Consider the following 115343-nt stretch of genomic DNA (forward strand, 5'->3'; position numbering starts at 1 on the left):
GTGGTCATCGCGAAAGAGATCTTCGGGGGAACCGGGCGTAACTTCCTCAACCCTGCGCTGGCAGGGCGTGCGTTCCTGTTCTTTGCCTATCCGGCACAAATTTCCGGCGATCTGGTCTGGACCGCTGCGGACGGCTTCTCTGGGGCGACACCGCTTTCACAATGGGCGGCGCACGGCGGTGAAACGCTGGTGAACAATGCGACAGGCCAACCCGTGACCTGGTTTGATGCGTTTATGGGCAACATCCCGGGCTCCATTGGGGAGGTCTCCACGCTGATGATTTTGATTGGCGGGGCGATCATCCTGTTTGGTCGCGTGGCCTCCTGGCGGATTGTCGCCGGTGTCATGATCGGCATGGTGCTGACTGCCACACTGTTCAACCTTATCGGTTCCGCCACCAACCCGATGTTCTCCATGCCCTGGTACTGGCATCTGGTGCTGGGCGGTTTCGCCTTCGGCATGATGTTCATGGCTACCGATCCGGTTTCAGCTTCCTTTACTGACAGAGGGAAATGGAGCTATGGCGTGCTCATCGGGGTGATGTGTGTCCTGATTCGTGTGGTCAACCCGGCCTATCCGGAAGGGATGATGTTGGCCATTCTGTTTGCCAACCTGTTTGCACCACTGTTCGATTATCTGGTCGTGCGCGCCAACATTAAGCGGAGGAAGGCACGTGGCTGAAATCAAAAATAACGACAGCATCGGCAAAACGCTGCTGGTGGTGCTGGTCCTGTGTCTGGTCTGTTCCATTGTGGTGGCTGGTTCTGCCGTGGGGTTAAAGCCGCGACAGCAGGAGCAGCGCGCGCTGGATAAACAGCGCAACATCCTGGCCGTCGCCGGGCTGATGCAGGAAGGGATGAGTGCAGACGATGTGTCGGCCGTCTTTGCTGAGCGCATTACCGCGCGTCTGGTGGATTTAAAAACGGGTCAACTGCTGGATAAAGATCCGGCGAAATATAACCAGGCGCTGGCATTAAAAGACCCGCAGATGAGCATGACGCTGGGCGCATCTCAGGATCCGGCGGGTATTAAGCGTCGCAGCAATCTGGCTGAAATCTACCTCGTACGTGATGAGCAAAAACAGGTGCAGGAAGTGGTACTGCCCATCTACGGCAACGGCCTGTGGTCAATGATGTACGCCTTCGTGGCGCTTGATACGGATGGCCGCACCGTGAAAGGCATCACCTACTATGACCAGGGTGAAACGCCGGGGCTTGGTGGTGAAGTGGAGAACCCTAACTGGCGCGCGCAGTTTGTCGGGAAGAAAGTGCTCGACGACAGCGGAGCGCCTGCGCTGAAGGTGATGAAAGGGTCTGCGCGTCCTGACGATGTCTATGCTGTTGACGGCCTATCCGGGGCCACGCTCACCTCCAAAGGGGTGCAGCACAGTTTTGATTTCTGGATGGGCGAACTCGGTTTTGGTCCTTTCCTGAAAAATGTACGTGAAGGAGCGCTGAACCATGGCTGATACGGGTGAATTGAAAGAAGTTAAAAAGGTGCTGATTGGCCCACTTTTAGCCAATAACCCGATAACGCTGCAGGTGCTGGGTGTGTGTTCAGCCCTGGCGGTGACCACCAAGCTGGAAACGGCGGTGGTGATGACGTTGGCAGTAACGCTGGTTACCGCGTTTTCCAGCATGTTTATCTCGATGATCCGCCACCATATCCCCAACAGCGTGAGGATCATCGTGCAGATGGCGATCATCGCCTCGCTGGTGATCGTGGTCGATCAGCTGCTGCGAGCCTTTGCCTATGAAATATCGAAACAGCTTTCGGTATTTGTGGGCCTGATTATCACCAACTGTATCGTGATGGGACGTGCAGAAGGCTATGCCATGAAAATGCCCCCGCTGGCGAGCTTTATGGACGGCATCGGCAACGGCCTCGGCTACGGTGTGATCCTGCTGTCCGTAGGGTTCCTGCGTGAGTTGATTGGCAGCGGTAAGCTGTTTGGCATCACGGTGCTGGACACGGTACAGAACGGCGGCTGGTATCTGCCAAACGGCCTGTTCCTGCTGGCTCCAAGCGCATTTTTCATTATCGGTTTGCTGATCTGGCTAATTCGTACCCTGAAGCCAGAACAGCAGGAAAAGGAGTAACCGACAATGGCTCATTACCTGAGTTTATTTGTGCGCGCGGTGTTTGTTGAAAACATGGCGCTCGCGTTCTTCCTCGGCATGTGTACGTTCCTTGCCGTGTCCAAAAAGGTATCGACAGCATTTGGCCTGGGCATAGCGGTTACCGTGGTGCTTGGCCTGTCGGTGCCGATCAACAACCTGGTGTACAACTTTGTCCTGCGCGACAGCGCGCTGGTGGAGGGGGTGGATCTCAGCTTCCTGAACTTCATCACCTTTATCGGTGTGATTGCGGCGCTGGTGCAAATCCTTGAGATGATCCTTGATAAGTATTTCCCGTCACTCTACAACGCACTGGGGATCTTCCTGCCGTTGATTGCGGTGAACTGCGCCATCTTCGGTGGCGTCTCGTTTATGGTTCAGCGTGATTACAACTTCAGCGAATCAATTGTGTATGGTTTCGGCTCCGGGATCGGCTGGATGCTGGCTATCGTCACCATGGCGGGGATCCGCGAAAAAATGAAATATGCCAACGTGCCTGCAGGCCTGCGTGGCTTAGGGATCACCTTTATCACCACCGGTCTCATGGCGCTGGGCTTTATGTCCTTCTCCGGTGTGCAGCTATAAGGGCTAACTGATGGAAATTATGCTTGGCGTGGCGATGTTCACGCTGATTGTACTGGTGCTGTCGGGGTTGATTCTGGTGGCGCGTGCGAAGCTGGTGAATTCCGGCGATGTCATTATCGATATCAACGATGAACCGCAAAACCAGATCCGCACGCCAGCCGGCGATAAACTGCTGAATACGCTTGCCGGCAACGGCATCTTCGTCTCTTCGGCCTGCGGCGGCGGTGGCTCCTGCGGGCAGTGCCGCGTAAAGGTGAAAGAGGGCGGTGGCGATATTCTGCCCACTGAGCTGTCGCACATCACCAAGCGTGAGGCGAAAGAGGGCTGCCGTCTGGCCTGTCAGGTCGCGGTGCGCCAGAACATGAAAATTGAACTGCCGGAGGAGATTTTCGGCGTTAAAAAATGGGAATGCGAAGTTATCTCCAATGATAACAAAGCCACGTTTATCAAAGAGCTTAAACTGCGGGTGCCTGAAGGAGAGAGCGTTCCGTTCCGGGCGGGGGGCTATATCCAGATTGAATGCCCGGAGCACACCGTAGCCTACGCTGACTTCGATGTGCCTGATGAATACCGTGCCGACTGGGATAAATTCAACCTCTTCCGCTTTGTCTCTGAGGTTAAAGAGCCCGCGCTTCGTGCTTACTCCATGGCGAACTACCCGGAAGAGAAGGGTATCATCATGCTTAACGTGCGTATCGCCACGCCGCCGCCAGCGGTACCGCATGCGCCGCCGGGCATCATGTCATCGTATATCTGGTCATTAAAACCGGGCGACAAGGTAACCATCTCCGGCCCGTTTGGCGAGTTCTTTGCGAAAGAGACCGATGCCGAAATGGTATTTATCGGCGGTGGTGCAGGTATGGCGCCGATGCGTTCGCACATCTTCGACCAGCTCAAGCGGCTTGGCAGTCAGCGTAAAATCAGCTTCTGGTACGGGGCGCGTTCGCTGCGTGAGATGTTCTATGATGATGAGTTCGAACAGCTGGCGCGTGAAAACCCTAACTTCACCTTCCATGTGGCGCTCTCCGATCCGCAGCCGGAAGATAACTGGACCGGCCATACGGGCTTCATCCACAACGTGCTGTATGAAAACTACCTCAAACAGCATCCTGCGCCGGAAGACTGCGAGTTTTATATGTGTGGTCCGCCAGTGATGAACGCCGCCGTGATCAAGATGCTTAAAGATCTGGGCGTGGAAGATGAGAACATCCTGCTGGATGATTTTGGAGGCTGATGATGCTGACGTTTCTGGCAACCTTCGCGGTCTTTGTACTGGTCATATTCGGCATGTCGTTAGGCTGGATCATCAAGCGCAAAAGCATTCAGGGCAGCTGCGGTGGGATCTCGTCCATTGGCATGGAAAAAGTCTGCGACTGCCCGGAACCGTGCGATGCCCGTAAAAAAAGGATGGCGCGGGAGCAGCAGCGCCGAATTTTGTAAATCGCGACGTAACGATAACAGCAGGCCGCATTATTGCGGCCTGCTGGCTTATTTAGCCCACGCTTTTGCGGCGGCGGGCGAGTCGACCATCACCGCATCCGCCTGCAGCGCCTCTGCCTTTTTATAATCTTCGGCGGTGTTCACGCCCAGCAAGATAACGTGACTGTTGCCCTGCGAGCGGAAACAGTCCATGGATTCTTTATCCCATGTGAGGGTTGAGTGGGACACCCCTTCACCAAGGGTAAATTTCTCAACCACGTCAACGGTTCTGTTCAGCTCTAGCGCGTACCAGTACTCCTGCATCGTCTGCTCTGGTGGCAGGCACTGGTGGCTCAGCGATACCGTTACCAGCCTGGAGCGCGTTTGACTGCGGGTAACAAAGCGTGGGATTGCTGCCGGAAGCGAGGCAAGATAACGGTCCTCAGTAGAATAAACCCTCACCCGCCCCAGACTCTGGGTCTCATTAAGCACCGCAAGAAGCGCTTTTCCCATCGTGGCCGGATCGGCGTCAGGTGATTTGATATCAATATAAAACCGGGTTTGTGGCCAGGTTTCCAGCACGCTTTTCAGGGTGGGGATCGTCACCCCTTTGCCACGCCACGGATGGGTTTCACCGCCCCAGCTCCAGCCAGCGTCAACCGCCGATAACTCCGCAAGCGTGTAGTCCGAGATTTTGCCTGTTTTGTTCGTCAGCGCTTTTAAATCAGAAGGACGATACAGGACCGGAACGCCATCTTTACTGAGCTGCACGGTTATCCAGACTGCCTGAGCCTGATTCTCTAAGGCCAGTTTGATCGCTTGTACTGTGTTTTCTGGCGCATCGGCTGTTCCGCCCCGGTGGGCAACGATCTGTGGGCCAGCGAAGCTCGTTCCCGTCACGAGCAGCAGAGAGAGCGCGAGTATTTTTCTCATGAATTTATATCCTTATTCACATAAAAAATTAATATATACAACAAGTTACGTGTTGTTTTTTTGTATCATATTTTTATGACAAATAAGAGAAGGTAAATCTGCTGTCGCATTTTTTAGACTTTGATATACTGTATATAAATACATGTGTGGTGGTCGTGATGCGCAAAATAATCCATGTCGATATGGACTGTTTTTTTGCCGCAGTGGAGATGCGTGACAACCCGGCGCTGCGGGATATTCCTATTGCCATTGGCGGTAGCCGTGTCCAGCGCGGTGTAATCAGCACCGCCAACTATCCTGCGCGCAAATTTGGCGTGCGCAGCGCCATGCCTACCGCCATGGCCCTTAAGCTCTGTCCTCATCTCACGCTTTTACCCGGTCGGTTTGAGGCGTACAAAGAAGCGTCCCTGCATATCCGCGAAATCTTCTCTCGCTACACCTCACTGATTGAACCTCTGTCGCTGGACGAAGCTTATCTTGATGTCACCGACAGCGTGCACTGTCACGGCTCCGCGACGCTGATGGCGCAGGAGATCCGCCGGACTATCTTCCTGGAACTGAATCTGACCGCGTCGGCAGGTGTCGCACCGGTGAAATTCCTCGCCAAAATAGCGTCCGATCTCAACAAGCCCGACGGCCAGTACGTTATTACCCCGGAAGAGGTCCCGGCGTTTTTAAAAACGCTGCCGCTCGGCAAAATCCCGGGCGTAGGCAAAGTCTCTGCGGCAAAGCTGGAAAGCATGGGGTTGCGAACCTGCGAAGATGTGCAGCGCAGCGATTTAGCCATGCTGCTTAAACGCTTTGGAAAATTTGGCCGCGTGCTGTGGGAGCGCAGTCAGGGGATAGACGAGCGCAGTGTCAGCAGCGAGCGGTTGCGAAAGTCGGTCGGGGTTGAACGCACACTGATTGAAGATATTCATGACTGGTCTGAATGCGAAACCATCATTACGGAGCAGCTCTATCCTGAGCTGGAACGGCGCTTAATCAAGGTCAAACCGGACCTGCTGATTGCCCGTCAGGGCGTGAAGCTTAAGTTCAATGATTTTCAGCAGACGACTCAGGAGCATGTCTGGCCGCGCCTGAATAAAGAGGATCTCATCGCGACGGCGAAAAGGGCCTGGGATGAACGTCGGGGCGGGCGAGGGGTCAGGCTGGTGGGGTTACACGTTACCTTGCTGGATCCGCAGCTGGAACGTCAGCTGGTATTGGGATTGTAAAAAGGCCAGTGGCGCGACGTTGTTCACCCTCTCCCAAAGGGCTGAGGGATCCCCAGTAATATGGTCATGCCACCATGACCATATTACTGTACTCTTTTCCCAGCTTTTTCATCTCGTTAACTATATTCAGCCGTCTTACTTTCCCGGGCTCATGCCGGATGACTTCTTCCGCCAGACTCAGGTATGACAGAACCCGTCTGTGCCTGATGCTGCTTGCCTGATAGTGCCAGTGTAAACACTGCCTTTCTGCCCTGTAACCTGCCAGCCACATCACCAGGCTTGCCATTGCCGCGACCATATTCAGCACTTCCAGTCGCCCTTTTCCCTGACTCCGGCTCAGCCTCAGACCGAACCCGAAGCGTGGACTTTTGTCGTCCCGGAAGTTTTGTTCTATCTGCATTCTGCGGCTGTACAGGGCCATTATCTGGTGCGGCTCCAGTCCCTCTGCATTACTGAACAGCAGCCAGGGCTCCCGCGCGCTACTGCGGTGTTCCCGCTGTGTTTTCGGCATCCCCCCTTTTCCCTGACGCCCTGCGTCAGGGCGCTTATGCAGATAGAACCGGCCGTAACAGGGCGTTCGTGGTTTACGGGACAGGACACCGTAACCCACGCAGACCGGTTGTCCGGTAGCCTCAAGCTCACTGATTTTCATCCACTTTTTATCTCCATCCAGCCGGAAGCTGATGCAGCCCCTGACCCTGCCGGTGAAGCTCCAGCCCAGCTGGCTGACATGCCGGAACCAGTCTGTCCGGAAGCCTGCATCCGTAATGATGGTGACGGCTTTATCTTTCGGGATGGCATCATGCAGGCGGTCAAGGAAGCGGCACTGTACATCGCTGTTCTGCGCCAGCTCTGCGGGGACAACCTCACTCATAAGCGGCAGTGAGCGACCATTACAGACCAGGCTTGCCCGCAGAAGATACCAGTTCCTGTCATGCCAGCCTGTCCAGTCGACAGCAATCACACAGAAGGGCATCAGGGAGGTGATGGTATGTGTGAGCAGGTGCTGAATACGGGGAATATCCCGGTGAAGGGCGGTATTACCCAGGGCACGGTCAACACGTTTAATTTTATTTTTGACGTGCGCCCTGCCGGGAAGAGTGCGACCAAGGCTGGTCAGGGTCAGATCCGCACCGTGCGTGAGGGCAACGGCCATGGAAACAAGGACATTAATCCGGAAGCTGTGAACGTCCGGTAAAGACGCGGAGAAAAATTTCTGGCAGACTGTCTGTAAAGGCACGATGAGGTCTCTTCTGATTTGTTAGCGCAACCAGTAGATCACACTTCATCGTGCTTTTCATTTTTCTGGGGAACCCTCAGCCCACAGGGTGTACAGTCCGGGGACATGGTAGACAGGTGTTCGGGGACATGGTGAACACTTTTTAACATCCTTTACCCATGGTGATCGACTTTTTCTTCAGGTCGATCACCCCCACTTTTGTGCTGTACCACCACACCTCGTAGCGGCCGTCTTCCTGCATCTCCTTCAGCCCGACCCGTTCTTCCCTGAATGCCTTGCCTGCGCTCAGACTTACCCCTTTCACGCTCAGCTTTCCGCTGATATCCACTTTCCTGACCATCACGCCCTCGTCGTATTCCGGGGGCGTTGTGTTGCCGCTGTACTGCCGTGCAGACGGCTGATACCGCGAGCCCGGTACCGCCATGTCCAGCGCCTCATGCGGGCGTTCAAGGTTATAGACCGTCCTCCAGTGGTCGAAGGCGCGCTGCAGTTCGCCCTCGTTCGCGAACCACTTACCCTGCAGCACCTCTGCCTTCAGGCTGCGATGAAAACGCTCCAGCTTGCCCTGCGTCTGCGGATGATACGGCCGGGAGTGCCCCACCCGGATACCATGGCGCATCAGCCACAGCTCCAGTGCCGTCCAGGTGCCGGTGGTGTCTCCCCACGGGGCGCCGTTGTCCATTGTCATCCGGTCCGGCAGGCCGTAGCGTTCAAACACGCTGACCAGCCGCTGCTGCACGGTCTCACGCCGTTCATCGGTACAGTGCGCCAGGCACAGGGAAAAACGGGAGTGGTCATCCAGCAGGGTGAGCGGATGGCAGCGGCCACCGCCAAAGGGAAAGTGGCCCTTAAAATCCATCTGCCAGAGCTGGTTCGGCGCGTCATGTTCGAACCGCCCCGTGGCGGGAATGCCCGGAGAAGTGCCCGGCAGCAGGCCGTGACGGGCCATCAGGTTATGAACGGTGCTGAAGGCGGGCATACGGTGCCCCTGGTCTTCGAGCCAGCGCTTTATCTTGCGTGCGCCCCAGCGTTCATGGCGGTCATGGGCCATACGCAGCAGGGCAGTGATGTCGTCAGACGAGCGGTTCGGGGAATGGTGCGGTATGCGCGGGTGGTCCTGAAGGCCGGCGGCCCCTTCCTCCCTCCAGCGGCGAAGCCACTTGTAGCCGGTGGCAGGTGAAATGCCGAAGCGACGGCAGAGGGAACGGATGTTCGCCCCGTCCTGCGAGGCGAACAAAACAAACTCAGTACGTAATGACATGGTATCTCTCGCATCCCAGGGCATAAGCGACTCCATAAACGGGTTCTTATGCCTTAGTTGTAAGTGTCTACCATGTCCCCGAACAAGTGTTCACTATGTCCCCGGACCGTACAAAGGGAGAGGGCTGGGGTGAGGGTATTACTTAGCAGGAATCGCTTTCAGCAGTTCAGTCAGCAGGGTCCAGTAATGGCCCACGCTTTCAATGTGAACCTGCTCATCCGGCGAGTGCGGCCCGGTAATGGTTGGCCCAATGGAGACCATGTCCATGTTCGGGTACGGCTTCTTGAACAGACCACATTCCAGACCCGCGTGGATCACCTGAATGTTCGGGGTGCTGTTGAACAGACGCTGGTATGTTTCACGCACCAGTGCCATCACCGGAGAGCTTGCGTCCGGCTGCCAGCCTGGGTAGCTGCCTTTGGCAGAGGTTTTCGCTCCGGCCAGCGTGCCCAGAGATTCCAGCATGCTCACCACATACTCTTTACCGGTGTCGATAAGCGATCGGATCAGGCAGATGATCTCTGCGCTGTCGTCGCCCATGGTGACCACGCCCACGTTCAGAGAGGTTTCAACCACGCCTTTCGCGACGTCTGAGTTGCGGATCACGCCGTTTGGCGTCGCGTTTAACAGCTGAATAAAGGTGTCACGAGACTGGGTGGTCAGCGCGGCTTTATCCGTGGACACGGACTCCAGCACCACGGTCAGGTTCTTCTCTTTCGCGGACAGTTCGTTTTTCAGGATATCCAGATAGACGCTGGAGAGCTTTTTCAGCTCGTCCGCTTTGGCGGCTGGAACGGCTACCGTCGCGAACGCTTCACGCGGAATTGCGTTGCGCAGCGTACCGCCGTTGAAATCGACCAGACGCAGGTCCAACTCAGCCGCGTGGCCCGCCAGGAAGCGTGCCAGCAGTTTGTTGGCGTTGCCCAGGCCTAAGTGAATATCACCGCCGGAGTGGCCGCCTTTCAGCCCTTTCAGCGTCAGCTTGAAGGTCTGGAAGCCAGCAGGTACCGCTTCACGGGAAAGCGGCAGGGTAGAGATAAAATCAATCCCGCCCGCGCAGCCCATGTAGATCTCGCCTTCTTCTTCGGAGTCGGTGTTGATCAGAATATCCGCCTGCAGCCAGTTCGCCTGCAGACCAAACGCACCGTCCATGCCCGCTTCTTCGGTCATGGTCAGCAGCACTTCCAGTGGACCGTGCTGAACGCTGTCGTCCGCCAGTACCGCCAGCGCAGAGGCCATACCGATACCGTTATCTGCACCCAGCGTGGTACCGCGCGCTTTCACCCAGTCGCCGTCGATGTACGGCTGGATCGGGTCTTTCGTGAAGTCGTGAACGGTGTCGTTGTTTTTCTGTGGCACCATGTCCAGGTGCGCCTGCAGCACAACCGGTTTACGGTTTTCCATGCCTGCGGTCGCCGGTTTGCGGATCAGAATGTTGCCAACCTGGTCGCGTTCAGCGTGCAGACCTTTTTCCTTCGCCCAACCCATAATATGTTCGGCAAGCTGTTCTTCATGGTAAGACGGGTGTGGAATGGAGCAGATTTTGGCAAAAATATCCCACAGCGGCTGGGGAGATAATTGAGACAGTTCAGACACGATAAGTCTCCTTGTCGATGCCCTGCAAAGCGAGTTGCAGGTCACAGGGTTAGCAGGTTAATAGTTACCACAAGTCAGGCTTGCGAGATGCAACTGAGAATACCACTTTCTCCGATGGCTGGTAGCATAAAGCATGTAAAAACTCAGGCAGAGGGCGCTAAACACTGGTTTTTAGTGCGTCAGATCTCTATAATCTCGCGCAACCTATTTCCCCCTCGAACACTTTTTAAGCCGTATAAAAACAGGCTGGGACACTTCACATGAGCGAAAAATACGTCGTCACCTGGGACATGTTGCAGATCCACGCACGCAAACTGGCCGCGCGTCTGATGCCTTCTGAACAGTGGAAAGGCATTATTGCCGTTAGCCGTGGCGGTCTGGTACCGGGGGCGCTGCTGGCGCGTGAGCTGGGTATTCGTCATGTCGATACCGTCTGCATCTCCAGCTATGACCACGACAACCAGCGTGAGCTGAAAGTGCTGAAACGCGCGGAAGGTGACGGTGAAGGTTTCATCGTTATTGATGACCTGGTGGATACCGGCGGTACCGCGGTGGCTATCCGCGAAATGTACCCAAAAGCACACTTCGTCACCATCTTTGCGAAACCAGCGGGCCGCCCACTGGTGGATGATTACGTGATTGATATCCCACAGGATACCTGGATTGAACAGCCATGGGACATGGGCGTGGTCTTCGTACCGCCTATTTCCGGCCGTTAATTTCCGTACGTAACTTTACACGCCCGGCTATGCCGGGCGTTGTTCTTTTTATCCTGCCACGCGTTACAATGGACACTATATGACGTATCCATGGAGGCAACGCAATGACGCAGGCGAATCTCACCGAGACACTCTTCAAACCCCGTTTCAAGCACCCTGAAACCTCGACGCTGGTGCGTCGCTTCAATCCGGGGAACCAGCCTGCCGTCCAGTCTGCATTAGACGGTAAAAACGTGCCTCACTGGTATCGCATGATTAACCGCCTGATGTGGATCTGGCGTGGTATTGATCCGCGTGAAATCCTCGATGTGCAGGCGCGTATCGTCATGAGTGAAGCCGAGCGTACCGACAGCGAACTCTACGATACGGTGGTGGGTTACCGCGGCGGCAACTGGATCTACGAATGGTCGAAACAGGCGATGCTCTGGCAGCAAAAAGCCAGCCAGGAAGAGGACGCCACCCTCAGCGGCAAGCACTGGCTGCACGCAGCCAACCTTTACGCCATTGCCGCCTATCCGCACTTAAAAGGGGATGAACTGGCAGAGCAGGCGCAGGCGCTGGCAAACCGTGCCTATGAAGAGGCTGCCCAACGCTTGCCGGGCCGGATGCGCGAGCTTGAGTTCACCATTCCCGGCGGCGCGCCCGTGACCGGGTTCCTGCATATGCCTGAAGGCGACGGCCCGTTTCCGACCGTGCTGATGTGCGGTGGGCTGGATTCGCTGCAAATCGACTATTACAGCCTGTATGAGCGTTACTTCGCCCCAAAAGGGATCGCGATGCTGACGCTTGATATGCCCTCTATCGGTTTTTCCTCTAAATGGAAACTGACGCAGGATTCCAGTCTTCTGCACCAGCATGCGCTGAAAGCGCTGGAAAACATTCCCTGGGTCGACCACACCCGCGTCGCGGCGTTTGGTTTCCGCTTTGGGGCGAACGTGGCCGTGCGTCTGGCCTATCTTGAGGCGTCACGCCTGAAGGCCGTAGCCTGTCTTGGGCCGGTGGTTCACGCTCTGCTCAGCGATCCTGCCCGTCAGGGCAGCGTGCCGGAAATGTACCTCGACGTGCTGGCCAGCCGCCTTGGCATGCATGATGCTTCAGACGAAGCGCTGCGCGTGGAACTCAATCGCTATTCGTTAAAAACGCAGGGCCTGCTGGGACGCCGGTGTCCAACGCCGATGCTGTCCGGCTTCTGGAAAAACGATCCGTTCAGCCCGGAAGAGGAGTCACGCTTAATCACATCGTCATCTGCGGATGGTAAATTGCTCGAAGTTCCCTTCAGCCCGGTGTATCAGAATTTTGACAAAGCGTTAAAAGAGATTACGCGTTGGATCGCCCAGAGATTGTGTTAAGAGATTGCTAAATTTTGATGGTTTGGTAAAACAGTGGCTTCACAAAAGGAGATCGTAATGACGTTACCGAGTGGACACCCGAAAAGTAGATTGATTAAGAAGTTCATGGCTCTTGGCCCGTATATTCGAGAAGAGCAGTGTGAAGAGAATCGCTTTTTTTTCGACTGCCTGGCTGTATGCGTCAACGTGAAGCCTGCACCCGAAAAACGTGAATTCTGGGGCTGGTGGATGGAAATGGAAGCAGAAGAGAAACGTTTTACCTATAGCTACCAGTTTGGCCTGTTTAATAAAGACGGCAACTGGCAGGCCACCACCATCAAAGATCAGGAAGTGATTGACCGCCTGGAATATACCCTGAAAGAGTTCCACGACAAGGCGCGCGATTTACTGGCCACGCTGGACCTGAAGCTTGAGCCTGCGGATGATTTTTCCAGTGAAAAGGCGAAATTGACGGCGTAAAGATGAAATAATGCCGGGTGATGATCCCGTAGGCCCGGTAAGCGCAGCGCCACCGGGCACAAAAAAACCGGCTTAATGCCGGTTTTTTTATTACTGCCGACTCAGAACTGGTAGGTCATACCCAGGGCAACGATATCATCGCTGCTCACGCCCAGTTTGTTATCGTCATCAATCTGGTTGATTTTATAATCAACAAACGCGGACATATTTTTGTTGAAATAATAGGTCGCGCCGACGTCGATATATTTCACCAGATCTTCATCGCCAATGCCTTCGATATCCTTGCCTTTAGACTGGACATAACCCAGGGATGGACGCAGACCGAAATCGAACTGATATTGTGCGACCACTTCAAAGTTCTGCGCTTTATTGGCAAAGCCGCCAGAAATTGGGGTCATATTGCGGGTTTCGGAGTACATCGCCGCCAGGTAGATATCGTTCGCATCATATTTCAGACCGGTTGCCCAGGCTTCGGCTTTTTTGCCTTCGCCGCGGGTCAGCAGGTTCTGCGCGTTGGTACGGTCAGAGTTGGTGTACGCGCCGCTTACCGCGAAATCGCTGCCGCCAAAGTCATAGGTCAGAGACGTACCAAAACCGTCACCGTTCTGTTTTTTGACGTCGCGGTTTTCGTTTTTACCCTGATATTGCAGGGTCATATCCAGACCATCAACCGCGCCAAAGAAGTCGGTGTTACGGTAAGTGGCAAGACCGCTTGCACGCTTGGTCATGAAGTTATCGGTCTGCGCGGAAGAGTCGCCGCCAAACTCAGGGAACATATCGGTCCACGCTTCCACGTCATACAGCGCGCCCAGGTTACGACCGTAATCCAGAGAACCAAAGTCTTTCAGCTTCAGACCGGCGAATGCCAGACGCGTTTTCTGAGTGGAATCGCTCTCTGCTTTGTTGCCCGCAAATTCCGCTTCCCAACGGCCATAGCCCGTCAGCTGATCGTTAATCTGAGTTTCACCTTTAAAACCGAAACGCACGTATGTCTGGTCACCATCTTTTGAATCGTCGTCGCTGATGTAGTGCATTGCTTTAACTTTGCCGTACACGTCCAGTTTGTTGCCGTTTTTATTATAAACTTCGGCAGCGTGAACAGATGCGGAAGCCACAACGCCCATAACCATTAATGCCAGAGTGCTCTTTTTCATTTTCGATCCTGTCTTATAAACGCGCTTAAAAATTCGCTGGACGATAAGCTCATGCTTAAGTCCCGTGAAAAAACAGAAAGGGTTTTAACGTTACGGAATGAAACTTTTATGACAAATTAAGATTAATTTTAAAAAACTGTGATTTATTATTTCGGTAATAAAATTGTCAAAATCCGCCGCTACGCTTCCTGATCCCGCGCAACAAAGTGTTTCGCGATGTGCTGTGGCAGTTGGCAACGGGCCTGACACCTGTTAAAACGTTCGTTCGACATCACTTTCCCTTATCGTTGAACGGCAGAGAATCATGAGTGACAGCCAGACGCTGGTGGTAAAACTCGGCACCAGTGTTTTAACAGGCGGATCGCGCCGCCTAAATCGCGCCCACATTGTTGAGCTTGTACGTCAGTGCGCTCAGCTGCATGCCGCAGGGCATCGTATTGTTATTGTGACCTCCGGGGCGATTGCCGCCGGGCGTGAACATCTGGGTTACCCCGAACTCCCCGCGACGATCGCCTCTAAACAGCTGCTGGCCGCCGTGGGACAAAGCCGACTCATTCAACTCTGGGAACAGTTGTTCTCAATCTATGGCATTCACGTCGGGCAGATGCTGCTGACGCGCGCGGATATGGAAGACAGAGAACGCTTCCTGAACGCCCGCGATACGCTGCGCGCGCTGCTGGACAACAATATCGTCCCGGTGATTAACGAAAACGACGCCGTGGCTACCGCTGAAATCAAAGTGGGTGACAACGATAACCTCTCTGCGCTGGCGGCGATCCTGGCCGGTGCCGACAAGCTCTTGCTCCTGACCGACCAGCAGGGGCTGTTTACCGCAGACCCGCGCTCCAACCCGGAAGCTGAACTGATTACCGATGTACACGGCATTGACGATGCGCTGCGCGCCATCGCCGGCGACAGCGTCTCTGGCCTGGGAACGGGCGGCATGGGCACTAAACTGCAGGCGGCGGATGTGGCCTGCCGCGCCGGGATCGACACCATCATTGCGGCGGGCAGCCGTCCTGGCGTCATTGGCGACGTGATGGAAGGCATTTCCGTCGGCACGCGCTTCCACGCCCAGGAATCCCCGCTGGAAAACCGCAAACGCTGGATTTTCGGCGCGCCGCCGGCAGGTGAACTGACCGTGGATGAAGGGGCGACCGCCGCGATTCTGGAAAGAGGGAGTTCATTGCTTCCTAAAGGAATTAAAAACGTGACAGGCAACTTCTCACGTGGTGAAGTGATCCGTATCCGTAACCTTGAAGGTCGCGACATCGCTCACGGCGTCAGCCGCTACAACAGCGATGCTCTGCGCCGTATTGCGGGTCACCACTCACAGCAGATCGACGCCATTCTGGGTTACGAGTATGGCCCGGTTGCCGTGCATCGTGACGACATGATTATTCGTTAAGGAGCCAGAAAATGCTGGAACAAATGGGTGCCGCCGCCAAGGCCGCCTCTTACAAACTGGCGCTCCTTTCCAGCCGCGAGAAAAACCGCGTGCTGGAAAAAATCGCTGATTATCTGGAATCGCAGTCGCAGAAAATCCTCCTCGCCAACGAACAGGATCTGCTGGAAGCGCGCCGCAATGGTCTGAGCGAAGCGATGCTCGACCGTCTGGCGTTGACCCCGGCACGCCTGAAAGGCATCGCCGACGATGTCCGTCAGGTTTGTAATCTGGCCGACCCGGTCGGGCAGGTGATTGACGGCGGACTGCTCGACAGCGGTTTACGTCTGGAGCGCCGCCGCGTGCCGCTCGGCGTTATCGGCGTGATTTATGAAGCCCGTCCGAACGTGACGGTGGATGTCGCTTCCCTGTGCCTGAAGACCGGTAACGCCGCTATTCTGCGCGGCGGGAAAGAAACCTGGCGCACCAACGCCGCGACGGTGAAAGTCATCCAGCAGGCGCTGCAGGAGTGCGGCTTACCGGCAGGTGCCGTGCAGGCTATCGAAAGCCCGGACCGTGCGCTGGTGAACGAGATGCTGCGCATGGACAAATACATCGACATGCTGATCCCACGCGGTGGCGCGGGCCTGCACAAGCTGTGCCGCGAGCAGTCGACGATCCCGGTGATCACCGGCGGTATCGGCGTGTGCCATATCGTGGTGGACGAGAGCGCCGAAATTGCACCGGCGCTGAAGATTATCGTGAATGCCAAAACCCAGCGTCCAAGCACCTGTAATACCGTTGAAACGCTGCTGGTGCATCAGGGTATCGCAAACACCTTCCTGCCAGCCCTGAGCAAGCAGATGGCCGAGAGTGGCGTCACGCTGCACGCGGACGAGAAGGCGCTGGCGCTGCTGAAAGACGGCCCGGCGACGGTGGTGCCGGTAAACGCAGAGCAGTATGACGACGAGTTCCTGTCTTTGGATCTGAACGTGAAAATCGTGGCCGATCTCGACGACGCTATCGCACACATCCGTGAGCATGGTACTCAGCACTCTGACGCCATCCTGACGCGCACGCTGCGCAATGCCGACCGCTTTATAAACGAAGTGGATTCTTCTGCCGTGTACGTGAACGCATCAACCCGCTTCACCGACGGTGGACAGTTTGGTCTGGGCGCGGAAGTGGCCGTCAGCACGCAGAAACTGCACGCGCGTGGTCCGATGGGCCTGGAAGCGTTGACCACCTACAAGTGGATCGGCATCGGCGACGATACGATTCGTGCGTAAATAATCACGGGTGATGCAAAAATAGCCGTTTGATTCAAAAGGGCATTGACGCATCACCCGGATAGATCTAACCTTTTGCCCCGTGGTTACGCTCGTAACCGGCCTCTCAGGGCCGATATAGCTCAGTTGGTAGAGCAGCGCATTCGTAATGCGAAGGTCGTAGGTTCGACTCCTATTATCGGCACTCATACAACAAAATCCTTTAAAAACAATGACTAAAGGCGATTATCGCTCTCAAGGTACAGTCTTTTTTTAAGGGATTCTATGACCAACAGTTGCCGCTATGGTTAACAGTGGCTATTCAGGGATGTTAGCACGTAGCGGCCTGTAGTTGTAAAGCTCGAACAGGTACAAAGCGTGAACAGTCCACACGAACCGCTATCAACTCGAAGCTGATGACGCTGCCAACGTCTCTAAATCCTCCCGAAACAGATTGATCAGACGCATTTAAGCCCGATGTGTGGCCGTATGAGCCACGTAAACAGGTGAATAGTGGTAAACGTACCTGCACACGACATGCAGGCTCTGCCAGCGCTTCGCTCACGCTCCGAAAGGTACACGAGCACCCTGATAAGGTGTGATCCTTCTGAACACTGATGTAGTCGCCAAACGGCTCCGCTTGTCTCCTTACCACTAACGGGGCTTTATGGCTTCTATTGTCGTTAACAGTCCAATCACTGTACACTCAAGGATAATAGAAAGTCCCATTGAGTGAGAATGCCAGAGTGCTTGAGAAAATTAACGAACAAAGGATTGAGCCTCATAAGGTTACGAAACCCATACAACTTCTTGCTGCATGGATGGTGGGTTTAGTGGTGACTAACAGCAGTTTTTTGATCGCAGCCTCCCAGATGACAGATCAGAGTTGGGAAAAGGGATTTTTAGTGGTTGCGGCAGTAATCAATGTTCCGCTTTTTCTTTTTGCATTATTTTTACTTCAAACGCGTTTTAGGGCTGAGTTGCAAGAAGATACTTACTATTCTGAATATTTAAGTAAGAAAACTTCAACTCCTATTAAACTGGATAAAAATACTGAGCAGGATGCAAGAATAGAAAGGGTTGAGAGGCTTGTTTCGCAGCTATCTGCACAAAAAATAGAACAAGATAACGTTTTTGCAGAAGGTGAGCTTGATTGGACTGAATGGCCTGTTAGTCTAAATCGCTATCATCCTAATTTTAAAGAAATTAAAGCAGCACTCAAGGCTGCCAAAATACCAATCACATCCTATTTCGGGATGAAGGAAAAACTACCAAGCAGATGGGTTATTTCACTTAGCCGATTTTTACCCATTACCCACAAAACTGCCATTCTCAGGGAACTCATTTCCTTTAAGTTTGATGGGTTCCAGCTATGGGAGCCAATGAGGGAAGCTGAAGAAAACGAGGACGTTTATATCGGTAGTTATGGTAGCTCTCCCGTAGCGCCAATAAACAATGACCTCAGAGAACTTCTCATGCAGGATGAAATTGAGGCGTCTGAACTAGACTTTCTTTATGAAATTAACTCATGACAGAGCTACATTTATCAATAACAGTTGTTATTAGATGTTCAGTTTGTAGTAGGTCTGATTTACCTCATCCTGAGTAATATCAAGGTACGTCATAGTGACTGCTGGGCTGCTATGGTGCAGAGATCTTACTGATCGTCTCTATTGGTGTTCCTGCCCCTCACAGCGCACGGCCCCGACAGTTACGGGCATTGTGGCTGCTCTAAACCCGAAAAAGTTGAACTTGTGAAAACGTGGGACCGTTTATCCATTTTAATCCCTTGAAAAGGAAGGGGCATCAAGCCCCTTCATTCAACATTAACCAGCGTGACGGTAGGATTCACGCACACCATCACGATAACCATCAGCAAACGCTGCCTGAGGACTTTTGTGGCGAACGGTTCCCGCCTGGCTATCAGGTAAGGAGGCTAAGTCTACCCAAACCTGCCCCGTGCGAGACAAGCCAGCGCGGTAACCCTGATCGTAAGCGCAGCCGCAACATTTATGGCGACCCTCACCACCTTGATCGTGAGGTAAGCTAATGAAAAGAGTGTTGTAACGGTGTGATTGTTTACAAATAGTCATGTATTGCTCCTTATGAGCGTCATTTTATGGTTTACATGATCCTCTTTGCCTGGCACAATCAAGCCGTGAAAAATGAAGGCAAGGCTAAGATTCATACGAGTTTGGCGACTCGTATTGGTCATGCTTTGTAAGCCGGGTTCATGCAAATGAATCCGGTTTTTTTACGCCTAAAATTCAGGCGCGGCACTATATGTGGGGGTGGTCAATCAATAGCGGCCCCACATAGTCGATATTCTAGTGATGATTCTTTTGTGCACAAGGGTTGATTTTGACGTTAAGTTAAGGCTGTGAAAGGGTAAAAAAGGCTAAGTCCTCGTACCGTAAGGCCTGGAAGACATGTCAATAATTAAGAAAAAAAATTCAAAATTTGATCGAGTGCTGATTTCTTCAACATGATTTTGAGTATATAGATTCATGTTACTGGTAACTATGAGAAAAACACGCGATTGAGTATTCGTCTCTGGTGCTTAAAATAATCAGGCACGGAACTGTTGGTGATCTGCTAGACCGCCAGCCCAGACCCTCCGTAAAAAACCAGAATGTTCACCAAATATCCTACAGCCGACACTCCCCGCAATGCACTTCACCACTTAAACCCATAGGCCATCACAACATTGAAAATTTGCCACAACAGAGCATTTTACTGTTCGTTTTCTGTTCTATTTAACATAATGGTACAAAAATCTACTTGTCTGAAATAGTCAGGTAATGCTTTTCGGAACGTTGAGGCCAAGCAGGGCAATCAGAAGCGATTTCATCAACTCGAGACAGACAGTTGGAAAGATTTAGAATAGTTATCTTATTCAATGTTATTGGATTAGTTTACCTGGCGACCACACAATTACAGGTTTCAGAGCTCTGAGTATGCCAGCGCAATAACTCGGTTTGGCCCGCCATACTGCGGAGAACACTTTCACTACGACCAGTTTTATTTCCTCAACTAACTTGATACGTGTACGGCTAATATCGCTCAATTACATGACTTAGATTTAATTTAACTGAGGCCCTTGAAAAACGATTATTTTTGGTTTCGCACAACTCTTAATGTGGGCCTGCAGCTTCGTAACATCATGGTTCAACCAGGACAATAATAAGGAGATTGAGTCTGCCAAAACTTTAGGCTGGATTGCTGCAAAGTTCATCAGTATGATTGCTCGCACAATCAGTGAATGAAAAATAACTTTCTGGAATATAGAGGACGATACGACATGAAAGTGACTGATGAGACTTTGTTGAATTCTGGGTTTACACCATCGGACTTGCAGAAGATGAAGAACAACGTTGAAAGCTACGGTGGAACGTTGGGGAATGCCATCAAGGATCTGGCCACGCGTTTTGTTCTCACTGTGTGGGTTGTATCTGGTTGCCTTGCTGTATTCATTTTTCTGATGATATTCGCATCTGAAGAAAGTGTTTTTTCTGGTGGTATTGGCCTTTCTTGTGGTATCGCGGTTGCAATTATTATCCAACCACCTTTGCTTGCCTATAAATCGTGGCGATTCTGTAGGGGGAGTGAAAAATAATCAGTACCATTCTCAGTCGTCAGAAGAACAAACAATTATGATTGTTCACCATAGCAAGAGGGCTAGCATGGTGCTTGCCGCAAAGTTTCGGCTGGATTGCGATAAAGTACATCAGTATACTCATCCCTCGAAACGGACATTGCATGAACAGAGGAGAGAAGGATGAAGATCACAGAAGACTCTTTGTTGCATTCTGGATTTACTCGCAAAGAAATACAAAAGTTAAAAAATAATATCGCGAATTATGGCGGGGATCTTGATGAGGTAGTCCACGATTTAGCAAGAAGATTTAAAACTCTACTATGGATTTTCTCTTGTGGCATACTTTTTTTCATCTATCTCGTTTTTTCAAAACAGGATGATCATTGGTATGTTTTCTCAGGAGGGATTTCAATACTGATTGTTTTCTTGATATGTGGTTTTGCTCAGCCACCAATCATTTCCTACAAATCATGGCGGCATGTCAGGTCTGAAAAAAGTTAATCAATACTCATCAGATCAAAGATGACCTTGGCCTTCAAACCATATCCCACGATTTTCATTGTGAGTTTTGGAGTGCTCATAGTTGTCACTTTCCGATAGTAGTCGCTTGGTATATAACGGAAAAGCCTCCACGCTTCAGCTTTCCTCGACAAGCCAAAGATGGTGTAAACGCTTGCGCTTAAAGAAAAAGATTTGTAAACAGCGAGTCCAGTTTCAGGCTTAAATCCCATGAATTGTGCTATTTCCATTGATTGAACAGCAGCTATTCCCTCTGACTTTGCATTGCTGTCTCTTTTAAAATTAATAAACTCTTTTGATATTCCATTCATACCATCTATAACAAGAATTGCACCTGCAAGAATACCAATAGGTGTCCCGGTAAACATGAGCATTGCCCCACCAAATGCGGTCACTCCGGATATCACAATATTTACTGCCGAAATCACATACCCAACAATTTTATTGTTTTCCCAAACAAACTCGACCTTCGCATAAAGCTGAGCGGACCTGGTCCTTAACAAGCGCTCTTGCTCAAGAAGATTCTCTTTTTCGGCACGCAGATTTTTGAGGCATTCAATGCATTCTTCATCGGTTTTCGCCCGCCGTGCTGTCGCGAACTCTTTTTCTACGACCTGTTTTATTTCCTCAACAAATTTGATACGTGTTAGACCATCTTGTAAATAGTAAGCTGACAGTCGATTTGCAGTTTCGATGACCTTTCGGGCTTCCAGATTCACCATCGTATCTGACCAGGTTCTGTTCCATCCCCTGTTAAGCAGCGCAATATCCATCATGCTTCCTTCATTAATGTGCCTGGCTGTTTTACGGGCAATATATTCGCCTCATCGGTTTTTCTCAATAGACGATCCCCTGGTATTCATCTCGCGCCAGTAAAAGAATAACCACCTGTAATTACGATGACGAATAAAGGGAACGATTAACGATAATTAAATGCGACAGGCGTAATATTATGCGCTCCCTGCAAAAAGGCGATATAACCTTTGGGTTATATCGCCTGCTCCTTTTTATCGTGCGATTAAGGCAAACACGCCCCAGCCAAAGTATTCCCGCGTATACGTCACATGGCGTTTAGGCGCATTCGTCAGCTCTGCCCGAACCTCATGCGCAAAGTCATCGTCAGGGTTCTCCTCCAGCCAGCGGCGCATGGTCAGCCATTTAGCGGCTTCATACCGATCCCAGCCTTCCTGGTCTGCCAGTACCATTTCGACCAGGTCATAGCCCTGTTCATCGAAAGAGGCGACAAGGTCGGGCAGGGTGAGGAAATCGGCCACCGACGAGGCGCCACAGGCCAGGGCAATCTCTTCCGTTGCAGGTACCTGACGCCAGTACGGTTCGCCGATAAGCACCAGTCCGCCTGGATTAAGGCTCTTTGCCAGCAGTTCGATCGTCCGGGCGACGCCGCCCGCAATCCAGGTGGCCCCTACGCAGGCCGCCACGTCGCATTTTTCATCCGCGACATAGCCCGCCGCGTCGTTATGAATAAAATGAACATGTTCACTGACGCCAAGCTCTTCTGCGCGCAGCTTTGCCTGTGCGGTGAAGAGCGGGCTCATGTCGATGCCGGTACCGGTAATGCCGTAGTCACGTGCCCAGGTACACAGCATCTCTCCCGAGCCGCTGCCGAGATCGAGAATGCGCGCGCCTGGCTTCATGCGTAACACGCGGCCCAGCGTGGCGTACTTCTCTGGCGTGAAGGGGTTGTGAATGCGGTGTTCACTTTCGCTGATAGTAAAAATACGTGGGATATCCATAATCCTCTCCTTATCGATTATCAGGCTGGGCGCGAACGTTGTTCAGCCCGGTGGTATTGATGCGGTAGGGCTGACCGTTGACGGATTTGATCAGCTTTTTGGTTTTGAGTTTTTTAAAGACGGCGAGTGTGCAGTCGGTGAGCAGAAGCCCTTCCCGGCTGTAGCATTCAACAGAAGTGACGCGGCCAGATGCATCGCGGACGTGCACAATACGTCCACCTTTAGCGAGAACGTGTAAGGTACGTTGTTCCTGACGGGATAAATTCATACTGGAAAACCTGTTTAATCATCATGTGCAAAACGTGCAAACACACAACGGTGTCCGCATTCGATTTCGGCGCATTGATAATCAGTCCGGCCTGAAAGGTCGGGGGGCTGATTATCAGATGATTACATTCTCCAGCATCAAAGCCTCGGGTAGAGTTGAAAGGTATTTACGAGGCGAATGATAACACCGCTTTTTGGTAAGTGAATAGCCAGGGATAAAAAGTGTGATCCAGGAGGGGAGGGGCGGCGCCAGTATGTTGTATTCCCGGCAGGCTGGAAGTGAAAAGGTAAGCCTGTGGTCCGGCTATCTAGCTTTCTCATCCTGAAACCTCATGGTATTTCAGGATGAGCATACTCGATACAAGCCCGCACGAAGCGGGCCGTACAGCAAATCACATTACAGCTTCAGCAAACGCGGCAGCTGGTTATCCAGTTCCAGCAGACAGCTCTTCATATAGCTTTCGGTTTGAGTGGTCACTTTTTGGTAATTATTTGCACTCCACTCGCTCAGTGGCGCTTCAACTGGCGTAGGGGCGCATTCCGCTACCGTAAACGCAGAGAACATATTTCCGCTTTCCGGGTGTTTATAGAACAGGACTTTATATTTCAGCTGATAGAGAGGCGTGGTCGCGGTGGCGTCTTTATAGATCAGCGCCCAGGTTGCTTTACCAATATAGAGCGGCTGCTTGTAAACGTGGCCATTGCCTTTTTCGTTCAGCCACTTGCTGATATTTTGTTTCGCTTTAGGAACAAACCAGCTGTTCGTCGGGTTTTGCAGGGTTTCGATCGCTGTCCCTTTATAGTTCTCTTTATCAAAGTCACCGGAGTTAATGTTACCGGTTAACGCGCCGAGAACGGCAAGCCCCATACCGGCTGCGGCATGCGTCGGGGTCACTTCGCGCAATGTATTGTCGGCGATACGGTTGTCATTCAGTTCCGGTAGTGCTGATACGCTATAAATATCAATTGCGCTGCCATTTGCCGCTTTCACGGTGTCGGGTTTTACCGAGCCAGCACAGCCCGCAAGAATTAAGGATGCAGATACAATCGCTAGAAGACGAACTTTCATTTTCTCTCCATGAGATAATTTTATTTAGGTGGCTGCGTGGATGTTCCTGAGCCGAAAAGGGCCGTTTATCTTGCCCGGCAGAGTTGTCAGCCTGCAGACACAGGCTGACAACTACCCAGATAAATATCGACTCCCTGACCTTGTTCTTTAGTCAATCAGCCACATTCCTTTGACCCGCATCAATAATCGTTCGCGATTATCCAGCCACGGGTATTTTATTATTCGCCCGTATTATGTGATGCACCGAGAGGCAAACGCCACAAATCATAGCGTTCCTCTCCGGGTTTAACGGCTCCCGCGAAGTGGTCATTGAGGCGACTCGAGGTAAAGATCAAATCCCCGTCCGGACGGATTGCCGGTGTGTCTGGCCAGTAAACGTCTTCGCTGGCGGCGATAAGCGACATAGCGCGGTGCTTCGGATCAAACCGGACAATGCCGTTGCGGGTAACATCCGTGATATAGAGGTTGCCCTTTGCATCGGTTACAAGACCGTCGGTGTTACCGCCCACCACGCCAAGATCCTGGATACTGGCGGCAATCTGCGCATCGGTTGATCCTGCCTGCCTCAGCAATGCCGTGGGCACTGCCCAGGCATGTGTTCCCGTTGTGACCGTCCAGTAGAGCGTGCCCGCATCCGGGGAGAGCGCAATACCGTTGATGCCAATCAATAAGGGTTTACCCGGCCAGACTTCCGCACCGTGTGAAATCACGTTGACGCCCGGCTCAATCTGTAGCGCAGGGTGACGGTCGAGCACGCGTCGCGCCGTGCCGGTGGCGAAATCAACGACGATAAGGCCCACGCGGTTTTCCGGTGCGCTCCGCGAGCCGCTATCGGAGATATAGGCGACGCGGCGTTTCTCATCGACAACCACATCGTTCAGGAAGCTGGCTTTGCGGTCCGCCACGCCATCCAGGGCGATACGTTTAAGGGTGCGGCCTGTGTTGAGATCCAGCACGACCAGTTTCTGCGAGCCCACGGGCGACTCCGCTTCGCCTGCGACAAACCCCATGTCCAGCGCCCATAGCCAGCCATTTTGACGATCAATATAAAAGCCAAGCACGTTGCGCAGGTTCTGCGCGGGATCGGTGTTTACCGCGTTCCCCTCGCGGGACGGAAACGCCGTCAGGCGGGCAGGGCCGGACTGCACAGTCGTATCCAGAATGCTCAGTGTGGCGGGGGCGGCGGCAGAAACCAGCCGGGGAGTACTGACAAAGGCCCGGCCCTTTGCATCAAAATGGATACCGGCAATGGGCGCGTTAACCGAGCCGGAAAACCGCGTCGGCGTTTGCCCATTCTGCGGGGTATCCCAGCTCACGCCAGCATAGCTGCGCCAGCGTTCAAGGGGCTGGAGCGTCGCCGCACTGGCGAGACTCGGGAAAGCGATCAGCGCCGCCAGCGCAATGGCGGACAGACTACGGGTGCGAATGAACATGAAAAGGCTCCGGTGAGTTCAGCATTAAAGGATGGAACGGAACGTGCCGCCCTCGACGCGTACAGCCGCCCCGTTGGATGCCGCGCCCAGTGGGCTGGCTAACAGAGCGACCATCGCCGCGATCTCGTCTGCCTCAATCATTCTGGCGATCAACGAGCTGGGGCGGTAGGTCTGGAAGAAATGCGCTTCGATCTCCCGATCGGTCATATCCGGGGCAGGCGCGGTCTGGCGAAGGTACTCAATAATGCCGTCCGAGCGCGTCGCCGACGGCAGCACGCTGTTAACCGTCACGCCGGTTCCCCGGGTCAGTTCGGCCATACCGCGCGAAACAGCAAGCTGCGCTGATTTGCTGACGCCGTAATGCACCATATCTGGCGGCGTAAAGGCACCCACTTCGCTGGATATAAAAATTACCCGTCCCCAGTTCCGCTCCAGCATGCGCGGGAAGTAGTGGCGTGAGAGGCGGACGCCGGACATCACATTGGTGTTGAACATGCGCAGCCAGTCTTCGTCGTTAATATCCGCGAAGGCTTTGGCTTCGTAGAACCCCAGGTTATTAATCAGAATATCGGTATCAGGGCAGGCGGCGAACAGGGCTTCTGCTCCATTCATGGTACCGAGGTCAACGACAACGGTGGAGACCTGTGCGTCAGGCGTCGCGTCGGTGATGGTGGCCGCGGCTTTTTGCAGCTTTGCCGGGTCGCGTCCGGTAAGGGTGACGGCAATCCCTTCTTGAGCGAGCGTGCGGGCGATGGCCAAACCAATGCCTGCGGTTGCGCCCGTAACCAGCGCGGTCTTACCGGTGAGTTGAAGATCCATAGTGTTTACCCTCTGATGATGAATGTAGCTCACTTTACTCATCACTCCGGAGGGGATAAATTAGCCAGATTGAAAAACATTTGTTCCTGAAAGAGCAAAATGAGCCGCAAATTCGATTATCTCGGAGACGTTGAAGTCTTCATTACTGTCGTTGAACACGGCTCTTTTACGGCCGCAGCGGTTGTCCTTTCCACCACACCCTCTGTCCTGAGTCGCGCGGTTTCCCGCCTGGAAGCGCGGCTTGGACGGCAGTTATTACAGCGAACGACCCGCCGCGTGGGGCTGACGGAGGCCGGACGCGTTTATCTGGAACAGGCGAGGTCTGCGTTTGCACTGCTTGATGACGCCGAACGCGAGGGGCGGGGCCAGGAAGGCGATCTGACCGGTCGCGTGCGAATGAGCGTTCCAACCACCTACGGGCACTACCGTCTGCCGCCGCTGCTGGCGCGCTTTGCCCAACACTATCCACGCGTTCAGGTGGAGCTGAACATCACCAATCGCAACGTTGATTTGATTGCGGAGGGATTCGATCTGGCGATTCGCCTGGGGCAGTTGCCCGACAGTGGGTTAGTCGCGCGCAAGCTGGAGGACGCGGCGCTGCTGCTGGTCGCATCGCCTGATTACCTGCACCGCATGGGGAGCCCGCAGACGCTGGAGGAGTTGCATCGTCACACCTGCCTGCCCTTTATCATGCCGCGTACCGGGCGCATTGCCCCCTGGGTGTTTCGTGATGAGGAGCGTGATATTGACTGGCTGCCGGGTTCAACTATCGAAATCTCAGACGATGTACTCGGCGTGGTTTCGCTGGCGGAACAGGGGATGGGGATCTGCCAGAGCTATGAATTTATCGTCCGCGACAGGATACAGCGCGGTCAGTTAGTCGAGGTGCTGCCACACCTGCGTGGACGGTCGCGGCCGTTCTCCGTGCTCTTCGCGCCACACCGACGCCAGTCGGCGGCCACCCGGGCGATGATTGATCTTCTTACCACCCAAAAATGACAAGGATATGTCCACTATGAAAAAAGAGACTTATACCTTTTGGCTCCCACTTATCGCGGGCGGTATAGCCCTGCTATCTGGTTTTGTGGTCTGGTCAGTTAACGTTTATCGCGTGACATACCTTACGATCCGCGGGGAGCAGTATCTGGCCGGAGGGGCGTTGCTGCTGGCGTTGGTGCCGATGGTTATTTTTATCAGAAAGGGACGACTGAAAGGTAAGCGTGTTGCTGGCGCGATAAAACTATACCTCGGCTTCTTCATTTGCAGCCTGCCGGTTGCCATGTTCGTGATTTTTACAACGGCCTGGCTACTGGAGGGAGACTATTCCTCATGGAGCAAACCTTACCGGTATGAATCCAGTACCCGCCACAGCTGCTCGGGGGCAGAAGTCTACGAGCCGGAGTTAAAAAAAGAGATCCGTATCTGTAACCCGAAGGGTAACGTCTATTCCAACTCTACCCTGTACGTGGAAAAGCGGAGTAATGCACTGGGGATTGTGGTGCTCTGGGCGATCACGCGCGCCTGAACCGGTGAAGATCAGGGCGCGAAAATCACCGTCAGCCCGCTTCCAGCATCCCAAAGCTCACAATACGCGCACGGCCCAGCTCTTTCGCCCGGTATAAGGCCACGTCGGCAGCGCGCAGCAGGTTATCGCTCTGAGCGTGCTGCGGATAGCTGGCAACACCAATCGACACATCCACCGGGCCAATCTCTGAAAGCCCATAGCGCAGCGACAGTTCATGCACGCCGTTATAAATCTCTTTGGCGCATGCTTGCGCTGCCTCCTCATCTGCACCGGTGAGAAGCGCCAGGAACTCTTCGCCACCGTAGCGGAAGGCCAGCCCGGTATCATGTACCGCCCGTTGAATAATAGTTGCCACGCTTTTGATCACCAGATCGCCGGCCTCATGACCAAAGCGGTCATTGATACTTTTGAAGTGGTCGATATCGATCATCAGGCAGCTTACCGGCTCTTTATTGCGGACAGCCTGCGCCATTTGGGTGCGTAGGGTATCTTCCAGATGATGACGGTTACGCAAGCCGGTGAGCGGATCGAAGAGAGCTTTTTCCAGCAGGGCATCGCGCAGACGTTGGTTGGCCAGCGCCAGGCCGAGCGCTTCAGCCATCAGCTCCAGATAAGCACGGGACGGTGCCGTTTCAGGCGTGATGTTCTGGAATGAGAGCAACCCAATCGCTTCGCCCTGAGCAATTAACGGAACGCACAATGATTGCTGTGCCTGTGATTCAGGCAGATGATAACAGCCGATATCCGGCTCGCCGTTCACCGGCGGATGGCTTTGACCACGCCGGACGGCCCAGCATTCGTCAGGATGGAAGGGATTTTTCTCCCCTTCAGGCGACAGCCATTCAGCCGCGCAGCGCATTTGCCACGGATCGCGCTCCAGAATATACAGACGCCCGGAAACCCCCGGCGCGATATTGGGCGCAAACAGCTCCGCCACATTCATCACGTCGGCAAAGTTTTCACAGCCCTGAAGCCGCTGGGTCATTCGCGCCAGCAGCTCGCGGATGGCCCAGTCAGCATCGCGCTCTTTTTCCAGCCGCTGCCTTGCCAGCCCGTTCTCGCGGAAGATGCGGATGGCCTGCGCCATATCGCCTATTTCATCAACCTGGGTGAAGTTTGGCGTTTCGACGGCGTAATCCTGCGATGCCAGACGATGAACCACGTCACTCAGACGTACCACCGGACGGAGCACGCGGCGCTTGAGGATAAAGCCCATCACAAACAAGAAGAGCAGGGCGGTCAGGCCGACCATCACCTCAGAGGCAGTGCGAAGCGTTTTCGACGTTTTGGTCGCAGCCTGCACGTCGGCAATAATGCGTTTGTCCAGCAGCATACGAAAGCGTTCAATATTGTTCTGTGCCCGTTCGAGTTCCAGCTCATAGCTGTTACCAAAAAGCAGCGCAACGGCCTGCTGTTCTTCGCCCCGGGCGATGCCGTCAATGGCCGCCTGCTGTTCATCCTGGAGTTCGTCTACTATTTTCAGTCCGTCATACAGCAGTCCCAGCTCTTCGCCCGATGCTCCCGTGTTTTTGAGCTGGCGCAGCGTGTGTTCAATATTCTTCAGTTCAGCTTCTTTCGTCTGATATTTCTTAAGTACATCGGGCTCTTTTTTGATCACGTAAAGGCGCGCCAGATCGGAGAGCATCCAGGTATCTATCTCGATCTCTTCCGTAATCTGATCGAAGATTTGCCGTTGTTTAACGGCTTCACGTTCGATGTTATCGGCATGGGAAGCCATCAGCATGACGATGCCGGAGGCAATGGTCAGGCACACCGTGACGCCATAAGCCCAGTTTGTGATCGTGGCGATTCGCACCTGTTGATTTCCTCTGCGACAAAAATGGAAGAGCGTTCTTTTAAGATTATAGAAAACCGCTGATTTATGGCGAAAAAAAAGGCGGCATGCGGCCGCCTTTCGGAATGTCTGCTTTCAGAGATCCCGAGGGTTTCTTCCCTCTTCGATAAAGTCTGCGTCCAGCTCCTCGGCATTGCCTTCGTGATCGCGACCGGAGAAGAGATTCCAGCAGGCGATAAACAGCGCGGCAATCAGCGGGCCAATGACAAAGCCGTTAATGCCGTACAGCTCCATACCACCGAGCGTGGTGATCAAAATCAGGTAGTCCGGCATTTTGGTGTCTTTGCCGACCAGCAGCGGGCGCAGGATATTGTCCACCAGCCCGACGATAATCACGAAGAAGCCGACAATGAACAGCCCCTGCCAGATCTGATGCGTCGCGAAGAGGAAAATGGCGGCCGGAACCCAGACAATCGCCGACCCCACCGCAGGCACCAGGGAGAGGAAGGCCATCAGCGCTCCCCAGAGGATACTGCCGTCGATACCGGCAATGGCAAACGCAATCCCGCCGAGCGTGCCCTGAACCACCGCGACAACCGCCGTGCCTTTTACCGTCGCCCGCGAGACGCCGACAAACTTGGCGAACAGGTGCTGCTTGGCGAAATCGGACAGAGGCAAAGAGTCGAGGATCTGGCGCACCAGGAACGGCCCATCTTTCAGCAAGAAGAACAGCAGATACAGCATGATGCCGAAGCTAATGGCAAAGCCGAATGTCCCTTTGCCGATCAGAAACGCGCTGCCCGCCAGATACTGCCCGCCCTGCAGGGCGACATCGGAGAGTTTTTTCTGGATCTGCGCGGCGTTGGTCAGGTTGTGATCCGCGAGGAAACCGCTGGCCCAGTCCGGCAGATGGTTAAAGATGCTCGCCACCACCTCCGGGAACTGGGTGTTGTTCTCCTGCAGTTTGGTGTACACCACGTTCAGCTCAATGGCGAGCGAGGAGAAGATCACCATCAACGGGATAAAGACAATCAGGCAGATAATGCCGATGGTCAGCAGCGAGGCCAGCCCGTTGCGATCTCCCAGTGCGGCGCGCAGCTTGTTTTTTACCGGGTTAAAGATAACGGTCAGAATGGCGGCCCACAGAATGGCGGAGAAGTAGGGCGATAGCACGTCGAAAAACGCCCACGTCACGAGGGCGAGAATAAAGATAAAGAAACCTTTGGTCAGTCCGTTAAAGCGCATCAGTCAGTCCTGGTTACTAAGAAACTGTGACGACTATAGAACTGATTGACGGATTTACCAACCATTGCGCCGGGGGGCGCAGGCGACGCGCCGCCGGGCAATGTCAGGATGGGAGGGGTCAAATCTCCTCAAACAGCGGGCTCACCAGCGCAACGTGCGTTTTCACGCCCACCGCCAGCGCAGCCTCGTCGATGCGAAAGTGTGGATTGTGGACGTTCCAGACCGCGCCTTTTTCCTCGTTGCCGCAGCCGATGAACAGAAACGTTCCCGGGACTTTCTCCTGATACGAGGAGAAATCCTCGCTGCCAAACAGGGCCCGATCGGCAAGCTGCAGCGTTCCTTCTTCGAAGTGCGCTGCAATCGCCGCTTTGGCGATGGCATTGGTGCCGGCATGGTTGTTGCCAACGGCGTAACCCTGCTGCCAGCGGATCTCACAGCGCGCGCCGTGGGCACTGACGACGCCCTCGACAATACGCTGCACCAGCTGCGGTACCTGCTCGCGTACCTGCTGATTATGAGTACGCACCGTTCCGGCCAGGCGGGCGCTGTCCGGAATCACGTTATAGCTGTCACCGGCCTGGAAGGTCGCGATGGTCAGCACCGGGGCGTTAATCGGGTCGAGATTACGCGCCACCACGTTTTGCAGCGCGGTGACAACTTCAGCGCCGATTACCACCGGGTCGATGCAGAACTGCGGCATTGAGCCATGTCCGCCCCGGCCGAAGATCGTGATATCAAAATTATCGCTGGAGGCGACATACACCCCTTCTTTCAGCGTAATGTTACCGGTAGGACTGGTCGGGAAAACGTGCAGACCGAAGATCTTCTCGACATCGTCAACCACGCCTTTCTCCACCAGTTCGCGCGCGCCGCCCGGCGGCACTTCTTCGGCAGGCTGGAAGATAAACTTGATGCTGCCGCACAGCTGGCTGCGCAGGTGGCAAAGCACTTTCGCCGCGCCCATCAGCATGGCGGTGTGGGCATCGTGACCGCAGGCGTGCATTACGCCGGGTTTGGTTGAGCTGAATGCTTCACCGCTCTCTTCCTGCAGCGGCAGGGCGTCGATATCAGCACGCAGTGCCCACATCGGGCCGGGTTTTTCACCCTGTAATACCGCCACCACGCTGTTCTCCAGCGGGCGGCTAATCGTCAGCTCCGGCAGATTCGCCAGTTCACGGGCGATAAAATCTGCGGTCGGCTTTTCCTGAAATGAGAGATCCGGGTTGGCATGAATATGCCTGCGCCAGCGGATCACCTCGTCGTGAACGTCGCGGATAAGGTTTTCAGTGCTACTTTTCATGACAGTCTCCTTCAGTCAGTCACCGGCAGTGAGGGCGCAGGTTTTTTTATCAATGGCACTATCGCCACGCCCGCGCACACCATTGCCAGTGACAAGAAAATAAATGCGCTTTCATAACTGTGGCTTTTTCCAACGAGATAGCCAATAACAACCGGTGAAACGAAGCCCCCCAGCGTCCCTCCGGTGTTTATCAGCCCGATGGCCGAGCCCATGATGTTCTCCGGCAGGCGTTTCATTGGCAGGGTAAACGCGGTCACAAAGGTGGCCATCAGGAAGATCTCCCCCACGAACAGCAGGACGCTGGCACTCACCGCCGTGGCGGTGTGGAAGATGCCGAGAATGGCAGCAGCGCTCACCAGTGCGCAGATCAAAATCACCTGTGGCTCGCGGTGGTGGAAGTATTTTCCGACCAGCCAGCCGGTGCACAACGACGAAAGCCAGATCCCCGCGCCGCCAGCCGCCACGATATAACCGGACACCTCAATCGGCATGCCCATGCTCTGGACAAAGAACTTAGGCAGCCAGGCCAACAGGCCATAGCTTGGGATATTGATGCAAAACACCGAGAAAAACAGCAGCAGCACCGTGGGGTTACGCCACAGCGCCTCGCGTTGCCCATGCGCGGCCTGGCGTGGCGCGGGTTTCTGATACGGCACGCGCAAGGCGATCAGCAGGGCGATGGCACAGGCAACGATCCCTAATGCCACAAAGGAGGCGTGCCAGCCCAGGTGTTCCAGCGCCGAGACGGCCACAATCGGCCCGACGGTCATCGCCAGCCCGGCGGAGGAGAGCAGGACCGACTGGGCGAAGGTGCGTTTTTCCAGCGTAAAATTGCTGACCACCGCTTTCGCGCAGGAGCAGGGATAGCCGGAATGCCCCACGCCGGAGAGAAAGCGAAACACCAGCAGCAGGCCAACGCTCATACCCAGCGCGCCAAAGCAGAGGGCGAAGATCCCCAGCGCACACAGAGAAAGGATCAGCATGGTTTTGTAGCCGATTCGGTCGTTTAGCCAGCCAGCAGGCACCTGAAAGAGAGAGTAGGCGAGAAAGAAGATCCCGGTGATATAGCCCAGCTGCGCGGTGGTAAGCCCGAACTCTTTTTCGATCGGCAGCAGGGCAAAACCCATTACGGTTTTATCGATGTAGACCACGACATAGCCGATAAAAAGTAAAAAAATCATCTGTGACTGGCTTTTCATTGTGTTTTCCGCCTGACGTCAGAGTGTGATGAGAATTGTTGTGTGCACTCTGAATCTAGGGGTTTACCAGACAGGCGGGAAGATATAATTTTGCTATAGGTGATGCTTTTTTGTTATAGGGCGAGCGATGAAATATCTGCCAAAACTCGGCCATCTTCAGGCCTTTCGTCAGGTGGCGCGCAGCGGCAGTATCCGTTCGGCCGCACGGGAACTGGGCGTTTCGCAGCCCGGTTTAAGCCGTACATTGCGTGAGCTTGAGCAAACTTTAGGCACCCAACTTTTATTGCGCAGCAAAGAGGGGATTGCCCTTACCGAGGCGGGAATGGCGTTTTCCCAACGGGCGGAGTGGGTGCTTGAAGAGCTGCGGCGTGCGGCGGATGAAGTGGAGCAGATTAACCATTTTACTCACGGGCGTCTGACGGTGGGGTTCTCTTCGCTTATTGCGCTGACCGTCTTTCCTGATGTGGCCGAGGCGTTCAAGAAAACGCTGCCCCAGGTCTTGCTGACGGTGAAGGAGGGGCAGCTCTCCTCGCTCCTGCCTGGCGTACGAAACGGTGAAATAGATATGGCTATCGGCTCGGTGGATCCGATGGCGCCGCCGGAAGGGGTGATGATCGAACCGCTGTTTACCTCGCCATTTTGCATCATCGCGCGCAAGGGGCACCCACTGGCAGAAGCCCGCGATCTGATGGCGCTGCGTCAGGCTAAATGGCTACTGCCGGAGTCATCCATGGGCTACTACCAGCAGCTACAAAATGAGCTCAGCCATTTTTATCGACAGGTGGATATCACCCCGCTGCGCACCGATTCCGTCATCACGGGGCTGAATATGGTGCTTAACGCGGACTATCTGACGGTGGTCGCGCGGGCAATGTGTCAGCCGCTGCAGCTTGATGACAAGCTGGTGGCGTTGCCCATCACCCAACTGCCGTCGGCGCAGTATTGCGCGGTGTGGTCGCAAAAGTCGGCGATGACCACCAACGCGCGTCAGTTTTTGATTCGCCTGCGCGAAGCATGCAGAGGGTTTAGCTGGTAGCGGACAGATACGACTTTTGTCTGAGCCAGAATCACAGCCGTCCGCGCCATGCTGTAAGTATCTGCTTGCGGAGGTGCTTATGGCCTGGCGTCCGATTCTGTATGTGATCCTCACAACCCATCCCCGACTCAGTGCGCGACGCGCCCGGTTGCGTCTGGTCGTCTAGCTTTTTTATGTTAATCGCGGTATAACACACCTTCTTTGGATGTTTAGATGTCCATACGTATAGAAGGTAATATGCAAACACAACAAGAAAATGGGCAGCTAAAGCGCACCATGAAAACACGCCATCTGATTATGCTCTCGCTGGGTGGCGTGATTGGCACAGGGTTATTCTTTAATACCGGATATATCATTTCGACAACCGGGGCAGCAGGCACGCTGCTGGCCTATCTCATTGGCGCACTGGTGGTCTGGCTGGTGATGCAGTGTCTGGGCGAACTGTCGGTGGCGATGCCGGAAACCGGTGCGTTTCACGTCTATGCCGCTCGTTACCTCGGCCCGGCGACAGGCTATACCGTGGCGTGGCTGTACTGGCTCACCTGGACGGTGGCGCTAGGGTCGAGCTTTACCGCCGCCGGGTTCTGTATGCAGTACTGGTTCCCACAGGTGCCCGTCTGGGTATGGTGCGTGGTCTTCTGCGTGGTGATTTTTGGCCTTAACGTCATCTCCACGCGTTTCTTTGCCGAGGGCGAATTCTGGTTCTCGCTGGTGAAAGTTATCACCATCATCGCTTTTATTATTCTTGGCGGCGCGGCGATCTTTGGCTTTATTCCGATGCAGGACGGTTCGCCTGCGCCGGGTCTGAGCAACATTACCGCTGAAGGCTGGTTCCCGCATGGCGGCCTGCCGATCCTGATGACCATGGTGGCGGTGAACTTTGCCTTCTCCGGCACCGAGCTTATCGGCATTGCGGCGGGCGAAACGGAAAACCCGCATAAGGTTATTCCGGTGGCGATCCGTGCGACCATTGCCCGGTTGATCATCTTCTTTATCGGCACCGTGTTTGTGCTGGCGGCGCTGATCCCGATGCAGCAGGCCGGGGTGGAAAAGAGCCCGTTTGTGCTGGTGTTTGAAAAAGTCGGGATCCCGTATGCGGCAGATATCTTTAACTTTGTGATTTTGACCGCGATCCTCTCGGCGGCAAACTCTGGCTTGTACGCCTCAGGGCGCATGCTGTGGTCGCTTTCTAACGAGAAAACGCTGCCGCGCTGCTTTGCCCGCGTCAATAAAAACGGCGTGCCGCTGACGGCGCTCTCCGTTTCCATGCTCGGTGGCGTGCTGGCGCTCTTCTCAAGCGTGGTTGCGCCGGACACGGTGTTTGTGGCGCTGTCGGCCATTTCTGGATTTGCGGTGGTGGCGGTGTGGATCAGCATCTGCGCGTCGCACTTTGTCTTCCGCCGTCGTCATCTGCAGTCCGGACAGCCGCTGTCTGCTCTGCACTATCGCGCGCCGTGGTATCCGCTGGTGCCGGTGCTCGGGTTTATCCTCTGCGTGGTGGCATGTATCGGCCTGTGGTTTGATCCGAGCCAGCGCATTGCCCTTTATTGTGGCCTGCCGTTCGTCGCCCTGTGTTATGGTGCCTACTACCTGACCCGAAACCTGACATCGCAGGAGCCTGAACATGTCGCAGAATAATCCGCTTACCGCCCTCCTTGAAAAGCAGCCGTTTGTGGTGCTGGATGGCGCAATGGCAACTGAACTGGAAGCGCGTGGGTGCAACCTTGCAGACAACCTCTGGTCTGCCAAAGTATTGATGGAAAACCCTGAGCTTATCCGTGAAGTCCACCTCGACTACTACCGCGCGGGTGCGCAGGTGGCGATCACCGCCAGCTATCAGGCCACGCCTGCGGGCTTTGCGGCGCGCGGTCTGGACGAGGCGCAGTCCCGCACGTTGGTCGGCAAAAGCGTGGAACTGGCGCGTAAGGCGCGTGAAGCGTATCTGGCGGAAAATCCGCATGCGGGCACGCTGCTGGTGGCGGGGTCCGTTGGGCCGTATGGCGCCTATCTGGCGGATGGCTCTGAGTATCGCGGTGATTATGTGCGTCGCGCCGAAGAGTTTACCGCATTTCATCGTCCGCGCATTGAGGCGTTGCTGGATGCGGGGGCGGATCTGCTGGCTTGCGAAACGCTGCCCTCCTTTGAGGAGATCAAGGCGCTGGCAGCACTTGTGGCTGAGTATCCCCGCGCCCGGGCATGGTTCTCGTTTACCCTGCGCGACAGCGAGCACCTGAGCGACGGGACACCGCTGCGGGAAGTTGTCGCGGCCCTGAAAGATAATTCGCAGGTCGTGGCGCTGGGCATCAACTGTATCGCGCTGGAAAACACCACCGCGGCGCTGAAACACCTGCACAGCCTGACGACACTGCCGCTGGTGGTCTATCCGAACTCGGGCGAGCATTATGATGCGGTGACCAAAACCTGGCACCATCACGGTGAAGCGTGCGAGACCCTGGCGGGGTATTTGCCCCAGTGGCTGGAGGCCGGTGCCAGATTAATCGGTGGATGCTGTCGCACCACGCCGAAAGATATTGCTGAGCTTAACGCGCAGCGCTGATGCCCTCACCCTGACCCTCTCCCACAGGGAGAGGGAAAAAAACAACCGCACAAAACCAACTATCCTTTCCTAATGCTGGTCACTTAAGGTGATCAGCATTTTTTCTTGCCGGATATTTCTGGGCTTTTATTCTCACTTCCCGGGGGTAACTTCGCTCTCTTCTTCCCGGTAATACTAGCCACTTTGCTTTCTCATACAGCGTTCTTAACTCACCCGGCATCTTACCCGGTGAGGCCCATGGCAGCGTTATCAGAAGCCTGGTTATTTCACTTATTGTGCCGCTAAAGCTCAACTGGTAAGGCAGATAATCGCCCTTCAGTTCAAACGCCATCCTTACCATCTGGTATCTCACCAGGTTGTAAGTCAGCAGTACCCCCCATAACTCCTGTCGCACCAGTTCTGGCAACTTACTGCGTAACGTCCAGCGGCTGTCCATCATTCCCTGCTTCGCTTCCCGGTAACCCAGTTCAATTTCCCACCTGTGACGATATAACTCGCTGATATCATTGCCAGGGTAGCGATTCTGGTCTGTCAGGGATGTCAGAACCTGTTTTTCTTTTCCGTCAACCGTTCGGGTCAGCAGTCTTGCGGTGAACCGCCCCGGGAGTGCTGGCCACTGTTTCCGGGCCTGTGGGCTGGTTTTCAGTTCAACAAGCTCGTCGCCACGTCCCAGCTTACGCACAACTTCATATTGTGTGTTTTTTTTCAGTGGCAGCAGCCAGTGCCGGTTTTCTCCGGACATCTGCCAGTGATGAAGCAGTCCCGGAGAGTAAAATCCTTTATCGAATAAAGTGATACTCTCATCCGGCGTTCTTTCTGCCAGCTGCGCTGCCAGTCGCATTTCGCTGACGTTCTCGCTGTCAAAGGCGCTGGCGTTGATCAGATGGCTGCTCAGCTCCATCAGACAAACCATCCTGACCTGCGGATAGCCACCGGTACCATTTCGCCCTGCGGGTCTGCTGAAGGCCGCGCTGTTTTCCGGCGTGTCTGCCGTACGCCAGACAACACCGTCCACAGCAAACAGATTCAGTCCGTGCCATTTCGGATGGGCCGCCTGCTGGTTCCAGTACCGCTGTGTAATGTCGAACAGTTCCCGCACAGCATCTTCCCCGAGCGTTTTTCGGCGCTGAATAACTGAGCTGCGGGCGGTGAAAGGCTCACCGGTCCTGTCAGTGATATCCATCAGATTCACGATCTCGGTCATAGGGCGATTGCAGAAAATGGACATGCCAACGACCAGCCAAATCATGGATTCAAGAGGAAGTTTGCGTTTGCGGAGTGTGACAGTATCAGTCAACGTTAACGCTTTCTGAATGAATTCAGTGGGAATGAGGTCCGAGAGGCTACGGGCGTGCTCAGGGGAGGTAACGTTGATAATGCCGAGGGCTTGTGAAAGTTCCATTTAAAAAAGGGTCCATGATGAACATGAACCCTTTTTACACCAGCCACCGGATCGGTCAACCGATCCTTAAACGATCGGCATTACTATCCTTTCCCGCTTTTTTTCTAAAAACGAATCGTTATTAGCGATTCTTTTTAATTCCTTTATCAAAATTCCCGCGCCGGAAATACTGCCCTCATAACAACAAGGGGAGCAGACAGGATGGCAATTACATCGCGAATTACATTACTCGGCGCGCTGGCGCTGTGGGCATTTCAGGCGCAGGCGGTGGACGTCACCGTTGCGTATCAAACCTCCGCAGAGCCTGCGAAAGTCGCGCAGGCGGATAACACCTTTGCCAAAGAGAGCGGCGCAAACGTCGACTGGCGTAAGTTCGACAGCGGGGCGGCCGTGGTGCGTGCGCTTGCGTCCGGCGACGTGCAGATTGGTAATATCGGCTCCAGCCCGCTGGCGGTAGCGGCCAGCCAGCAGGTGCCGATTGAAGTTTTCCTCCTCGCTTCACAGCTGGGTAACTCCGAAGCGCTGGTGGTGAAGAAAAACATCACCAAACCGGAAGACCTGATCGGCAAGCGCATCGCCGTGCCGTTCATTTCGACCACTCACTACAGCCTGCTGGCGGCGCTGAAACACTGGGGCATCAAGCCAGGCCAGGTGCAAATCATTAATCTGCAGCCACCGGCGATTATTGCGGCCTGGCAGCGCGGCGATATTGATGGCGCATACGTCTGGGCACCGGCCGTCAATGAGCTGGAAAAAGACGGCACCGTGCTGACCGACTCCGAAAAAGTGGGCCAGTGGGGCTCGCCAACGCTCGACGTGTGGGTGGTGCGCAAAGATTTTGCCGAGAAACATCCTGAGGTCGTGAAGGCCTTTGCCAAAAGCGCCATCGACGCTCAGCAGCCCTATATCAGCAACCCGGATGCATGGCTGAAGCAGCCTGCCAATCTCGAAAAACTGTCCCGTCTGAGCGGCGTGCCGCAAGCGGACGTTCCGGGGCTGGTGAAAGGTAATACCTATCTCACGCCTGCCCAGCAGGTACAACAGCTGACCGGGCCGGTAAACAAAGCGATTGTCGATACCGCCACGTTCCTGAAAGAGCAGGGCAAAGTGCCGGCGGTGGCGGCGGACTACAGCCAGTACGTGACCGATCGCTTTGTGAAATAAGGGGGCTGCGATGCTGAATATTACAAATCTGTCTGCTGATTACGGTGGCAAACCGGCCCTGGAGAACATCAACCTGACGCTGGACAGCGGTGAGCTGCTGGTTGTGCTTGGCCCGTCCGGGTGCGGGAAAACCACGCTGCTGAATCTGATTGCCGGGTTTGTGCCATATCAGCATGGCTCCATTCAACTGGAAGGGAAAAAAGTGGAAGGCCCGGGTGCTGAGCGCGGGGTCGTCTTTCAGAACGAAGGTCTGCTTCCCTGGCGCAACGTGCAGGAAAACGTGGCGTTTGGGTTGCAACTGGCGGGTGTAAGCCGCGAGCAACGGCTGGCAACAGCACGGGACATGCTCAAAAAGGTCGGTCTTGAAGGGGCTGAAAAACGGTTTATCTGGCAGCTTTCCGGCGGACAGCGTCAGCGGGTTGGAATTGCCCGCGCGCTGGCGGCCAATCCGCAGCTTTTGCTGTTGGATGAGCCGTTCGGGGCGCTGGATGCCTTTACCCGCGAGCAGATGCAAACCCTGCTTTTACGCCTGTGGCATGAAACGGGTAAACAGGTGCTGCTGATCACCCACGATATCGAAGAGGCGGTGTTTATGGCGACCGAGCTGGTGCTGTTGTCCCCTGGCCCGGGGCGCGTGCTGGAGCGGCTGCCGCTTGAGTTTGCCCGTCGCTATGTCGCGGGGGAGCCGGTGCGCAGCATCAAATCCGATCCGCGGTTTATTGAACAGCGTGAATACGTCTTAAGCCGTGTGTTTGAACAACGGGAGGCCTTCTCATGAGCATCGTCTTCAGCGAGAAAACGCGACGCGCGCGCCCGGCATTACGCTGGCCTTTTTCGCGCCAGATAACACTCAGTGTCGGCACGCTGCTGGTGCTGCTGGCGGTGTGGTGGCTGGTTGCCGCGCAGGCATGGATCAGCCCACTGTTTCTGCCGCCGCCGGGGCAGGTGCTGGCAAAACTCATCACCATTGCCGGGCCGCAGGGCTTTATGGACGCTACGCTCTGGCAGCACTTAGGGGCAAGCCTGGCGCGCATTCTGGTGGCGCTACTGGCGGCGGTGATAATCGGCATTCCGGTCGGGATCGCGATGGGCTTAAGCCCGACGGTGCGCGGGATCCTCGATCCGCTGATTGAGCTTTACCGTCCGGTGCCGCCGCTGGCCTATCTGCCGCTGATGGTGATCTGGTTCGGCATCGGTGAAACGTCAAAAATCCTGCTGATTTATCTGGCGATTTTCGCCCCGGTTGCCATGTCGGCTCTGGCGGGTGTCAAAAGCGCTCAGCAGGTGCGGATCCGCGCGGCGCAATCGCTGGGAGCCAGCCGGACACAGGTGCTGCTGTTTGTGATTTTACCGGGCGCACTGCCGGAGATTTTAACCGGATTACGCATTGGCCTTGGCGTGGGCTGGTCAACGCTGGTGGCGGCAGAGCTGATCGCCGCCACCCGAGGGTTAGGGTTTATGGTGCAGTCGGCGGGGGAGTTTCTGGCGACTGACGTGGTACTGGCCGGGATTGCGGTTATCGCCGTGATCGCCTTTGGATTAGAACTGGGGCTGCGCGCGCTGCAGCGTCGTCTGACGCCCTGGCATGGAGAAATACAATGAGTGAACGTCTGACCATTACCCCGCTGGGGCCATATATTGGTGCGCAGGTGTCGGGCCTGGATGTGACCCGTCCGCTGAGCGATAACCAGTTTGAGCAGCTTTATCATGCGGTGCTGCGCCATCAGGTGGTATTCCTGCGCGAACAGGCAATCACCCCGCAGCAGCAGCGCGCCCTGGCACTGCGCTTTGGCGATCTGCATATCCATCCGGTTTATCCGCATGCGGAAGGGGTTGAAGAGATTATTGTGCTCGACACGCATAACGATAACCCGCCGGACAACGACAACTGGCACACGGATGTGACGTTTATCGAGACGCCACCTGCAGGGGCGATTCTTTCGGCGAAGCTGCTGCCGGAGACGGGCGGCGATACGCTGTGGGCCAGCGGCATTGCGGCCTTTGAGGCGCTATCCGCACCCTTCCGTACCCTGCTGAGCGGCCTGCGGGCGGAGCATGACTTCAAAAAATCGTTCCAGGAGTACAAGTATCGCAAAACAGAAGCGGAGCATCAGCGCTGGCAGGAGGCGGTTGCGAAACATCCGCCGCTGCTGCATCCGGTCGTGCGCACCCATCCGGTAACCGGCAAGCAGGCGCTGTTTGTGAATGAGGGATTCACGACGCGGATTGTGGACGTGACGGAAAAAGAGAGCGAGGCGCTGTTACGTTTCCTGTTTGCGCATATCACCAAACCGGAGTTTCAGGTGCGCTGGCGCTGGCAGGAGAACGATCTGGCGATCTGGGATAACCGCGTGACGCAGCACTATGCGAATGCGGATTATCTGCCACAGCGTCGGATTATGCAGCGGGCGACAATTTTGGGGGATAAGCCGTTTTACCGTCCTTGAACCATCGCTCCCGTAGGCCGGGTAAGGCGTAGCCGCCACCCGGCAAATGTGCACCGTTCTTGCCGGGTGGCGCTGCGCTTACCCGGCCTACAAAAAACCGCACAGTTAAAGGTGCGCCTCAATATACCGCTGATAGCGGTTTGCCTTGAGGTAGCACAAGTCCACCAGCACCAGCCCGTCGATGCAGTTGTTGAACGCCGGGTCGCTGCCAAAATCGATAAACTGCACGCCGCCGGGTTCACACAGCTCGGAATACTGTTTGTAGAGCGGTGGAATACCGCACCCCAGATTACCGAGCAGGGATTTCAGCTTCGTCAGGTCATCCACGTAATCGACCCCGCCAAACTGTGCCAGCACGTCTGGCAGGGAGGCCGGATAAGGCTGACGTGACGCGGCTAAGGGATGTGTCGCCGGGAACCAGAGGCGGTAAAACGCCACCAGCAGATCCCGTGCGGCAGGCGGTAAGCCACCGGAAATCGAGACCGGGCCAAAGAGGTAGCGGTAGTGCGGATAACGCGCCAGATAGGCACCAATACCGGACCACAGATAGTCCAGACCGCGACGACCCCAGTAGCGCGGTTGAATAAAGCTGCGCCCCAGTTCAATACCGTGTTCCAGCACGTCCTGCATTTTATCGTCGTAGTGGAACAGACTGTAGCTATAAAGCCCTTCCAGACCGCGTTGCTCGACCTGTCTGGCAGTGGGCATAAAGCGATAGGCGCCGACGATCTCCAGATCGTCTTCATCCCACAGGATCAGATGCAGATAGTCATCGTCGTAACTGTCGGTGTCCCGACGTTTACCGCTCCCTTCCTCCACGGCGCGAAACGCGATCTCGCGCAGGCGTCCCAGCTCGCGCAGCAGGGGAGCCTCTTCCTGTCCGTTGCGTTGCCACAGATAAATAGTTTTGCCATCGCTGGTTTTGCCCAGACATTCAGCCTGGGCCAGCTCGCGCTTCAGCGTGGCCCGGTCTTCCGGACGGGCAATGGCGCATTGGGTTTTAAAGACGCCAGGCACTCCCTTGCCAAGATGTATCACGTGCTGACGGCACTGCTCGGCCATCTCACGCGATGAAAGGGTTGTGCTATACCAGTGATGCCAGGCTATCTGCTGGCCGATCTTTATCGGTAGCTGGCTGTGGCGGCGGCGGAACATCTGCTGCATCAGCAAGAGCATCGATACGGTGGGGGACACCAGCGTGCTGGCATAAAAGAGCAGGCTGTTGTGTGCCTGAATATGCACCGGCAGCAGCGGTACGCGCAGCTTACTGGCGAGTTTAATAAAGCCGGGGTGCCATTTTTTATCGCGGATCCCTTTGCGCGTAGGACGGGACACTTCTCCCGCCGGGAAGAAGATCAGCACCCCTGCGTTTTGCAGATGCTGTTCCATCTGCATCAGGGACGATTTGGCCGTTCTGCCGCCCATATTGTCCACCGGAATAAACAGCGAGCTAAGCGGTTCAAGGTGGGTCAGCATCCGGTTAGTGACGACTTTCACATCGCGCCGTACACGGGAAACGGCATACATCAGCGCCAGCCCGTCCAGCGTTCCGGTTGGGTGGTTGGCAATAATGACCAGCGGGCCATGTTCAGGGATTTGTTCGAGATCGCGGGCGGAAACGGTGCAGAGTATATCGAGGTGCTCCAGAACCTGCTCCACCATATCCAGGCCTTTCAGATGGCGGTGTGTCGCGGCAAATTGCTGGAATTCTTCTTCGTAGAACAGTCTTTTTAACAGACTTTTTTGCCAGGGTGCAGGCCTCGCCTGAGGCCAAAGGTCGTCGAGAACGCTATCGAGACTAAACATGGTTACTCCTCCTGCCGTCTTGCTCAGACAGTAGAAGGGAGAGATGTCGGTTGTATTGCAGTTTGGTGAATATTAGCGCAGATAGGAGGCCGGGTAAGGCGAAGCCGCCACCCGGCGCTAAAGCGGATTAACGCAGAATGTTCTTCTCGGCCAGATCCAGCGCAAAGTAGCTGAAGATCAGATCCGCGCCAGCACGTTTGATCGCGCCCAGGCTTTCCAGGATCACTTTCTCTTCGTCGATCGCACCCGCCTGCGCGGCGAATTTGATCATCGCGTACTCGCCGCTCACCTGATATGCACCCAGCGGCAGCTCGGTGCGCTCGCGAATGTCGCGCAGGATATCCAGATACGCGCCAGCCGGTTTCACCATCAGGCAATCTGCGCCCTGGGCTTCATCCAGCAGCGATTCACGGATGGCTTCACGGCGGTTCAGCGGGTTCATCTGATAGGTTTTGCGATCGCCCTTCAGCGCTGTACCGGCCGCTTCACGGAACGGACCGTAGAACGAAGAGGCAAACTTGGTGGAGTAGGACATGATGGCGGTATCGGTGAATCCGGCCGCATCAAGCGCCTGGCGGATCGCCTGAACCTGCCCGTCCATGGCAGCGGAAGGTGCGATGAAATCCGCACCGGCTGCTGCAGCTACCACCGCCTGCTTGCCGAGATTCAGCAAAGTGGCGTCGTTATCGACACCGTGATCGCACAGCACACCGCAGTGGCCATGAGAGGTATATTCACAGAAACAGGTGTCTGACATGACGATCATTTCCGGCACGGTCTCTTTGCAGATCCGCGACATCCGGGCGACCAGACCGTCCTCTTTCCAGGCATCGCTGCCGGTAGCGTCAGTGTGGTGGGAGATGCCAAAGGTCATCACCGAGCGGATCCCCGCGTTGGCGATACGTTCGATCTCACGCGCCAGATATTTTTCCGGAATGCGCATCACGCCTGGCATGGCGTCGATGGCTTTGTAGTCATCGATCTCTTCTTCAACAAAAATCGGCAACACCAGATCGTTTAAGGTCAGTGTTGTCTCTTCAAACATAGCGCGCAGTGCAGGTGACTTGCGCAGACGACGGGGACGAGCAATTAAATCGGTCATGATATGCCTGACGTTTGTGGAACAAAGAAGGCTAGTGTACATGAAAGTGGGGGAGAGGGTTTTACGAAATCAGGCTTTTTGTTAATGCGAAATGGGGTTTGCGATGTTTCACATGGTCAATATATATAACCAACGTCAGCCTGTTTTTCACACGCTCGAGATATTGGTGCGATTTCTAAATTGAAGTAAATATATCATTAATAATGATCTATTATTCTTTATTATATTTTCTATATTTATGTCAGATGATTTTAATTCGCTGTTTTTATAGTGTTTATTTATAATTTTTAATGTCGTTGCATTTTTTTCATGTTATTAGTCTGGATACGGACTTAATGGAATCATTCATTGAACCTTTTCGAAATGAAAATGCATAATTCCCTCCGCAATACAATGTTGCCAAATGATTTGATGGACAAACTTGCTTACGTCCCTGAGGAGGGATGACCCAATGCAAACATGGAAAAAGAAACTGGTTGTATCACAACTTGCATTAGCCTGCACCCTGGCTATCGCTTCTCAGGCCAATGCGAAAGATATTTCTGGTACCACATATAATACCTTCGGATATGATAATACAGCATCAACACCCTGGTATTATGGCTACGCTGACTGGGATTACTCGGATGTCACCCACGACGGTGATATTTATCCGGTGATTAATAAGTCAACGGTGAACGGTGTTATTTCGACGTACTACCTTGACGATGGTGTCAATGGAAGAGCGAATGCGCTGAGCATTTCTAACAGCACCATTAATGGCATGATCACCTCAAAGTGCATGACCACCACGTGTGCTGATGGGGTTGATACGGACGGCACGACCCATACGCAGTACGATCGTTTTAGCCTGACCGTCGATCACTCCACCATTAACGATACCTATGAGCATTATGCGTATGATGTTCTGAATGGTGACAACACCGAAACCCACTATCTGGATACCTATGGACTGGGTAATGCGATTACGCTGGATGTGGAATCGGATATTGTTATCCAGAACAACTCCCACGTTGCAGGTATCACGCTGACTCAGGGTTACCATGAGCTGGACAATACCCCGTATGACGGCGTTGAAGGCGTTGCGGATAGCAGTAATGTCTTTACTAACACCCTGGTGGTCAAAGACTCTGTTTTGACCTCCGGCGCATACAGCGATCTCGGTACCAGCGGGTTCTATGGTCAAACCGCGAAGCCGAGCGACTACGGTGAAACCAACGCGACCGGCGCAGATGACGCGGCACTGATCGTCGCGGCCAGCGCGTCTGACAACGCCATGCAAACCACCGCCACCTTCGATCACTCTACCGTTACCGGCGATATCCTGTTCTCCAGCACCTTCGACAATAACTTCTACGAGAATGGCGACCCGGCAACCGATACCACCGAAGACGGTGTGTATAACCCAACCACCAACGGCTGGGATGGTACCGATAAGCTGGATGTCACACTGACCAACGGCAGCAAATGGGTTGGCGCAGCACAATCCAGCGTTGAAGCGATCGGCACCGCGCAGATGTATGGTGAGGGTTACAGCAGCGTTGACTGGAGAACCTTGTCGCCAAACAGCATCTGGCCTGATTCCACCTACGACACCAACGGTCACGTTGCAGGTGAAGAGGTATACCAGAGCGGTCTGTTCAACGTCACCCTGAACAACGGTTCAGAGTGGGATACCCGCAAACTGTCTAACATCGACACGCTGGCAGTGAATAACCAGTCGCAGGTCAATGTTGAAAACTCTGGCCTGCTGGCGGATTCCATCACCCTGACCAACGCCTCTACCCTGAATATTGGCGACAGCGGTGCAGTGGCGACAGACAGCCTGTATCTGGACAGCTATAGCCGTGCCGCGCTGACGGAAGAAACGGCTGAACTGTATGCCAACACCATCACCGTCGACAACGGTGCGGAACTGGCACTGGGCCTGGGTCAGGTGGACACGCACAACATGGTGCTGACCGATGGCGGTGTGCTGAACGTTGCCAGCCGTGACTACGTGCTGAACGGCGATCTGAACAACGCCCGCTTTATCACCAACGACAAGAGCAAAGCAGATTACGACTATGGCGTCGTGGCGCTTAACTCAGACGGTCATCTGGCGGTGAACGGTGATGTGGCAGGTAACTACACCGTGCGTATCGACGATGCGACCGGCGCCGGTTCTGTTGCTGATTATAAAAACAAAGAGATCATCCGCGTTTATGACAATAACGCAGACACTGCGGCCCGCTTTACGGCAGCAAACAAAGCCGATTTAGGTGCCTATACCTACCAGGCGCAGCAGAAGGGTGACACGGTTGTTCTGCAGCAGAAAGCGCTGACTGACTACGCCAATATGGCGCTGAGCATTCCGTCAGCGAATACCAATATCTGGGATCTGCAGCAGGATACCGTTGGAACCCGTCTGACTAACAGCCGTCACGGTCTGGCCGATAACGGCGGGGCGTGGGTGAGCTACTTCGGCGGCAACTTTGACGCTGACAATGGCGTTATCAGCTACGATCAGGACGTAAGCGGGATTATGGTTGGTCTGGATACGCAGATTGACGGTAACAACGCGAAGTGGATCGTTGGTGGCGCGGCAGGTTTCGCGAAGGGTGATATCAGCGATCGTACCGGTCAGGTTGATCAGGATAGCCAGACGGCGATGATCTATGCCTCTGCGAAGTTTGCCAACGATGTCTTCCTCGACAGCTCCCTGAGCTACACCCGCTTCAATAACGATCTCTCCGCGACCATGAGTAACGGTCAGTACGTGGACGGTAATACCACGACAGATGCGGTTGGTTTCGGTATGAAACTGGGTTATGACTGGAAACCAAACCTGTCCGGCTACGTCACGCCTTATGCGGCAGTGTCTGGGCTGTTCCAGTCGGGTGACGACTACCGCTTGAGCAACGACATGCGAATTGATGGCCAGTCTTACGACAGCCTGCGCTATGAACTCGGTGTCGATGCAGGGTATACCTTCAACTACGGCGGCGATCAGGCTCTGACGCCATACGTCAAACTGGCGTATGTGTATGACGATGCTGATAACAATGCGAACGTGAATGGCGACAGCATTGATAACGGCGTTGAAGGCTCTGCGGTGCGTGTGGGTCTGGGCACACAGTTCAGCTTCACCAAAAACTTCAGTGCATACACGGATGCCACTTACCTGGGCGGCGGTGACGTTGACCAGAACTGGGGCGCCAATTTGGGTGTGAAATATACCTGGTAAAGTATAAAAGCGGGGGAATATATCCCCCGCTTTGTCATCTAAAAAAAATAATATTGAACCGACAAATACGGATGTCCAGAGGTCTGCATGAAAGTTAATGCGAAACCACTTTCTGAATTAAGCCGGCTCGAACAGTGTTTGAAAGTAGCCAGTACCCCATTTAAATCTGCTCCCCAGCAGATTATTTCAAATGATGATAATGATGAACCCAGCACCTTTGTATTACAGACCGGCGTTATTGAAATCTATCGCCGTTCTGACGAGTTGCTGATTGGCATTGCCACCGCGCCCTTTATTCTGGGGCTGACTGCAGGCATGCTTGATTACAGCAAGGAATATCGGGTCGTTGCCAAAAATCCGTGCACAGGCTTTTATTTACCTGCTTCGACCTCTCTGCAGCTTATTCAGCAAAGTTCTCTCTGGAAAGAAGCTTTCTGCTGGCTGTCCTGGATTAAATCCATTCTGGAAAAGCGGGACAGGCAACTGGTAGGAAATAACTCCTATCACCAAATCCGCGCCATGCTGCTGAATATGGCCGAATGGGATGAAACCCTGCGCTCAAAAATTGGTGTGATGAATCATATTCAACAAAGCACGCGCATTTCGCGTTCGGTCGTGGCAGAGGTACTCGCTGCGCTTCGACAGGGGAACTACATCAATATGAGCCGGGGCAAACTGGTTAGCATCAACCGTTTGCCCACGGAATATTAAGGCTGGACGGAGGCGGTAAGCACCTGGGCTTTATTGGCGCTGAGCTCAGCCACTAAGTTATTGATCCCATCGCTCATATTGACGAAACGGGTATTTGGCGAGCGGGTGACCACCACAAAAGCGCCCACGTTGGACTGGGGGATCATTGCCATATAGGTAATGAATCCTCCACCACCCCCCGTTTTCTGAATAATGCCCGGACGGCCATTTTTAGGTGCCATATATACCCAGCCCAGACCGAGGGCGTCGGCTTTGCCCGGCACGTCCATACCGATCACGCGGTGCAACTGGCTGCGCTGGTAAATCAGCGTCTGCATTCGGTCGGCCTGATGGCTGCGTGAGTAGAAGTCTGATGAGAGGAACTGCTGCATCCAGCGCATCATGTCGCCAGGGGTGGAATAAACCCCGCCGCTGCCGATGGCTGCCAGCGTGTTGTTACACGGGCTGGCACCTTTTTCGGCGACCATCAGACGGCGGCACTGATCCGGTGATGGGGTGAAGGTGGTGTCCTTCATGCCCAGCGGGCGCGTGATCTGCTCTTCAAACAGCTGCGTATACGGTTTGCCCGCTGCCGTCGACAGCGCATCGGCCAGCAGGTCAAACGCCAGGTTGGAGTAAGAGGCCTGAGAACCGGGCGCGGACTTCAACGTGGCTTTGCTCAGGTAGTTCCAGCGCTGTTCACGCGTTGGCCAGACAAAAACGTCGCGATGCGCCGCACCACCTGGCTGCTCGCGAGGCAGGGCGCTGGTATGCGTTGCCAGGTTGACCAGCGTTATCGGCGTCCCCTGATACGTCGGGACACGTGCGCCCGGCGGAGCATACTTGCTGAGCGGATCGTCGAGTTTCACCACGCCCTGGTCCAGCAATTTCACCAGCATTTCGCTGGTCATCAGCTTGGTCAGGGACGCGATGCGGATGACGGAATCCAGCTGCGGATGAACATTATTACCGGGACGCGTTTCACCGAAACTGCGAAACACGCGCTGATTACCGTCGATGACGACCATCGCCATTCCCGTCGCGCCGCTGCCGTAATAAATCAGGTTCGCGTAGCGATCGGCAATATCTGATGCCAGAACGGGCGCCGTCAGCGGTTGGGCTGCCTGGGCGGTTGAGAAGCTCACCGCACACAGCGCGGCGAAAAAGAGCAGACAACGTTTCAACGAAAAGCATCCATAGTGTGAATGAGGAAAGTAATGGGTATTTATACTACTAAACCGTACGGTGCAATGCCCCGAATTACATAACGATAACCAGAAAAACGTAACTGCGAGTAAATCAGAAGAATTTACTTACCGTCAGTCTCCCATTTTGTGACATCGGCCTTATGATAGAGGGCTGTGTTACTCAATCTTGCGGAGAAGGGTATGTCCGGAAAGCGTGTGGTTATGGTTGTCGATATGCAGCAGGGGGTGTTCGAAACGCCTCGTCATCAGCGTGAAAAATGTGTTTCATTGATCAATCAGCTTACGCAGGCAGCCGATCGGGTGATTTTTATTCAGCATACCGAGCCTGGCGGTCTGGAAGAGGGCAGTGACGGGTTTGCCTTGCTGCCTGAACTGCATCAGCCTGCTGATGCCCTTTACGTGACCAAGACGGCCTGCGATGCATTCTATAACACCACGCTTGAGGCACTGCTCCGCGAGCAGGGGATCCGGGAGTTTGTCATCTGCGGTTGCGCTACTGATTACTGTGTCGATGCCACGTTCAAGAATGGCGTCAGCCGGGGCTACCACATCACCGTGGCGGAGGATGCGCATACCACCGCGAATCGCCCGGCGGCTGAAGCCCGCATTCTGATTAACCACTATAACGACGTCTGGCGCAACTTCATTGCGCCCGCAAACCCGCCCGCGGTGAAACGCACCGAAACAATTCTTGAAAACTGGAAAGCGAACTAATAATAAACCCTCGGGTCTGACCTTTTTGCCTGCGCCAGGCACCTGGCCCAGGCAAGATTTTCGTGTGGTGATGTGTTGAGCACAGCAACAGCCATAACAACAAGAAGGATGTATCATGTTTAAGTCTTTTTTCCCAAAGCCGGGGCCATTTTTCCTGTCGGCATTTATTTGGGCACTGATCGCTGTCATTTTCTGGCAGGCCGGCGGCGGAGCGTGGTTGACGCGCATCACGGGCGCGACGGGCGAGGTTCCCATTAGCGCGGCGCGTTTCTGGTCGCTGAGCTATCTGCTGTTTTATGCCTACTACATGGTCTGCGTAGGGCTATTTGCCCTGTTCTGGTTTGTCTATTCGCCACATCGCTGGCAGTACTGGTCGATTCTGGGCACGTCGCTGATCATCTTTGTCACCTGGTTTCTGGTGGAAGTGGGGGTGGCGGTTAACGCCTGGTATGCCCCGTTCTACGATCTGATCCAGAGTGCGCTGAGTTCACCGCATAAGGTGACTATCAATCAGTTCTACCACGAAGTTGGCATCTTCCTCGGTATTGCCCTTATTGCGGTGGTGATTGGCGTCATGAACAATTTCTTCGTCAGCCACTACGTCTTCCGCTGGCGTACGGCGATGAACGAACATTATATGGCGCACTGGCAACACCTGCGTCATATCGAAGGCGCCGCACAGCGTGTGCAGGAAGACACCATGCGTTTCGCCTCGACCCTTGAAGACATGGGCGTGAGCTTTATCAATGCCATTATGACCCTGATTGCCTTCCTGCCGGTGCTGGTGACGCTCTCGGCGCACGTGCCGGACCTGCCGATTGTTGGTCATCTGCCGTATGGCCTGGTGATTGCCGCTATTGTCTGGTCATTAATGGGAACAGGGCTGCTGGCCGTGGTGGGGATCAAGCTGCCTGGGCTGGAGTTTAAAAATCAGCGCGTTGAAGCGGCGTATCGTAAAGAGCTGGTGTATGGTGAAGATGACGCCAACCGCGCCTCGCCGCCAACCGTACGTGAACTGTTTGGCGCCGTGCGTCGCAACTATTTCCGTCTTTACTTCCACTATATGTACTTCAACATTGCGCGCATTTTGTATCTGCAGGTGGATAACGTTTTCGGTTTGTTCCTGCTGTTCCCGTCCATTGTTGCGGGTACGATAACGCTGGGTCTGATGACACAGATCACCAACGTATTTGGTCAGGTTCGCGGGTCGTTCCAGTATCTGATTAGCTCCTGGACCACGCTGGTGGAACTGATGTCTATCTACAAACGTCTGCGCAGCTTTGAACGCGAGCTGGACGATCGTGATCTGCAGGAAGTCACCAATACATTTAGCTAAAACAGGGAATTGCTATGTCTTTTGCCGTACCGCGTACATTATCGCTCTCTTTACTCGCCGCACTCGTGCTGGCGGGGTGTGCCGAAAAAGGGGCCGCCCCGCTTAAAAAAGGTGAGAAACCTGTAGATGTGGCGAGCGTGGTGCGGCAAAAAATGCCCTCTACGGTGAAAGACCGCAATGCGTGGGCCGAGGCGTTAGCGAAGACCTTTGAAAGTCAGAAAATTGCCCCTACCGAGGAGAATATCTGCTCGGTGCTGGCAGTGGCGCAGCAGGAGTCGATGTACCAGTCAGACCCGGTGGTGCCGGGGCTGAACAAAATTGCCTGGAAAGAGATCGACCGTCGCGCGGAATCGATGCATATCCCGGTGTTCCTGGTGCATACCGCCCTTAAAATCACCTCGCCAAACGGCAAAAGCTACAGCGATCGGCTGGACACGGTGAAAACCGAGAAACAGCTGAGCGCCATTTTTGATGATTTCATCAATATGGTGCCGATGGGGCAGAAACTGTTCGGCTCGCTTAACCCGGTGCACACCGGCGGCCCGATGCAGGTCAGCATTGCGTTTGCCGAGCAGCATACGGACGGTTATCCGTGGAAAATCGACGGGACGGTGCGCCAGGAAGTCTTCTCCCTGCGTGGCGGACTGTGGTTTGGCACGTACCATCTGCTGAACTATCCGGCGAGCTACAGCGAGCCGTTGTACCGTTTTGCTGACTTTAACGCGGGCTGGTATGCCAGTCGAAACGCGGCGTTTCAGAGTGCGGTCAGCCGTGCCAGCGGGGTGAAGCTGGCGCTGGACGGCGATCTCATCGCCTACGGCAGCAGCAAGGCGGGCACTACGGAACTGGCGGTGCGCAAACTGTCAACAACGCTTGGCATGAGCGATAGCGACATTCGCCGTCAGCTGGAGAAAGGGGATAGCCTGGCGTTCGAGAAGACGGATCTCTACAAGAAGGTTTTCGCGCTGGCCGAGAAAAAGAGTGGAAAAGCGTTACCGCGGGCAATCCTGCCGGGTATTCAACTGGAAAGCCCGAAAATCACGCGTAACCTGACAACGGCATGGTTCGCCAAACGCGTCGACGATCGTCGGGCTCGTTGCATGGGACGTTAATGGCGACGACGCAGGCGTACGACTAACGCGACAACACCGAGAATCAGACAACCCGCGAGGAAGGGGACAAGGCCAAACAAGGTGCTCACACCCAAACCAATCTCAACCCGCGGGCGTCCGTTATCCTGCACCTGCATCAGATGTTCATAGACGCCAGGCGCGTGAACCAGCATGTTGAGAAGCTGGGAGCCTGCCCAGAAGCAGAACAGGACAAACAGGGCATACGCAATATTACCCGCAGTGGAGGTTTTTGGTGGTGTGCCGCCAAAAATCGGTTTCGACAATGTAAAGTCAGCCATAAAGACCTCCGGAAATATCACTCTGTTAATACGCTTCGCACACGGTGAGTTTGACAGGTCATAGCATTTGTCAATATCAGAATCGTGGTAATTTCCCCTGCGGAATTCTCCTGGATTGTCGATTTCTGCAGCACATCACAAATTCATTACTTAACTGAAATTGCGTCGTGTTTCAGATTTTCCGCATCTGCCACAGACCCGATCGTAAAACTGTGAGAGGATGTCTTTTTTTCCTGCCGGAGTTGTTATGAAGCTCACGTCCAAACTACGCCGTGACTGGCACTACTACGCCTTTGCTATCGGGCTGATCTTTATTCTTAACGGTGTCGTAGGGCTGCTGGGGTTTGAAGCCAAAGGATGGCAAACCTATGCTGTCGGACTGGTGACCTGGGTGATCAGTTTCTGGCTGGCTGGGTTAATTATCCGCCGTCGTCCGGAAGCGACGACAGCGGATGAGACGGAGACGGTGAAAAGAACCGATTAACCGTTTACGGAACTTTTGAGTGCGCTGTCAGCGGCATGACGCTCCAGCGCCAGTTCGATCAGACGGGTGATCAGCTCAGAGTAACCCAGACCGCTGGCCTGCCACAGTTTTGGATACATGCTGATGTTGGTAAAGCCCGGCAGGGTGTTGATTTCATTAATCACCACCTCATTATCTGGCGTCAGGAACACATCCACACGCGCCATGCCGCAGCAGCCAAGAGCCTGCCAGGCGTTGATGGCGATCGCCCGGATCTTATCGTTGATGGCCGGATCGATATTTGCCGGCACGACGACCTGAGCGCCTTTATCATCAATGTATTTGGTGTCGTAAGAGTAGAAATCGCTGTTTAACACCACTTCACCGCAGGTGCTTGCCTGTGGGAAATCATTGCCCAGCACCGCGCACTCAATTTCACGGCCTTTGATACCCTGTTCAACCACGACTTTGTGGTCAAACTCAAAAGCCAGACGAACGGCTTCGGTGAACTGCGCTTCGCTTGTCACTTTGCTGACGCCAACGGAGGAGCCCTGGTTCGCAGGCTTCACGAACAGCGGCAGACCCAACTGGGCGGAAATCTGGCTGAAGGTGTATTTATCGCGGTTGGCGCGGGTGAGCGTCACGAACGGGGCAACGTTCAGCCCGGCATCGCGCAGCAGGCGTTTGGTGACGTCTTTATCCATACAGGCGGCGGAGCCCAGCACATCGGAGCCGACAAACGGCAGGTTTGCCATGCGCAGCATACCCTGCAGCGAACCATCTTCGCCCAGCGTGCCGTGGACGATTGGGAACACGACGTCAATCTGAGCAAGAGCCTGTGCATTACCGGCGTCGATAAGTTGCCCCTTCACAACGCCAGGAACGGTGGCGACGCTGATTTCAGAAGGATTAAGGGCGATATGTGCCGGATCGTTGGCGTTTAACAGATACTGGCTCGCATCGTTCACATGCCACTGGCCCTGTTTATCAATGCCCAGCAGCACTACGTCGAAACGGTTTTTATCAATCGCATCGACAATATTTTTTGCCGACTGCAATGAAACCTCGTGCTCCGCTGATTTTCCCCCAAAGACAATACCTACGCGCTGCTTTGCCATCTTACTCTCTTCCAGTCTGACGAAAAGCCAATAACATACCACGATGCCCTGCGGGTTTCGCGACCTTCTGCCATAATGTTTTGGGAGTAAAGAGGGGGGAGTGTGAAAGGCAAAACGCTGCTGATCGTTTTCATTCTGGTGGCAGTCGCAACGGTGGGTTACCGCTGGTTGCCGTCTCACTACAACCCTTTTACGCCGCTCTCGCTTGACGACCCGCCAGGCCCAATTACTCAGTACAAACTGCGGCGCCTTACCCCCGAGGCGTGTGCCAGCCTGTTATCGCAGGCCAATCAGAAGGCCCTTATTCGCACACAGCCTGTCGCCGACAGCGCCGGAGCATGCCCCCTTCACAACGTGGTGCGCGTGCGTGACTTCGGGCCGGTCAGCCTGAACAGCAGCTTTCTTGCCAGCTGCCCGCTGGCGCTGAGTTCTGCACTGTTTGTCAGCCAGCAGGCCCGGCCACTCACCAGAACCTGGACCGGAAGCGAGCTGGTGCGCATTGAGCACCTGGGCAGCTACGCCTGTCGCAATATTTACCACCGCCCTGATGCAAGACGCAGCGAACATGCCACGGCAGAGGCGCTGGATATCAGCGCGTTTCGGCTGGCGAACGGTGAACGGGTCACCATTCTGCACGGCTGGAGATCGACCAAAACGCAGCCGTGGCTGCAGGCGCTGCTGACAGCGAGCTGCGGCTACTACGGGAACGGCCTGGGGCCGGAGTATAACGCGGCGCACGCCAACCATTTCCATCTGGGAATGCGCGGCTTTGGACTCTGCCGCTAAAGCATAATCTTCCGCCAGAAATTGGATGATTTGTGACATATTTCACAAATATGATGACTGGGAAGATAAAACACCAAAGTCAGCAAGGCCGCATCTCTGGCACGGCGTAGATGCCGGTAACTTGCTAATCTGTCGACGCATTTGCCTAAAAATGAAGACTATTTCTTTTATGGAATCCTGGAAAGTTAACCTCATCTCGGTCTGGTTCGGGTGTTTCTTCACCGGGCTGGCCATCAGCCAGATTTTGCCCTTTCTGCCGCTGTACGTGTCGCAGCTGGGCGTGACCTCGCATGAAGCCCTCTCCATGTGGTCGGGGCTAACGTTCAGCGTGACGTTTCTGGTTTCCGCCATTGTGTCACCCATGTGGGGGAGCCTGGCGGATCGAAAAGGGCGCAAACTGATGCTGCTGCGCGCTTCGCTGGGAATGGCAATAGCCATCCTGCTGCAGGCCTTTGCCACTAACGTCTGGCAGCTGTTTATCCTGCGGGCGATCATGGGGCTGACATCCGGCTATATTCCGAACGCCATGGCGCTGGTCGCTTCACAGGTGCCGCGTGAACGTAGCGGCTGGGCGTTGAGTACGCTCTCCACCGCACAGATCAGTGGCGTTATCGGCGGCCCGTTGTTAGGCGGCTTTCTGGCCGACCACGTAGGGTTGCGCGCCGTCTTCTTCATTACTGCTATCCTGCTGGTGATCAGTTTTCTGGTGACGCTGTTTCTGATCAAGGAGGGGGGACGTCCGGTGGTCAGTAAATCCGAACGCCTGAGCGGCAAAGCGGTCTTCGCCTCGCTGCCGTATCCCGGGCTGATGATAAGCCTGTTCGTAACCACCATGGTGATCCAGCTCTGTAACGGTTCGGTAGGCCCGATTCTGGCGCTGTTTATAAAATCAATGGAGCCAGACAGCAGCAATATTGCGTTTCTCAGCGGGATGATTGCTGCCGTGCCGGGCGTATCGGCGTTAATCTCTGCGCCGCGGCTGGGAAAACTGGGCGACAGGATCGGTACGGCGCGTATCTTGATGGCCACGCTGATTTTTGCCGTGGTGCTCTTTTTTGCGATGTCGTTCGTCACCTCACCGCTTCAGCTCGGCGTGCTGCGATTCCTGCTCGGCTTTGCCGATGGCGCCATGTTACCTGCGGTGCAGACCTTGCTGGTGAAATATTCAAGTGACCAGGTGACAGGGCGTATTTTTGGCTATAACCAGTCATTTATGTATTTGGGTAACGTTGCCGGTCCGCTTATTGGCGCATCCGTTTCGGCGATGGCCGGTTTTCGTTGGGTATTTGCGGCCACGGCGATTGTGGTGTTGATCAATATTATCCAGCTGGCGATTGCGCTGAGACGCCGTCGCCAATTAGAGCAGGCGAGAGCAGCGCGTTAATCATTTGCCGTAATGTATTATATATTCTTATGGTTGCCGCATTTTTATATAACTAAATGCGGCTTTTTCTAAAGAGAAAAACGTTTCGCTGCTTGCCATTCATCTTTATTTTGGCAGCAGCATCACTTTTGCATAAGATAATACTTTTCTCCTCTTTGCATTATTCATTCTGAATGCTAAGTTCAGAAAAAACGCATAAGGAAATAGCACGATGAAAAATCTCATTGCTGAGTTGCTGGTCAAGCTTGCACAAAAGGAAGAAGAGTCAAAAGAACTGGTCGCCCAGGTAGAGGCGCTGGAAATTGTCGTTACGGCGTTGCTCCGACAAATGACACAACCGCAGCAACAGGCGTTAATCGATAATGTAGAAAGCGCACTGGACAAGGCTCGCCCCGATTCGCTGGTCCCCGCTGAAGATGCGGAGATGCTTCAGCAATACGTAAAGAAGCTATTAAGGCATCCTCGCAGCTAGCCTGCTGAAAGAGAATGGCCTGTCATAGAATGGTCATGCAGGATGCCTGTCGTCGCTCTGTTTTTATTTTTGGCCTTCGCTCTGGGAGAAAAGAATTTAAACAGAGCATCTATTTCATCGCATGCCTCTTGCTATTAAATACCCTAACGCATCAGGCGAAACCGGGTAATCAACAGCGTGCCGCGTCAGAGATGAAATAATGCATAAACCCGAAGAAAATCATTGTCGCAGGGTGGTTTTTTTCCCGCAACGAACCAGACTTAATGTGGAACTTCACATAAAGGATGGTGCAATGAAAACAACAATACTGGTTACCCTGTTTTCCGGCCTGTGCCTGATCGCCTCAGCGCATGCGGAAGAGAAAACCTTAACACCTCAACAGCAGCGTATGACGACCTGCAATCAACAGGCGACAGCAAAAGCGCTGAAAGGGGATGCCCGTAAGACATATATGAGCGATTGCCTCAAAAATGGTGCATCCAAACCAGATGAAAAAAGCCTGACGCCGCAGCAGCAAAAAATGCGTGAATGTAACGCTCAGGCCACGCAACAAATGCTGAAAGGCGACGATCGCAGCAAGTTTATGAGTGGTTGTCTGAAGAAACAGGCATAGTCCTATCGGGTGAGTCCTTACGGTGACTCACCCGAAATTTCATACTTTCTCCGCATCCCCCCTCTCTATAATTTGGGAAAATGTTTCAGAATATTCCCAAAATATGATGAACGACGAAAACTTTTACAATAAAGAGCGTATCGGGGAAGAGTGGCTTCAAAACCTTTCTCAGGATGACGCGCACCGTACCGGCATACGCTTTGCCCGGCGCGTCCGGCTGGGGCGGATTGTGGGTCTGGCGGCGATGTTTTTTCCTGTTGCCGGTGTGCTGGTCACGCATTTTCTGCCCGGCGGCTGGTGGTTATTACTGGTGAGCTGGGTTTTTATCTGGCCGCATCTTGCCTGGCAGTTCACCTGCCGTTCATCTCAACCTCATCAATGTGAAATCATCAATCTGAAGATCGACGCTATTTTTACCGGCATCTGGATTGGCCTGATGGGCGTGAACGCTCTGCCATCGGCTGCGCTGGTTATGATGATGGGCATGAATATGATGGGATCCGGCGGCTGTCGCCTGTTTCTCGCAGGCATTGCCATAACCACGTTATCCGCTGTCGTGACGCTGAAGCTAACCGGAAATGTTGTGGTGCTCTCTTCCGGATCGCTGGAGTGGTGGCTGACGCTGCCGGTCTTGATGATCTACCCAATACTCTTTGCCTGGGTGAGCCATCAGACGGCCATTCGCCTGGCGGAAAATAAGCGAAGACTTGAGCTGATGAGTACCCGCGATGGCATGACGGGCGTTTATAACCGGCGCCACTGGGAAACGTTGCTGCGGATGGAGTATGAAAAGTGCCGACGGGATCATTGTCAAACCACGATCCTGCTTATCGATATCGATCACTTCAAGAGCATCAATGATACCTGGGGACATGATGTGGGCGATGAAGCGATCATTGCTATCACTCGTCAGCTGCAGATGACGCTGCGGGCCGGGGATTATATTGGCCGTTTCGGTGGCGATGAGTTCGCGATCATCATGTCCGGCACCCCGGCAGAAAGTGCAATTGCGGCGATGTCCCGCGTCCACGAGCGGCTGAAAAAACTGTCGTTACCCTGTGCCCCGAACGAACGGCTTCGCATCAGCGTGGGGGTTGCGCCGTGGGGAACACAGTTTGCCCATTACCGCGAGTGGTTAAAAGCGGCAGATATCGCGCTTTATAAAGCCAAAAATGCCGGACGCGGACGTACCGAGGTGGCCGCCTGACGTCCGGCTTAGTTTGGTCAGGACTTACTCAGCTTCTCTGACTTTTCCATGCATTTCGCCATCGCTTCAATGACCGCCGCACGGAACCCGCGCTCTTCCAGCACCCGCACCGCTTCGATGGTGGTACCGCCAGGCGAGCAGACCATATCTTTCAGTTCCCCTGGATGCTTACCGGTTTCCAGCACCATTTTGGCTGAGCCCATCACCGCCTGTGCGGCAAATTTATAGGCCTGCGCACGTGGCATACCGCCAAGCACCGCAGCATCCGCCATCGCTTCCAGGTACATGAAGACATACGCAGGAGCAGAGCCACTCACGCCCACAACCGGATGGATCATCGATTCGGCAATCACTTCCGCTTCGCCGAAGCAGCGGAATATGTTCAGCACATCGGCCACATCTTCCGTGGTCACCAGCGCGTTAGGGGTGATGGAGGTCATCCCGGCATTGACCAGTGAAGGGGTATTGGGCATTGCGCGAACAATTTTACGGTCATGACCCAGTGCACGGGCCAGCTGATCGAGCGTCACGCCTGCGGCAATCGACACCACCAGCGTGTCTTTATTCAGGCTGGAGGTGATCTCGCTCAGGACTTTGATCATGATATTCGGTTTAACCGCCCCAAAGACGATATCGGCGACCTGGGCCACTTCCTGCGCGCTTTCGGCTGCGTTAATACCATACTCATCACGTAACGCCGCGACTTTATCCGGTGATGGTGTATAGACCCAAATCTGACCCGGCAGGACCTGCCCGCTGGCGATCAGGCCACCCAGGATGGCTTTGCCCATGTTACCGCAGCCAATAAACCCGATTTTCTTATCCATCACGTTTCTCCGTCGTTATGCGTTGTTTTCTCTGATTGATAGCTTAACAACGAAATGCAGGCGACAATAGTCGCCAGTATCAATAGGGGAGACATTATGGCGATTTGGGTTGATGCGGACGCATGTCCGAATGTGATTAAAGAGATTTTGTTCCGCGCTGCCGAGCGTGTTCAGATGCCGCTTACGCTGGTGGCAAACCAGAATATCCGCGTACCGTCTTCCCGATTCATTCGTGCGTTGCGGGTTCCTGCCGGTTTTGATGTGGCGGATAACGAGATCGTACGGCTGTGCAGCGCGGAAGATCTGGTGATCACGGCGGATATTCCTTTGGCCGCAGAGGTACTGGAAAAGGGCGCCGCAGCGCTGAACCCGCGCGGGGAGCGTTACTCACCAGCAACCATCCGGGAAAAACTGACCATGCGCGATTTCATGGATACGCTTCGCGCCAGCGGTGTGCAGACCGGCGGGCCAGATAGTTTATCTCAACGTGACCGCCAGCAGTTTGCCGCAGAGCTGGATAAGTGGCTGCTGGAAGTGAAACGTCGCACTGCTAAATGATAATCATTGTCAATATGTGGTACAGTATGGCAGTGACAGGGTTGTCATTCCGTAACGCTTTGCAGTAAAGTAAACGCAACATCTTCTGCAATTATTTCTTTACACTCTTCAGCCATCCGGCATCAAGGGGAAACACCTGGTTATGACCCAACCCATCTTTTTAGTTGGCCCCCGCGGCTGTGGGAAAACCACCGTTGGCCTGGAGCTGGCGCGTGCCTGTCAACGTCATTTTGTTGATACCGACCACTGGCTGCAGACGCAGGCCGGACAAACCATCGCGGATATCGTCGAAAAAGAGGGCTGGGAGAGCTTTCGCAGCCGTGAAACGGCCGCGCTGGAAGCGGTAACGGCACCCGATGCGGTGATTGCCACGGGCGGCGGAATTATTCTGGCGGAATATAACCGCCGCTATATGCGCGAAAAAGGGATTGTGATTTATCTCTGTGCGCCCGTGGCTGCGCTGGTGGGGCGTCTGGAAGCGTTTCCGGAAGAGGGGCAACGTCCTGCGCTGACCTCCAGACCGCTCAGCGAAGAGGTGAGCGAGGTGCTGGCGGAGCGCGATGCGTTATACCGCGAAGCGGCACATCACGTAGTGGATGCTTCCGCGTCGCCCGAAGAGGTTGTGATTCAGATTATTACCGCCCTGCGTTTGGCTTGTGCCAGCTAACCGCCGTCTATACTTATAGCTCTGACATAAAAAAAGGATGAGCTATGCCAACCAGACCTCCCTATCCGCGTGAAGCACGTATTGTTACCGTTGAAAAAGGCAATGGCGATCAAACCGTGACCTGGTATCAACTGCGTGCCGATCACCCTAAACCCGACTCTCTCATCAGTGAACATGAGACTGAACAGGAAGCGCTGGATGCGAAACGGCGCTACGAAGATCCCGATAAGTCATAGATGTTTTCCTAAACGCTCCAATACCGTGCCTGAATCACACTTTTTACTCATCGCTAATGTTAAGCAGGAGTTAATATTTAGTTATTACAGGTAGCTCCGCTACCGGCAGGTGATCTTTACATTTCGGGATGGAGATCACCTGCTACGCTTGGTGCTGTTTTGTTGAAAAAACGAACTGTGCAGCGTAGTGAGCCTGTACCTGTGTAATAAGTTTTTGTAGTAATGGAAGGCGAAGACGATGAAGGCAACGTTGGCGATCATCACTATTGGTGTGGTCCCTGTAAGCGAAGTGTTACCGCTCTTAACCGAGCATGTATCTGAACAACAGATCACGCATCTCAGCCTGCTGGGGAAGATGAGCCGGGAAGAGGTCATGGAGGACTACGCTGTAGAGGCGGGGGAGGATCCCCTGGCGACGTTATTAAGCGACGGTAAACTGGCGCATGTTTCACGACAGAAAATTGAGCGCTCGCTGCAGGCAGTAATAGAAGTGCTCGATAATCAAGAGTATGACGTTATTTTGCTGATGAGTACTGCTCCCATTAAGGGACTCATGGCTCGTAATGCGATTTTACTCGAGCCGATGCGAATCATTCCGCCGCTGGTGGCATCCATTGTGGACGGACACCAGGTGGGGGTGATTGTGCCCATTGAAGAACTCATGGACAACCAGGAAGCAAAATGGCACGTGCTTGAAAAAACGCCCCTGTATGCGCTGGCCAATCCCTTCTGGGACAGTGAGGCCAAACTCATTGCGGCCGGGAAGGAGCTACTGGAGCGCGGGGCTGATGTGTTGATCCTCGACTGCCTGGGGTTCCACCAGCATCACCGCGATCTACTGCAAAAAGCGCTGGATGTGCCGGTACTGTTGTCGAACGTTCTGATGGCGCGTCTGGCCTCAGAACTCCTTACCTGATGATTTTGCGTGACAGGTCATGAGCATGGCCCCTATAGTGAATTTTTATCTAAAAATATAAGGGCCAGTTCATGCTTCAAAGTAACGAATACTTTTCCGGTAAAGTGAAATCCATTGGTTTTACCAGCAGCAGCACTGGCCGCGCCAGTGTCGGCGTGATGGCTGAAGGGGAATACACCTTTGGTACGGCCGAAGCTGAAGAGATGACGGTGGTAAGTGGTGCGCTTAACGTCTTACTGCCGGGTGAAACGGAATGGAAAGTTTACTCTGCCGGCGAAGTTTTCAACGTCCCTGGCCACAGTGAGTTCCATCTGCAGGTTGCTGAACCGACCTCTTATCTGTGCCGCTATCTGAAATAATCTTCTTCCCTCTCCCCGTTGGGGAGAGGGTCAGGTTGAGACGAAATTATCTCTGCGCTTCGCCGCCGAGGCCTTCTACCAGATTTTGAATCAACGCGGCCAGCTCGCCGGTCATCAGGATAAAGTCCGCATCAAAGCGCTGGGCGTAATCTTCACGATCGATATCTTCGTTCTGATCGCGCAGTTCATCGCAGAACTTCAGGCGCTTAACAGAGCCATCGTCACACATCACAAACTGAATACGCTGCTGCCAGTCGAGCGCCAGTTTAGTGACCACTTTGCCTGCTTCAATGTGGACGGCGATCTCATCGCTCACCAGATCCTGCTTTTTCGCACGAATGACACCGCCATCCTCAAGCAGGGCTTTCAGTTCGGCTTCATCGAGGATCTGGAACCCTTGCGCCGCCGTGCCGCTGCGAACCCATTCGGTCAGGGTTAACTCGATTGGCGTTTCCAGCGCCAGTGGAACCACCGGCAAAGAGCCGATGCTCTTACGCAGCAGGGCCAGCGTATCTTCCGCTTTTTTGGCGCTGGCGCAGTCCACCATGATCAGCCCGTTGACGGTATCGATCCACATCATGGTCTGGCTGAAGCGGCTAAACGCGCGCGGCAGCAGGGAGTGCAACACTTCGTCTTTCAGGGAATCTTTTTCGGTCTTTTTCAGCTTGCGGCCCTGTTCGGCTTCAAGCTTAAAAATTTTCGCTTCCAGCGCTTGCTTCACCACCGGCGTGGGCAGGATTTTCTCTTCTTTACGGGCGCAAACGATGATTTGACCCGTGCTGCTGGCGTGGGTCAGGGCATCGCTTTGTGAACCCATTGGCGGAACCCAACCGGTTTTTGCCATATCCTGGCTTCCGCAAGGGGAAAAGGTATAAGCGGCTAACTGTTTTTCCATCTCTTCTGCACGCAGCGAAACGTCGCGGCTGAGACGGTAAACCATCAAATTTTTGAACCACAGCATGATAATTTCCACGGCCTTGTCGTTAAATCAGCGGGCATGATAACGAATTGTCGCATCGCTTGCATTGCTAATCGGGAAGCGTGCTTCTACTCTGTTGATAATCAAAATAATGAGGAGAGTCTTGTGCGTATTGGGATTGATTTGGGCGGCACCAAAACTGAAGTTATCGCACTGAGCGAGCAGGGGGAGCAGCTTTTCCGTCACCGCCTGCCCACGCCGCGCGACGATTATCACCAGACTATCGAGACGATTGCCCGGCTGGTTGAGATGGCAGAGCAGGCGACAGGACAGACCGGCTCCGTCGGGATGGGCATTCCCGGGTCCATTTCGCCTTATACCGGGGTGGTGAAAAACGCCAACTCCACCTGGCTCAATGGCCAGCCTTTTGATAAAGATTTGAGCGCGCGTCTGCAGCGTGAGGTGCGTCTGGCAAATGATGCAAACTGTCTGGCGGTATCAGAGGCGATTGACGGTGCGGCGGCCGGTGCCCAGACCGTTTTTGCTGTCATCATCGGTACCGGCTGCGGGGCCGGTGTGGCGTTCGGCGGGCGTGCGCATATTGGCGGTAACGGTACGGCGGGCGAGTGGGGACATAACCCATTGCCATGGATGGATGAAGACGAACTTAAATACCGTACTGAAGTGCCGTGCTACTGTGGAAAACAGGGCTGTATTGAGACGTTTATCTCCGGCACCGGTTTTGCCACCGATTACCACCGCCTGAGCGGTCAGCCGCTTAAGGGTAACGAGATCATGCGTCTGGTTGAGGAGCAGGATCCCGTGGCGGAACTGGCGTTGAGCCGCTACGAAATGCGCCTGGCGAAATCGCTGGCGCATGTGGTGAACATTCTCGATCCTGATGTGATTGTGCTGGGCGGTGGGATGAGCAACGTCGACCGGCTGTACGCGACGGTGCCTGCTCTCGTCAAACAGTGGGTCTTCGGCGGCGAGTGTGAAACCCCAATCCGCAAAGCCGTCCACGGTGACTCCAGCGGCGTGCGCGGCGCAGCGTGGTTATGGCCGGAATAAAAGCAAAACAGCAACGCACGTTGCTGTTTTTAATGTTTGTTCCCACTCCCCGTGAGCTGAGAGATCCCCAGTAATTTTTTACCGAAAGCGACGAATGCTGTTTCAGGAAAATGAATGACTTACAGCGACGTCCTGGTCCGGCTGTAAATCGCTGAGGCGTTTCCTGCAGGCCGGGGCGAGGCGCATGGATGCGCCGAGAGGGCGGCTTTACAGGGACGTTACATCCGCCCGTCCCCGATAAGCCGGAAGGAATAAGCCGAAGGCACCGCGAAGCGGCGATTTACCGCCGGGAGCCCGGGTCGCCAGGGTGGTGGCGACTGAGCCACCCTGGCACGTTCACAGGTTATGTCGTAACAGAGTAGCAAGGAACATAAAGTGAACGGAATGACCTCCACAGCCGTATGTTCCCCCTCACCCCAACCCTCTCCCTCAAGGGAGAGGGGGTCCTCCGTGCAGGCATTATTTTATGGGGATCCCTCAGCCCTGTGGGAGAGGGCCAGGGTGAGGGCACCAGACCGCACCGATCCGCCTTTCACTGCACCGCAAACTCCTTATCCAGTCTGCTATACCCCAGTCCATTAATCTTCTTCACTTTGATTTGCACTGGAATACGCTCCTTCATAGCCTCGACGTGGCTTATCACGCCGATGGTTTTCCCGGTGGCATTCAGCGCGTCGAGCGCATCCAGCGCGGTGTCCAGCGTCTCGCTGTCGAGCGTGCCGAAACCTTCATCCAGGAACAGCGAATCGATTCGCGTTTTGTGGCTCACCAGGTCGGAAAGTGCCAGCGCCAGCGCCAGACTGACGAGGAAGCTTTCGCCGCCAGAAAGCGTGCGGGTATCGCGTACGGCATCGGCCTGCCAGGTATCGACCACCTCCAGCTCCAGTGCGTCGCTGACTTTACGCTGCAGAAGATAGCGCCCGTGCAGGCGGTTAAGCTGCTGGTTAGCGAGCCAGACCAGATTATCCAGCGTCAGACCCTGGGCGAATTTACGGAACTTGTCGCCGGTGCTGGAGCCTATCAGCGCATTCAGATAACCCCAGTCCTCGGCCAGACGTGAGGCCTCGTCAATTTGCTGCATCAGCGCCAGCTGGTGCTGGCGGTTATCACTATCCTGCTTAAGCTGCTGGCGGATCTCCCCCTGATGAGTGGTGTTCTCGCGAAGCTGCTGCGCCAACTGCTGTAGCTGCACATGCAGGGTTTGCGCGTCGGCGTCCAGCCCTTCCGGTTGTTGGTGCTGGTGGGCCTGTAGCTGCTGTTCAGCCTGCCCGCTAAGCGCGATTGCCTGCTGAAGCTGGCTCTCCAGCGTCTGCTTGCGTTGTTCAAGACGGCGGATGGTCTCCTCATCCAGCAGCGCGGCAAGAAAGGCCTCGCGATCGGCAAAGCAGCTTGCCGCCAGCGCGGTGGCAAATTGTGCTGTGGCGTGCTGTAGCCGCTCGCTTTCCAGACTCTCCTGCTGCTGCAGGGTGGCAAGCTGGCTTTGCAGGGACAGGCATTCGTCGTGGATCTCGCGCCAGTTCTCAGGAATGGCCGGTTCTGCCTCGGTGTCATCGCCTGCCGGAAGCGTGTCGAGCAGCGGTTTCAGGGTATTAATGCGCTCCTGAATCGCAGCATGCTGCGTCTGTTTTTCCTGCCACAGGTTAAATTCCGTTTCCCGGGCGTACAGCCAGGTGGTCTCTTCCCCCTCTTCAGGAACATGCAGCGACAGCGCGAGCAGGGCGTTTTCCAGTGCCTGACGCGTAGCTGACAGCTGCTGCTGGTACTGACGCTCCTGCGCTTGCTGTTCGTTAAGCTGGTTTTGCAGCGTCAGGCGCTGGCTGAGCTGATAGAGCTGACGTTCGTACTGTTCCTGTTCGTTCATCCATGGGGCGATATCTTCCTGAATATTCAATGAGATATTCAGGTCGGAGCAGACCTCTTGCCACTCTTTAGTGAGTGCTTGCTCTTCCTGAGAGAGCGCCTGCGCTTCGTCTGTTGCTCGCTGGATCTGCTGCGTCAGGGCATTGACCAGTCCCAGCACCAGCAGACCCTCCTCTTTAAGCGCGGCAACCTCTTTTTCCAGCGCGTCCCGGCGCCGCTGGTTATCGGTGAGCTCAAGCGCCTGATACGTCTCAATCGCGGGATGTTCACTGGAGCCGCACAGTGGGCAGGGTTTTCCCGCCTCAAGCTGCGAGCGGTAGCTTTCCAGCTTTTTGATCGTCGCTTCGCTTTCACACAACGCTTTCAAATCGACATAGTGCTGGTTTTTTTCTTTGTACTGCTGGCGGCGCAGCGTCAGCGTTTCATTGAGTTTTACCTGCTCGGACTGCGCTTTTTGCCGGGTATCCGCGTTCTCTTGCAGCCGTTTTTGCAGCGGCTGATAGCGGGCATGAAGCGTGGTCAGGCGCTGGCGTAAAGGGCGTGACCGGGACTGTTGCTCCATTGCCGCTGCCACGTCATCCGCCGTCAACGTCAGGGGGTTTTCCGGCATCCCGGCGAGCTTCTGACGTAATTCAGCAATACGGGCTGCAAGCGTGGCAATCTGATGTTTATCGCGGTTCAACTGCGCAAAATGGGCGCGCCAGCCAGCAATCTCCTGGCCCCACACGCGGTAACGTTCATGCTCCGCCAGCCATGTTGCCTGGATCGTAAGGTCACTCTGCAGTTGCGCATGGGTACGCAGCGCCGTATGACGGATGCGTGAGCGCTGCGCGGCTTTGGCCTGTAAGCGAGTATTTACTTCGACAATGCGCTGCTTTGTCTGCGCGAGGCGCGTGGTTTGTTCTTGCTGGCTATCCCACAGGGGGCGAAGCTGGGCGGCGGGCTGTGCAAGCTGGAGCTTTGCCAGCTCAGGCGCGGCGTCGGTCAGCGCCTGCTGCGCCTGCTGTTGCAGGAGCATGACCCGCTGCTGCTCGCGAATAAGCTCGTCGTTGCGCGTCAGCCACTGAAAATCGCGCTGTTGGTTCTGCTGCTGAGTCAACAGGGTTTTCTCTTCGTCAGTAAGTGCCTGCAAACTCTGCTGTAACTGCTGCTGTTGCGCTTCGCTCAGTAACACCACGCCTGCGGCCTGCGCCTCGCACATCTCAAGCGCGTTACGGGCGGCCTTATGTTTCTCGAACACCATCGCTGAGATCTGACCGTAGATCTCGGTGCCGGTCAGCTCTTCCAGCAGTTCGGCGCGATCGCCCGGTTTAGCGTTGAGGAAGGCGGCAAACTGCCCCTGGGAGAGCAACATTGAACGGGTAAAACGGCTATAATCCAGCCCGGTGAGCGCGGCGGTTTGCTCCAGTTTGTCCGTCACTTTATCTGCCAGAATTTTACCGTCTTCACAACGCGCCAGTTCAACGCGCGGTGCCTGCAGGTTTCCATCTGGCTGATTGCGCGCGCGGTTCTGGCTCCAGAACGCACGATACGCTATGCCTTTTACCTCAAACTCCACCTCGGCCAGGCACTCGGCGGTATCGCGGGTCATCAGGTCGTTTTGTGCCTGGGAGACTTTTTGCAGACGCGGCGTTTCGTGGTAAAGGGCCAGACAGATGGCGTCGAGCAGGGTCGTTTTCCCGGCACCGGTCGCGCCGGTAATGGCGAACAGCCCGTTGCTGGCAAACGGCTCGGCGGTAAAGTCAATTTTCCACTCGCCCTTAAGGGAGTTGAGGTTTTTCAGACGCAGGCTCAGAATTTTCATGCGTTTTCTTCCTCATCGCTGAGCGCGTGCAGGGTATGAAGGAATAGCTCGTTAAGCCTTGCGCGCGTGGTGTCGTCAATCTCTTCCTGCGACAGTCGGCGTTCAAATACCTCTTCCACCCTCAGTTCGCTGAGCGTTTCACGCTGTGCACCCAGCAGAATTTTCTCGCGCTGTTCGCGGCTGCGGCGAACCAGTAAGACCTCGACGGGCAGATCTTCCGTCAACGCCTGAATTTTACGCTGCATATCATGCAGGTAGTCGTCGGTCGTGATTTCAATATCCAGCCAGATGGGCGGATTTTGCTCGACACCGCGCCACTGCTCCAGCTGAGCGGTAATCGCCGCCAGATCGCCCTTCAGCACCGCCAGCGGTTGGGTGACGGGGATCTCCAGCGACTCCACGGCACTGAGTTTGCCCTCATTAAAGCTCACCAGGTGCACACATTTGGCTTTGCCGGTCTCATCAAAACTGAGCGCAATGGGCGAGCCGCAGTAGCGAATGTGCTCGCAGCCGCCGATGACCTGCGCCCGGTGAATATGCCCGAGCGCGATATAATCCGCTGGCGGGAAATTTTGCGCCGGGAAGGCGTCCAGCGTACCAATATAGATGTCACGCACCGCGTCACTTTTACTGGCGCCGACGGTAGTAAGATGCCCGGTGGCAATCACCGGAATGGCCTGATCGCCGCGCAGGGCGCAGGCATTAGTATGTTGCTGGTGATAATAGTCCGTGATGCTCTGCAACAGATGCTGCTGCTTTTCCCCGCCGGACATCCCCGCCTGACTCTGAACGATATCGCGTGGGCGCAGGAAGGGCACCGGACACAGCACCGCTCCCGGTGTACCGTCACGTTTTTTCAGGATCTGCGGCGCATGACCGGCGCTGGCTACCACGGTCGTGTTAAGGAAGGCCAGGATATCGCGGGATTCATTCAGCGTTGCGACGGAGTCGTGGTTACCGGCGACAATCACCAGATGACAGCCGGTTTGTTGCAGATTTACCACGAAGCGGTTGTAGAGCTCACGCGCATAGCTTGGCGGCGAACCGGTATCGAAAATGTCACCCGCAACAATAATCGCGTCCACCTCGTGCGATCGGGCCGTGTCCAGCAGCCAGTTCAGGAACGCTTCATGCTCCGCTGCCCGGCTTTTGCTGTAAAAGTTTTGACCCAGATGCCAGTCCGAGGTGTGTAATATGCGCATAGCGAATCCGTGGCAAAAAAAGGGAATGGGGATTATAAACTTTCAGAAGCTGGAAAATAACCGCTGTAATAAAACAACAGTTTGCCATTTTACGTGGTACTGTTTTTCATAAATCTGTCATAAATCTGACGCATAATGACGCCGCATTACAAACTTGTAACTTAAATAAGATAAGACAGGGCAAAGTATGGCGAGACGTATTCTGGTCGTAGAAGATGAAGCTCCAATTCGTGAAATGGTGTGCTTCGTGCTCGAACAAAATGGCTTCCAGCCGGTTGAAGCGGAAGATTATGACAGCGCGGTGAACCAGCTGAATGAACCCTGGCCCGATCTGATCCTGCTTGACTGGATGTTGCCTGGCGGCTCCGGACTGCAGTTTATCAAACACCTCAAGCGTGAAGCGATGACCCGCGATATCCCCGTTGTCATGCTTACCGCGCGCGGTGAAGAGGAAGATCGCGTGCGCGGCCTTGAGACCGGCGCGGATGATTACATTACCAAACCCTTCTCACCGAAAGAGCTGGTTGCCCGTATTAAAGCTGTGATGCGCCGTATTTCACCGATGGCGGTGGAAGAGGTCATTGAGATGCAGGGCCTGAGCCTTGATCCCACCTCGCACCGTGTTATGACGGGCGAAAATCCCCTCGACATGGGGCCTACCGAATTCAAACTCCTGCATTTCTTTATGACTCACCCGGAGCGTGTTTACAGCCGCGAACAGTTGCTGAATAACGTCTGGGGAACTAACGTGTATGTCGAAGACCGGACGGTTGACGTACATATCCGCCGCCTGCGTAAAGCGCTGGAACTGAGCGGACACGATCGCATGGTACAGACGGTCCGCGGCACGGGTTATCGTTTTTCTACCCGTTTCTGAACAATGACAGGAGTGTGACGCGTGCTGGAACGTCTGTCATGGAAAAGGCTCGTCTTTGAACTGATCTTATGTTGTATTCCGGCCTTCATTTTGGGGGCCTTTCTTGGATACCTGCCGTGGTTTCTGCTGGCGTCCGTGACCGGGCTGCTGATCTGGCATTTCTGGAACTTACTGCGCCTCTCCTGGTGGCTGTGGGTTGACAGAAGTATGACACCTCCGCCGGGAAGCGGGAGCTGGGAGCCGCTGCTTTACGGCCTGCACCAGATGCAGATGCGTAATAAAAAGCGCCGTCGCGAGCTGGGAAGCCTGATTAAACGCTTTCGCAGCGGTGCGGAATCGCTGCCGGATGCGGTGATTCTGACCACGGAAGAGGGGACAATCTTCTGGTGTAACGGTCTCGCCCAACAGCTGCTGGGCCTGCGCTGGCCGGACGATAATGGCCAGAACATCCTCAACCTTCTGCGTTATCCGGAGTTCACGCAGTATCTGAAAAAACGTGATTTCACGCGTCCGCATAATCTGAAGCTCAACAATGGCCGCCATCTTGAAATACGTGTAATGCCCTACAGCGATCGGCAATGGCTGATGGTGGCGCGTGACGTCACCCAGATGCACCAGCTGGAAGGGGCACGACGCAACTTCTTCGCCAACGTGAGCCACGAGCTGCGCACGCCGCTGACGGTGCTGCAGGGCTATCTGGAGATGATGCAGGAGCAGACGCTTGAAGGTGCGCCGCGTGAGAAGGCGCTGCATACCATGCGCGAGCAGACGCACCGTATGGAAGGGCTGGTGAAACAGCTGCTGACGCTGTCGAAGATTGAGGCGGCTCCGACGCTTGCCTTAAATGACACTATCGACGTACCGATGATGCTGCGGGTAGTGGAGCGCGAAGCGCAAACCTTAAGCCATAAAAAACATCATCTGACCTTTGACGTCGATAACAGTCTGAAGGTGCTCGGGAGCGAGGATGAACTGCGGAGTGCTATCTCTAACCTGGTCTATAACGCGGTTAATCATACCCCAGAAGGAACGGATATTATGGTGCGCTGGCAGCAGACACCAACGGGTGCCGAGTTTAGCGTCGAGGATAACGGGCCGGGCATTGCGCCTGAGCATCTTCCACGTCTGACCGAGCGGTTTTACCGGGTAGATAAAGCCCGTTCCCGGCAAACGGGGGGAAGCGGGCTGGGGCTGGCCATTGTGAAGCACGCGGTGAATCACCATGAAAGCCGCCTCGATATTCAAAGCACGCTGGGCAAAGGAACCCGTTTCAGTTTCGTTATACCGGAACGATTAATTGCCAAAAAGATCGCCTGACGGCGGGTGTGTCATTTTACCTTTCCACGGGCCAGCTATTGCTGGCCCGTTTGCTTTGCAGTAAAGCGAAACGCGAATGAATTTTATACGGCTGGTGCTTTTTTGTTCGCATGATTAGCCATGGCTTTTTCATGATATTAGCGAATTATTCTGGTTGGTATTTTCATGCTGGCATATTGTTCTGGTTTTACGATCCCTCCTTGCCTTTAAACGTTATAAGCGTTTAAATTGCCCCCCAGATACTGTCAGACCGACTGTATTTGCGTGGTAAATCGAAAAACTATTCTTCTCCACGCCAGGACGGGAGCATATCCCGCTGAAATTGAGCAAAATTTCCGCTGTATCGTCCCATTGGGGATGGCGAAAATCTCAATATATTCAACACCACATCCACAGGCAGTAAGGTTTTATGACCCATCACTTAAAATCGCGTGACATCATCGCGCTGGGCTTTATGACATTTGCGCTGTTCGTTGGCGCAGGCAACATCATTTTTCCCCCAATGGTTGGCTTACAGGCGGGTGAACACGTCTGGACAGCAGCATTTGGTTTCCTGATCACTGCCGTGGGCCTGCCGGTGTTGACCGTGGTTGCGCTGGCGAAAGTTGGCGGCGGCGTTGATAGCCTCAGCACCCCAATTGGCAAAGTGGCTGGCGTTCTGCTGGCAACGGTGTGTTATCTGGCCGTTGGCCCGCTGTTTGCGACCCCGCGTACCGCGACAGTCTCCTTCGAAGTGGGGATTGCGCCACTGACCGGTGACGGTGCGATGCCGCTGTTTATCTACAGCCTGGTTTACTTCGCTATTGTGATTCTGGTCTCCCTCTATCCGGGCAAACTGCTGGATACCGTGGGTAACTTCCTGGCTCCACTCAAAATTATCGCGCTGATCGTGCTGGCGGTTGCGGCCATTATCTGGCCTGCGGGTCCTATCAGCAGCGCGATGGATGCCTACCAAAACGCGGCCTTCTCTAACGGATTTGTGAACGGCTATCTGACCATGGATACGCTGGGCGCGATGGTGTTTGGTATCGTTATCGTGAACGCCGCTCGTTCCCGTGGTGTGACCGAAGCGCGTCTGCTGACCCGCTATACCATCTGGGCTGGTCTGATGGCCGGTGTGGGCCTGACGCTGCTCTATCTGGCGCTGTTCCGCCTGGGTTCCGATAGCGCCACGCTGGTCGATCAGAACGCGAATGGTGCGGCAATTCTGCACGCTTACGTTCAGCACACCTTTGGCGGTGCGGGCAGCATGCTGCTGGCGGCCCTGATCTTCCTGGCCTGTCTGGTGACGGCGGTTGGCCTGACCTGTGCCTGTGCGGAGTTCTTTGCGCAGTATCTGCCGCTCTCTTACCGCACGCTGGTATTCATCCTCGGCATCTTCTCCATGGCGGTGTCTAACCTCGGTCTGAGCCACCTGATTCAGGTCTCCATTCCGGTGCTGACGGCCATCTATCCGCCGTGTATCGTGCTGGTGGTGTTGAGCTTTACGCGTCCGTGGTGGAACAACTCCTCGCGAATTATTGCGCCAGCCATGTTTATCAGCCTGATTTTTGGTATCCTTGACGGGATTAAAGCATCAGCGTTTGCTCACATCCTGCCAGCCTGGACACAGCGTCTGCCGCTGTCTGAGCAAGGTCTGGCCTGGCTGATGCCTACCGTTGTTGCACTGGTTCTGGCCATTATCTGGGACCGTGCTGCAGGGCGTCAGGTCGCATCGAACGCCCATTAATCAACGGCAACAAACTGTTTAACCACGGGGCTTAAGGCCCCGTGGTTTTTTGTTTTTTTCGTGTTGAATGGCAAGATTTAAATGGAAAGCACTAACAAACTCAAACGTGGGCTGAGCACGCGCCACATTCGCTTTATGGCGCTCGGCTCCGCTATCGGTACCGGTCTTTTTTATGGCTCGGCAGATGCCATCAAAATGGCCGGTCCAAGCGTTCTGCTGGCCTACATCATCGGCGGCGTGGCGGCGTATATCATCATGCGTGCGCTGGGAGAGATGTCGGTTCATAACCCTTCAGCCAGTTCATTCTCGCGCTATGCGCAGGAGAATTTAGGCCCGCTGGCCGGGTTTATCACCGGCTGGACCTACTGCTTCGAAATTCTGATTGTGGCCATTGCCGATGTCACCGCCTTTGGGATTTACATGGGCGTCTGGTTCCCGGCGGTTCCGCACTGGATTTGGGTGTTAAGCGTGGTGCTGATTATCTGCGCCGTCAACCTGATGAGCGTGAAGGTCTTCGGTGAACTAGAGTTCTGGTTCTCCTTCTTCAAGGTTGCCACCATCATCATCATGATTGTGGCCGGTTTCGGCATCATCATCTGGGGGATCGGTAACGGCGGCCAGCCAACCGGTATTCATAACCTCTGGAGCAACGGCGGCTTCTTCAGCAACGGCTGGCTCGGCATGGTGATGTCGCTCCAGATGGTGATGTTTGCCTACGGCGGGATTGAGATCATCGGGATCACCGCCGGGGAAGCCAAAGACCCGGAGAAATCCATTCCACGCGCCATCAACTCGGTGCCGATGCGTATTCTGGTGTTCTATGTGGGTACGCTGTTCGTCATTATGTCTATCTATCCGTGGAACCAGGTGGGGACCAACGGTAGCCCGTTTGTGCTGACCTTCCAGCATATGGGCATCGCCTTTGCGGCCAGCATCCTGAACTTTGTGGTCCTGACCGCGTCGCTGTCAGCGATCAACAGTGACGTCTTTGGCGTGGGCCGCATGTTGCACGGCATGGCAGAGCAGGGCAGTGCGCCAAAGGTCTTTGCCAAAACCTCCCGTCGCGGCACGCCGTGGGTGACGGTTATGGTGATGACCGTTGCGCTGCTGCTGTCGGTCTACCTGAACTACATCATGCCGGAAAACGTCTTCCTGGTGATCGCTTCTCTGGCGACCTTCGCGACCGTGTGGGTGTGGATCATGATCCTGCTGTCACAGATTGCGTTCCGCCGCCGTCTGTCCCCTGAGGAGGCAAAAGCGCTGAAGTTTAAAGTGCCAGGCGGGGTAGCGACGACCGTCGTTGGGCTGATCTTCCTGGTGTTTATCATCGGCCTGATTGGCTACCATCCTGATACCCGTATTTCCCTCTACGTGGGCTGTGCGTGGATCGTACTGCTGCTGGTGGGTTGGGTGTTTAAATGCCGCCGCGACCGTCAGCTGGCGCAAGCGCAGTAATATTTTATGCCCTCTCCCTGTGGGAGAGGGAATTTTGTCTCCTCCTCCTTTCTCCTCCCCCAATAAATCACGTCATGGTGAGCTAACCTTAATCACCCTGTGGCAAGGTGACGTCAATTTCATCAAAGGGGATTCGTGATGTTAAACGCCTGGCACCTTCCGGTTGCCCCATTTGTTAAGCAAAACAAAGACAACCTTGTGATTACGCTCTGGCTGGCGGGGGAAAATCAGCCTGAACGCGTGACGCTACGCGCTGAAGTCGATAATGAAGAAACCACGCTGAAAATGCACAAGCAGCGCAGCCAGCCGCAGCCTGGCGTAACGGCATGGCGGGCAAACATCGACTTGCGTAGCGGCCAGCCGCGCCGACGCTATAGCTTTAAGCTGCTCTGGAATAACCGCCAGCTGTGGTTTACCCCGCAGGGATTTAGCCGTTTTCCTCCGGCGCGGCTGGAGCAGTTTGCCGTCGATTACCCGGACGCTGGCCCGCAGTGGGTTAACGACCAGGTCTTTTATCAGATCTTCCCGGATCGCTTTGCGCGCAGCGAAACGCGCACCGCCGGGCAGGATAAGGTTTATTACCACCACGCTGCAGGACACGACATTATCCTGAAAGAATGGGATGAGCCGTTAACCGCGCAGGCGGGCGGCTCGACGTTCTACGGCGGCGATCTTGACGGCATCAGCGAAAAGCTACCGTATCTGAAGAAGCTGGGCGTGACGGCGCTGTACCTTAACCCGGTGTTTAAAGCACCGAGCGTGCATAAATACGATACCGCCGATTATCGCCACGTTGATCCGCAGTTTGGCGGTGATGACGCGCTGCTTCGTCTGCGTAAAAATACGCAAAAAGAGGGCATGCGTCTGATTCTGGACGGCGTGTTCAACCACAGCGGCGACTCACACGCGTGGTTTGACCGTCATAACCAGTCGATGGGCGGGGCGTGCCATAACCCGGATTCACCCCAGCGCGACTGGTACAGCTTCAACGAGGAGGGGCGCGCGCTGGACTGGCTGGGCTATCCGAGCCTGCCGAAGCTGGATTTCCAGTCGCCAACGCTGGTGAACGAGATTTACGGCGGTGAAAACAGCATTGTGCGCCACTGGTTGAGTGAGCCATGGAATATGGATGGCTGGCGTCTTGACGTGGTGCATATGCTCGGTGAAGCGGGCGGGGCGCGTAATAACCTTCAGCACGTCGCCGGGATCACCCGTGCAGCAAAAGCCGCGCAGCCAGAGGCGTTCGTGTTTGGCGAACATTTTGGCGACGCGCGCCAGTGGCTGCAGGCGGACGCAGAAGATGCGGCAATGAACTATCGCGGTTTTACCTTCCCGATGTGGGGATTCCTTGCTAACACCGATATTTCCTACGATCCGCAGCATATTGATGCGGAAACCTGCATGGCATGGATGGATAACTACCGCGCCAGTCTTTCGCATCAGCAGCAGTTACGGATGTTTAACCAGTTGGACAGCCATGACACCGCGCGATTCAAATCCCTGCTCGGTAAGGATGTCGCGCGCCTGCCGCTGGCGGTGACCTGGCTCTTTACCTGGCCGGGCGTGCCTTGCATCTATTACGGCGATGAGGTGGGGCTGGACGGGAACAACGATCCGTTCTGCCGCAAAACCTTCCCATGGGATCCGGCGAAGCAGGACAACGTGCTGTTCAGCCTGTATCAGCGGCTGGCGAAACTGCGTAAGCAGAGCCAGGCGCTGCGCTACGGTGGTTGTCAGGTGGTTTATGCCCACGACAACGTGGTGGTGTTTGTCCGCGTTTATAACCAGCAGCGCGTGCTGGTAGCCATCAACCGGGGCGAGGCGTGCGAAGTGGTGCTGGATGACTCTCCGCTGCTTAACGTGAGCGCGTGGCAGCTAAAAGAGGGGAAAGGGAGCGTGCAGGAGGGGATCCTCTCCCTGCCGGCGATTTCTGCTTCCGTCTGGTTTGGCTGACGGTGTGATAACAAAAAGGCCCGCATAAGCGGGCCTTTTTCGTAAACCGTGCCGATTACAGGCTGGATACGTTCTCGGACAGGTATTTCGCAACGCCGTCTGGGGACGCAGACATACCTTCTTTACCTTTTTCCCACTGAGCCGGACACACTTCACCGTGCTCTTCGTGGAACTGCAGCGCGTCAACCATACGCAGCATTTCGTCGATGTTACGACCCAGCGGCAGATCGTTCACAACCTGGTGACGCACGATGCCGTTCGCGTCGATCAGGAAGGAGCCACGCAGCGCAACGCCAGCGTCCGGATGTTCGATACCGTAAGCCTGCTGGATTTCGCGTTTGATGTCCGCAACCATTGCGTATTTCACCGCACCGATGCCGCCTTTGTCGACAGGGGTGTTACGCCATGCGTTGTGTACAAACTCAGAGTCGAAGGAGACGCCAACCACTTCTACGCCACGCTTCTGGAATTCTTCATAACGTTTGTCGAACGCGATCAGCTCAGACGGGCAAACGAAAGTGAAGTCCATTGGCCAGAAGAACAGAACGGTCGCTTTACCGTTGGTGTGCTGTTTGAAGTTGAAGTTTTCAACGATTTCACCGTTGCCCAGAACTGCTGCAGCTGTAAAATCCGGAGCCGGACGAGTTACCAGAACCATATGATTCTCCTGTAGATACTAAGGTTATTTGGAACGCAACGCGAGCCAGTATAGAGAGTGTTCATGGATAAGACAAAGAGGTGGTGACAATCGTTCCGCCAGCTTTTACCTATCAATGCGAATTCTGTCAGAGCTGTTTGTTTTTCGCCTGCGCCATCATTCGCGGGTAAAACTGCCAGAAACGCGTTTCCAGCGCATCGTAATGTTCGTCCAGGTCATGCCATGAGTCGCGTAGTGCATCCAGCCGCGGTCGGCGGCTCGCCATCCCATTTAACACATTCTGGATGAAGTCCATCTCGCGATAGCGCTCCAGCCAGCGTTCCGACCACAGGTAATTATTCAGATTCACAAAGCGCGGCGGCGAGTCAGGCAGGATGATCGACACCTGCTGGTGGGCATAACGCACAAAATCCGGCAATGGCATTTCCGGCGACAGCTGCGCCCAGTGGCGCGACAGGAAATGGTCCCACATGACATCAAGCGAGATTGGCGCAACGCGGCGCGTTTCGGGGCGAAACCACGCTTTGGCCTCGGTCACTTCTGGCAGGTTATCCGTCATGACATCGATACGACGATGCATAAAAATCCCGTCGACAACCTCAGCGGGCCAGGTCTCGGCGGGGTTGCCGCGGACGAAATCGGCCAGCAAATTGCCGGAAAGGGAGCTGTCAGCGAGGTGAGCGAGGTGCAGGTGAGCGAGAAAATTCATGCGTTTTATTTGTCCGGGGGCGGCTAGTTGTTGCAGCAAAAGGGTGTGAGCACTAGACTATGCCGCCTGTTTTTAAGTCACGAGTATACGTCATGCGCGTCGCCGATTTCTCCTTTGAACTACCTGAATCCCTGATTGCTCACTATCCAATGCCTGAGCGCAGTAGCTGTCGCTTGCTGTCACTGGACGGGCCAACGGGCGAGCTGACGCACGGTACTTTCACCGATCTGCTCGACAAGCTCAACCCTGGCGATCTGCTGGTCTTTAACAATACCCGCGTGATCCCGGCGCGTCTGTTTGGCCGCAAGGCCAGCGGCGGCAAGATTGAAGTGCTGGTCGAACGTATGCTCGATGATAAACGTATTCTGGCACATATTCGCGCCTCTAAAGCACCTAAACCGGGTGCCGAACTGCTGCTGGGCGATGACGAGAGCATCAAAGCAACCATGACCGCGCGCCACGACGCGCTGTTTGAAGTGGAGTTCAACGATGAGCGCACGGTGCTGGATATTCTCAACGCCATCGGCCACATGCCTTTGCCGCCGTACATTGAGCGCCCGGATGAAGAAGCCGATCGTGAGCTCTACCAGACCGTCTACAGCCAGAAGCCTGGCGCGGTAGCGGCGCCGACGGCGGGTCTGCACTTTGACGAACCGCTGCTGGAAAAATTACGCGCAAAAGGCGTGGAGATGGCGTTTGTGACGCTGCACGTCGGCGCGGGCACCTTCCAGCCGGTGCGGGTAGACAGCATTGAAGATCACATCATGCACTCTGAGTATGCTGAAGTGCCGCAGGAGGTTGTTGATGCGGTTTTGGCGGCAAAAGCGCGCGGCAGCCGCGTTGTTGCGGTGGGCACCACCTCCGTACGTTCACTGGAGAGCGCTGCCCAGGCGGCTCAAAAAGATCTGATCGAGCCGTTTTTTGGCGATACGCAGATCTTTATCTATCCGGGCTATCAGTACAAAGTCATCGATGCACTGGTGACCAATTTCCATCTGCCTGAATCAACGCTGATTATGCTGGTCTCCGCCTTTGCGGGGTATCAGCACACCATGGCGGCATACAAGTCTGCGGTAGAACAAAAATATCGCTTTTTTAGCTACGGTGACGCGATGTTTATCACGTACAATCCGCTGGCTTTGAATGAGCGTGTCGGGGAATAAGTCCGCGGCACCGGAATAATGTGTTGGACTGTTTTTCTGGCACAGAGGAATAAAAATGAAATTTGAACTCGATACCACCGATGGCCGCGCGCGTCGCGGTCGCCTGGTGTTTGATCGCGGCGTGGTGGAAACCCCCGCGTTTATGCCTGTGGGGACTTACGGCACCGTAAAAGGGATGACGCCGGAAGAAGTAGAAGCCACTGGCGCCCAGATTATCCTCGGTAATACCTTCCACCTGTGGCTGCGTCCTGGTCAGGAGATCATGAAGCTTCACGGCGATCTGCATGACTTCATGCAGTGGAAAGGCCCGATCCTGACCGATTCTGGCGGTTTCCAGGTCTTCAGCCTGGGTGATATTCGCAAGATCACCGAGGAGGGCGTCCACTTCCGTAACCCGATCAACGGCGATCCGATTTTCCTCGATCCTGAAAAGTCTATGGAGATTCAGTACGATCTCGGCTCTGACATCGTGATGATCTTCGACGAATGTACGCCATACCCGGCGGACTGGGATTACGCTAAACGTTCCATGGAGATGTCGCTACGCTGGGCGAAGCGTAGCCGCGACCGTTTTGACTCCCTGCAGAACAAAAATGCGCTGTTCGGCATTATCCAGGGCAGTGTTTACGAAGATTTACGCGATATCTCTGTTAAAGGTCTGGTAGAGATAGGTTTTGATGGCTACGCTGTCGGCGGTTTAGCTGTGGGTGAGCCGAAGGAAGACATGCACCGTATTCTGGAACATGTCTGCCCGCAAATCCCGGCGGATAAACCCCGTTACCTGATGGGTGTGGGTAAGCCAGAAGACCTGGTTGAAGGTGTGCGCCGCGGCATCGATATGTTCGACTGCGTCATGCCAACCCGTAACGCACGTAACGGTCATCTGTTTGTTACCGATGGCGTGGTGAAAATCCGTAACGCGAAGCATAAGAGTGACACCAGTCCGCTCGATGCCGAGTGCGATTGCTACACCTGTCGCAATTATTCTCGTGCGTATTTGCATCATCTCGATCGTTGCAATGAGATTTTGGGCGCGCGTCTCAATACCATTCATAACCTTCGCTATTATCAGCGCTTAATGGCTGGTTTACGCAAGGCTATCGAAGAGGGTAAATTAGAGAGCTTCGTGACCGATTTTTACCAACGTCAGGGTCGAACCGTTCCACCTTTGAACGTTGATTAATATTAATAATGAGGGAATTTGAATGAGCTTTTTTATTTCTGATGCGGTAGCGGCAACAGGTGCTCCAGCGCAGGGCAGCCCGATGTCTCTGATTCTGATGCTGGTTGTGTTCGGTCTGATCTTCTACTTCATGATCCTGCGCCCACAGCAGAAGCGTACCAAAGAGCACAAAAAGCTGATGGACTCCATCGCGAAAGGTGATGAAGTCCTGACTAACGGTGGCCTGGTCGGTCGCGTAACCAAAGTGGCTGAAAGTGGCTACATTGCTATCGCCCTGAACGACACCACTGAAGTGGTTATCAAACGTGACTTCGTAGCTGCCGTTCTGCCGAAAGGCACCATGAAGGCGCTGTAATCCCAACTTTTCCCAAAGGGAACTGCCGTGTTAAACCGTTATCCTTTGTGGAAGTACATCATGCTGGTCGTCGTGATTCTCGTCGGCCTGCTGTACGCGCTTCCCAACCTGTATGGTGAGGATCCGGCTGTTCAAATCACTGGCGCGCGCGGTGTCGCCGCCAGTGAGCAAACGCTGATCCAGGTCCAGAAAACGTTACAAGAAGAAAAAATTACCGCTAAGTCTGTGGCTCTGGAAGAGGGCGCAATTCTTGCTCGCTTCGACACCACCGACACGCAGCTCCGCGCTCGTGAAGCGCTGATGGGCGTGCTGGGTGATAAATACGTCGTGGCGCTTAACCTTGCTCCTGCTACCCCACGTTGGCTGGCTGCGCTGAGCGCAGAGCCAATGAAACTCGGTCTTGACCTCCGTGGCGGCGTACACTTCCTGATGGAAGTGGATATGGATACCGCGCTGGGCAAACTGCAGGAACAGAATATCGATAGCCTGCGCAGCGATCTGCGTGAAAAAGGCATCGCGTATACCACCGTTCGTAAAGAAGATAACTACGGTATGAGCATCACGTTCCGTGACAGTGCGGCGCGCGATCAGGCTGTAGATTACCTGACCCAACGTCACCGTGACCTGGTGATCACCGCTCAGGGCAGCAACCAGCTGCGCGCGGTAATGACCGACGCCCGTCTGAAAGAAGCGCGTGAATATGCCGTTCAGCAGAACATCAACATTCTGCGCAACCGTGTAAACCAACTGGGCGTGGCTGAACCGCTGGTGCAGCGTCAGGGTGCTGACCGTATCGTTGTAGAACTGCCGGGTATTCAGGACACCGCGCGCGCGAAAGAGATTCTGGGCGCCACTGCAACGCTGGAATTCCGTCTGGTGAACACCAACGTTGACCAGTCTGCTGCCGCTTCTGGCCGTATTCCGGGTGACTCGGAAGTGAAAGAGACCCGCGAAGGTCAGCCCGTTGTGCTGTACAAACGCGTGATCCTGACCGGTGACCATATCACCGACTCCACCTCCAGCCAGGACGAGTACAACCAGCCGCAGGTTAACATCTCGCTGGACAGCGCGGGTGGTAACATCATGTCTAACTTCACCAAGGACAACATCGGTAAACCGATGGCAACCCTGTTCGTGGAGTACAAAGACAGCGGTAAGAAAGACGCTAACGGCCGTGCGGTGCTGGTGAAAGAGGAAGAGGTGATTAACATCGCCAATATCCAGTCTCGTCTGGGTAACAGCTTCCGTATCACCGGTATCAACAACCCGAACGAAGCGCGTCAGCTCTCTCTGCTGCTGCGTGCCGGTGCGCTGATTGCGCCAATTCAGATTGTTGAAGAACGTACCATTGGTCCAACTCTGGGTATGCAAAACATCCAGCAGGGGCTGGAAGCATGTCTGGCCGGTCTGGCGGTATCTATCCTCTTCATGATCTTCTTCTATAAGAAGTTTGGTCTGATTGCCACCTCCGCGCTGATCGCGAACCTGGTGCTGATCATCGGCATTATGTCCCTGCTGCCAGGGGCGACGCTGACCATGCCGGGGATTGCGGGTATCGTTCTGACCCTTGCGGTGGCGGTCGACGCCAACGTACTGATTAACGAACGTATCAAAGAAGAATTGAGCAACGGTCGCTCTGTTCAGCAGGCGATTGATGAAGGCTATAAAGGCGCGTTCAGCTCCATCTTCGATGCGAACGTAACAACACTGATCAAGGTTCTTATCCTGTATGCAGTGGGGACTGGCGCAATCAAAGGCTTTGCGATTACCACCGGTATCGGTGTTGCAACGTCAATGTTTACTGCTATTGTCGGCACCCGTGCCATCGTGAACCTGCTGTACGGCGGCAAGCGCGTCAAAAAGCTGTCTATCTGAGGAGTGCGTTGTGGCACAGGAATATACTGTTGAACAATTGAACCACGGCCGTAAAGTCTGGGACTTTATGCGCTGGGACTACTGGGCCTTCGGCATTTCAGGTTTACTGCTGATTCTGTCCATCGTCGTTATGGGCGTAAAAGGCTTTAACTGGGGTCTGGATTTCACCGGTGGTACGGTGATTGAAATCACCCTGGAAAAACCGGTTGATATGGACCAGATGCGTCAGTCACTGCAGAAAGCGGGCTTTGAAGAGCCGCTGCTGCAGAACTTCGGCAGCAGCCGCGACATCATGGTGCGTATGCCGCCGGTACACGATGCCAACGGCAGTCAGGAACTGGGCAGCAAGGTTGTTAGCGTGATTAACGAAACAACCAGCCAGAACGCCACGGTTAAGCGTATTGAGTTCGTCGGCCCGAGCGTGGGTGCGGACCTGGCGCAAACCGGTGCGATGGCACTGCTGGTGGCGCTGATCTCCATCCTGGTGTACGTCGGTTTCCGCTTTGAGTGGCGACTGGCGGCGGGGGTGGTTATCGCACTGGCGCACGATGTGGTGATCACCATGGGCGTACTGTCTCTGTTCCATATTGAGATTGACCTGACAATTGTGGCATCCCTGATGTCCGTTATCGGTTACTCCCTGAACGACAGTATCGTGGTATCTGACCGTATTCGTGAAAACTTCCGTAAGATCCGTCGCGGTACGCCGTACGAAATCTTTAACGTGTCGTTGACCCAGACCCTGCACCGTACCTTGATCACATCAGGTACCACCTTGATGGTGATCCTGATGCTGTATCTCTTCGGTGGTCCAGTGCTGGAAGGCTTCTCGCTGACCATGCTGATCGGTGTGTCTATCGGTACCGCGTCGTCAATCTATGTGGCGTCCGCTCTGGCACTGAAACTTGGCATGAAGCGCGAGCACCTGCTCCAGCAGAAAGTCGAGAAAGAAGGGGCGGATCAGCCGTCTATTCTGCCGTAAGACGTTTATCGTGTTATCGAAATCCCGGTCTGTTGACCGGGATTTTTTTTATCTGCTCCTGACAAACACTCCTGACAGTATGCTGTCAGGAGCCCTGTCGTAGACTCCTGTTGAACCCAAACAAGAGGCAGGAGGATGTATGAAAAGTGTGATTAACTGGTTTGAGATTCCGGTCGCGGATATGGATCGCGCCATCAAATTTTATGAGCCAGTGATGCAGATTTCACTGAGGCGCGAGAAAATGGACAGCGCCGAGCTGGCGGTATTCCCGCATGAGGATCCGGCCACCGGCGGCGCGCTGGCAAAATTTGAGGGGATTATTCCCTCGGTGCAGGGGGCCATTATCTACCTGCATACTGACAATCTGACAGCAACGCTCGATCGCATTGCCTCTGCGGGCGGCGAGTGCGTGTTTGGCCCGCTGGAGTTACCGCGCGGTATTGGTACTATTGCTTTATTTACCGACAGCGAAGGTAATCGCGTCGGCCTTCATCAACCTGCCTGAGAGCGTAAGCAAAAATGACCCGACGCGCTGACCGTTTGTTTCAGATAGTACAGATCCTGCGGGGCCGACGTCTGACAACGGCAGCGCATCTTGCGGACAGGCTGGGCGTTTCTGAGCGCACGGTGTACCGCGATATCCGCGACCTGTCGCTTTCCGGCGTGCCGGTGGAGGGCGAAGCGGGGAGCGGTTACCGGCTGATGTCGGGGTTTGACCTGCCGCCGCTGATGCTGACAAACAAGGAGTCTGAGGCGCTGATTGTGGCTATTCGCCTGCTTACCACCTGGGGCGGGGAGTCGCTGTCGCGCGAACTGGAGTCGGCACAGGAGAAAGTGCTCGCGATCCTGCCCGAAGAGAGCCGCCGAAAGGCAGAGCAGACGCGGATCTACGCCCCGGATTTTGGCATGAAAAGCCACTCCCGCAGTGATTTTGATGTCATACATCAGGCGATCTCGGCCCAGCGCGTGCTGGTGCTGCATTATCGTGACGAAGCGGGGCAATTTTCAACGCGTGAGGTTCAGCCGCTGGGGCTGTTTTTCTGGGGAGAACGCTGGTTACTGGCGTCATGGTGTGAACTGCGCGATGACTATCGCTGTTTCCGTCTCGACAGATGCCTCAAAATTGTCCTTACGGAAAGACGCTTTAGTGAGAGTGCAGACCGATCGCTGGCGGATTTTTTGCGCAAGGTGAAGCAGTAACAAGCCACGGGGAGAGACAGCCCGCACAGGTTTTGTAGGCCGGGTAAGCGTCAGCGCCACCCGGCAACAATCACACGATTAGAAGTTGTAACCCACTACCAGGTAACCACCCCAACCGGTAGAACGGACGCTGAAGTCGCCGTTGCCGAAGTTCAGGCTGGCGTCGTCGTTCCACTGTCCACCGTTGTGCCAGTAACGCGCAACAACAGAGTAGTGCCAGTGATCGTAGTTCAGCGCCAGGATGTGGCTGGAGGCGATGGAGTCGTTGGTGCGCGCTTTCTTACCGTTCAGATCGCGGAAGTCGTTGTCGCCCAGATCGGAACCCCAGTCAAAGTTGGTGAAGCCGATATAGCTCAGGTTGCCGCCCCACAGCTGGGTGATTGGCACAAAGTATTTCACTTTGAAACGGTAACCATCCCACTCGTTTTCGTTCGCGGCACCGTAGTTCTGCCATTGATACTTAGCGTACACGTTCAGAGACAGGCTCATTGGCAGGCCCGTGTCGATGTCGGTACCCAGACCCATATACCAGGTGCTCTGGCGACCGGACTTGTTACGGCCCATGTCGTAGATATAGTTGTTCGCGAAATACCACTCTTTGAACGGACCAAACGCCAGGCTGGTACCAGTCAGTTTATCAATAGAGAAGCGCGGTTCGATCTCCATGAACAGTGGGGAACCGTGGTTCCAGATACCTTTTGCGTCGGTGTTACCACCGAAGAAGACCGGTGCATCCATATAGCCGTAGAAATCAAACCAGTCTTTCTTGGCGAACGCTTCGTACTCCAGGTAGGTATCGTTACGGATCTGAGGTCCGAAACGGGTGTGGTAGCTGCCGACCACGTTAACGCTCTGGTGCCACCAGTCGGAGAGGTATTGTGGTTTATCGTTTTCCGCTGCGTTAACAGTGAAAGAGGAGGACAATGCCAGCACGGCGCCGGCTGCGAGTAATGTTTTTTTCATAATCATGCCACTGATTGAAATTCCCTTCCGGGAGTGAAAAATGCGCGAATTGCGTTTCTAAATATTTCGTGTTTCTGCGGAGCCTATTATAGGAATCCTTGCTCACAAAAATATGTGTTGTTTCACATATCTCTCACACGCGTAATCGATTGCGTTCACGTTTGCGTACTTTAAACGGCCGGGATTGTAGCGGCAATCATTTATGTTGCCAATCCATACGAAATGTAAATGTTAGCGGAGTGACATTTCACTCCGCTCAAAAGGAGGGGGGTTACTGCGCGGCGGGTTGGATGTCGTGAATACGGATAAAGCCTAACTGATCGGGCGGAAGGCCACTTAACTGCAGCGGAATATCCACATCACTCGGCGCTAAAACACTGGCCGGGGCGGTGAAGAGCTGATTCTTCACGTTCACCTCCTGGTAATTCTCGGTGGTGCCCTGGATCTGGCCCCACTCGACGGTGCCACTAAAGGCTGGCAGCGGATCGTTGGACTCACCCTGAATGCGTAATGTTGCGCGAGTACCATCCGCATTTGCCGCCACATTCACCAGCGACATTTTTAACGTGCCAACCTGGCTGTTGAGACGGGCAGGGGTGTTGGCCCCCGGCAGCAAATACACTCCGCTGGTGGATTTTGCATTCAGCGCGTTTTGCTGGGTGATCTTCACGGTCTCTTTGTTCAGTTTGTCCATTGCCGTATTGAGCGTATTCACGCTCTGTTTCATCTGGCGGACTTCGGTTTGCTGTGCACAGGCACTAAGGGTGAAGAGGCTCCCCACCAGCAGAATTTTCAGGTAACGTCTTGTCATTGCGTTTAATTCCTTGAAATAACGGATCACCGTAATGGTAGCCAGCATCATCCCGACAGACATAGATCCTTTGTCTCAAAAAGCTCTTCCTTTGTTGTCAGGCCAGTTCAGGGTAAAATGAAAGTCAGTTAACCAGATAACAGGGATACCGTATGCATTGCCCATTCTGCTCCGCTGTGGATACCAAAGTCATCGATTCTCGTCTTGTGGGCGAAGGGTCTTCCGTACGCCGCCGTCGGCAGTGTCTGGTATGTAACGAGCGTTTCACGACCTTTGAGGTGGCAGAGCTGGTCATGCCGCGCGTGGTAAAAAGTAACGACGTGCGCGAGCCGTTTAACGAAGAGAAGCTGCGCAGCGGAATGCTTAAGGCGCTGGAGAAACGCCCCGTCAGCGCGGATGACGTCGAAATGGCGTTAAACCACATTAAATCTTACCTTCGTGGTCTGGGTGAACGTGAAGTGCCCAGCAAGATGATCGGCAATCTGGTGATGGAGCAGTTGAAAAAGCTCGATAAGGTTGCCTATATCCGCTTCGCCTCTGTCTACCGCAGTTTCGAAGATATCAAAGAGTTTGGCGAAGAGATCGCCCGCTTACAGGATTGAGTCCATGCAGGATGAGATGTACATGGCGCGCGCCATGAAGCTGGCGCAGCGCGGTCGATTTACCACCCATCCTAACCCCAACGTCGGGTGCGTCATTGTTAAAGATGGCGAGATCGTGGGCGAAGGTTTCCACTACCGCACGGGCGAGCCCCATGCTGAGGTGCATGCCCTGAGTATGGCGGGTGAAAAAGCGCGTGGGGCTACGGCCTACGTGACGCTTGAGCCGTGCAGCCATCACGGGCGCACACCGCCATGCTGTGAAGCGCTGATTGCGGCGGGAGTGTCGCGCGTTGTCGCTGCGATGCAGGATCCTAATCCCCAGGTGGCCGGACGTGGTCTGTACCGTCTGCAGCAGGAAGGGATCGATGTTAGCCACGGCCTGATGATGCAGGATGCGGAAGCTATCAATAAAGGCTTCCTGAAGCGTATGCGTACCGGGTTCCCGTATATTCAGCTCAAGCTGGGCGCCTCACTGGATGGCCGCACGGCGATGGCGAACGGCGAAAGTCAGTGGATCACCTCGCCGCAGGCAAGGCGCGATGTGCAACGTCTGCGTGCGCAAAGCCATGCTATCCTCACCAGCAGTGAAACGGTTCTCGCGGACGATCCGGCCATGACCGTGCGCTGGAACGAACTGAATGCCGATACCCAGGCGCTGTACCCACAGGAAAACCTGCGTCAGCCGCTGCGTATTGTCATTGATAGCCAGAACCGCGTCACGCCTGAACACCGCATTGTGCAGCAGCCCGGTGAAACCTGGATTGCCCGCACAAAGGAAGATTCACGCGACTGGCCGGAAAGCGTGCGCAGCATTATGGTGCCGGAGCACAACGGTCATCTGGATTTAGTGGTGCTGATGATGCAACTGGGTAAGCAGCAGGTGAACAGCATCTGGGTGGAAGCCGGCCCGACGCTGGCAGGCGCACTGCTCCAGGCAGGTCTGGTCGATGAACTGATTGTCTACGTTGCGCCTAAACTGCTGGGTAGCGACGCGCGTGGCCTGTTTGTGCTGCCCGGCCTTGAAAAACTGGCCGATGCACCACAACTCAAATTTAGCGAGATTCGTCCGGTGGGTCCGGATGTTTGCCTCCATTTAACGACAGCGTAATTGCTCCTGAAATAGGGAAGCAGTGCGCAAAGTATTATGATAAAATCCGCCCCCCTGCGGGGCCAAATGAACCCGTAAAGGAAGAGTATGAACATTATTGAAGCTGCTGTAGCTACCCCGGACGCTCGCGTCGCCATCACCATTGCGCGTTTCAACAACTTCATCAACGATAGCCTGCTGGAAGGTGCGGTTGACGCCCTGAAACGTATCGGCCAGGTTAAAGATGACAACATTACCGTTGTGTGGGTTCCAGGTGCTTACGAACTGCCACTGGCAGCGGGCGCGCTGGCGAAAACCGGTAAATACGACGCGGTGATTGCGCTGGGTACCGTTATTCGTGGCGGCACTGCGCACTTCGAATACGTTGCGGGCGGTGCAAGCAATGGTCTGGCGCACGTTGCACAGGACGCTGAAATTCCTGTCGCGTTCGGCGTGCTGACCACCGAAAGTATTGAACAAGCCATCGAACGTGCTGGCACTAAAGCCGGTAACAAAGGTGCAGAAGCTGCACTGACCGCGCTTGAAATGATCAATGTATTGAAAGCCATCAAGGCCTGATTTTTTTGTAAGGGGAATTCCGTGAAACCTGCTGCTCGTCGCCGCGCCCGTGAATGTGCCGTTCAGGCACTTTACTCCTGGCAGTTGTCCCAGAACGACATCGCTGATGTTGAATACCAGTTCCTGTCAGAACAGGACGTGAAAGATGTTGACGTTCTGTACTTCCGTGAACTGCTGTCGGGAGTGGCGACTAATAGCGCGTATCTCGATGGTCTGATGAAACCCTACCTCTCCCGTCTGCTCGAAGAGCTGGGTCAGGTAGAAAAAGCAGTGCTGCGCATTGCGCTGTTTGAGCTGTCTAAACGTGATGATGTGCCGTACAAAGTGGCCATCAACGAAGCGATCGAACTGGCGAAAACCTTCGGCGCTGAAGACAGCCACAAGTTTGTAAACGGCGTTCTTGATAAAGCAGCACCTGCGATCCGTCCCCACAAAAAGTGATCCCAAACCGGAGCTCTGCATTGCCTGACGGGCAGTGCGACTCCGGTTTTTTCTTTTATTTGCTGAGGCATAACGTATGGCATGCGGCGAATTCTCCCTGATTGCCCGTTATTTCGACCGTGTCAGAACCTCTCGTCTTGATGTTGAAACCGGCATTGGCGATGACTGTGCACTTCTCAATATTCCCGAAAAACAGACGCTGGCAATCAGCACCGACACCTTAGTGTGCGGGCGCCATTTCTTACCTGATATCGATCCTGCCGACCTGGCGTATAAAGCGCTGGCGGTCAACGTGAGCGATCTGGCTGCGATGGGGGCCGATCCGGCGTGGTTAACGCTGGCCCTGACGCTGCCAGAGGTCGATGAACCCTGGCTTGAAGCCTTTAGTGACGCTCTGTTTGAGCAGCTTAACTACTACGACATGCAATTGATTGGCGGCGATACCACGGCGGGGCCGCTATCGATGACGCTCGCGATCCACGGTTATGTGCCGGCTGGACGCGCGCTGAAACGCTCCGGGGCGAAACCTGGCGACTGGATCTACGTCACCGGTACGCCGGGCGACAGCGCAGCGGGACTGGCGATCCTCCAGGATCGCTTAACAGTGAATGTCACTGACGACGCGGCGTATCTGGTCAAACGCCATCTGCGGCCAACGCCGCGTATTCTTCACAGCCAGGCGCTACGCGAACGGGCAAGCTCGGCTATCGATCTCTCGGACGGGTTAATTTCAGACCTCGGCCATATTCTGAAGGCCAGCGGTGTCGGCGCGCGCGTTGACCTGGATCTGTTCCCGCTATCAGAGCAGCTGCTTCGACACGTCGAGCCTGAGCAGGCGCTGCGCTGGGCGCTCTCCGGTGGAGAAGATTATGAGCTGTGCTTTACCGTGCCTGAGCTCAACCGTGGGACGCTGGACGTGGCGTTAGCGCATCTTGGCGCGAAATTTACCTGTATCGGCCAGATCATGCCAGAGAGTGAAGGGCTGAAGTTTGTGAAAGATGGTGCGCCCGTTACGCTGGACTGGAAAGGGTACGATCACTTCGGGTGATGTTGTGCGATCTGTACTGCCGGGTGGCGGCTTCGCCTTACCCGGCTTACGTATCAGAGGGTTAGGGAGAGGGATTACTTAAACCCTACCACCGGATGCTGCTGATACGGTGTCTCCAGCTCGGCAACTTGCTCCGGCGTCAGCGTGATATCCACCGCATTCAGCAGTTCATCAAGCTGCTCTTCCCGCGAAGTGCCAATAATCGGTGCCGCGACGCCGCGTTTACCCAGGAGCCATGCCAGCGCGACCTGGGCGCGGGTTGCTCCGGTATCGTCGGCGATCCCGGCTAACCGTTCGGCAATTAACGCATCGCTGGCTTCTGTACTGGAATAAAGATTTTTTCCTACTTCATCCGATACCAGGCGGGCCGTGGTTTCCCCCCACGGACGGGTCAGACGACCACGTGCCAGCGGGCTCCACGGGATCACCGCCACGCCTTCCTGATAGCAGAGCGGTAGCATCTCGCGTTCTTCTTCGCGATAGATCAGGTTGTAGTGATCCTGCATGGTGACGAAGCGCGCCCAGCCATGTTGCGCCTGCAGAGCCAGCGCCTGAGCAAACTGCGACGCGTGCATAGACGATGCGCCGATGTAGCGCGCTTTACCGGCTTTCACCACATCGTTGAGCGCTTCAAGCGTCTCTTCAATGGGCGTGTTGTAATCCCAGCGGTGAATTTGCAGCAGGTCGACATAGTCCATGTTCAGGCGTCGAAGGCTGTCATCAATGGAACGCAGGATCTGGGCGCGAGAGAGCCCCTCAGCCAGATCGCCCACCGGGTAATAGACCTTGGTGGCGACGACGATTTCATCACGACGCGCAAAATCGCGCAGGGCACGGCCGACGATCTCTTCACTGCTGCCGTCGGAGTAGCTGTTGGCGGTGTCAAAGAAGTTAATGCCACCTTCAATGGCGCGTTTGATGATAGGGCGGCTGCTCTCTTCCGGCAGCGTCCAGGCGTGATTACCCCGGTCAGGCTCGCCAAAGGTCATACAGCCCAGGCAAAGTCGGGAAACGTTAAGATCCGTTTTTCCTAATGTCGTGTATTGCATGGTTCCACTCCTGCTTTTTTAAACAATACGTTTAAGCATAGCAGGAGCGGAAAAGGGGAAGGATCAGGCAAGCCAGATACGAATTTTGGCTTCAATACCAGCGGCGTCCAGGCCAATTGCCGCGCGGGCTTCATCCTGAGTACCTTGCGGAATGAAGTGATCCGGCAGACCAAGGTTCAGTACCGGAACGGCTTTACGGTTCGCCATCAGCACCTCGTTCACGCCGCTACCCGCGCCGCCCATGATGGCGTTTTCTTCCAGCGTCACCAGCACCTCATGGGTTTCTGCCATTTCCAGGATCAGGGATTCATCGAGCGGTTTCACGAAGCGCATATCCACCAGAGTGGCATTCAGCGCTTCAGCGACCTTAGCGGCCTCTGGCATCAGGGTACCAAAGTTCAGAATTGCCACTTTCTCACCGCGACGTTTCACCAGACCTTTACCTATCGCCAGTTTTTCCAGCGGCTGCAGCTCAACGCCTACCGCGTTACCGCGTGGATAGCGAACCGCGCTTGGACCATCCTGATAGTGATAGCCGGTATACAGCATCTGACGACATTCGTTTTCGTCACTTGGCGTCATGATAACCATGTCCGGGATGCAGCGCAGGAACGAAAGATCGAATGCACCCTGGTGCGTCTGGCCGTCAGCACCCACGATGCCTGCGCGGTCGATAGCAAACAGCACCGGCAGCTTCTGGATGGCAACGTCATGGATCACTTGATCGTAGGCACGTTGCAGGAAGGTGGAGTAGATCGCCACCACCGGTTTGTATCCACCAATCGCCAGACCCGCCGCGAAGGTGACTGCGTGCTGCTCGGCAATCGCCACGTCAAAATACTGGTCAGGGTATTTTTTGGAGAACTCGACCATGCCGGAACCTTCTCGCATGGCCGGGGTGATCGCCATCAGCTTGTTGTCTTTCGTCGCGGTTTCACATAACCAGTCACCGAAGATTTTGGAATAGCTCGGCATACCGCCGCTGCTTTTTGGCAGACAACCGCTGGTCGGATCGAATTTAGGTACCGCGTGGAAAGTGATCGGATCTTTTTCCGCCGGTTCGTAACCACGGCCTTTTTTCGTCATGATATGCAGGAACTGCGGGCCTTTCAGGTCGCGCATGTTCTTGAGCGTGGTGACCAGCCCCAGCACGTCGTGCCCATCAACCGGGCCAATATAGTTAAAGCCCAGCTCTTCAAAGAGTGTGCCCGGCACGACCATGCCTTTGATGTGTTCTTCGGTGCGCTTGAGCAGCTCTTTGATTGGCGGTACGCCAGAGAAGACTTTCTTGCCGCCTTCGCGCAGCGTGGAGTAAAGCTTGCCGGAGAGCAGCTGTGCCAGATGGTTGTTCAGCGCGCCGACGTTCTCGGAAATCGACATTTCGTTATCGTTCAGGATAACCAGCATGTCCGGCTTGATATCGCCCGCGTGGTTCATGGCCTCAAAGGCCATCCCGGCGGTGATGGCGCCGTCGCCGATCACGCAGACGGTGCGGCGCTGCTTGTTCTCTTTTTCGGCGGCCACGGCAATACCGATACCCGCAGAGATGGAGGTGGAGGAGTGGCCGACGCTTAAAACATCGTACTCACTCTCACCGCGCCACGGGAACGGATGCAGGCCGCCTTTCTGGCGGATCGTGCCAATTTGATCGCGACGACCCGTCAGAATTTTATGTGGATAGGCCTGATGGCCCACGTCCCAGATGAGCTGATCGAACGGGGTGTTGTAGACGTAGTGCAGCGCAACGGTCAGCTCGACCGTGCCAAGCCCGGAGGCGAAATGTCCGCTGGAGCGGCTTACGCTGTCGAGCAGATAGCGACGCAGCTCGTCGCACAGCTTCGGCAGGTTCTCTTTCGGCAACAGACGCAACTCCTGGGTGGAGTCAACTAACGCCAGTGTCGGGTATTTGGCAATATCAAAACTCATCAAAGGCTCATCGAGATAGTGTGTTTATTTATCACGCTGGATTATATAGTCCGCTAGCGCTTCCAGTGCCGAGGTATCGAGAGACTGCGCGGCCAGTTCATTCAGCGACTGGCGGGCTTCCTCTATCAGATCCCGGGCTTTACGCTGGGCTTGCTCAAGACCCAGCAGGGCGGGGTAGGTACTTTTGCCAAGCTGCTGATCCGCACCCTGACGTTTACCCAATGTTGCAGTATCGCCCACCACATCCAGAATGTCATCCTGAACCTGGAACGCCAGACCGATACTTTCTGCGTATCTGTCCAGAATCGGCAGGGCTTTGCGCCCCTGTTCACCCGCGCTCAGTGCGCCCAGGCGAACGGCGGCACGAATGAGTGCGCCCGTTTTATGCCGGTGAATACGCTCCAGCTGTTCCAGATTAACCTGACGTCCTTCTGCCTCCAGATCCAGCGCTTGCCCGCCGCACATGCCGGCAACGCCGCTGGCCATCGCCAGCTCGGAAACCATTGCCAGACGGTCGCGATCGCTGACTTCTGCCATCGGCGCATCGCTCAGAATAGAGAATGCCAGCGTTTGCAGAGCATCCCCCGCCAGGATGGCATTCGCTTCGCCAAACTTAATATGGCAGGTTGGCTGACCGCGACGCAGATCGTCATCATCCATCGCCGGTAAATCATCGTGGATCAGCGAGTAGGCATGGATGCACTCAACGGCGGCAGCCGGGGCGTCCAGCGTAGTATCGCTGATACCAAACATATTGCCTGTGGCGTAGACGAGGAACGGGCGCAGGCGCTTTCCACCCAAGAGTGCGCCATAGTGCATGGCCTCAACCAGTGGAGTGTTCTGAAAAGGTTGTGGCGCAATAAAACGGCGCAGGGCGTCGTTGGCGCGTATGACTCGCGCCTGAAGCTCGTTAGAAAAATCCATTTACTCGGCGTCCGGTGTGAAAGGCGTTGTCTTAGCGTCTTCGCTATCGGAAAGCAGGATCTGCACACGCTGCTCGGCCTGCTGCAGTTTAACCTGCCCCTGGCGCGCCAGCTGCACGCCACGCTCGAATTCATTGAGCGCCTCTTCCAGCGGTAAATCACCGCTCTCAAGGCGGGTGACGATCTGCTCCAGTTCACTCAGCGCAGTTTCAAAACTGGCCGGTGCGTCGTTCTTCTTCGGCATAGTGAATTGACTCTTATATTCTCAGCCCCGACATGGTAACGGACTCGGGGCAATTATCAAATAACGCGCAATGTGCACAGGAACGGCGCGATGGTGGTATACTTGCGCGCCTGGATGCAGCCACGGGTGTGGGCTGTAATATTATTTTCCATTACAAGCCTTAATACGCTTGCCTAAGAAACATTGCCGCCATGAAGTTTATCATTAAATTGTTCCCTGAAATCACCATCAAAAGCCAATCTGTGCGTTTGCGCTTTATTAAAATTCTCACCGGGAACATTCGTAACGTTTTAAAACACTACGACGAAACCCTCGCCGTGGTGCGCCACTGGGATCACGTTGAAGTTCGCGCGAAAGATGAAAACAAACGTCAGGACATTCGCGACGCGCTGACCCGTATTCCGGGTATTCACCATATTCTGGAAGTGGAAGATGTTCCGTTCACTTCCCTGCATGACATCTTCGAAAAAGCGCTGGTGCAGTATCGCGACCAGATCGAAGGCAAAACCTTCTGCGTGCGCGTGAAGCGTCGCGGCAAGCACGAATTCAGCTCTATCGAGGTGGAACGTTACGTTGGCGGCGGTCTGAACCAGCATGTTGAAACGGCGCGCGTGCGTCTGACCAACCCGGATGTCACCGTGAACTTGGAGATCGAAAACGATCGCCTGCTGCTGGTGAAAGGGCGTTACGAAGGTATCGGCGGCTTCCCAATCGGTACCCAGGAAGATGTGCTGTCCCTGATTTCCGGTGGTTTCGACTCTGGCGTCTCCAGCTACATGCTGATGCGTCGCGGCTGCCGTGTGCATTACTGCTTCTTTAATCTGGGCGGCGCGGCGCATGAAATCGGCGTGCGTCAGGTGGCACACTATCTGTGGAATCGCTTTGGCAGCTCGCACCGCGTGCGCTTTGTGGCGATCAACTTCGAGCCAGTGGTTGGCGAAATCCTGGAGAAAGTGGATGACGGCCAGATGGGCGTGGTCCTCAAGCGTATGATGGTCCGTGCGGCCTCTAAAGTAGCGGAACGCTACGGTGTGCAGGCGCTGGTCACCGGTGAAGCGCTGGGTCAGGTTTCCAGCCAGACGCTGACCAACCTGCGTCTCATCGACAATGTCTCTGACACCCTGATCCTGCGTCCGCTGATCTCTCATGACAAAGAGCACATCATCGATCTGGCGCGCGAAATCGGCACTGAAGATTTTGCCCGTACCATGCCAGAGTACTGCGGCGTGATTTCGAAGAGCCCGACGGTCAAAGCGGTAAAAGCGAAGATCGAAGCGGAAGAAGAGCACTTCGATTTCAGCATTCTGGATAAAGTGGTGGAAGAAGCCTCCAACATCGACATCCGTGAGATTGCCCAGCAGACCGAGCAGGAAGTGGTTGAAGTTGAAACCGTGAGCGGTTTCGGTGCCAACGACGCGATTCTGGATATCCGCTCCGTTGATGAGCAGGACGACAAGCCGCTACAGGTGGAAGGGGTGGAAGTGGTTTCTCTGCCGTTCTATAAGCTGAGCACCAAATTTGGCGACCTCGACCAGAGCAAAACATACCTGCTGTGGTGTGAGCGTGGGGTGATGAGTCGCCTGCAGGCGCTGTACCTGCGTGAGCAGGGCTTTGCGAATGTGAAGGTGTATCGTCCGTAGTTTTTTGCGGGTGTGTGTGTGTGGCTTGATGCCCTCACCCCGACCCTCTCCCACGGGGAGAGGGCGCAAACATTAAAAACGGCAACCTGAGGTTGCCGTTTTGCTTTTACCTACCGCCACCCGGCTTTTCTTTGCACTACTCTTGATAGTAGTTATAAATCCCCGCCGCCATCACCAGCGTTGAGGCGACTTCGTAGGCTTTCTCTCGCCCGACCAGCAGGTCAACAATCTTTAAGCCAAAGTCTATCGCGGTACCTGGCCCCTGGCTGGTGAGCAGGTTGACGCGCGGATCCCAGACGACGCGTTTATCCACCCACTGCTCTTCCGGGATGGTCTCTTTCAGCCCCGGGAAACCGGTCATGTTACCGATGGGAAAGATATTATGCGGAACCAGCACGGTACCGGCGGCGGCACAAATGGCAGCAACGATACGTCCCGACAGATGAAACTGTCTGACGGTTTCGACTAACAGAGTGCTGTCGCGAAAATACTCCGCCCCTTTCAGGCCGCCGGGCAGCACGATGATGTCATAGTCCCCGTCGGCCACCTGTACTAGCGGCGCATCTGCGAGGAGTTTTACTCCTCGGGAACAGGTAATAGCCAGGTTGCCATCGCTGGCGACGCTGGCGGTGGTGACCTGAATGCCGCCACGCACCATGATATCGATGGTGGTGACCGCTTCTGTCTCTTCGCTACCAGGGGCGAGGCAAACCAGTGCCGACGCGCTCATATTCACTCTCCTTACGTTTTACCAGGTCATACAGGCGGGCGTTTTCCGGCACAGTGATACCGTGTGCGCGGGCGCGTTTTAGCAGATAGCCAGTGATGTAGTCGATTTCCGTGTGGCGTAGCGCCCGAACATCCTGCAACATGGATGAGATATTTTCTGCCGTACTATCAATAACCTGCTCGACATAATAGCGTAAATCATCCGCCGATGTGTGTAAGCCTTCACGCTCGATCACCGAGGCGACTTCAGAACAGAGGGTGGCAACCTCCTGCGGATGGTGCTTCAGTTCCCCGTTCGGGCAGTCCCACAGCGCCGTCAGCGGATTAATCACACAGTTAACGGCCAGCTTACGCCACAGCTGAGGGCGAATGTTGTTGTGCCAGGCCACGTCCGGAAGCACCGTTTGCAGGGTGTCTGCCAGATAACTGTAGTCACCGTCCTGGTCCCGGGCAGGTCCAATATGCGTGACGCCGCTGGCCACGTGCACAATGATATTGCCGTCGCGGCGCGCGGCGTGCGTGGTGGTGGCCATCAGCAGCGGCTGCACAATGCTTTTCAGTTCATCAATCGTCCCCATGCCGTTATGCAGCAATAAAACGGGCGACGTGGGGGGAAGCTGGGCGGCCAGCGCTTTTACCGCATCTGAAACTTGCCACGCTTTGAGCGTCACCAGCAGCAGGTCGCTATGCGCCAGGAAATCAGGATCGTTCGCGGTGAGGGATTCGTTAAAGATACTTCCGTCTTCACCAATCAGGTTTACACTGCAATAGGGCTGAGGTACGCGCAGCCAGCCCTGAACTTCGTGTCCGTGCTTGCATAGGGCGGTCAGCCAGAGTTGACCAAGGGCTCCGCATCCGAGCACTGTAATTTTCATTGTTCCTCCTCACCTGCAACTGCGCCAGGTGTTACGGCCTAAGTATAGCGCCGTCAGCTAAGCTTCTGTTGAGTTATGCCTCGTAGCGGGTATTATGCAACGCAACAAAAATGAAGGGAGAAGAAAAGATGCCATCTTTCGATATTGTTTCCGAAGTTGATATCCAGGAAGTTCGCAACGGCGTAGAAAACGCAACCCGCGAAGTTGAGTCACGTTTCGATTTTCGTGGCGTTGAAGCCTCGTTTGAGCTGAACGATGCCAATAAGACCATTAAGGTGCTGAGCGAATCTGATTTCCAGGTCAACCAGCTGCTCGATATTCTGCGTGCCAAGCTGTTAAAACGCGGCATTGAAGGGACCTCGCTGGATGTACCGGAAGAGTTCGTGCACAGCGGTAAAACCTGGTTTGTTGAAGCCAAACTGAAGCAGGGCATTGAGAGCGCGGTTCAGAAGAAAATCGTTAAGCTCATCAAAGACAGCAAGCTGAAGGTTCAGGCGCAGATCCAGGGTGAAGAAATTCGTGTTACCGGAAAATCCCGTGATGATCTGCAGTCCGTCATGGCGCTGGTGCGCGGCGGCGATCTGGGACAACCGTTCCAGTTTAAAAACTTCCGCGATTAAAACGAAAAAGCCCGGTTTAACCTAATGCCGATCGTTTAAGGATCGGTTGACCGATCCGGTGGCTGGTGTAAAAAGGGTTCATGTTCATCATGGACCCTTTTTTAAATGGAACTTTCACAAGCCCTCGGCATTATCAACGTTACCTCCCCTGAGCACGCCCGTAGCCTCTCGGACCTCATTCCCACTGAATTCATTCAGAAAGCGTTAACGTTGACTGATACTGTCACACTCCGCAAACGCAAACTTCCTCTTGAATCCATGATTTGGCTGGTCGTTGGCATGTCCATTTTCTGCAATCGCCCTATGACCGAGATCGTGAATCTGATGGATATCACTGACAGGACCGGTGAGCCTTTCACCGCCCGCAGCTCAGTTATTCAGCGCCGAAAAACGCTCGGGGAAGATGCTGTGCGGGAACTGTTCGACATTACACAGCGGTACTGGAACCAGCAGGCGGCCCATCCGAAATGGCACGGACTGAATCTGTTTGCTGTGGACGGTGTTGTCTGGCGTACGGCAGACACGCCGGAAAACAGCGCGGCCTTCAGCAGACCCGCAGGGCGAAATGGTACCGGTGGCTATCCGCAGGTCAGGATGGTTTGTCTGATGGAGCTGAGCAGCCATCTGATCAACGCCAGCGCCTTTGACAGCGAGAACGTCAGCGAAATGCGACTGGCAGCGCAGCTGGCAGAAAGAACGCCGGATGAGAGTATCACTTTATTCGATAAAGGATTTTACTCTCCGGGACTGCTTCATCACTGGCAGATGTCCGGAGAAAACCGGCACTGGCTGCTGCCACTGAAAAAAAACACACAATATGAAGTTGTGCGTAAGCTGGGACGTGGCGACGAGCTTGTTGAACTGAAAACCAGCCCACAGGCCCGGAAACAGTGGCCAGCACTCCCGGGGCGGTTCACCGCAAGACTGCTGACCCGAACGGTTGACGGAAAAGAAAAACAGGTTCTGACATCCCTGACAGACCAGAATCGCTACCCTGGCAATGATATCAGCGAGTTATATCGTCACAGGTGGGAAATTGAACTGGGTTACCGGGAAGCGAAGCAGGGAATGATGGACAGCCGCTGGACGTTACGCAGTAAGTTGCCAGAACTGGTGCGACAGGAGTTATGGGGGGTACTGCTGACTTACAACCTGGTGAGATACCAGATGGTAAGGATGGCGTTTGAACTGAAGGGCGATTATCTGCCTTACCAGTTGAGCTTTAGCGGCACAATAAGTGAAATAACCAGGCTTCTGATAACGCTGCCATGGGCCTCACCGGGTAAGATGCCGGGTGAGTTAAGAACGCTGTATGAGAAAGCAAAGTGGCTAGTATTACCGGGAAGAAGAGAGCGAAGTTACCCCCGGGAAGTGAGAATAAAAGCCCAGAAATATCCGGCAAGAAAAAATGCTGATCACCTTAAGTGACCAGCATTACGGTTTAACCGGGCTTTTTTTCAGGCTTTCAGCGCCTGTTCAACTTCAAAGCGGTTTGTCACCTTACTGTCTATTTTGACATACGCGCTGCGCTCTTCTGCCGCGAGAAGCACTTCACTCACGCCCTCTGTCGATGCAAGACGCTGTTTCAGCGCATCGTTGATCTCAACGCCGTCAGGAATTTCTACCCGCAGGCTACTGACGTAGCGCGGCTCTTTCATGGTACCGGCAACCAGCAGCCAGACCGTCGCCAGCAGTGCGCCTGCGAGGAAGACGGTTTGGGAATCAAACAGGCCGTCGACCCAGCCGCCGAGGGCACCGCCAATGGCCACGCCGATGAACTGGCTGGTGGAGTAAATCCCCATCGCCGTGCCTTTATAACCGGCAGGGGATTCTTTGCTGATCAGCGACGGCAGCAGGGCTTCCATCAGGTTAAACGCCAGGAAGAAGAGCTGCACACCGGCAACCAGTTCCCAGAAGTGGGGGCCAGCGCCCCAGAGCACGATCTCGGCAATCAGCAATACCGCCACACAGCCAATGAAAACGCGCTTCATTTTGCGCTTCACTTCGGCATAGATAATAAACGGTACCACCGAGACGAACGAAATCACCATCGTCACCAGATAGATTTTCCAGTGTTCTGCCGCCGGGAAACCTGCGGCAGCCAGTTGACCGGGCAGGGCGACAAAGGTCGACATCAGCAGAATGTGCAGACACATAATGCCGAAGTTAAGCTTCAACAGGCGCGGCTCAACCAGTACCTTGCTAAAGCAGCCTTTGACCATCCCGGATTCACGGTTGAGGACGTGGTTTTTGCTGTCCGGTACCACCCACAGCGTTAAGGCAATACCGATGGTCGCCAGCACGGCAATCATCCAGAACAGAGCGTGCAGGCCAAGCGTGTGGGTAATAATGGGGCCGAGCACCATCGCAATCGCAAACGTGACGCCAAAGCTCACGCCGATAAATGCCATCGCTTTGGTACGGTTCTGTTCACGGGTTAAATCCGACAGCAGCGCCATCACGGCGGCGGCAATCGCGCCGGAGCCCTGCAGGGCGCGGCCAAGAATAATTCCCCAGATGGAGTGGGAGAGGGCGGCGATGATGCTACCGAGCACAAAAACCAGCAAACCACCGACAATGAGCGGCTTGCGGCCGACGCGGTCAGAGAGCAGACCAAACGGGATCTGGAATACCGCCTGAGCCAGACCATAAATACCAATCGCCAGGCCAATCAGCGCTTCGCTGGCGCCCTGCAATGCCATGCCGTATGTGGTCAGAACAGGCAGGACCATAAACATGCCAAGCATCCGTAGCGAGAAAACAGTCCCTAAACCCCAGGTCGCACGCAGCTCGCCCGGTGTCATTTTATAATCGTTCATTGCCACCTCAATTCAAAAGCAGGCCATAGTGTAGTGCGGGGAAGGGGCGGGGTAAATAAAGGGTTATTTAACAAATATTACATGCGTTATTGATAGATTCAGTGAATAAAAAAGGGTGCCGAAGCACCCCTTTATTCACCTGTTGTGGCTTACCAGACGTAAGTCAGCAGGTTATGCGAATCCGGCACCATAAAGTCCACGGACATCATCACGGACAGCGAGGTGATGGCAACAATCGAGAACACAAACAGTTTGCGAGCCCAGACTTTGTCATCTTCCACTTTGTAACCGCGCAGGGCCATACCGAGCCACCAGACGCTTACGGCTGCGGCCACCGCCAGATATTTATACCCGGCGTAACCTCCCAGCGAGAGCATCAGCGTTGCCACGGCAAAGGCGATGATGTACAGCGTGATGTGGTTCTTGGCAACGGAAATACCTTTCACGACCGGCAGAACCGGAATGTTCGCTGCCTGATAATCCTTAAAGCGGAAAATCGCGATGGCATAGGAGTGCGGCATCTGCCACAGGCTAAAGATAGCCAGCAGGATCAGCGCACCGCTGTCGAACTCGTTCGTGACGGCGCAGTAGCCAATCACCGGCGGCGCAGCGCCGGAGAGAGAACCAATCAGCGTGCCGTAGACGGAGTGACGCTTCATATACAGGCTGTAGACGCCTACATACACCACGAACCCCATCACCCCCAGCCAGCAGGCCAGCGGGTTAGCACCAAACCACAGCAGCATAAAGCCAGCAATACCCAGCAAGGTGGCGTACACCAGCGAGACGGAAGGGGCGATCAGGCCTTTCACCAGCACCCGATTTTTGGTCCTTTCCATCTTCTTGTCGATATCCATGTCGATGTAGTTGTTAAATACACAACCGGACGCAACAACCAGTGACACACCGACCAGCGTGTAGATAAAGAGGGTGTAATCAATGCTGCCTTTGGAGGCCAGCAGGAACCCTCCGATCACGGAGATCAGGTTGCCAAAGATGATGCCTGGTTTCGTTACTTGCAGGTATTGCTTAAACATACTCGCCGCTCTTAGTGAACCATCATGTTGTAGTTAAGGTTCCACATAATCCAGATGGAACCGACTACCAGGATAGCGATGATAATCACGGTAAAGATGAAAGCCGTCATGTTCCAGCCTTCATCGGACTTGGTGTTCATGTGCAGGAAGCAAACCAGATGCACCAGAATCTGAATCACCGCGGTCACCAGGATTGCACCCAGAATAACCGGCTTAGACGCAGAACCGCTCATCACCATCCAGAACGGGATCACCGTCAGGATGATCGACAGGATAAAACCTGTCATGTAGGTTTTTACGCTACCGTGGGAAGCGCCATGATCGTTTGAATGACTCATTACATCGCCCCCATCAGATAGACAACAGAGAACACACAGATCCACACCACGTCCAGGAAGTGCCAGAACAGGCTCAGGCACATGATACGGGTACGGTTAGTGCTGGTCAGGCCGCGACGGGAGATCTGGAACATCAGAACCGCCATCCAGATCAGACCGGAGGTCACGTGCAGACCGTGGGTACCGACCAGCGCGAAGAACGCAGACAGGAAGCCACTGCGATCCGGCCCGAAGCCTTCCATAATCAGGTGATGGAATTCATAGATTTCCATCCCGATGAATCCAGCACCAAACAACCAGGTCAACGCCAGCCAGGAGACAACCTGGCTCTTGTTGTTTTTGTACATGGCGATAGCCGCCATGCCGTAGGTAATGGAGCTGAATAACAGCAGTGCGGTTTCAACCAGAACGAACGGCAGTTCAAAAATGTCCTTGCCGGTCGGGCCGCCCGCTGTGCCGTTCACCAGAACGGCATAGGTTGCGAACAGACAGCAGAACAGAATGCAGTCGCTCATCAGGTAGATCCAGAACCCGAAGACTTTCGTCGGTCCTGTATCGTGGTGCGCATGTTCATGCGCGTGGGCAGTCGAGTGCGCCAGAGTATCAGTTGCCATTTTTCAGCCCCGCTTTAGAAATCTCGTCGAAATGCTGATTTTCCAGCTTTTCAACTTCACGGACTGGTACGTAGTAGTCCACGTCCTCGTCAAAGCTCTTCACAATCCAGCTGATTACGATGCCAGCGAAGCCAACAATCGCCATCCACCAGATGTGCCAGATCATTGCGAAACCAAATACCGTTGCGAAAGCGGCAATCACGATGCCCGCTGCGCTGTTTTTCGGCATATGGATCTCTTCGTAATGGTCAGGTTGCTTGTACGCTTCACCTTTTTCTTTCATTTCCCAGAATGCATCACGTTCGTGAATGTGCGGCACTACGGCAAAGTTATAGAACGGAGGTGGAGAAGAGGTCGCCCACTCCAGCGTACGGCCACCCCATGGGTCACCGGTCAGGTCGCGGTTCAGGTTACGGTCACGGATGGACACGTAGTACTGAATCAGCTGGCACAGAATACCGCAGGCAATCAGCGCGGCACCGCCCGCTGCAACCATCAGCATTGGGTGGAACTGCGGATCGATCTGCTGGCTCAGACGACGGGTCATACCCATGAAGCCCAGCACGTACAACGGCATAAATGCCACGAAGAAGCCAATGATCCAGAACCAGAACGCGCGTTTACCCCATTTCTCGTTCAGCGTGAAGCCGAACGCTTTTGGCCACCAGTAGGTTACGCCAGCGAAGCAGCCGAAGACCACGCCACCGATGATAACGTTATGGAAGTGCGCAATCAGGAACAGACTGTTGTGCAGAACGAAGTCAGCACCCGGTACCGCCAGCAGTACGCCGGTCATCCCACCTACGGAGAAGGTGACGATGAAGCCGATGGTCCACAGCATCGCTGAGTGGAACACGATACGGCCCTGGTACATGGTGAACAGCCAGTTGAAGATCTTCACCCCGGTAGGGATGGCGATAATCATGGTGGTAATACCGAAGAAGGCGTTTACGTTCGCGCCCGCACCCATAGTAAAGAAGTGGTGCAGCCAAACGATGAACGACAGAACGGTAATACAGACGGTTGCCCACACCAGAGAGGTGTAACCAAACAGACGTTTACGCGAGAAGGTTGCTGCGATTTCGGAGAACACACCGAAGACAGGCAGAACCAGAATGTACACTTCCGGGTGACCCCAGGCCCAAATCAGGTTGATGTACATCATCATGTTGCCACCCATGTCATTCGTGAAGAAATGGGTGCCCAGGTAGCGGTCCAGGGTCAGCAGCGCGATGGTGACGGTCAGAATTGGGAAGGATGCGATAATCAGTACGTTGGCGCACAGAGATGCCCAGGTAAATACCGGCATCTTGAACATGGTCATACCAGGTGCACGCATCTTCAGGATGGTCACGAAGAAGTTGATACCGGTCAGGGTGGTACCGACACCGGAGAGCTGAAGCGCCCAAATCCAGTAGTCAACGCCAACGCCCGGACTGTACTCAATTCCTGACAGCGGTGGGTAAGCCAGCCAGCCGGTCTGAGCGAATTCACCCACGCCCAGTGACAGGTTAACCAGGATAACGCCGACAACCGTAAACCAGAAGCTCAGGTTGTTCAGGAACGGGAACGCAACGTCGCGCGCGCCAATTTGCAGCGGAACGACAACGTTCATCAGACCGATAACCAGCGGCATCGCCACGAAGAAGATCATGATAACGCCGTGAGCGGTAAAGATCTGGTCGTAGTGGTGCGGTGGCAGGAAGCCGGCTTCACCCGCAGACGCGAGTGCCTGCTGGCTACGCATCATGATCGCATCCGCAAAGCCACGAATTAACATGACGATACCGACGATGCAGTACATGATACCGAGTTTTTTGTGGTCAACCGAAGTCAGCCACTCGTTCCACAGGTAGCTCCACTTACCGAAGTAAGTGATCAAGGCCAGTAAGGCCGCGCCACCGATGATAATGGCAGCCACCGTAACCATGATAATCGGTTCATGGTAGGGCACTGCATCCAGTGTCAATTTTCCGAACATTTTCTTCCTCGGCCCCTTAGTGAGCGGTTTCCGCGTGGCTCATGTCCATGCCTTCCATACCTTCGTGCGCGCTATGCTCGCCTTCAGGCTGGGTCATGTCCATGCTCTTGCCGTGATCCATAAATTTGCCAATAACGTCTTTGAACAAATCAGGTTTCACGTTAGAGAAGTACTCCACCTTGTTGTATTCGCTAGGTGCAGCCACTTTTTCGAACGCCGCCATGTCAGACATGGTGTTTGGAGACTGCTTCGCTTTTGCAACCCACTGGTCGAAAGCGGCACGGTCCGGCGTCGCAATAGCTTTGAACTTCATACCTGAGAAGCCCGGGCCGCTATAGCTGGCGGAGATACCATCATAGGTGCCTGCTTCATTCGCGATCAGGTGCAGGTTGGTCTGCATACCAGCCATCGCGTAAATCTGGCTACCCAGACGTGGGATGAAGAAGGAGTTCATTACGGAGTTGGAGGTCACTTTGAACTGAACCGGAGTGTTCGCCGGGAAGGCGATTTCATTCACGGTAGCAATGCCCTGCTCTGGATAGATGAAGAACCATTTCCAGTCCATGGAGACCACTTCGATGGTAATTGGTTTTTCATCGTGAACCAGCGGTTTGCTTGGCTCAAGTGCGTGAGTGGTTTTCCAGGTCAGCACAGCGAGGAACAGGATGATCAGAATAGGAACCGTCCAGACCACAGCTTCCACTTTATTGGAGTGTGACCAGTTAGGGCTATACTTCGCATCTTTATTGCTCGCACGATACTTCCAGGCGAAACCAACAGCCATCAAAATGGCTGGAATAACCACAATCAACATCAGGCCAAATGCCGTCAGTATCAATGAACGTTGTTCCAGTCCAATCTGTCCTTTGGGGTCAAGTAGTGCAGAATCGCAGCCACTGAGTAATACAGTGCCTGCGAATAATGACAACCATCCCAAACTTTTATTGTATTTCCTGAGTCTCATTTAACGACCTCAATTCCACGGGAGTCTGGTGGCGTTTAAAGTGTGGGGGCATTTTACGGGAAGGTTACATTACTGTAAACATCATTAGACCTGTGTCAGGAAGGTGTTACCGGGTTCTGCCGCACATGTCACAAGTGTTGCAAATTATGTCGGTTTTTATGACCGAAGCCGCATGGCATGGGCTTTATAACGAAAGGACCCCCAAGCATACCCTAAAAGGGGCAATTGGTATAACCATTGTTAAAAATAAACAAAAAATTAACAATTAATTATCAATAAAAAGACAATTAAAAAACGAAAATTCAATCTTTCCCAAGCTGAATCGTTTAATGAAAAATAGCCTGAAAGAAATGGCTCCAATAATTTCCGAATCCTATCCCGCACAAAACAACAAATATTTTTTTTAGCGTTTGTCGGTTATTTCACCGTTATAATTTCGGCCGGTGATTACAACGGGAAATAACCTTTCGCTTTTATCTTCAGGTTGTCTGCGTTTTACGCAGAGCCAGAAAATCGAGCAGCCCACCGAGCAGGATCCCGACGACCGCCAGCAGGGCGCCGACATCAAGGAGAAGGGCTTCAAGAGGAAGCACCAGGGGGGTAGTGGCATTGATGATAAGCACCACGAGCCATAACCCCAGCGCCAGACATCCCACCATTAACAGGCGTAGCGCAAAACGGTAGGCGCGCTGATATTCCGTTCGCGGCATAAAGTGTTCTGTTCGCTGGGTATATTCCAGCGTCTGGCGGCAGACCAGCAACAATAAAATGCCTGGCACGGCTGCAACTACGGAGAAGAGATAAAACGTTGGCCAACCGTGCGCTTCAACAAACCAACCGGCAATCGGCCCCACATATACGCGGCCCACGGCAGAAAGCGCCGAGAGCAGGGCGAACTGCGTTGCAGAAAACGACTTGTTGCAGAGCGTCATCAGCAGGGCGACAAACGCCGCGGTACCCATTCCGCCACACAGGTTCTCAAAGAACACTGCTGCCGCCATGCTAATCATATGTTTATCGGTAATCGACAGCAGCCAGTAACCCGCGTTAGACGCCCCCTGCAGAATGCCGAAGATCAGCAACGCCCGGAACAAGGTCAGGCGCTGCATCAACACGCCGCCGTAAAGTGCGCCGACGATAGTGGCAAAGAGCCCGAGGGTTTTGTTAACCACTCCCACTTCACCGGCATCAAACCCGACGCCGCGGATCAGGAACGTGGTGGTCAGGCTCATCGCGAAGGCATCACCCAGCTTATAAAGAACGATGAGCAGCAGGATCAGCCAGGCATTGTTGCGGCCAAAGAAATCACGCAGCGGTTCGGCAACGGCCTGCTCCAGAGAACGGGGGACCGGGATCACGTCGCTCGGTTCAGGGGCGAGGAGGGTGGCAATAATGCACGGGATCAGCAGGGCGGCCATCAGCCAGTACATGCCCTGCCAGCCCAGATAACGGTCAGCCAGCCACAGCGCCAGCCCACCAGATACCAACATGCCGAGGCGATAGCCCAGCACGCTGATGGCTGCACCGGCTCCACGCTCTTCTGCGGGTAACACGTCCGTTTTCCAGGCATCAAACACGATATCCTGTGACGCGGAACAGAAGGCGATCACCACCGCAAGCGCCGCCATCCAGCGAAGCTGTGTCGACGGCTCAAGGAATCCCATGGCGGCGATGGCCAGCAACAGCAGGACCTGCGTCATCACCAGCCAGCCACGACGACGGCCCAGGAACGGCGGGGTGTAGCGATCCATCACCGGCGACCACAGGAACTTAAAGACATACGCCTGGCCGACGAGCGAGAAGAAGCCAATGGTTTTGAGATCGATATTCTCAACCGTCATCCAGGCCTGCAATGTGCCGGAAGTGAGCGCGAGGGGTAAACCGGAGGCAAAGCCAAGGATCAGCAGAATGGCTGATTTGGGTTGCTGGAAAATGCGTAAGTAATGACTGGCCATGTTCTTAAAAACTGACCCGGTAAAACACCGGGTCAGTCGGCAGGATTAACGCGCGTTTTGCTTGATAAAGTCGTGAATGCTGGTGTCCTGCGCCATATCGGCGATGGTATCGGTCAGCACGCTGTTTACGGCGTTCGCAATGTTTTGGTTAGAGGCCTGGAAAGCACCTTCTACGGAGTAGCTGGCACGATAGTTTTTGGTCATCTTGTTGCCGTTCTTCGCGGTAGCGATGATGGCGATGTCCGCTTTGGTGGAGATGTTGTAGCGCACGTTACCCTGGGAAACGTCAGCGTACAGGTTGTTAACGATGATCTGCAGATCAACCGCACCGCTTGGGCCAATCATGTAACCACGAGAGGTCATCTGTTTCTCCAGCACTTCCTGCAGCAGGAAACGCAGGTCACGGGAAGCGGTCAACGTCACCAACTGGTTGTCGCGGGTCACTTTCGCCAGGGCTTGATCCTGACGCTGATCGGCACCGTTAATGCTCACGGTCACGCCCATCAGGCTTGGATCTTGCTGAGGCAGCGTGATTTTTGGTGAGACATCAATGGTTGTTGGCGGGGTAGCGCAGCCTGCCAGCATAAAGAGGGCTACCAACGGAAAGAAGAGTTTTTTTAACATTTTCGGGTTCTCAACGAATCGTAAGCATATAGAGAGAAAAATTGCCGCCATCATAACATCGCTAACGGCCAGGGGAAGTGGTCAACGCATGTAAATTCATCGCCTTGTCTGAAAACTGACCAGTTCGCCCTTTTTCTCAACCTGTGTGTGACAAAACGTATGAGCCTCACAGTGAACTTCATTCGTTTGAATGAGAAAATAAGACGAAAGCTAAATATTTGTTGTCTTGTTGTAATGGAACCGGTAAAAGCGGCTAACATTTAAAGGGATGGGTGACATCCTGGCGTTGTCGGAGGAGTAATTTCATGATGATACGTGAGCAGATAGAAGATAAATTAAGGGCAGCGTTCAACCCTGTGTTCCTCGAAGTCGTCGACGAAAGCTATCGTCATAACGTGCCGGCAGGTTCTGAAAGCCACTTCAAAGTGGTTCTGGTTAGCGATCGCTTCACGGGAGAACGTTTCCTGAACCGACACCGCTTGATCTACAGCACCTTGACGGAAGAACTCTCCACAACCGTACATGCGCTGGCATTGCATACCTACACCATTAAGGAGTGGGAAGGCTTGCAGGATACGGTTTTTGCATCCCCGCCTTGTCGCGGTGCAGGCACCATCGCCTGATAAATCGGATTTGCAACCGCTGGAGTTTTTCCAGTATGTTGCTTACAGATTTCCTCAAAACGGCCTTCGGGCCGTTTTGTTTTGTCTGAGTTTTGAGCGGATGGTGCGATTTTAAGGCTAAAAATAGCCTTAAAGTGTGAAAAAAGCCGCAGCAACATGCCCCAACCGTTCTCGACTCACCTAAGTGATGCCGCTATAATGCCGCGTCTTATTGAATGTCTTCGGGATGATTCTGGCGACAGGGAATGTGAATCTGCACTAAGAGAGCATCCCGGTAAAACAGACAGATTCAGAGTTGACCGAGCACTGTGATTTTTTTGAGGTAACAAGATGCAAGTTTCAGTTGAAACCACTCAAGGCCTTGGCCGCCGTGTAACGATTACTATCGCTGCTGACAGCATCGAAACTGCTGTGAAAAGCGAGCTGGTCAACGTAGCAAAAAAAGTACGTATTGACGGCTTCCGTAAGGGCAAAGTACCAATGAATGTTGTTGCTCAGCGTTATGGCGCTTCCGTGCGTCAGGATGTGCTGGGTGAACTGATGAGCCGCAACTTTATCGATGCGATCATCAAAGAAAAGATCAATCCGGCCGGTGCGCCGAACTACGTTCCAGGCGAATACAAACTGGGCGAAGACTTCACCTACTCTGTAGAGTTCGAAGTGTATCCGGAAGTAGAACTGAAAGGTCTGGAATCTATCGAAGTTGAAAAACCGATTGTTTCCGTGACCGACGAAGATGTTGACGGCATGCTGGATACCCTGCGTAAGCAGCAGGCTAACTGGAAAGAGAAAGAAGGCGCTGTTGACGCTGAAGACCGCGTCACCATCGACTTCACCGGTTCTGTAGACGGCGAAGAGTTCGAAGGCGGCAAAGCGACTGACTTCGTACTGGCAATGGGTCAGGGTCGTATGATCCCGGGCTTCGAAGACGGTATCAAAGGCCACAAAGCGGGCGAAGAGTTCACCATCGACGTGACCTTCCCTGAAGAGTACCACGCTGAAAACCTGAAAGGTAAAGCAGCGAAGTTCGTCATCAACCTGAAGAAAGTGGAAGAGCGCGAACTGCCAGAACTGACTGAAGAATTCATCAAGCGTTTCGGCGTGGAAGATGGTTCTGTTGCTGGTCTGCGTACTGAAGTACGTAAAAACATGGAACGCGAGCTGAACGGTGCTGTGCGTAACCGTGTGAAATCTCAGGCTATCGAAGGTCTGGTGAAGGCGAACGAAATCGACGTTCCAGCTGCGCTGATCGACAGCGAAATCGACGTACTGCGTCGTCAGGCTGCACAGCGTTTCGGTGGCAACCAGCAGCAAGCGATGGAACTGCCACGCGAGCTGTTCGAAGAGCAGGCAAAACGCCGCGTTGTTGTTGGTCTGCTGCTGGGCGAAGTGATTCGTACTCACGAGCTGAAAGCTGACGAAGAGCGTGTGAAAGGCCTGATCGAAGAGATGGCTTCTGCATACGAAGATCCATCAGAAGTTATCGAGTTCTACGGTAAGAACAAAGAGCTGATGGACAACATGCGTAATGTTGCCCTGGAAGAGCAGGCTGTTGAAGCGGTACTGGCGAAAGCGAAAGTGACCGAAAAAGCGACCTCTTTCAACGAACTGATGAACCAGCAGGCGTAATTTCGCCCCGAAGGTTTAAAGTTTGAACAAAAACCCGTTGCCTTCCGGCAACGGGTTTTTTTTATCGCACCAATAGCCCAGGAAGGGTGCTAAAACGCCCTTTCGGTGTTAGCGTAACAACAAAAGGTTGTTATGCTTGAAATAGGGCAATGTAAACCCCATAAGTGTGTAATCAGATGAATGAGACTGGCTGATAATCCGTCCGTAAGGTTACAATCAGTACAGCAGGTGTTTTCAATTTTGATCCAGGAGACGGAAATGTCATACAGTGGCGAACGAGATAACTTTGCACCCCATATGGCTCTGGTGCCAATGGTTATTGAACAGACCTCACGTGGTGAGCGTTCTTTTGATATCTATTCCCGTCTGCTCAAGGAACGCGTTATCTTTCTGACCGGCCAAGTGGAAGACCACATGGCGAACCTGATCGTGGCGCAGATGCTGTTTCTGGAAGCGGAAAACCCGGAAAAAGACATTTACCTGTACATTAACTCCCCAGGCGGCGTGATTACGGCAGGTATGTCCATTTATGACACCATGCAATTCATCAAGCCTGATGTGAGCACTATCTGTATGGGTCAGGCAGCATCTATGGGTGCCTTCCTGTTAACCGCAGGGGCAAAAGGCAAACGTTTCTGCCTGCCGAATTCCCGCGTGATGATTCACCAGCCGCTGGGTGGTTACCAGGGGCAGGCGACGGATATCGAAATCCACGCCCGCGAAATTCTGAAAGTAAAAGCGCGCATGAATGAACTTATGGCGCAGCATACGGGTCAATCTCTTGAGCAGATCGAGCGCGATACCGAGCGCGATCGCTTCCTCTCTGCTTCAGAGGCAGTTGAGTACGGCTTAGTCGACTCCATTTTGACCCATCGTAATTGATGCCCGCGACGCGAGTGTGCCGCTATACTAAGGTAAAGCGGCACTCTGCTTGAGAGCAGCTTGCGTCTGAAAATGGCATTTGCGTCGTCATGTGCGGCACAAAGAACTTAAAAAGAGGTTTGGACTCATGACAGATAAACGCAAAGATGGTTCGGGCAAACTGCTGTACTGCTCTTTTTGCGGCAAAAGCCAGCATGAAGTGCGTAAACTGATTGCCGGGCCGTCCGTGTATATCTGCGACGAATGTGTTGATTTATGTAATGACATCATTCGCGAAGAGATTAAAGAAGTAGCGCCTCACCGCGAGCGTAGCGCGCTGCCGACACCGCATGAAATTCGTCATCATCTGGACGACTATGTCATCGGTCAGGAGCAGGCTAAGAAAGTGCTGGCGGTAGCGGTATATAACCACTACAAACGCCTGCGTAACGGTGATACCAGCAATGGCGTAGAGCTGGGTAAAAGTAACATTCTGCTGATCGGCCCAACCGGTTCCGGTAAAACGCTGCTGGCTGAAACGCTCGCACGCCTGCTGGATGTGCCGTTCACCATGGCGGATGCCACCACCCTGACCGAAGCCGGTTACGTGGGTGAAGATGTGGAAAACATCATCCAGAAACTGCTGCAGAAGTGCGATTACGACGTACAGAAAGCCCAGCGCGGGATCGTCTATATCGATGAGATCGACAAGATCTCCCGTAAATCAGACAACCCGTCTATCACCCGTGACGTATCAGGGGAAGGTGTACAGCAGGCATTGCTGAAGCTGATTGAAGGGACCGTTGCCGCAGTGCCCCCGCAGGGTGGCCGTAAACATCCGCAGCAGGAGTTCCTGCAGGTTGATACCTCCAAGATCCTGTTCATCTGTGGCGGTGCTTTCGCCGGTCTGGATAAAGTTATCTCCCACCGTGTTGAAACCGGCTCCGGCATTGGTTTTGGCGCAACGGTGAAGGCCAAATCTGAGAAAGCGAACGAAGGCGAACTGCTGTCTCAGGTTGAACCAGAAGATCTGATCAAGTTTGGTCTGATCCCAGAATTCATTGGGCGTCTGCCGGTTGTGGCTACGCTGAATGAACTGAGTGAAGAAGCCCTGATCCAGATCCTGAAAGAGCCGAAAAACGCGCTGACCAAGCAGTATCAGGCGCTGTTTAACCTGGAAGGCGTTGAGCTGGAATTCCGTGATGAAGCGCTGGATGCAATTGCGAAGAAAGCGATGATCCGTAAAACCGGTGCCCGTGGTCTGCGTTCCATCGTTGAAGCGGCGCTGCTTGATACCATGTACGACCTGCCTTCCATGGAAGATGTCGAAAAAGTGGTTATCGACGAGTCCGTTATCGGTGGTCAAAGCAAGCCGCTGCTGATTTACGGGAAACCGGAAGCGCAGCAGGCATCTGGCGAATAATTCACCAAATCATACAAGCAGTTAATCAAAAAGGGGGGATTTTATCTCCCCTTTACTTTTTCCGTATTCATGGCGTTGAATGTGTGGGAAACATCCCCATATACTGGATTACATGTTAATGGTTGTGTGAAGCACAGTTACATGACCAGTTTACCTGGCGGACACTAAACTAAGAGAGAGCTCTATGAATCCTGAGCGTTCTGAACGCATTGAAATCCCCGTATTGCCGTTGCGCGATGTGGTGGTTTATCCGCACATGGTCATACCCTTATTTGTAGGGCGGGAAAAATCTATCCGTTGCCTCGAAGCCGCCATGGATCATGATAAAAAAATCATGTTGGTTGCGCAGAAGGAAGCTTCGACGGATGAGCCGGGTGTAAACGATCTTTTCACCGTCGGGACCGTGGCCTCTATTTTGCAGATGCTGAAGCTGCCTGACGGCACCGTTAAGGTGCTGGTAGAAGGCCTGCAGCGTGCGCGTATTACCACCCTGTCTGACAATGGCGAACATTTCTCTGCCAAGGCAGAGTACCTTGATTCGCCTCAGCTTGATGAGCGCGAGCAGGAAGTGCTGGTGCGCACCGCGATTAGCCAGTTTGAAGGCTATATCAAGCTGAACAAGAAAATCCCACCAGAAGTGCTGACGTCGCTGAACAGCATCGACGATCCCGCACGTCTGGCGGACACCATCGCAGCGCATATGCCGCTGAAGCTGGCGGACAAACAGTCCGTGCTGGAGATGTCCGACGTTAACGAACGTCTGGAATATCTGATGGCGATGATGGAGTCTGAAATCGATCTGCTGCAGGTTGAGAAGCGTATTCGCAATCGTGTGAAAAAGCAGATGGAAAAATCGCAGCGTGAGTACTATCTGAATGAGCAAATGAAAGCCATTCAGAAAGAGCTCGGCGAGATGGACGACGCGCCGGACGAAAACGAAGCGCTGAAGCGTAAGATCGACGCGGCAAAAATGCCGAAAGAGGCCAAAGAGAAAGCGGAAGCTGAACTGCAGAAGCTGAAAATGATGTCTCCGATGTCGGCTGAAGCGACGGTGGTGCGTGGCTACATCGAGTGGATGGTTCAGGTGCCGTGGAACGCCCGCAGCAAGGTCAAAAAAGACCTGCGTCAGGCGCAGGAGATCCTCGATACCGACCACTACGGCCTGGAGCGTGTTAAAGACCGCATCCTTGAGTACCTCGCGGTACAAAGCCGTGTAAACAAACTGAAAGGCCCAATCCTCTGTCTGGTTGGACCGCCAGGGGTAGGTAAAACCTCTCTGGGTCAGTCCATTGCGAAAGCGACCGGACGTAAATATATCCGTATGGCGCTGGGTGGCGTACGCGACGAAGCGGAAATCCGCGGCCACCGTCGTACCTACATCGGTTCTATGCCGGGTAAATTGATCCAGAAGATGGCGAAAGTAGGGGTTAAAAACCCACTGTTCCTGCTCGATGAGATCGACAAAATGTCGTCGGATATGCGTGGCGATCCGGCCTCGGCTCTGCTGGAAGTGCTTGATCCAGAACAGAACGTGGCGTTCAGCGATCACTACCTGGAAGTGGACTACGATCTGAGCGATGTGATGTTCGTGGCGACCTCCAACTCCATGAACATTCCGGCTCCGCTGCTGGATCGTATGGAAGTGATCCGTCTGTCTGGTTATACCGAAGACGAGAAGCTGAATATTGCGAAGCAGC

109 protein-coding genes and 1 tRNA gene (2 of these 110 only partly in view) are annotated in these 115343 nt (G+C 54.5%); 67 read left to right on the top strand and 43 right to left on the bottom strand.

What is annotated here, in order from left to right:
• The 6 genes in view from ACQG2G_RS04345 to nqrM are tightly spaced (at most 10 nt apart) and all read left to right on the top strand, a layout consistent with a single transcriptional unit that may run on beyond the window.
• Positions 1-681 carry the 3' portion of an NADH:ubiquinone reductase (Na(+)-transporting) subunit B gene (locus tag ACQG2G_RS04345; RefSeq protein WP_013095731.1) on the top strand. It extends 555 nt beyond the left edge of the window, so the window shows 681 of its 1236 coding nt (coding positions 556-1236); its start codon lies off the left edge, out of view; the stop codon is at positions 679-681.
• Positions 674-1468, top strand: a complete 795-nt coding sequence (locus tag ACQG2G_RS04350; protein WP_061771732.1) for a Na(+)-translocating NADH-quinone reductase subunit C — start codon at positions 674-676, stop codon at positions 1466-1468. The genes ACQG2G_RS04345 and ACQG2G_RS04350 overlap by 8 nt, the downstream gene beginning before the upstream one ends.
• The gene (locus tag ACQG2G_RS04355; RefSeq protein WP_013095733.1) at positions 1461-2099 is read left to right on the top strand and encodes an NADH:ubiquinone reductase (Na(+)-transporting) subunit D; all 639 of its coding nucleotides are present in this window, start codon (positions 1461-1463) and stop codon (positions 2097-2099) included. Before ACQG2G_RS04350 ends, ACQG2G_RS04355 begins: the two co-directional genes overlap by 8 nt.
• Before the next feature lie 6 nt (positions 2100-2105).
• Positions 2106-2702, top strand: a complete 597-nt coding sequence (gene nqrE, locus ACQG2G_RS04360) for an NADH:ubiquinone reductase (Na(+)-transporting) subunit E (protein WP_013095734.1) — start codon at positions 2106-2108, stop codon at positions 2700-2702.
• Positions 2703-2712: 10 nt separating this feature from the next.
• On the top strand, positions 2713-3936 hold the full coding sequence (gene nqrF / locus ACQG2G_RS04365; RefSeq protein ID WP_013095735.1) for an NADH:ubiquinone reductase (Na(+)-transporting) subunit F: 1224 nt from the start codon (positions 2713-2715) through the stop codon (positions 3934-3936).
• Positions 3936-4142, top strand: a complete 207-nt coding sequence (gene nqrM, locus ACQG2G_RS04370; RefSeq protein WP_020686315.1) for a (Na+)-NQR maturation NqrM — start codon at positions 3936-3938, stop codon at positions 4140-4142. Before nqrF ends, nqrM begins: the two co-directional genes overlap by 1 nt.
• A 48-nt stretch (positions 4143-4190) precedes the next feature.
• Here the strand turns inward: nqrM and ACQG2G_RS04375 are convergent, their stop codons facing one another.
• Positions 4191-5054 (bottom strand): glycerophosphodiester phosphodiesterase family protein, encoded by an 864-nt coding sequence (locus ACQG2G_RS04375; RefSeq protein ID WP_061771731.1) that lies wholly within the window; start codon positions 5052-5054, stop codon positions 4191-4193.
• Positions 5055-5212: 158 nt separating this feature from the next.
• On the opposite strand from ACQG2G_RS04375, the gene dinB reads away from it, so the two are divergent.
• Positions 5213-6271, top strand: coding sequence for a DNA polymerase IV (gene dinB / locus ACQG2G_RS04380; protein WP_061771730.1), 1059 nt, complete (start codon positions 5213-5215; stop codon positions 6269-6271).
• A 64-nt stretch (positions 6272-6335) separates the two neighbouring features.
• Here the strand turns inward: dinB and ACQG2G_RS04385 are convergent, their stop codons facing one another.
• The 3 genes from ACQG2G_RS04385 to pepD form a co-directional block, all read right to left on the bottom strand.
• Positions 6336-7511, bottom strand: coding sequence for an IS4 family transposase (locus ACQG2G_RS04385; RefSeq protein WP_038418736.1), 1176 nt, complete (start codon positions 7509-7511; stop codon positions 6336-6338).
• A gap of 142 nt (positions 7512-7653) precedes the next feature.
• Positions 7654-8796 (bottom strand): IS481 family transposase, encoded by a 1143-nt coding sequence (locus ACQG2G_RS04390; protein WP_426722958.1) that lies wholly within the window; start codon positions 8794-8796, stop codon positions 7654-7656.
• Positions 8797-8910: 114 nt separating this feature from the next.
• Complete coding sequence (pepD, locus tag ACQG2G_RS04395) at positions 8911-10368, bottom strand: cytosol nonspecific dipeptidase (protein WP_020686318.1); 1458 nt, start codon at positions 10366-10368, stop codon at positions 8911-8913.
• Positions 10369-10628: 260 nt separating this feature from the next.
• Between pepD and gpt the strand changes: the two genes are divergently transcribed.
• The 3 genes from gpt to crl all read left to right on the top strand — a co-directional run bounded on the left by gpt (position 10629) and on the right by crl (position 12895).
• Positions 10629-11087 carry a xanthine phosphoribosyltransferase gene (gene gpt, locus ACQG2G_RS04400; RefSeq protein WP_003863205.1) on the top strand — a complete coding sequence of 153 codons (459 nt, stop codon included), beginning with the start codon at positions 10629-10631 and terminating at the stop codon, positions 11085-11087.
• Between the two features lie 104 nt (positions 11088-11191).
• Positions 11192-12436 carry an esterase FrsA gene (gene frsA, locus ACQG2G_RS04405; protein ID WP_023620942.1) on the top strand — a complete coding sequence of 415 codons (1245 nt, stop codon included), beginning with the start codon at positions 11192-11194 and terminating at the stop codon, positions 12434-12436.
• A 57-nt stretch (positions 12437-12493) separates the two neighbouring features.
• A complete protein-coding gene (crl, locus tag ACQG2G_RS04410; protein ID WP_023620943.1) occupies positions 12494-12895 on the top strand; it encodes a sigma factor-binding protein Crl in 402 nt (133 codons plus the stop codon).
• Between the two features lie 101 nt (positions 12896-12996).
• Here the strand turns inward: crl and phoE are convergent, their stop codons facing one another.
• Complete coding sequence (gene phoE, locus ACQG2G_RS04415) at positions 12997-14049, bottom strand: phosphoporin PhoE (protein WP_013095744.1); 1053 nt, start codon at positions 14047-14049, stop codon at positions 12997-12999.
• A gap of 304 nt (positions 14050-14353) precedes the next feature.
• On the opposite strand from phoE, the gene proB reads away from it, so the two are divergent.
• From proB to ACQG2G_RS04445, 6 genes are all read left to right on the top strand, one after another.
• A complete protein-coding gene (gene proB / locus ACQG2G_RS04420; protein WP_013095745.1) occupies positions 14354-15457 on the top strand; it encodes a glutamate 5-kinase in 1104 nt (367 codons plus the stop codon).
• Positions 15458-15468: 11 nt separating this feature from the next.
• Positions 15469-16722, top strand: a complete 1254-nt coding sequence (proA, locus tag ACQG2G_RS04425) for a glutamate-5-semialdehyde dehydrogenase (RefSeq protein WP_061772636.1) — start codon at positions 15469-15471, stop codon at positions 16720-16722.
• Between the two features lie 111 nt (positions 16723-16833).
• Positions 16834-16906: transfer RNA gene (locus ACQG2G_RS04430), tRNA-Thr, on the top strand.
• A gap of 541 nt (positions 16907-17447) precedes the next feature.
• Entirely contained in the window at positions 17448-18233 is a 786-nt protein-coding gene (locus ACQG2G_RS04435) for a hypothetical protein (RefSeq protein WP_023620944.1), read from the top strand.
• Positions 18234-20002: 1769 nt separating this feature from the next.
• Positions 20003-20317, top strand: a complete 315-nt coding sequence (locus ACQG2G_RS04440) for a hypothetical protein (protein ID WP_038418754.1) — start codon at positions 20003-20005, stop codon at positions 20315-20317.
• A 162-nt stretch (positions 20318-20479) separates the two neighbouring features.
• Positions 20480-20800 carry a hypothetical protein gene (locus ACQG2G_RS04445; protein WP_023620946.1) on the top strand — a complete coding sequence of 107 codons (321 nt, stop codon included), beginning with the start codon at positions 20480-20482 and terminating at the stop codon, positions 20798-20800.
• Here ACQG2G_RS04445 and ACQG2G_RS04450 read toward each other — a convergent pair.
• From ACQG2G_RS04450 to ACQG2G_RS04475, 6 genes are all read right to left on the bottom strand, one after another.
• Positions 20797-21591: a DUF4225 domain-containing protein gene (locus ACQG2G_RS04450; RefSeq protein WP_061772635.1), complete on the bottom strand. Its 795-nt coding sequence runs from the start codon at positions 21589-21591 to the stop codon at positions 20797-20799. The genes ACQG2G_RS04445 and ACQG2G_RS04450 overlap by 4 nt on opposite strands.
• Before the next feature lie 234 nt (positions 21592-21825).
• Entirely contained in the window at positions 21826-22572 is a 747-nt protein-coding gene (locus ACQG2G_RS04455) for an SAM-dependent methyltransferase (RefSeq protein ID WP_061772634.1), read from the bottom strand.
• 10 nt (positions 22573-22582) lie between these two features.
• Positions 22583-22840 carry a YjhX family toxin gene (locus ACQG2G_RS04460; RefSeq protein WP_013095761.1) on the bottom strand — a complete coding sequence of 86 codons (258 nt, stop codon included), beginning with the start codon at positions 22838-22840 and terminating at the stop codon, positions 22583-22585.
• A 396-nt stretch (positions 22841-23236) separates the two neighbouring features.
• The gene (locus tag ACQG2G_RS04465; RefSeq protein ID WP_061772633.1) at positions 23237-23908 is read right to left on the bottom strand and encodes a hypothetical protein; all 672 of its coding nucleotides are present in this window, start codon (positions 23906-23908) and stop codon (positions 23237-23239) included.
• Positions 23909-24126: 218 nt separating this feature from the next.
• On the bottom strand, positions 24127-25341 hold the full coding sequence (locus ACQG2G_RS04470; RefSeq protein ID WP_248766791.1) for a major royal jelly family protein: 1215 nt from the start codon (positions 25339-25341) through the stop codon (positions 24127-24129).
• Between the two features lie 24 nt (positions 25342-25365).
• On the bottom strand, positions 25366-26160 hold the full coding sequence (locus tag ACQG2G_RS04475; RefSeq protein ID WP_061772246.1) for an SDR family NAD(P)-dependent oxidoreductase: 795 nt from the start codon (positions 26158-26160) through the stop codon (positions 25366-25368).
• A 99-nt stretch (positions 26161-26259) separates the two neighbouring features.
• Between ACQG2G_RS04475 and ACQG2G_RS04480 the strand changes: the two genes are divergently transcribed.
• Both ACQG2G_RS04480 and ACQG2G_RS04485 read left to right on the top strand, forming a co-directional pair.
• Complete coding sequence (locus tag ACQG2G_RS04480) at positions 26260-27159, top strand: LysR family transcriptional regulator (protein ID WP_029882445.1); 900 nt, start codon at positions 26260-26262, stop codon at positions 27157-27159.
• 16 nt (positions 27160-27175) lie between these two features.
• Positions 27176-27685, top strand: coding sequence for a hypothetical protein (locus tag ACQG2G_RS04485; RefSeq protein WP_045292999.1), 510 nt, complete (start codon positions 27176-27178; stop codon positions 27683-27685).
• 31 nt (positions 27686-27716) lie between these two features.
• Here ACQG2G_RS04485 and ACQG2G_RS04490 read toward each other — a convergent pair whose 3' ends face one another.
• The 4 genes from ACQG2G_RS04490 to ACQG2G_RS04505 form a co-directional block, all read right to left on the bottom strand.
• Entirely contained in the window at positions 27717-29501 is a 1785-nt protein-coding gene (locus ACQG2G_RS04490; protein WP_061772245.1) for a diguanylate cyclase, read from the bottom strand.
• Between the two features lie 114 nt (positions 29502-29615).
• Positions 29616-30725, bottom strand: coding sequence for an AI-2E family transporter (locus ACQG2G_RS04495; RefSeq protein ID WP_061772244.1), 1110 nt, complete (start codon positions 30723-30725; stop codon positions 29616-29618).
• Between the two features lie 118 nt (positions 30726-30843).
• Positions 30844-32025 (bottom strand): amidohydrolase, encoded by a 1182-nt coding sequence (locus ACQG2G_RS04500; RefSeq protein ID WP_061772243.1) that lies wholly within the window; start codon positions 32023-32025, stop codon positions 30844-30846.
• A gap of 11 nt (positions 32026-32036) precedes the next feature.
• Positions 32037-33224, bottom strand: coding sequence for an MFS transporter (locus ACQG2G_RS04505; protein WP_094085015.1), 1188 nt, complete (start codon positions 33222-33224; stop codon positions 32037-32039).
• 127 nt (positions 33225-33351) lie between these two features.
• Here ACQG2G_RS04505 and ACQG2G_RS04510 point away from each other — a divergent pair, with 127 nt between their 5' ends.
• The 3 genes from ACQG2G_RS04510 to mmuM all read left to right on the top strand — a co-directional run bounded on the left by ACQG2G_RS04510 (position 33352) and on the right by mmuM (position 36817).
• Entirely contained in the window at positions 33352-34260 is a 909-nt protein-coding gene (locus ACQG2G_RS04510; protein WP_013095771.1) for a LysR substrate-binding domain-containing protein, read from the top strand.
• A 237-nt stretch (positions 34261-34497) separates the two neighbouring features.
• Positions 34498-35898, top strand: a complete 1401-nt coding sequence (mmuP, locus tag ACQG2G_RS04515; protein ID WP_013095772.1) for an S-methylmethionine permease — start codon at positions 34498-34500, stop codon at positions 35896-35898.
• Positions 35885-36817, top strand: coding sequence for a homocysteine S-methyltransferase (gene mmuM / locus ACQG2G_RS04520; protein ID WP_061772124.1), 933 nt, complete (start codon positions 35885-35887; stop codon positions 36815-36817). The genes mmuP and mmuM overlap by 14 nt, the downstream gene beginning before the upstream one ends.
• A gap of 79 nt (positions 36818-36896) precedes the next feature.
• On the opposite strand, the gene ACQG2G_RS04525 is transcribed toward mmuM, so the two are convergent.
• The gene (locus ACQG2G_RS04525) at positions 36897-38219 is read right to left on the bottom strand and encodes an IS4 family transposase (protein WP_020686790.1); all 1323 of its coding nucleotides are present in this window, start codon (positions 38217-38219) and stop codon (positions 36897-36899) included.
• Between the two features lie 201 nt (positions 38220-38420).
• Between ACQG2G_RS04525 and tauA the strand changes: the two genes are divergently transcribed.
• From tauA to tauD, 4 genes are read left to right on the top strand one after another with little or no spacing between them, the layout of a single operon-like run.
• Positions 38421-39383: a taurine ABC transporter substrate-binding protein gene (gene tauA, locus ACQG2G_RS04530; protein WP_038982878.1), complete on the top strand. Its 963-nt coding sequence runs from the start codon at positions 38421-38423 to the stop codon at positions 39381-39383.
• Positions 39384-39393: 10 nt separating this feature from the next.
• Positions 39394-40161, top strand: coding sequence for a taurine ABC transporter ATP-binding subunit (gene tauB, locus ACQG2G_RS04535; RefSeq protein WP_047023482.1), 768 nt, complete (start codon positions 39394-39396; stop codon positions 40159-40161).
• Positions 40158-40985 (top strand): taurine ABC transporter permease TauC, encoded by an 828-nt coding sequence (gene tauC / locus ACQG2G_RS04540; protein ID WP_020686348.1) that lies wholly within the window; start codon positions 40158-40160, stop codon positions 40983-40985. The genes tauB and tauC overlap by 4 nt, the downstream gene beginning before the upstream one ends.
• Entirely contained in the window at positions 40982-41830 is an 849-nt protein-coding gene (gene tauD / locus ACQG2G_RS04545) for a taurine dioxygenase (RefSeq protein WP_013095796.1), read from the top strand. Before tauC ends, tauD begins: the two co-directional genes overlap by 4 nt.
• A gap of 105 nt (positions 41831-41935) precedes the next feature.
• Here the strand turns inward: tauD and ACQG2G_RS04550 are convergent, their stop codons facing one another.
• Together ACQG2G_RS04550 and hemB are read right to left on the bottom strand one after the other, a co-directional pair.
• Complete coding sequence (locus ACQG2G_RS04550) at positions 41936-43636, bottom strand: lysophospholipid acyltransferase family protein (protein WP_061771751.1); 1701 nt, start codon at positions 43634-43636, stop codon at positions 41936-41938.
• A gap of 127 nt (positions 43637-43763) precedes the next feature.
• A complete protein-coding gene (gene hemB, locus ACQG2G_RS04555; protein ID WP_061771752.1) occupies positions 43764-44738 on the bottom strand; it encodes a porphobilinogen synthase in 975 nt (324 codons plus the stop codon).
• Between the two features lie 451 nt (positions 44739-45189).
• Between hemB and ACQG2G_RS04560 the strand changes: the two genes are divergently transcribed.
• Both ACQG2G_RS04560 and ACQG2G_RS04565 read left to right on the top strand, forming a co-directional pair.
• Positions 45190-47964 (top strand): autotransporter outer membrane beta-barrel domain-containing protein, encoded by a 2775-nt coding sequence (locus ACQG2G_RS04560; protein ID WP_094085016.1) that lies wholly within the window; start codon positions 45190-45192, stop codon positions 47962-47964.
• Positions 47965-48051: 87 nt separating this feature from the next.
• Entirely contained in the window at positions 48052-48675 is a 624-nt protein-coding gene (locus ACQG2G_RS04565) for a helix-turn-helix domain-containing protein (protein WP_013095800.1), read from the top strand.
• Here ACQG2G_RS04565 and ampH read toward each other — a convergent pair.
• A complete protein-coding gene (ampH, locus tag ACQG2G_RS04570) occupies positions 48672-49838 on the bottom strand; it encodes a D-alanyl-D-alanine-carboxypeptidase/endopeptidase AmpH (protein ID WP_061771743.1) in 1167 nt (388 codons plus the stop codon). The genes ACQG2G_RS04565 and ampH overlap by 4 nt on opposite strands.
• Positions 49839-50042: 204 nt before the next feature.
• Here ampH and ACQG2G_RS04575 point away from each other — a divergent pair, with 204 nt between their 5' ends.
• From ACQG2G_RS04575 to ACQG2G_RS04585, 3 genes are all read left to right on the top strand, one after another.
• Positions 50043-50576: an isochorismatase family protein gene (locus tag ACQG2G_RS04575; RefSeq protein ID WP_023620961.1), complete on the top strand. Its 534-nt coding sequence runs from the start codon at positions 50043-50045 to the stop codon at positions 50574-50576.
• Positions 50577-50691: 115 nt separating this feature from the next.
• A complete protein-coding gene (gene sbmA / locus ACQG2G_RS04580; protein ID WP_013095803.1) occupies positions 50692-51912 on the top strand; it encodes a peptide antibiotic transporter SbmA in 1221 nt (406 codons plus the stop codon).
• A 14-nt stretch (positions 51913-51926) separates the two neighbouring features.
• On the top strand, positions 51927-53024 hold the full coding sequence (locus ACQG2G_RS04585; RefSeq protein ID WP_038418780.1) for a DUF1615 domain-containing protein: 1098 nt from the start codon (positions 51927-51929) through the stop codon (positions 53022-53024).
• Here the strand turns inward: ACQG2G_RS04585 and ACQG2G_RS04590 are convergent.
• Complete coding sequence (locus ACQG2G_RS04590) at positions 53021-53323, bottom strand: DUF2755 family protein (protein WP_013095805.1); 303 nt, start codon at positions 53321-53323, stop codon at positions 53021-53023. The two genes, ACQG2G_RS04585 and ACQG2G_RS04590, sit on opposite strands and share 4 nt — an antisense overlap.
• A 247-nt stretch (positions 53324-53570) precedes the next feature.
• Here ACQG2G_RS04590 and ACQG2G_RS04595 point away from each other — a divergent pair, with 247 nt between their 5' ends.
• Entirely contained in the window at positions 53571-53807 is a 237-nt protein-coding gene (locus ACQG2G_RS04595) for a DUF2754 domain-containing protein (protein ID WP_061771742.1), read from the top strand.
• On the opposite strand, the gene ddlA is transcribed toward ACQG2G_RS04595, so the two are convergent.
• Positions 53804-54904: a D-alanine--D-alanine ligase gene (gene ddlA / locus ACQG2G_RS04600; RefSeq protein ID WP_047023650.1), complete on the bottom strand. Its 1101-nt coding sequence runs from the start codon at positions 54902-54904 to the stop codon at positions 53804-53806. The two genes, ACQG2G_RS04595 and ddlA, sit on opposite strands and share 4 nt — an antisense overlap.
• Before the next feature lie 102 nt (positions 54905-55006).
• Here ddlA and ACQG2G_RS04605 point away from each other — a divergent pair, with 102 nt between their 5' ends.
• The 5 genes from ACQG2G_RS04605 to adrA all read left to right on the top strand — a co-directional run bounded on the left by ACQG2G_RS04605 (position 55007) and on the right by adrA (position 59366).
• Positions 55007-55690 (top strand): extensin family protein, encoded by a 684-nt coding sequence (locus ACQG2G_RS04605; RefSeq protein WP_058682040.1) that lies wholly within the window; start codon positions 55007-55009, stop codon positions 55688-55690.
• Between the two features lie 169 nt (positions 55691-55859).
• Positions 55860-57074 (top strand): multidrug efflux MFS transporter, encoded by a 1215-nt coding sequence (locus ACQG2G_RS04610; RefSeq protein ID WP_013095809.1) that lies wholly within the window; start codon positions 55860-55862, stop codon positions 57072-57074.
• 211 nt (positions 57075-57285) lie between these two features.
• Positions 57286-57546, top strand: a complete 261-nt coding sequence (gene iraP / locus ACQG2G_RS04615) for an anti-adapter protein IraP (protein ID WP_013095810.1) — start codon at positions 57286-57288, stop codon at positions 57544-57546.
• A gap of 292 nt (positions 57547-57838) precedes the next feature.
• A complete protein-coding gene (gene psiF, locus ACQG2G_RS04620; RefSeq protein WP_013095812.1) occupies positions 57839-58159 on the top strand; it encodes a phosphate starvation-inducible protein PsiF in 321 nt (106 codons plus the stop codon).
• Between the two features lie 103 nt (positions 58160-58262).
• Positions 58263-59366: a diguanylate cyclase AdrA gene (gene adrA / locus ACQG2G_RS04625; RefSeq protein WP_061771741.1), complete on the top strand. Its 1104-nt coding sequence runs from the start codon at positions 58263-58265 to the stop codon at positions 59364-59366.
• A gap of 17 nt (positions 59367-59383) precedes the next feature.
• Here adrA and proC read toward each other — a convergent pair whose 3' ends face one another.
• Positions 59384-60193 (bottom strand): pyrroline-5-carboxylate reductase, encoded by an 810-nt coding sequence (gene proC / locus ACQG2G_RS04630; protein ID WP_061771740.1) that lies wholly within the window; start codon positions 60191-60193, stop codon positions 59384-59386.
• A gap of 96 nt (positions 60194-60289) precedes the next feature.
• On the opposite strand from proC, the gene ACQG2G_RS04635 reads away from it, so the two are divergent.
• The 5 genes from ACQG2G_RS04635 to ppnP all read left to right on the top strand — a co-directional run bounded on the left by ACQG2G_RS04635 (position 60290) and on the right by ppnP (position 62929).
• Entirely contained in the window at positions 60290-60751 is a 462-nt protein-coding gene (locus ACQG2G_RS04635; protein WP_029882460.1) for a YaiI/YqxD family protein, read from the top strand.
• A gap of 142 nt (positions 60752-60893) precedes the next feature.
• Positions 60894-61418, top strand: a complete 525-nt coding sequence (gene aroL, locus ACQG2G_RS04640) for a shikimate kinase AroL (RefSeq protein WP_013095816.1) — start codon at positions 60894-60896, stop codon at positions 61416-61418.
• Positions 61419-61462: 44 nt separating this feature from the next.
• The gene (gene yaiA, locus ACQG2G_RS04645; RefSeq protein ID WP_013095817.1) at positions 61463-61654 is read left to right on the top strand and encodes a protein YaiA; all 192 of its coding nucleotides are present in this window, start codon (positions 61463-61465) and stop codon (positions 61652-61654) included.
• A 238-nt stretch (positions 61655-61892) separates the two neighbouring features.
• Complete coding sequence (locus ACQG2G_RS04650) at positions 61893-62570, top strand: AroM family protein (protein ID WP_013095818.1); 678 nt, start codon at positions 61893-61895, stop codon at positions 62568-62570.
• 71 nt (positions 62571-62641) lie between these two features.
• Positions 62642-62929: a pyrimidine/purine nucleoside phosphorylase gene (gene ppnP / locus ACQG2G_RS04655; protein ID WP_013095819.1), complete on the top strand. Its 288-nt coding sequence runs from the start codon at positions 62642-62644 to the stop codon at positions 62927-62929.
• Between the two features lie 46 nt (positions 62930-62975).
• Here ppnP and rdgC read toward each other — a convergent pair whose 3' ends face one another.
• Positions 62976-63890 carry a recombination-associated protein RdgC gene (rdgC, locus tag ACQG2G_RS04660; RefSeq protein WP_013095820.1) on the bottom strand — a complete coding sequence of 305 codons (915 nt, stop codon included), beginning with the start codon at positions 63888-63890 and terminating at the stop codon, positions 62976-62978.
• A 123-nt stretch (positions 63891-64013) separates the two neighbouring features.
• Between rdgC and mak the strand changes: the two genes are divergently transcribed.
• The gene (mak, locus tag ACQG2G_RS04665; protein WP_032618450.1) at positions 64014-64919 is read left to right on the top strand and encodes a fructokinase; all 906 of its coding nucleotides are present in this window, start codon (positions 64014-64016) and stop codon (positions 64917-64919) included.
• Between the two features lie 532 nt (positions 64920-65451).
• Here the strand turns inward: mak and sbcC are convergent.
• Positions 65452-68583, bottom strand: coding sequence for an exonuclease subunit SbcC (sbcC, locus tag ACQG2G_RS04670; protein ID WP_248766792.1), 3132 nt, complete (start codon positions 68581-68583; stop codon positions 65452-65454).
• Positions 68580-69785, bottom strand: coding sequence for an exonuclease subunit SbcD (gene sbcD / locus ACQG2G_RS04675; protein WP_061772549.1), 1206 nt, complete (start codon positions 69783-69785; stop codon positions 68580-68582). The genes sbcC and sbcD overlap by 4 nt, the downstream gene beginning before the upstream one ends.
• Positions 69786-69972: 187 nt before the next feature.
• Here sbcD and phoB point away from each other — a divergent pair, with 187 nt between their 5' ends.
• From phoB to malZ, 5 genes are all read left to right on the top strand, one after another.
• Entirely contained in the window at positions 69973-70662 is a 690-nt protein-coding gene (phoB, locus tag ACQG2G_RS04680) for a phosphate response regulator transcription factor PhoB (RefSeq protein WP_010428026.1), read from the top strand.
• A 21-nt stretch (positions 70663-70683) separates the two neighbouring features.
• A complete protein-coding gene (gene phoR / locus ACQG2G_RS04685; protein ID WP_029883416.1) occupies positions 70684-71979 on the top strand; it encodes a phosphate regulon sensor histidine kinase PhoR in 1296 nt (431 codons plus the stop codon).
• Between the two features lie 409 nt (positions 71980-72388).
• On the top strand, positions 72389-73708 hold the full coding sequence (brnQ, locus tag ACQG2G_RS04690) for a branched-chain amino acid transporter carrier protein BrnQ (protein WP_013095826.1): 1320 nt from the start codon (positions 72389-72391) through the stop codon (positions 73706-73708).
• 81 nt (positions 73709-73789) lie between these two features.
• A complete protein-coding gene (gene proY, locus ACQG2G_RS04695) occupies positions 73790-75163 on the top strand; it encodes a proline-specific permease ProY (protein WP_020686369.1) in 1374 nt (457 codons plus the stop codon).
• Between the two features lie 138 nt (positions 75164-75301).
• A complete protein-coding gene (malZ, locus tag ACQG2G_RS04700) occupies positions 75302-77116 on the top strand; it encodes a maltodextrin glucosidase (protein WP_094085025.1) in 1815 nt (604 codons plus the stop codon).
• Positions 77117-77171: 55 nt separating this feature from the next.
• On the opposite strand, the gene ACQG2G_RS04705 is transcribed toward malZ, so the two are convergent.
• Positions 77172-77774, bottom strand: coding sequence for a peroxiredoxin (locus tag ACQG2G_RS04705; protein ID WP_013095829.1), 603 nt, complete (start codon positions 77772-77774; stop codon positions 77172-77174).
• A gap of 127 nt (positions 77775-77901) precedes the next feature.
• Positions 77902-78483, bottom strand: coding sequence for an ACP phosphodiesterase (gene acpH, locus ACQG2G_RS04710; protein WP_038985392.1), 582 nt, complete (start codon positions 78481-78483; stop codon positions 77902-77904).
• 92 nt (positions 78484-78575) lie between these two features.
• On the opposite strand from acpH, the gene queA reads away from it, so the two are divergent.
• The 7 genes from queA (at position 78576) to ACQG2G_RS04745 (ending at position 85241) form a co-directional block, all read left to right on the top strand.
• Positions 78576-79646 carry a tRNA preQ1(34) S-adenosylmethionine ribosyltransferase-isomerase QueA gene (gene queA / locus ACQG2G_RS04715; protein ID WP_029883413.1) on the top strand — a complete coding sequence of 357 codons (1071 nt, stop codon included), beginning with the start codon at positions 78576-78578 and terminating at the stop codon, positions 79644-79646.
• Positions 79647-79701: 55 nt separating this feature from the next.
• The gene (gene tgt / locus ACQG2G_RS04720; RefSeq protein WP_013095832.1) at positions 79702-80829 is read left to right on the top strand and encodes a tRNA guanosine(34) transglycosylase Tgt; all 1128 of its coding nucleotides are present in this window, start codon (positions 79702-79704) and stop codon (positions 80827-80829) included.
• A gap of 22 nt (positions 80830-80851) precedes the next feature.
• Positions 80852-81184 carry a preprotein translocase subunit YajC gene (gene yajC / locus ACQG2G_RS04725; RefSeq protein ID WP_000007630.1) on the top strand — a complete coding sequence of 111 codons (333 nt, stop codon included), beginning with the start codon at positions 80852-80854 and terminating at the stop codon, positions 81182-81184.
• Positions 81185-81211: 27 nt separating this feature from the next.
• Positions 81212-83059 carry a protein translocase subunit SecD gene (secD, locus tag ACQG2G_RS04730; protein WP_071830016.1) on the top strand — a complete coding sequence of 616 codons (1848 nt, stop codon included), beginning with the start codon at positions 81212-81214 and terminating at the stop codon, positions 83057-83059.
• 10 nt (positions 83060-83069) lie between these two features.
• Positions 83070-84041 (top strand): protein translocase subunit SecF, encoded by a 972-nt coding sequence (secF, locus tag ACQG2G_RS04735; RefSeq protein WP_013095834.1) that lies wholly within the window; start codon positions 83070-83072, stop codon positions 84039-84041.
• A gap of 139 nt (positions 84042-84180) precedes the next feature.
• Positions 84181-84546 carry a VOC family protein gene (locus ACQG2G_RS04740; protein ID WP_029883411.1) on the top strand — a complete coding sequence of 122 codons (366 nt, stop codon included), beginning with the start codon at positions 84181-84183 and terminating at the stop codon, positions 84544-84546.
• 14 nt (positions 84547-84560) lie between these two features.
• Positions 84561-85241 carry a helix-turn-helix transcriptional regulator gene (locus ACQG2G_RS04745; protein WP_020686374.1) on the top strand — a complete coding sequence of 227 codons (681 nt, stop codon included), beginning with the start codon at positions 84561-84563 and terminating at the stop codon, positions 85239-85241.
• Positions 85242-85319: 78 nt separating this feature from the next.
• Here the strand turns inward: ACQG2G_RS04745 and ACQG2G_RS04750 are convergent, their stop codons facing one another.
• Entirely contained in the window at positions 85320-86204 is an 885-nt protein-coding gene (locus ACQG2G_RS04750; protein WP_025756198.1) for a nucleoside-specific channel-forming protein Tsx, read from the bottom strand.
• A gap of 271 nt (positions 86205-86475) precedes the next feature.
• Positions 86476-87015, bottom strand: a complete 540-nt coding sequence (locus tag ACQG2G_RS04755; protein ID WP_061773050.1) for a DUF3251 domain-containing protein — start codon at positions 87013-87015, stop codon at positions 86476-86478.
• 152 nt (positions 87016-87167) lie between these two features.
• On the opposite strand from ACQG2G_RS04755, the gene nrdR reads away from it, so the two are divergent.
• The 5 genes from nrdR to thiL all read left to right on the top strand — a co-directional run bounded on the left by nrdR (position 87168) and on the right by thiL (position 90772).
• Complete coding sequence (gene nrdR / locus ACQG2G_RS04760; protein ID WP_008503337.1) at positions 87168-87617, top strand: transcriptional regulator NrdR; 450 nt, start codon at positions 87168-87170, stop codon at positions 87615-87617.
• A gap of 4 nt (positions 87618-87621) precedes the next feature.
• Complete coding sequence (gene ribD / locus ACQG2G_RS04765; RefSeq protein WP_061771803.1) at positions 87622-88725, top strand: bifunctional diaminohydroxyphosphoribosylaminopyrimidine deaminase/5-amino-6-(5-phosphoribosylamino)uracil reductase RibD; 1104 nt, start codon at positions 87622-87624, stop codon at positions 88723-88725.
• Between the two features lie 87 nt (positions 88726-88812).
• Positions 88813-89283 carry a 6,7-dimethyl-8-ribityllumazine synthase gene (gene ribH, locus ACQG2G_RS04770; RefSeq protein WP_003859098.1) on the top strand — a complete coding sequence of 157 codons (471 nt, stop codon included), beginning with the start codon at positions 88813-88815 and terminating at the stop codon, positions 89281-89283.
• A gap of 21 nt (positions 89284-89304) precedes the next feature.
• Positions 89305-89724, top strand: a complete 420-nt coding sequence (gene nusB / locus ACQG2G_RS04775) for a transcription antitermination factor NusB (RefSeq protein WP_006809908.1) — start codon at positions 89305-89307, stop codon at positions 89722-89724.
• 76 nt (positions 89725-89800) lie between these two features.
• A complete protein-coding gene (thiL, locus tag ACQG2G_RS04780; RefSeq protein ID WP_348596100.1) occupies positions 89801-90772 on the top strand; it encodes a thiamine-phosphate kinase in 972 nt (323 codons plus the stop codon).
• A 74-nt stretch (positions 90773-90846) separates the two neighbouring features.
• Here the strand turns inward: thiL and ACQG2G_RS04785 are convergent, their stop codons facing one another.
• The 4 genes from ACQG2G_RS04785 to xseB form a co-directional block, all read right to left on the bottom strand.
• On the bottom strand, positions 90847-91821 hold the full coding sequence (locus ACQG2G_RS04785) for an aldo/keto reductase (RefSeq protein ID WP_038985384.1): 975 nt from the start codon (positions 91819-91821) through the stop codon (positions 90847-90849).
• Positions 91822-91884: 63 nt separating this feature from the next.
• The gene (dxs, locus tag ACQG2G_RS04790; RefSeq protein ID WP_248079153.1) at positions 91885-93747 is read right to left on the bottom strand and encodes a 1-deoxy-D-xylulose-5-phosphate synthase; all 1863 of its coding nucleotides are present in this window, start codon (positions 93745-93747) and stop codon (positions 91885-91887) included.
• A gap of 24 nt (positions 93748-93771) precedes the next feature.
• Positions 93772-94671 (bottom strand): (2E,6E)-farnesyl diphosphate synthase, encoded by a 900-nt coding sequence (ispA, locus tag ACQG2G_RS04795; protein WP_061772174.1) that lies wholly within the window; start codon positions 94669-94671, stop codon positions 93772-93774.
• Positions 94672-94914 carry an exodeoxyribonuclease VII small subunit gene (gene xseB / locus ACQG2G_RS04800; protein WP_008503331.1) on the bottom strand — a complete coding sequence of 81 codons (243 nt, stop codon included), beginning with the start codon at positions 94912-94914 and terminating at the stop codon, positions 94672-94674.
• A gap of 191 nt (positions 94915-95105) precedes the next feature.
• On the opposite strand from xseB, the gene thiI reads away from it, so the two are divergent.
• The gene (thiI, locus tag ACQG2G_RS04805; protein ID WP_013095844.1) at positions 95106-96554 is read left to right on the top strand and encodes a tRNA uracil 4-sulfurtransferase ThiI; all 1449 of its coding nucleotides are present in this window, start codon (positions 95106-95108) and stop codon (positions 96552-96554) included.
• 136 nt (positions 96555-96690) lie between these two features.
• On the opposite strand, the gene yajL is transcribed toward thiI, so the two are convergent.
• A complete protein-coding gene (gene yajL / locus ACQG2G_RS04810; RefSeq protein WP_061772175.1) occupies positions 96691-97284 on the bottom strand; it encodes a protein deglycase YajL in 594 nt (197 codons plus the stop codon).
• Entirely contained in the window at positions 97247-98158 is a 912-nt protein-coding gene (gene panE, locus ACQG2G_RS04815; protein WP_061772176.1) for a 2-dehydropantoate 2-reductase, read from the bottom strand. Before panE ends, yajL begins: the two co-directional genes overlap by 38 nt.
• Positions 98159-98286: 128 nt before the next feature.
• Here panE and ACQG2G_RS04820 point away from each other — a divergent pair, with 128 nt between their 5' ends.
• Together ACQG2G_RS04820 and ACQG2G_RS04825 are read left to right on the top strand one after the other, a co-directional pair.
• On the top strand, positions 98287-98778 hold the full coding sequence (locus ACQG2G_RS04820) for a YajQ family cyclic di-GMP-binding protein (protein WP_008503327.1): 492 nt from the start codon (positions 98287-98289) through the stop codon (positions 98776-98778).
• A 105-nt stretch (positions 98779-98883) separates the two neighbouring features.
• The gene (locus ACQG2G_RS04825) at positions 98884-100206 is read left to right on the top strand and encodes an IS4 family transposase (protein ID WP_020686790.1); all 1323 of its coding nucleotides are present in this window, start codon (positions 98884-98886) and stop codon (positions 100204-100206) included.
• A gap of 29 nt (positions 100207-100235) precedes the next feature.
• Here ACQG2G_RS04825 and ACQG2G_RS04830 read toward each other — a convergent pair whose 3' ends face one another.
• From ACQG2G_RS04830 to ACQG2G_RS04865, 8 genes are all read right to left on the bottom strand, one after another.
• Positions 100236-101597 carry an MFS transporter gene (locus tag ACQG2G_RS04830; RefSeq protein ID WP_097534047.1) on the bottom strand — a complete coding sequence of 454 codons (1362 nt, stop codon included), beginning with the start codon at positions 101595-101597 and terminating at the stop codon, positions 100236-100238.
• A 149-nt stretch (positions 101598-101746) separates the two neighbouring features.
• Positions 101747-102634: a heme o synthase gene (cyoE, locus tag ACQG2G_RS04835; protein ID WP_013095848.1), complete on the bottom strand. Its 888-nt coding sequence runs from the start codon at positions 102632-102634 to the stop codon at positions 101747-101749.
• An 11-nt stretch (positions 102635-102645) separates the two neighbouring features.
• Positions 102646-102972: a cytochrome o ubiquinol oxidase subunit IV gene (locus ACQG2G_RS04840; RefSeq protein ID WP_006176899.1), complete on the bottom strand. Its 327-nt coding sequence runs from the start codon at positions 102970-102972 to the stop codon at positions 102646-102648.
• Positions 102972-103586, bottom strand: coding sequence for a cytochrome o ubiquinol oxidase subunit III (locus tag ACQG2G_RS04845; protein ID WP_003859057.1), 615 nt, complete (start codon positions 103584-103586; stop codon positions 102972-102974). The genes ACQG2G_RS04840 and ACQG2G_RS04845 overlap by 1 nt, the downstream gene beginning before the upstream one ends.
• Positions 103576-105567: a cytochrome o ubiquinol oxidase subunit I gene (gene cyoB / locus ACQG2G_RS04850; RefSeq protein ID WP_013095850.1), complete on the bottom strand. Its 1992-nt coding sequence runs from the start codon at positions 105565-105567 to the stop codon at positions 103576-103578. The genes ACQG2G_RS04845 and cyoB overlap by 11 nt, the downstream gene beginning before the upstream one ends.
• Positions 105568-105583: 16 nt before the next feature.
• On the bottom strand, positions 105584-106531 hold the full coding sequence (gene cyoA / locus ACQG2G_RS04855; RefSeq protein WP_013095851.1) for a cytochrome o ubiquinol oxidase subunit II: 948 nt from the start codon (positions 106529-106531) through the stop codon (positions 105584-105586).
• A gap of 479 nt (positions 106532-107010) precedes the next feature.
• Entirely contained in the window at positions 107011-108486 is a 1476-nt protein-coding gene (gene ampG, locus ACQG2G_RS04860; RefSeq protein WP_058661729.1) for a muropeptide MFS transporter AmpG, read from the bottom strand.
• A gap of 45 nt (positions 108487-108531) precedes the next feature.
• A complete protein-coding gene (locus ACQG2G_RS04865; RefSeq protein ID WP_013095854.1) occupies positions 108532-109110 on the bottom strand; it encodes a lipoprotein in 579 nt (192 codons plus the stop codon).
• Between the two features lie 305 nt (positions 109111-109415).
• Between ACQG2G_RS04865 and bolA the strand changes: the two genes are divergently transcribed.
• From bolA to lon, 5 genes are all read left to right on the top strand, one after another.
• The gene (gene bolA / locus ACQG2G_RS04870; protein WP_013095855.1) at positions 109416-109733 is read left to right on the top strand and encodes a transcriptional regulator BolA; all 318 of its coding nucleotides are present in this window, start codon (positions 109416-109418) and stop codon (positions 109731-109733) included.
• Positions 109734-110063: 330 nt separating this feature from the next.
• A complete protein-coding gene (gene tig, locus ACQG2G_RS04875; protein ID WP_013095856.1) occupies positions 110064-111362 on the top strand; it encodes a trigger factor in 1299 nt (432 codons plus the stop codon).
• 258 nt (positions 111363-111620) lie between these two features.
• Positions 111621-112244, top strand: a complete 624-nt coding sequence (clpP, locus tag ACQG2G_RS04880) for an ATP-dependent Clp endopeptidase proteolytic subunit ClpP (protein ID WP_013095857.1) — start codon at positions 111621-111623, stop codon at positions 112242-112244.
• Between the two features lie 127 nt (positions 112245-112371).
• Complete coding sequence (clpX, locus tag ACQG2G_RS04885; RefSeq protein ID WP_013095858.1) at positions 112372-113646, top strand: ATP-dependent protease ATP-binding subunit ClpX; 1275 nt, start codon at positions 112372-112374, stop codon at positions 113644-113646.
• 184 nt (positions 113647-113830) lie between these two features.
• Positions 113831-115343 carry the 5' portion of an endopeptidase La gene (lon, locus tag ACQG2G_RS04890; RefSeq protein WP_013095859.1) on the top strand. The gene runs 842 nt beyond the window's last position, so 1513 of the gene's 2355 nt are visible here — the first part of the coding sequence; the start codon lies at positions 113831-113833; its stop codon lies beyond the right edge, outside the window.

It is taken from the genome of Enterobacter cloacae complex sp. 382A5 (genome assembly GCF_050031095.1).
In the GTDB taxonomy this organism is placed as follows: Bacteria; Pseudomonadota; Gammaproteobacteria; order Enterobacterales; family Enterobacteriaceae; genus Enterobacter; species Enterobacter cloacae.

What these genes read in the sequence shown, in the direction of transcription:
- phoB (WP_010428026.1), top strand. Translation starts at nt 69,973, where the DNA reads ATGGCGAGACGTATTCTGGTCGTAGAAGATGAAGCTCCAATTCGTGAA.
- ACQG2G_RS04450 (WP_061772635.1), bottom strand. Translation starts at nt 21,591, where the DNA reads ATGGATATTGCGCTGCTTAACAGGGGATGGAACAGAACCTGGTCAGAT.
- yajC (WP_000007630.1), top strand. Translation starts at nt 80,852, where the DNA reads ATGAGCTTTTTTATTTCTGATGCGGTAGCGGCAACAGGTGCTCCAGCG.
- thiL (WP_348596100.1), top strand. Translation starts at nt 89,801, where the DNA reads ATGGCATGCGGCGAATTCTCCCTGATTGCCCGTTATTTCGACCGTGTC.
- ACQG2G_RS04550 (WP_061771751.1), bottom strand. Translation starts at nt 43,636, where the DNA reads ATGTTTAGTCTCGATAGCGTTCTCGACGACCTTTGGCCTCAGGCGAGG.
- hemB (WP_061771752.1), bottom strand. Translation starts at nt 44,738, where the DNA reads ATGACCGATTTAATTGCTCGTCCCCGTCGTCTGCGCAAGTCACCTGCA.
- aroL (WP_013095816.1), top strand. Translation starts at nt 60,894, where the DNA reads ATGACCCAACCCATCTTTTTAGTTGGCCCCCGCGGCTGTGGGAAAACC.
- ACQG2G_RS04750 (WP_025756198.1), bottom strand. Translation starts at nt 86,204, where the DNA reads ATGAAAAAAACATTACTCGCAGCCGGCGCCGTGCTGGCATTGTCCTCC.
- ACQG2G_RS04845 (WP_003859057.1), bottom strand. Translation starts at nt 103,586, where the DNA reads ATGGCAACTGATACTCTGGCGCACTCGACTGCCCACGCGCATGAACAT.
- ACQG2G_RS04510 (WP_013095771.1), top strand. Translation starts at nt 33,352, where the DNA reads ATGAAATATCTGCCAAAACTCGGCCATCTTCAGGCCTTTCGTCAGGTG.
- ACQG2G_RS04565 (WP_013095800.1), top strand. Translation starts at nt 48,052, where the DNA reads ATGAAAGTTAATGCGAAACCACTTTCTGAATTAAGCCGGCTCGAACAG.
- ACQG2G_RS04465 (WP_061772633.1), bottom strand. Translation starts at nt 23,908, where the DNA reads ATGAAAGTTCGTCTTCTAGCGATTGTATCTGCATCCTTAATTCTTGCG.
- dxs (WP_248079153.1), bottom strand. Translation starts at nt 93,747, where the DNA reads ATGAGTTTTGATATTGCCAAATACCCGACACTGGCGTTAGTTGACTCC.
- malZ (WP_094085025.1), top strand. Translation starts at nt 75,302, where the DNA reads ATGTTAAACGCCTGGCACCTTCCGGTTGCCCCATTTGTTAAGCAAAAC.
- ACQG2G_RS04470 (WP_248766791.1), bottom strand. Translation starts at nt 25,341, where the DNA reads ATGTTCATTCGCACCCGTAGTCTGTCCGCCATTGCGCTGGCGGCGCTG.
- tauA (WP_038982878.1), top strand. Translation starts at nt 38,421, where the DNA reads ATGGCAATTACATCGCGAATTACATTACTCGGCGCGCTGGCGCTGTGG.
- ACQG2G_RS04355 (WP_013095733.1), top strand. Translation starts at nt 1,461, where the DNA reads ATGGCTGATACGGGTGAATTGAAAGAAGTTAAAAAGGTGCTGATTGGC.
- queA (WP_029883413.1), top strand. Translation starts at nt 78,576, where the DNA reads ATGCGCGTCGCCGATTTCTCCTTTGAACTACCTGAATCCCTGATTGCT.
- proA (WP_061772636.1), top strand. Translation starts at nt 15,469, where the DNA reads ATGCTGGAACAAATGGGTGCCGCCGCCAAGGCCGCCTCTTACAAACTG.
- phoE (WP_013095744.1), bottom strand. Translation starts at nt 14,049, where the DNA reads ATGAAAAAGAGCACTCTGGCATTAATGGTTATGGGCGTTGTGGCTTCC.
- ispA (WP_061772174.1), bottom strand. Translation starts at nt 94,671, where the DNA reads ATGGATTTTTCTAACGAGCTTCAGGCGCGAGTCATACGCGCCAACGAC.
- ACQG2G_RS04705 (WP_013095829.1), bottom strand. Translation starts at nt 77,774, where the DNA reads ATGGTTCTGGTAACTCGTCCGGCTCCGGATTTTACAGCTGCAGCAGTT.
- ACQG2G_RS04820 (WP_008503327.1), top strand. Translation starts at nt 98,287, where the DNA reads ATGCCATCTTTCGATATTGTTTCCGAAGTTGATATCCAGGAAGTTCGC.
- tauD (WP_013095796.1), top strand. Translation starts at nt 40,982, where the DNA reads ATGAGTGAACGTCTGACCATTACCCCGCTGGGGCCATATATTGGTGCG.
- xseB (WP_008503331.1), bottom strand. Translation starts at nt 94,914, where the DNA reads ATGCCGAAGAAGAACGACGCACCGGCCAGTTTTGAAACTGCGCTGAGT.
- ACQG2G_RS04585 (WP_038418780.1), top strand. Translation starts at nt 51,927, where the DNA reads ATGTCTTTTGCCGTACCGCGTACATTATCGCTCTCTTTACTCGCCGCA.
- frsA (WP_023620942.1), top strand. Translation starts at nt 11,192, where the DNA reads ATGACGCAGGCGAATCTCACCGAGACACTCTTCAAACCCCGTTTCAAG.
- proY (WP_020686369.1), top strand. Translation starts at nt 73,790, where the DNA reads ATGGAAAGCACTAACAAACTCAAACGTGGGCTGAGCACGCGCCACATT.
- dinB (WP_061771730.1), top strand. Translation starts at nt 5,213, where the DNA reads ATGCGCAAAATAATCCATGTCGATATGGACTGTTTTTTTGCCGCAGTG.
- ACQG2G_RS04485 (WP_045292999.1), top strand. Translation starts at nt 27,176, where the DNA reads ATGAAAAAAGAGACTTATACCTTTTGGCTCCCACTTATCGCGGGCGGT.
- brnQ (WP_013095826.1), top strand. Translation starts at nt 72,389, where the DNA reads ATGACCCATCACTTAAAATCGCGTGACATCATCGCGCTGGGCTTTATG.
- ACQG2G_RS04460 (WP_013095761.1), bottom strand. Translation starts at nt 22,840, where the DNA reads ATGAATTTATCCCGTCAGGAACAACGTACCTTACACGTTCTCGCTAAA.
- nqrE (WP_013095734.1), top strand. Translation starts at nt 2,106, where the DNA reads ATGGCTCATTACCTGAGTTTATTTGTGCGCGCGGTGTTTGTTGAAAAC.
- acpH (WP_038985392.1), bottom strand. Translation starts at nt 78,483, where the DNA reads ATGAATTTTCTCGCTCACCTGCACCTCGCTCACCTCGCTGACAGCTCC.
- sbcC (WP_248766792.1), bottom strand. Translation starts at nt 68,583, where the DNA reads ATGAAAATTCTGAGCCTGCGTCTGAAAAACCTCAACTCCCTTAAGGGC.
- ACQG2G_RS04445 (WP_023620946.1), top strand. Translation starts at nt 20,480, where the DNA reads ATGAAGATCACAGAAGACTCTTTGTTGCATTCTGGATTTACTCGCAAA.
- crl (WP_023620943.1), top strand. Translation starts at nt 12,494, where the DNA reads ATGACGTTACCGAGTGGACACCCGAAAAGTAGATTGATTAAGAAGTTC.
- mmuP (WP_013095772.1), top strand. Translation starts at nt 34,498, where the DNA reads ATGCAAACACAACAAGAAAATGGGCAGCTAAAGCGCACCATGAAAACA.
- ACQG2G_RS04505 (WP_094085015.1), bottom strand. Translation starts at nt 33,224, where the DNA reads ATGAAAAGCCAGTCACAGATGATTTTTTTACTTTTTATCGGCTATGTC.
- ACQG2G_RS04740 (WP_029883411.1), top strand. Translation starts at nt 84,181, where the DNA reads ATGAAAAGTGTGATTAACTGGTTTGAGATTCCGGTCGCGGATATGGAT.
- ACQG2G_RS04440 (WP_038418754.1), top strand. Translation starts at nt 20,003, where the DNA reads ATGAAAGTGACTGATGAGACTTTGTTGAATTCTGGGTTTACACCATCG.
- nqrF (WP_013095735.1), top strand. Translation starts at nt 2,713, where the DNA reads ATGGAAATTATGCTTGGCGTGGCGATGTTCACGCTGATTGTACTGGTG.
- ACQG2G_RS04785 (WP_038985384.1), bottom strand. Translation starts at nt 91,821, where the DNA reads ATGCAATACACGACATTAGGAAAAACGGATCTTAACGTTTCCCGACTT.
- clpX (WP_013095858.1), top strand. Translation starts at nt 112,372, where the DNA reads ATGACAGATAAACGCAAAGATGGTTCGGGCAAACTGCTGTACTGCTCT.
- tauB (WP_047023482.1), top strand. Translation starts at nt 39,394, where the DNA reads ATGCTGAATATTACAAATCTGTCTGCTGATTACGGTGGCAAACCGGCC.
- ACQG2G_RS04525 (WP_020686790.1), bottom strand. Translation starts at nt 38,219, where the DNA reads ATGGAACTTTCACAAGCCCTCGGCATTATCAACGTTACCTCCCCTGAG.
- yajL (WP_061772175.1), bottom strand. Translation starts at nt 97,284, where the DNA reads ATGAGCGCGTCGGCACTGGTTTGCCTCGCCCCTGGTAGCGAAGAGACA.
- cyoE (WP_013095848.1), bottom strand. Translation starts at nt 102,634, where the DNA reads ATGTTTAAGCAATACCTGCAAGTAACGAAACCAGGCATCATCTTTGGC.
- ACQG2G_RS04500 (WP_061772243.1), bottom strand. Translation starts at nt 32,025, where the DNA reads ATGAAAAGTAGCACTGAAAACCTTATCCGCGACGTTCACGACGAGGTG.
- mmuM (WP_061772124.1), top strand. Translation starts at nt 35,885, where the DNA reads ATGTCGCAGAATAATCCGCTTACCGCCCTCCTTGAAAAGCAGCCGTTT.
- tauC (WP_020686348.1), top strand. Translation starts at nt 40,158, where the DNA reads ATGAGCATCGTCTTCAGCGAGAAAACGCGACGCGCGCGCCCGGCATTA.
- ACQG2G_RS04840 (WP_006176899.1), bottom strand. Translation starts at nt 102,972, where the DNA reads ATGAGTCATTCAAACGATCATGGCGCTTCCCACGGTAGCGTAAAAACC.
- ACQG2G_RS04560 (WP_094085016.1), top strand. Translation starts at nt 45,190, where the DNA reads ATGCAAACATGGAAAAAGAAACTGGTTGTATCACAACTTGCATTAGCC.
- iraP (WP_013095810.1), top strand. Translation starts at nt 57,286, where the DNA reads ATGAAAAATCTCATTGCTGAGTTGCTGGTCAAGCTTGCACAAAAGGAA.
- nrdR (WP_008503337.1), top strand. Translation starts at nt 87,168, where the DNA reads ATGCATTGCCCATTCTGCTCCGCTGTGGATACCAAAGTCATCGATTCT.
- sbcD (WP_061772549.1), bottom strand. Translation starts at nt 69,785, where the DNA reads ATGCGCATATTACACACCTCGGACTGGCATCTGGGTCAAAACTTTTAC.
- ppnP (WP_013095819.1), top strand. Translation starts at nt 62,642, where the DNA reads ATGCTTCAAAGTAACGAATACTTTTCCGGTAAAGTGAAATCCATTGGT.
- ACQG2G_RS04455 (WP_061772634.1), bottom strand. Translation starts at nt 22,572, where the DNA reads ATGGATATCCCACGTATTTTTACTATCAGCGAAAGTGAACACCGCATT.
- clpP (WP_013095857.1), top strand. Translation starts at nt 111,621, where the DNA reads ATGTCATACAGTGGCGAACGAGATAACTTTGCACCCCATATGGCTCTG.
- ACQG2G_RS04575 (WP_023620961.1), top strand. Translation starts at nt 50,043, where the DNA reads ATGTCCGGAAAGCGTGTGGTTATGGTTGTCGATATGCAGCAGGGGGTG.
- tgt (WP_013095832.1), top strand. Translation starts at nt 79,702, where the DNA reads ATGAAATTTGAACTCGATACCACCGATGGCCGCGCGCGTCGCGGTCGC.
- thiI (WP_013095844.1), top strand. Translation starts at nt 95,106, where the DNA reads ATGAAGTTTATCATTAAATTGTTCCCTGAAATCACCATCAAAAGCCAA.
- ACQG2G_RS04830 (WP_097534047.1), bottom strand. Translation starts at nt 101,597, where the DNA reads ATGAACGATTATAAAATGACACCGGGCGAGCTGCGTGCGACCTGGGGT.
- ACQG2G_RS04590 (WP_013095805.1), bottom strand. Translation starts at nt 53,323, where the DNA reads ATGGCTGACTTTACATTGTCGAAACCGATTTTTGGCGGCACACCACCA.
- ACQG2G_RS04745 (WP_020686374.1), top strand. Translation starts at nt 84,561, where the DNA reads ATGACCCGACGCGCTGACCGTTTGTTTCAGATAGTACAGATCCTGCGG.
- panE (WP_061772176.1), bottom strand. Translation starts at nt 98,158, where the DNA reads ATGAAAATTACAGTGCTCGGATGCGGAGCCCTTGGTCAACTCTGGCTG.
- ribD (WP_061771803.1), top strand. Translation starts at nt 87,622, where the DNA reads ATGCAGGATGAGATGTACATGGCGCGCGCCATGAAGCTGGCGCAGCGC.
- ACQG2G_RS04495 (WP_061772244.1), bottom strand. Translation starts at nt 30,725, where the DNA reads ATGCGCTTTAACGGACTGACCAAAGGTTTCTTTATCTTTATTCTCGCC.
- proC (WP_061771740.1), bottom strand. Translation starts at nt 60,193, where the DNA reads ATGGATAAGAAAATCGGGTTTATTGGCTGCGGTAACATGGGCAAAGCC.
- cyoB (WP_013095850.1), bottom strand. Translation starts at nt 105,567, where the DNA reads ATGTTCGGAAAATTGACACTGGATGCAGTGCCCTACCATGAACCGATT.
- adrA (WP_061771741.1), top strand. Translation starts at nt 58,263, where the DNA reads ATGATGAACGACGAAAACTTTTACAATAAAGAGCGTATCGGGGAAGAG.
- gpt (WP_003863205.1), top strand. Translation starts at nt 10,629, where the DNA reads ATGAGCGAAAAATACGTCGTCACCTGGGACATGTTGCAGATCCACGCA.
- bolA (WP_013095855.1), top strand. Translation starts at nt 109,416, where the DNA reads ATGATGATACGTGAGCAGATAGAAGATAAATTAAGGGCAGCGTTCAAC.
- ACQG2G_RS04595 (WP_061771742.1), top strand. Translation starts at nt 53,571, where the DNA reads ATGAAGCTCACGTCCAAACTACGCCGTGACTGGCACTACTACGCCTTT.
- rdgC (WP_013095820.1), bottom strand. Translation starts at nt 63,890, where the DNA reads ATGCTGTGGTTCAAAAATTTGATGGTTTACCGTCTCAGCCGCGACGTT.
- nqrM (WP_020686315.1), top strand. Translation starts at nt 3,936, where the DNA reads ATGATGCTGACGTTTCTGGCAACCTTCGCGGTCTTTGTACTGGTCATA.
- proB (WP_013095745.1), top strand. Translation starts at nt 14,354, where the DNA reads ATGAGTGACAGCCAGACGCTGGTGGTAAAACTCGGCACCAGTGTTTTA.
- ddlA (WP_047023650.1), bottom strand. Translation starts at nt 54,904, where the DNA reads ATGGCAAAGCAGCGCGTAGGTATTGTCTTTGGGGGAAAATCAGCGGAG.
- ACQG2G_RS04825 (WP_020686790.1), top strand. Translation starts at nt 98,884, where the DNA reads ATGGAACTTTCACAAGCCCTCGGCATTATCAACGTTACCTCCCCTGAG.
- cyoA (WP_013095851.1), bottom strand. Translation starts at nt 106,531, where the DNA reads ATGAGACTCAGGAAATACAATAAAAGTTTGGGATGGTTGTCATTATTC.
- ACQG2G_RS04375 (WP_061771731.1), bottom strand. Translation starts at nt 5,054, where the DNA reads ATGAGAAAAATACTCGCGCTCTCTCTGCTGCTCGTGACGGGAACGAGC.
- psiF (WP_013095812.1), top strand. Translation starts at nt 57,839, where the DNA reads ATGAAAACAACAATACTGGTTACCCTGTTTTCCGGCCTGTGCCTGATC.
- ACQG2G_RS04480 (WP_029882445.1), top strand. Translation starts at nt 26,260, where the DNA reads ATGAGCCGCAAATTCGATTATCTCGGAGACGTTGAAGTCTTCATTACT.
- ACQG2G_RS04755 (WP_061773050.1), bottom strand. Translation starts at nt 87,015, where the DNA reads ATGACAAGACGTTACCTGAAAATTCTGCTGGTGGGGAGCCTCTTCACC.
- ACQG2G_RS04650 (WP_013095818.1), top strand. Translation starts at nt 61,893, where the DNA reads ATGAAGGCAACGTTGGCGATCATCACTATTGGTGTGGTCCCTGTAAGC.
- ACQG2G_RS04635 (WP_029882460.1), top strand. Translation starts at nt 60,290, where the DNA reads ATGGCGATTTGGGTTGATGCGGACGCATGTCCGAATGTGATTAAAGAG.
- ACQG2G_RS04390 (WP_426722958.1), bottom strand. Translation starts at nt 8,796, where the DNA reads ATGCCCTGGGATGCGAGAGATACCATGTCATTACGTACTGAGTTTGTT.
- yaiA (WP_013095817.1), top strand. Translation starts at nt 61,463, where the DNA reads ATGCCAACCAGACCTCCCTATCCGCGTGAAGCACGTATTGTTACCGTT.
- ACQG2G_RS04865 (WP_013095854.1), bottom strand. Translation starts at nt 109,110, where the DNA reads ATGTTAAAAAAACTCTTCTTTCCGTTGGTAGCCCTCTTTATGCTGGCA.
- ACQG2G_RS04475 (WP_061772246.1), bottom strand. Translation starts at nt 26,160, where the DNA reads ATGGATCTTCAACTCACCGGTAAGACCGCGCTGGTTACGGGCGCAACC.
- ACQG2G_RS04610 (WP_013095809.1), top strand. Translation starts at nt 55,860, where the DNA reads ATGGAATCCTGGAAAGTTAACCTCATCTCGGTCTGGTTCGGGTGTTTC.
- ampG (WP_058661729.1), bottom strand. Translation starts at nt 108,486, where the DNA reads ATGGCCAGTCATTACTTACGCATTTTCCAGCAACCCAAATCAGCCATT.
- ribH (WP_003859098.1), top strand. Translation starts at nt 88,813, where the DNA reads ATGAACATTATTGAAGCTGCTGTAGCTACCCCGGACGCTCGCGTCGCC.
- tig (WP_013095856.1), top strand. Translation starts at nt 110,064, where the DNA reads ATGCAAGTTTCAGTTGAAACCACTCAAGGCCTTGGCCGCCGTGTAACG.
- sbmA (WP_013095803.1), top strand. Translation starts at nt 50,692, where the DNA reads ATGTTTAAGTCTTTTTTCCCAAAGCCGGGGCCATTTTTCCTGTCGGCA.